This window comes from Pantoea sp. GL120224-02 (assembly GCF_900215395.1).
Lineage (GTDB): Bacteria > Pseudomonadota > Gammaproteobacteria > Enterobacterales > Enterobacteriaceae > Pantoea > Pantoea communis.
This window is the reverse complement of the sequence record NZ_OBEC01000003.1, coordinates 230,687-346,029: the sequence shown is the minus strand read 5'-3', so window position 1 is coordinate 346,029 and position 115,343 is coordinate 230,687. Positions and strand designations below refer to the sequence as shown.

Here is a 115,343-nt window from a genome sequence, read left to right as displayed (position 1 = left end):
ACTGACGCGCGACGGTGAAAGGTTCGCTGTAAGAGGTGGAGACCGTGCCGACCAATCCTAAATGCTCAGTCACCCCCGCCAGCGCCGACAGCAGCGTCAGCGGTTCGAAGCGATTGAGAAAATGGGGAATGGATTTTTCATTGATAAACAAACCATCGGCGACAAACAGAAAATCCAGCTTGCCAGCTTCCGCCTTGCGCGCGATGTGTTTTGCATAGTCAAAATTGATGCTGGCATTAGCCTGCGCCGCCGGATGACGCCAGGCGGACATATTGCCGGATGCGCCATGCAGAATGGTGCCGAGTCGCAGTTTTCTTGCAGTCATAGTGTTCTCTCTTTTCCATGGCATAGCCTGACGGCGACGGTTTCGTCGCCATACAAAGCGGAGGATATTGGGTTAAATGGGCTAACTCAGAATTGCGTCACGACATCGTGCATTGAGATGCTGCAAGGCCTGCTGCGCCAGTTGGGTGAAATAGTGCGCGGCAGGCGCGATCAGTGCTTCATCGGGGTTGAAACCGCCGTGATGCAGACCAAATTCACTGGCGCTGCCAATGCTGACAAACGCGCCGGGGATCTGTTGTAAGTAATACGCAAAATCTTCGCCGCCGAGGTGCAGTTCTGCGGTTTGCACCCGATACCCCACCTGCTGAGCAATCTCACTGGCAAACTGCGCCCAGCGTGCATCGTTTTCTAACACCGGCGGACCTGGATGCCAGCTGAAGGTCGCGGTCGCACCGTTTGCCACAGCAATCTGCTCGACAATCTGACGCGCGCGTTGTTCCAGCTGCGCCCGCACCTGCTTGTCATGGGTGCGCACAGTGCCGCCAAACTCAGCTTCTCTCGGTAGAGTGTTGCCAGATTGACCGGCATCGATGCGCGTCACGCTCAACACCAGGCTATCAAGAGTGTTAAAACTGCGGCTGGTGAGTGATTGCAGAGCCTGAATGATCTGACTGGCCACCAGGATGGCATCCACGCCCTGTTCAGGGCTGGCGACGCGCACCACAAACTTATCGGCATTGGCATAAAACGCCCCGCCGCGCGTGGCGAAAGCACCCGTCGGTAAGCCTGGTTCGTTGTGCATACCGAAGATTGCCTGCACATCTTGCAGCACGCCGGCTTGAATAAACTTGCGCGCACCGGTGGCATTTTCTTCGGCTGGCTGGAACAGAATACGGATGCTCCCCGGCAGTTGATCTTCCAGCGCATGCAGTTGCAGCGCCGCGCCCAGCATCACCGCGCTGTGCACATCATGGCCGCAGGCGTGCATCACACCCGCATTACGCGAGCGGTAGGCGAGGCCAGTGGCTTCATGAATCGGCAGGGCATCAATATCAGCTCGCAACGCGATCAGCGTTTCACCCTGACCCACTTCCACCACCAGACCGGTTTCCAGCGGATAATCGAGCAACCGCAAGCCAGCGTCCTGTAGCCAGCGGCGCAAACGCGCCGTGGTTTCTACTTCATATCCAGACAGCTCAGGCCAGCTGTGCAGCTCGCGTCGCCAGTCAATCAGTTGCTGTTCGCTTGTGTGAGTCATGGTTATCTCCGAATTACGCCGCAACCAGTCGATGCGTTGCCAGCAGTTCGAGAGATTTCACTCGCGCCTGCTCCTCAGCAATCGGGGTATCAATCACGAACTCCTCAATGCCGAAATTCTGATGCAAGGCGTCCAGTTTGGCGTGCACCTGCGCAGCGGTGCCTTTCAGCAACGATGGCGTGCGCGGCTCAATGACATAATCGGTATAACCGCCCTGACGCACGTAGCGTTCGGCTTGCTCAACGCTGCCCACGTTGACACTCGGGCCATCTTTCACACTGACGTGATAGACGCGCAAATTATCCACCAGCAAATCAGCTTCAGCCGGTGAATCGGCGACCACCACTTGCACGGCCACCAGCGCCTGCTTGCCGTTGCTGTATTGGCGATAGCTGTTCAAAACCTGCTCCATCAACAGCGGATCGCCGTTGTGATGTGCAGCAAATACCAGCTGCCAGCCCAGTTCTGCTGCCAGCCTGGCACTTTGTTCGCTGGCACCCAGCAGGAATCGGTTTGCCGGACGTGGCGGCTGCGGCGTGGCGCGCAGGATCTCTTCATCTCCGACCGGTGGGACATTAAGCCAGCTATCCAGCAGTGACAGTTGTTCAGCAAAGTTGCCCTTCTCGTCCTGATGAATACCTTGCTGTAAGGCGCGGGTGGAGAGCGGTAAGCCACCTGGCGCTTTACCCACACCGAGATCGATACGGCCTGGCGCGAGCGAGGCTAACAGATTGAAATTTTCGGCAACTTTGTAAGGACTGTAGTGTTGCAACATCACGCCACCAGAGCCGACGCGAATATGCTGCGTCTGGCCAATGATCCAGGCGATCAGCAATTCAGGAGAGGGGCTCGCCAGACGGTCAGTGTTGTGATGCTCTGCCAGCCAGAAGCGGTGATAGCCCCAGGCCTCAGCCTGCTGCGCCAGCTGTAATGTGCGATGCAGGGCATGCGAAGCGCTCTCTCCATCGGCAATCGGCGATTTATCTAACAAGCTCAGTCGATATGACATACGCCAAATCCTTTTCCTCAATGATGATGGCGAGCAGTGTGTGATGGCGCGGGTAATGGGTAAAACATATTATTGTCGTATGCATTTTTAATTAATGCATATTGAGATATCACGAGATAAAAAAAGTGAAATAGTAGAGGTAAAACAGAATGTTATTTAATTATCAATGATAATTAATGTTGTTAACTGCACATCAGAAACTAATTGGGAATGGTTTGCAAAAATGAATATAAGCCTATACAAAATGTATTTTGAAGGTAATTAAATGGCGTGAACCGCACCGGTTTGAATACCGGCACGGTGACATTATTATCTCAGCCACATTCACTTAGCTGATGCGAATGCTTACGCCGTTTTAGCGGCCTCGTATTCTTCATCACTGACTTTCTCCAGCCACTCAACCACCTTGCCGTTTTCAGCTTCAGCGATGGCAATGTGCGACATGCTGTTTTCTGGTGCGGCACCATGCCAATGTTTTACGCCTGCCGGGATCCACACAATATCGCCCGGACGGATATCACGTGCTTCACCGCCCCACTCCTGCACACGCCCCAGACCTGCTGTCACAATCAGCGTTTGCCCGAGCGGATGGGTATGCCATGCCGTGCGCGCGGAAGGTTCAAAGGTCACCGTTGCGCCGCCGATACGTGCAGGTTCGCTTCCCTGAAACGGCGCATCAATACGCACCGTACCGGTGAAATATTCTGAGTTGCCTTTAACCGAAGGTTTTTCACCACTTTGCCAGACAGTGATCATCGATGTGTTCTCCTTTGCAGAAACAGCTGAGACAGATAACGCCAGTATGAGGGCAACAGCCATTCTCATTATGTGGGCTCCGTGCTTCAGGTTCGGGTTGTGACCGCTCTGGAACGGGCGGTCACATTGATAGCAGCTAAGAGTGTAGGATCACGCGGATTGATTGATAAGGTAGTCAAATCAGGATGGGTTTATGAACAAAATTCACTAATGGGCGTAATGCTTTAATTAGCCCTGATAGCGCACGGCGTCGATCAGCTTTGAAAACGCTGCCGTATGTTGCTTGCGGCTAGGATAATACAAATAGTAACCACTAAAAGGTTCGCACCAGTCTATCAGCACACACTGCAACAAACCTTCATCGATATATTTCCGTACGGAATCTTCAGGCGCATACAAAATCCCCATACCGCTGAGTGCCGCTTCAATGCGCGAACTGAGGTTATTGAAAATAAGCTGGCCTTCCACTTTGACGCGAATCTCTTTTTTATCTTTGGTGAACTCCCAGTTATACAATCCACCCAGTGTCGGCAAGCGCATATTGATGCAGTTGTGATGCTGCAATTCATACGGCGTTTCAGGAATACCGTGATGTTTAAAATACTCGGGGGTCGCAACCACCAGCATTCTCCAGTCAGGGCCGATGCGCACCGCCACCATATCCTTTTCCACCTGCTCGCCTAATCTCACCCCGGCATCGAAACGCCCGCTCACAATATCGGTCAGGGTGTTATCGACGGAGAGTTCAATGTTCACGTCAGGGTATTGTTGAAGATAGTGTTTAATTAATGGCCACAGGGTGGAGTGCAGCGCATGTTCACCGGCGGTAATCCGGATATTGCCCGAGGTGCGCGTCTGATGTTCGGTCAATGCCACCAGCGCTTTTTCAATATCTGACATCAAGGGCGCGATATTCTGGATAAGTTGTTCACCGGCTTCGGTCGGTGCCACGCTGCGGGTGGTGCGCGTCAACAGCCGCGTTTTAAGGCGCTCTTCAAGGCCGCGCATCGCATGGCTTAACGCGGATTGAGAGACACCCAATTTGGCGGCGGCACGGGTAAAACTGCGTTCCCGGGCGACCATCACCAGATACACCAGATCGCTGAAATTTTCTCTTAGCATCGCCTACTCACATCTCTTTCCGGGTTCAATAACACGCTCAAAAACACGAAGAATTCGGGCTGCTGTAGCACGAACATATCGTTTCCCTGTCCTCAACTCTTACTCAATGTGTAAGTAAACACCCGGCCATTCTTGGTTTGCACGGTAAGTGTCTTGCCTGCGGTAGTATCCAGCGTACGGGCTTCGCTGTATTTCCACATCATAAGGCGTTGCCCTTCCGGATAAGGGGATTCAGAATCAGGCGGCCCAAACATATTAATTAACTCGGCTCTGGTGGTTTTACCGGTCTGTATTTTCTGAATGTTCGCACTATCGAAATTATGCCCGACGGAGCTTGAGCACGCTGACAGCATAAACATTAAACCCGGGATCCAATATGCTCTCATTAAACTCCCCCCTCATGCTGTAAGCCATAAATATAAAACCTCTACATTATAGAGAGTTAACGCCACTTTTAATCGGCGAAGAATCTTAATTATTTCCCACAAGTCCATTCATTTTATTTTTTTCGCAAAAGCTTAGTGCAATTCCTTGGTTCTCCTCGCGGGTGCGGCATTTGATGATGAAATCGGCCCGCCGGGCTATTGAATCATAAGGAATTCACCATGAGTAAGCATTTTCACTTGCAGGCATTAAGCTTAGCCCTGCTGACAGGGATATTTAGCGCACACGCGGCGGACACTCCGGTCAAGGGAGGTACGCTGGTGTATCTTGAACAGCAGCCACATACCAACCTCTACCCGCCTGCCGGTGGTTTCTACCCCAACGGCGGTATCCTCAACCAGATCACCGATAAGCTGACGTGGCAGAATCCAAAGACGCTGCAGGTTGAACCCTGGGTTGCGGAAAGCTGGAGCAGCAACACCGATAAAACCGAATATACCTTTAAAATTCGTCCGGGCGTCACCTTCTCCGATGGCACGCCGCTAGATGCCAACGCGGTGGCCAAAAACTTTGATACCTACGGCCTCGGCAATAAAGCCCTGCGCTTGCCAGTTTCAGAAGTGATCAATAACTACGACCACAGTGAAGTCATCGATCCGCTGACGGTGAAGTTCTATTTCAAGAAACCCTCTCCGGGATTTTTACAGGGCACCGCGACCATCGGATCTGGCTTAGTTTCTCTAAGCACTTTGCAACGAAGCTTCGATCAACTGGGTGACGCACGCCATATTATTGGCTCCGGTCCGTTTGTGGTCAGTGATGAAAAACTCGGGCGTGAAGTCGATCTCACCGCGCGTAAAGATTATCAGTGGGGGCCGAAAAATATCGCCCAGCAAGGCCCGGCCAATCTCGATGGCATCAAAATTATCGTCACGCCGGAAGATAGCGTGCGCATCGGCGCATTGTTGGCGGGCCAGGCAGACTTTATCCGCCAGGTCCAGGCCTATGACGAAAAACAGGCGCAGCAGCAAAACTTCCCGATTTATGCCGCACCCACACGCGGTGTAAACGACAGCATCAGCTTCCGTCCTGACAATGCGCTGGTCAGTGATCTGAAGGTGCGCCGGGCGCTGTTGCACGCTACCAACGCGCAGCAAGTGGTGCAGACACTGTTCTCGCCTAACTATCCGCAGGCCACGTCGGTTATTGCCCATTCTGCAGCCGGTTACGTCAACCTCGCCGACAAGCTGAAGTACGATCCCGCCCTGGCAAAACAGCTGCTTGATGAAGCAGGCTGGAAGGTCGGTAGCGATGGGATTCGTGAGAAAGAAGATAAAAAGCTCGCCCTCGCCATCTACGAATCCCTGCCACAGCCGCAGAACAAAGAAGTGCTGCAACTGGTGGCACAGCAGTGGCGTCAGGTGGGCGTCGCCTTAGCGGTGAAAGCGGGCGATGCGGGCAGCGCCACGCTGGATAATCTCGATCCGCTGAAAACGCCGCTCAACGTCACGGAAGTCGGCCGTGCCGATCCGGATGTGATCAAAAGCAGTTTCTACCCCACCAACCGTAACGCGCTGCTGCAAAAAGGCGGCTCCAGCGACAAGGTGCAAAACTTCCGCGACGACAAGCTGAATGCACTGCTGGTGGATATCTCGGCGGAAGTGGATCCGGCTAAACGTCTGGCTCTGACCGGCGATGTCCAACGCTATCTGCTCGATCAGGCTTACGTGATCCCGATCTTCGAAGAGCCGCAAGTGTTCGCGGGTGCTCCCTGGTTCAAAGGCGTGAGCTTTGAAGCGGTGGGTCGTCCTTCGTTCTACGGCGCGTGGCTGGAAAAACACTAAGGCAGGCTGATGATGCAACGTTCTCTGCTGCGAAGAGTGGGTCAAAGCGTGCTGGTATTATGGGCCGCGTTTACCCTGTCGTTCTTGCTGCTGCAGGTGCTGCCGGGCGATGCGGTGCTGATTAAATTCCAGAACCCGGATCTGGGCTTGAGCCCGGATCAGATCGCTGAGATGCGGCTGGCTTATGGCGCGGATAATCCACTGTGGCAGCAATATTTCCATACGCTGCTGGCGATGCTGCACGGTGATTTTGGCTATTCAGTACAGGCTGGCGTGTCAGTGAGCGATCTGTTGATCAGCAACCTGCCCGCCACCCTGCAGCTGGCCGTGCTGGGTTTTGCGCTGGCCACGCTGCTGGCCTTTGCGCTGGCGGCACTGTCTCGATTGCCCGCACTGCGTCTGCTGCGTTCGTTGCTGCAATCCGTTCCTGCGCTGTTTATCTCGCTGCCCACCTTCTGGCTCGGCATCGCGTTAATACAGCTGTTCTCGTTTCAGTTGCGCTGGATACCGGTGATCAACCCGTCGCCATTGCAGGGTTTAATCCTGCCGGTGATCACGGTGGCGATCCCGATCTCCGCGCCGCTGGCACAAATCCTGCTGCGCAGTATTGACCAGATTTCAACGCAGCCTTATGTGGCGGTGGCACGAGCCAAAGGCGCCAGCGCCAATCGCGTGCTGTGGCGACACGTAATGCGCAATGCGCTGCTGCCGGTGCTCAACGTGGCCGGTCTGCTGCTGGGCGAGTTGATCGCCGGCGCGCTGATCACCGAAACCGTATTTGGTCTCAGCGGTATCGGCCAACTGACGCAGCAGGCGGTCAATAATCAGGATGTCGCGGTGTTACAGGCGGTGGTGATGATCTCTGCGCTGGCCTTTGTCCTGATCAATCTGCTGGTCGATGTGCTGATGCCACTGTTCGATCCCCGTTTGCAACCTATCGCCGGAGGAAGCCGATGAGTCTCGTCGATTACGCTACCGCTCGCCAACGCGACGCCACCCCACGTACCCAACGCAGCTGGCAGATTCAGCCCGGACTCTGGCTGGCCTGGGCGGTGATGCTGCTGGCGCTATTAGCGGCATTCGCGCCGGGGTTATTGACCCATTACAGCCCGACCCAAGGGGTGCCCGGCGCGCAACGTTTAGCGCCGCAGGCCGCGTATTGGCTCGGGACCGATCAGCTCGGCCGCGATCTGTTTACCCGTATTGTTTACGGTGCTTCACAGTCACTGTCCGCCGCCTTTGCCGCCGTGGCGATGGGTCTGATTGGCGGCACCACGCTGGGTGTATTGGCGGGCGCGGTAGGCGGGCATACGGAAAACACCCTGATGCGCCTGGTTGACGTGCTGCTGTCGATTCCCTCATTGCTGCTGTCACTCAGCGTACTGAATCTGCTGGGATTTGGCACAGTGCATGCCGCGCTGGCCGTGGGGATTGCCTCCATCGCCAGTTTTGCCCGCCTTGCACGTGGTGAAGTGGTGCGTGTGCGGCGCAGCGAATATGTCGAAGCGGCCTACGGCAGCGGCGGCAGCTTTTGGCAGGTGCTGTGGCGACACATTTTACCCAACTCGCTGACGGCGGTGATTGCCTTTGCCGCACTGCAGTTTGGTCAGGCGATTCTGGCACTCTCCACCCTCAGTTTCCTGGGCTATGGCACACCGCCACCTACACCAGAATGGGGATTACTGATTGCTGAAGGGCGTAACTACCTGGCCACCGCCTGGTGGCTCACCACTTTCCCCGGCATCGTGGTGGTGGCCGTGGTGCTGGCGGCGAATCGCATTAGCCAACAAATCGGCGGAGGTGGCGCATGAGTGAATTACTCGCAATAGAGAATCTTTCCCTTAGCTATCAACAGCGCGGGCAGTGGCGTGAAGTGGTGCACAATGTGAGCTTCACCTTGCAGGCAGGTGAAATGGTGGCATTAGTCGGCGAATCCGGCTCCGGTAAAACCACCACCGCACAGGCGATTATTGGCCTGCTGGCCGAAAATGGTCGCCGCGACAGCGGCAAGATCGTATTAAACGGCACCGACATTGCCGACTGGTCAGCTAAACGCATGGACAGCCTGCGCGGCGTCAGTATCAGTCTGGTGCCACAGGATCCCGGCAACTCACTCAACCCGGTGAAAACCATCGGCGATCAGGTGGGTGAAATGCTGCAACTGCATCAGAAAATCAGCAAGTCTGAGCGCCAGCAGCGTGTACTGGAACTGCTGGAAAAAGTCGGGTTGAGCCATCCGCAACAGCGACTGACGCAGTATCCGCATCAGCTTTCTGGCGGCATGAAGCAGCGGGTATTGATTGCGATCGCCCTCGCCTTGCGACCGCAAATTATCATCGCGGATGAGCCCACCAGCGCGCTGGATGTCACGGTGCAGAAACGCATTCTGGATCTGCTGGATGTGCTGCGCCGTGAGTCGGGCACTGCGGTGTTGTTTGTCACGCACGATCTGGCGCTGGCGGCAGAACGCGCCGACCGGTTGCTGGTATTCCGTCACGGCGAGATTCAGGAACAAGGGCCAGCCGCTCAGGTGTTTAATGCGCCACAGCACCCTTACACGCGCCAGCTGCTGCAAGATGCTTCACCGGACCACACGGCGCTGGCGATTTCACCTGAAGCAAAGTTTTCGACACCCGCGATCCAGCTTTCAGCCATCAACAAGCAGTTCTCACTCGGTAAACAGCAGCAGTTACAGGTCGCCAGACAGGTCAGCCTGACAGTGCCACGCGGCACCACGCACGCACTGGTCGGTGAATCCGGCTCCGGTAAAACCACGCTGGCGCGCATTCTGCTGGGATTTGAACAGGCTGACAGCGGACGCGTGGTGATTGACGGCATTGATGCCAGTGCGCTGCGCGGTGAAGCGCTGCGCCAACTCCGACGCAAAATCCAGTTCGTGTATCAGAATCCGTTTGCATCACTGGATCCGCGCCAGACGCTGTTTGCCATTATCGAAGAACCGCTGCGTAATTTCGAAAAACTCAGTGCCGATGTGCGTCGCCAGCGGGTTGAAGCTGTAGCTGAGCGAGTGGCACTGCCGCTGGAATTGCTAACCCGTAAACCGCGTGAACTCTCCGGAGGTCAACGTCAGCGCGTGGCGATTGCGCGCGCACTGATCCTGCAACCGGCGATACTGGTGCTGGATGAAGCCACCTCGGCACTGGATGTCACCGTACAGACGCAAATCCTGCAGTTGTTGCAACAGCTGCAACAGGAACTGGGATTAACCTATCTGTTTATCACCCACGATCTCGCTACGGTGCGCCGCATTGCGCACAGCGTGACCGTACTGAAGGCGGGCGAAGTGGTTGAGCAAGGTGACACTGTCACCTTATTTAACGCACCTCAGCATACTTATACCCGTGCACTGATTGACGCCATCCCTGCTATCCGTCCGCTGATTAAGGAGTCTGCATGACGCGTAAACGCATTGGCTTTTTCACCCGCCTGCTGGATGAGGTATCGGCGCAAGAGCGCTATCGCCTCGCCACCGAACAGATCCAGCACGCTGAACGTTTAGGATTCGACAGCGCCTGGATCGCTCAGCATCATTTCCATGAGAAGGAAGGCGGTCTGCCTGCGCCACTGGTCTTCCTCGCCCACGTGGCCGCTCACACCCGCACGATCCGTCTTGGCACTGGCATTATTACGCTGGCGATGGAAAACGCGTTGCGCGTGGCAGAGGATGCCGCCGTATTAGACCTGCTCAGTCATGAGCGGCTGGAAGTCGGATTGGGATCGGGCGGCACAAAAACCTCTTTCTTGCCCTTTGGCTTGACCATCGATCAACGCGCCAGCGTGTTTGCCGACCAGCTGCACACGCTGCTTAGCGCCTGGCGTGGCGATACCCTCGCGCACCCGGATAATCATCTCTACCCGCCCGCGCCAACATTGGCACAGCGCGTGTGGATCGCCACATTCTCGGTTGAGGGTGCCGCGCGAGCCGGCGCCGCTGGCCATGGCTTGATGTTGTCACGCACGCAACCGCGTCCGCCAGGCCAGCCTGATTTGCCGCTGGAGGCGATACAAAATCCAATGATCGATGCCTATCTGGCCGCGTTACCGGCCGGTATTGCACCGCGCATACTCGCCTCGCGCACCGCGTTTGTTGCCGATTCAAATGACTATGCGCGTCGTCTCGCAGAGCCAGGATTGCGGCGCCAGGCTGAGCAGTTTCAGGCTGCTGGCCACGTCATCACTGGCCATACGCTGGAAAGCCATGCGCGGCAGCTTTATGCGCACTTTGGCGATGCACCTTCCGTCCTGGCGTCATTGCGCGCCGACTCAACCTTGCAACGTGTCACCGATATCACCTTCCAGGTGCACTCAATCGATCCGCCACACGCCGACATCCTGCGTTCAATTGAATTAATCGCTGATCACATCGCCCCTGAGCTACGTGCTCTGGAACAGGCTTAACAGGAGAAAATGATGTCTCAACCCGTTGATTTACTGGCCGCCTTAGCGGATATCGATCCCGCATCGCAACTCGCGTTAGCACGCAACGAGCGCCACGCAGCCACTCAGCACACACAAGGGAGCTATGAGGTGCTGTTTGGTGAAGATGATGCGGATCTCCCGCTGCAATGGCGGTTTGCCTTAGCCGCGCAGGTCGCCGACTGGCACGGCGCCACCCGCTTACAGGCGCATTATCAGCAACAGGTGAACAACAAGGCACATGACGCTCGCTTTGCGGCCGGTCACGCCTTTGCCGAACTGCTCAGCTTGCACCCGGTGGATGCAGCGCCCAAACACATTCAAAACCTGCAAAGCGCTGGCTGGGCACCGCGTGGCATCGTCACCCTCGCACAGTTAATCGCCTTTGTGAGCTTCCAGAGTCGTTTACTGACCGGTTTACGCCTGCTCAACGGCGAGCAGAGTGACGCGCAAGCGCACGCCGTGGCTGGCAAGTGGCACGATGCACCGTTGACGTTGAGTGGCCAAAACGCCCTCACCGCCTTTACCCAGCAAGAGTTAGGCTGGGAACCCTGGCTGGCAGCCAAACCGCTCAACGAATTTACCGCCGATGAACAGGCTACGTTGAAGAAAAACGGCCACAGCGACTCCGATTACTTCCGCCTGCTGGCACGTCATCTGCCGCTGCTGGAACAGCGAACGCTGACCGACAAAGGCATCTTTTACACCGCTGGAGGATTGCCGCGTGCCGAGCGTGAACTGGCGGCCACCGTGGTCAGTAAAGTGAATGGCTGCATCTTCTGCGCCTCGGTCCACGCGCGTAAAGCCAGCCAGTTATCAAAAGACGATGCGGCAGTGCAAAAGCTGCTGAATGTTGCACCGGGCGCAGAGTTGGCACACGGCCAGTCACCACGCTGGGCCGCGATGATTGACCTGGTCGCCACGCTTTCCATCACTCCCGCTGCCGCCAGCCTGCAACAGGTGCAGACATTACGCGATCAGGGCTTCACCACGCTGGAACTGCTTGATGTGATCCAGTCCGCTGCTTTCTTTGCCTGGGCAAACCGTTTGATGTTGACGCTGGGCGAGCCTTTTTTACCTGAACACTCACAAGGATGACCATGACCGGGCAAACCCACTCCGCGCAGCGTTTTCACATCACCCTGACCGGTAAAGGCGCGCATGCCGCACGGCCACATGAAGGCATTGATGTGATTGTGATCGGCAGCCATATCGTTTCTGCGCTCTATGCACTCCCCAGTCGTCATCGCCAATGGACGCTGGGTATTACGCGCTTAACGGCCGGTAACAGCTGGAATGTGCTGCCTCAGAAAGCGAAGATCGAGGGCATCGTCCGCAGTCAGGATCAGCACACCGATACGCAAATCACCACCCTGATTGCCGGCATTGCCGCCGGTTTTGGCGCGGAAACGCACGTCAACTGGCAGCCACTGTCAGCATCCGAACCGGACGCGTCAGCATGGGCGCGGTGACCATGAGAGCAAGGAGGAAAGCGATGGCGATTTCGGTACCGATTCCCCGTCTGGATCACGTGGTGATCAACGTGGCCGATCAGTTAGATGAGGCCAGTGCGCTGTTTCGTCGGTTGGGGTTTCAGCTCACCGAACGCGGCCATCATTCGCTCGGATCCAGTAACCATCTGGCCGTGTTTGGTGATAACTATCTTGAGCTGCTCGGCTTCGAGCCGGGGCGCGCCAGTTTACGTCAGGATGTGTGGCAGTCACCGATTGGCCTGAGCGGGTTGGTGTGGAAGACCGACGATGCCGATGCGGTATGGCGTTATCTTGAGAGCCAGGATATTGATGGCGCTGTGCCTGCCAGCTTCTTCCGTCCGGTACAGTTGCCGGATGGCAATGAGGATCAGGCACGTTTCCGCACCGTGCAGTTACGACCGGCGCTGGTGCCGAATGGGCGCAGTTTCTTCTGCCAGCACGAGACCCCACACGCGGTATGGCAGGATGCATGGCGTCAGCATCCGAATGGCGTGACTGATATTGTCGAATTTGTGGTGGTGGCGCAGGATCCTGCGGCGGCAGCACAACCTTACAGTCGGTTGTTTGGGGCTAATGCGCTCACCGCCTGCCAGCAAGGTGCCTTCGTATTAAAAGCCGGCGTGGCGACCGTGCGCTTCGCGGCTGCCGGCTATGTCACACAACGTTTCGCCGGATTACCACCCGATTACAACGGCAGTGCACGCATGGCGGCGTTAAGCTTGCGCAGTATGGATCTGCGCAAGGTAAAAGCCAGTTTGCTGCTGGGCGATATCCCGTTCCACGAAGAGGAATCCGCGCTTATCGTCAGCGCTGAGCATGCTTTTGGCGTGGCGCTGCGGTTTCAGCAGTCAGCTTGAGCTTTGCGGGCGGCCCATGGGCCGCACCTCTTAAATAGCGCTCTTGAGCTGTGATCGCGGCTAACCCTGGTATCAGAAGATCTTTATCCATTGCCCCTTTATGCCATTTCGTCACTTCCCTAAGGTTCTGTTAATCTTTTAACGTCAATATGCCCTCACTAACATGAGGGTATGAATGATATGAAATCGTTTTTGTTTTTTCAGTTTGATGAATGGATTGCCATATTGATGAGTGTTTTTACCATTACAGCCTTTTTTATTATTTGGTTTTCAACCTAACAACATCAATGAATTTTATCACTGGGCATTTTAACATCACTCATGCATTTAATCATTCCATCGTAGATATTAATAACTCCTTTTAAAAGCTTGTTTAATTTATAACGCCAATCAAGTAGCCCCCCATTTGAACGTCAGATTAATAACCTAACTAACTTCACAGATCCTGAAAAAAATTGACACTATGATTGCATCGGGGTCGCAATGGGTTACTGTTAAATTCTTGTAACAAATGTAACCAAAAGGATCTGTATGAAAACCTCTCTGCGTTTTTTAACAACCTCTGTACTGGCAGGACTCTCCTTTTCTGCGTTTGCGGCTGTACCTGCTGGTTATCCCACTGAGTATCAGAAAGTCATTGATGCAGCGACAAAAGAGGGCAAAGTGGTGGTGTACTCAACCACTGACACCAAAGCAGCGGGCCCGTTGATCAAAGGCTTTGAGACACTGTATCCGGGCATTAGAGTTGAATATAACGACATGAACAGTACCGAACTCTATAACCGTTACATTAGTGAACAGGCCTCCGGCAGCGGCAGCGGTGATGTGGTGTGGAGCTCATCCATGGATACCGCGTTGAAATTGGCCACCGACTACGCTGCGGAATATGCCTCTCCCGAGCAGGGCAAAATTCCAAAATGGGCGGTGTGGCAAAATAAAGCCTACGGCACGACCTACGAACCGGTGGTGTTTATTTACAACAATAAACTCATCCCAAAAGACACCGCGCCTGACTCTCACATCGCACTGGCTAAAATGATTGCAGCCGATCCGGCTAAATTCAAAAATAAAGTGACCACTTACGATATTGAAAAATCAGGATTAGGTTTCATGCTGACGGTTCAGGACAGCAAAGTGGATCCGCAATACAAAGAAAACCTGGCGGGGATGGCGAAAGGGGGTCTGACGGTACAGTCTTCGACTGGCACGATGATGGAGCGCGTCTCTTCAGGCGAGAATTTGATTGGCTTTAATATTCTTGGTTCTTATGCCGAAGCCCGAGCGAAGAACGATCCGGCATTGGGCATCGCTTACCCGAAAGATTATATCCTGGTGCTGTCTCGCGTTTCGTTTATCACCGAAGAGGGTGAGCATGAGAACGCGGCTAAATTGTGGCTGGATTATGTATTGTCAGAAAAGGGACAGAGTATCCTGGCAAATCAGGCGGACATCCCTTCCCTGCGTAATGATATCGAAGGCAAAAACGATATTGACGGTATGACCAAAATGCTGGGCGATGCTCTTAAGCCGATTCCGGTGGATGAATCGCTGCTGGAATATCTGGAACCGGCAAAACGCCTGGAATTTATTAAACAGTGGCGTACCGCCGCCGGGAAATAATGCTCCCCACGTTATGCGCCCGTCGCGGCGCATAACATCTCCTTTCGCCTCCGGTGTTTGATAGGGTTGGCATATGAGCAGGTTACTGAAAAAGTGGCAGAGTTTGCCACGTGCATTGATTGTTCTGATCACGGCATTGGTTATTTACGTACCGCTGATGTTTATTGTGGTGCAGAGTTTTCTCTCCGCGCCGTTCTTTGCCAAAAAGAAAGAGCTGACGCTCGGTTCCTTTGGATTTATTTTCTCCGACCCTGATTTTTACAAAGCGCTGGAGTCGGGCTTTATTTTGGCGTTTGGTCTGGTGATTATTGCTATTCCGCTCGGCGGTATTCTGGCCTTCCTGATGGTCAGAACCAACCTGCCAGGACGCCGCCTGATTGAGCCGTTGATTCTGGTGCCGATCTTTGTCTCACCGATGGTATTGGCCTTTGGCTATGTGGTTGCCGCCGGGCCGGTGGGATTCTTGTCTCAATGGGCGAATCAGCTGTTTGGCGTGGTGCCGTGGAACATCTACTCGATGACCAGCATCGTGGTGATCGCCGGACTCACCCACGTGCCACACGCCTATCTCTATATTTCATCGGCATTGCGCAGCGTCAGCTCCGATGTGGAGGAAGCCGCGCGCACTGTCGGCGCTTCACCGTTACAGGTGATGACTTCGGTCAGCCTACCGATGGTGCGCCCTTCGATTCTGTATGCCTGTGTGCTGCTATTCTTCCTGGGATTAGAGGTGTTCGGCCTGATGCTGGTATTGGGCGATCCGGAAGGCAACATGGTGCTCGCCACCTATCTGTATAAGCTGACTAACAAGCTCGGCACCCCTTCTTACCACCTGATGGCCGCTGTTGCCGTGGTGCTGATCTGCTTCACCGTGCCGCTGGTGATGCTGCAGCGCTGGCTGATGCGCACCGCCAACCGTTTTGTCACCATGAAAGGCAAAGCGTCACAAGCGCGCGCCCTGCCGTTGGGTAAATGGCGCTGGATTGCCGGTGCGGTGGTGTTGGCCTGGCTGACCATCACCATCGGCGTGCCGCTACTGGGCGTGGTGATGCGTGCGTTCATCTCGCATTGGGGTGTCGGCGTCTCACTGTGGGATGAAATATCCTTCGCGACTTTCCGCAGTATCTGGGATCAACCCAATCTGTTGCGTGCCATTGTCAACTCGATGCTGATTGGGGTGATCGGCGGCGCGGTGGCGGTGATCTGTTATTTGTTTGTCGGCATCGCCATGCATCGCAAGCAGGATCAGGTTACACGCTTCCTGGATTACAGCGTGCTGGTGCCGCGTGCCGTGCCGGGTCTGTTAGCCGGTCTGGCTTTTCTCTGGGTGTTCCTGTTCATTCCGATGTGGCTCGATCAGTCCCTGAAAAACGGCTGGCTCTCCAGCCTGCCGGTTGCTGACTGGCTGCGTGAGAATTTTATCGTTTGGCTGCGTTCCCTGCGTCAAACCATCTTTAGCGTCTGGCTGGCTTACACCGTGGTGTGGATGGCTTATGGCTTGCGCCTGATCTCCTCAACGCTGTTGCAGGTCGGCCCGGAACTGGAAGAAGCCGCACGCAGCGTGGGTGCCACCCCGGGACAAACCACGCGTCACGTGACCGTACCGCTGTCACGCCATGGCCTGATTGGCTCGTGGTTGCTGATGTGCCTGATTTTTGAGCGCGAATACTCAACCGGTGTGTATCTGCTGTCACCCGGCACCGAAACCATCGGTTCAATGCTGGTCTCACTGTGGTCAGCGGGCGCCATTGATATCGTGGCTGCGCTCTCCCTGATTAATATCGTGCTGGTGGTGATCGGCCTCGGCATCGCGTTACGCTTTGGAGTGAAATTACATGATTGAATTATCGGTAGATAACTTGCATCTGATGTACGGCGATAATCCTGTATTGAAAGGCGTATCGATGCAGTTGAAAAAAGGCGAAGTGGTTTCACTGCTGGGCCCATCCGGCAGCGGCAAAACCACCTTATTGCGTGCCGTGGCTGGTCTGGAAAAACCGTCACAGGGGCGCATTACTATCGGCAAAAATGTGGTGTTTGATGGCACGCCGAAAAGTGAAATTCCAGCTGAAGAGCGCAATCTCGGCCTGGTTTTTCAGTCCTACGCGCTGTGGCCGCACAAAACCGTATTTGAGAACGTGGCCTACCCGCTCAAGTTGCGCAAAGTGGCCACAGCAGAGATTAATCAACGCGTTCAGGCGGTGTTGGATCAACTGGGGCTCGGGCATCTTGGCAAACGCCACCCGCATCAGCTTTCCGGCGGTCAGCAGCAGCGCGTGGCGATTGGTCGTGCGCTGGTCTATAACCCGCCCGTGATTTTGCTGGATGAGCCACTCTCCAACCTGGATGCCAAATTGCGTGAAGAGGCGCGCGTGTTCTTGCGCGAGCTGATTATTCGTCTCGGACTGTCTGCCTTAATGGTGACGCATGACCAGAACGAAGCCATGGCGATTTCTGACCGTATTCTGTTGCTGAATAACGGCGTGATTGAACAGCAAGGCACACCGCAAGAGATGTACAGCCAGCCCTCAACGCTGTTTGCCGCTGAGTTTATGGGTAGCAATAACCGTCTGCACGGCAAAATCACCCACGTTGAAGGCGGCCGGGCGCGCATTGCCGGGGCAAAATGGGCGCTATGGGGTAAACCGAGTGGCGATGTGCGGGTTGGACAGGATGGGACAGCGGTGATTCGCGTCGAACGTATGAATATCGCTGACACCGCTGATGACAACGCACTTGAGCTGCCTTTGCTCACCAGTATGTATTTAGGCGACCGCTGGGAATACCTGTTCCGCACCGAAGGGGATGATTTTGCGCTGCGCGCGTATGGCAAGGAGTTCCGCGGGAATCAGCGCTTCCGCGTCTCACTGCCGAAAGAGGATCTGTGGATTTTCGCTAAAGATTGATTGCTAGCAGCAGGGTCTATTATGGTGAAGACGGCCTTTCGGCCGCTTTATTGAGGTTTTGACCCTGCATTAATTATTTGCGCGCTTTGGCAGCCGCAACCAGTCCGTCCAGCCAATCCTGATGACCGTTGATCATCGGATTAGGTTTCGCGCTCGCCAGCTCAACCGCCGGTTTGCCGTTTTGCGTTTCCTGGGTCAGGATGCGCACGCGATTGCCAGAGAGATCTTCAATCAGCCAGGCATGCAGAACATCTAAACGGTCCTCGCTACCCACTTCACCCGCCCAGCCATGCCAGGAAACACGGGCGGCTTCACCCGCTTCGGGTGCTACGTACTCAGTGACCTGCGCTTCCACCGGGAAGCCAAAGGTTTCGAAATAGAAGCGGACGCCCTGCGCCAGTTCCGGGCCTTTATTGTCATAGAAGCGCGCATTCGCCGAGTTCTGGTAATAAGTCGGCCAAAGTGACGGCGTATTCAGCAGAGGCCAGATATCCTGGGTGCTCAAACCTGCAACGATCACTTCGTTGGAACAGTAGTTATCGCTAAAGCCCGGTACAAATCCTTCTGGCCAGTTAATCGCGTTCATTTTCATTTCATTCGTCTCACCGTGGATAAATCGTGGGTGAAGTATCTGACTCCCTATGAAATAAGACCAATCGCCATTATTTATTTTTGATATACGTTTTCGTGATATCTGGTAGCAGCGTATGATGAGGTATTGCCACACCATCGCCGGAAGATGATGAAAACCGATATCCGCAACCTCGACCTCAATTTGCTCAAAGCGCTGGATGCCTTACTGGATGAGCGCAGCGTCACCCGCGCGGCTGAGCGTTTAGCCCTGACGCAACCTGCAGTCAGCGGCATGTTAACGCGTCTGAGAGAGTGTTTTGATGATCCGCTGTTCACGCGGGCGCAGCGCGGCGTTGTTCCGACAATGCGGGCACTGGAGCTGGCTCAGCCCGTGAAGGCCATCCTGGCGGAAGTGTCAGAACTGTTGCAGCCGAAAGCCTTTGACGCTGCGACCGCCGAAATGACCATTAAGATCGCGGCCACCGACTATGCCCTGCGTGCGGTCATTGTGCCTTTTATGGCCGCATTACGAGTGCAGGCACCGGGTATCCGCGTGGCGGTATTGCCCGTTAACAACGAGCAGTTATCTGCGCAGTTTGAACGGGGTGACATCGATATCGCGTTGATCACGCCAGACAGTGCCCCAACCGATCTGCACGCCCGCTCGCTGTACGATGAAGAGTATGTGTGTCTCATGCGCGAGGACCATCCACTGTCTGCGCAGGCAGGTTTAACGCTCGACAGTTTCTGCGCACAGGACCACGCCTTAGTATCCTACGTGGGAGGCAACTTCAAGGGCGTGACGGATGAGGCGTTAGCCGCGGTTGGACGTTCGCGACATGTGACACTTTCGGTGTGCAGTTTTTTAGTTTTACCTGAGATCTTACGCGTCAGTGATTTGATCAGCGTGGTGCCGCGTCGCTTAACGCACGATTTACCTGGTTTGAAGATCTTGCCTCCTCCGTTAGCGATCCAGGGTTTTAACAAAATCGTGGTCTGGCATGAACGCACGCACCGCGATGCCGGACATCGCTGGTTGCGTGAATTACTGTTCTCTACGGCGATTTAAGCGGCCGCCTGCTCATTCCCCAGCAGATTCAATATTTGGCTGCGCAGCGCCACCAGCTGCGGATCATCACGGCGGCGCGGCCAGGGCAGATCCACCTCAATCACATCCACCACCTTCGCCGGTCGTGGGCTGAACACCACCACACGGTTCGCCATCACCAGCGCCTCTTCAACGTCATGGGTCACCATCAGCGTGGTGAACTGCTGCTCCTGCCAGAGGTCAACAATCTCCTGCTGCATGCGCAACCGCGTCAACGAGTCGAGCTTGCCTAATGGTTCATCGAGGATCAGTAAACGCGGCACATTCACCAATGCTCTGGCTAGTGCAGCACGTTGGGCCATACCGCCAGACAGCTGATGCGGCCAGGCACGAGCGAACTGCTTGAGCCCGACACGATCTAGCATCGCGTTAATGCGTTTATCGCGAATTGCGCGGCTCTCACCGCGAATCTGTAATCCCAGACCGACGTTGTCATACACCGTGCGCCATGGATAGAGCGTGGGGTCCTGAAACACCACCACGCGTGAGGGATCGGGTGCCGTAATGGCTTTCCCCTCTTCCGCCAGCAAACCGCTGGCTGGAGGTTCCAACCCTGCGAGCAAACGTAATAAAGTCGATTTCCCGCAACCGGAAGGCCCTAGCAGAGCGACAAATTCACCGGCCTTCACCTGTAAATTGATATTCTCCAGCACCGGTAAATCACTGCCTTCAAGCGTGAAATGGTGATTCACTTTTTCAATAGCAATATTCACGCCTGCAGAGGTCATGGCCATATTTCGCTCCTGCTAAATAATAGTGTGCCGACAGTTATCAGCAAATAACCATAAGCGTCTCTCTATCCTGATTGAAATAGCCTTTTCGGCAAACCTATCCGTCATTTTTCATAAAGAAAAACTGCATGACCTCATGCGGGATTGTTATTTGGTGACGGGAAATCACTAAGCGATAGTGCCCGTGATCTTTAATGACAAGGAAAGCAGAATGGCAATGCAAAAATACTTTATGAGCCGGCGCGCATTATTGCGCGGTCTGGGTTTATTTAGCGCCGGTGTAGCGGTGAATCCATTGTTGAGCAGCAATGTTTTCGCCGACGACAAACCGCTTAAAACCATCAAACTGGCGTGGGGACAAACGGCGGTGTGTCAGGCGCCGATTTCCGTTGCCCTGAAACAGGGTTTCTTCAAGAAATATGGCCTCAACGTTGAGCCGGTTAACTTCAGCGGCCCGACCGATGCGCTGCTGCAGGCGATCGCTACCGGGCAAGCCGATGGTGGTATTGGCATGGCGCTACGCTGGCTAAAACCGCTGGAACAAGGCTTTGACGTCGATCTCACCGTCGGGACTCACGGCGGCTGTATGCGTTTACTGACCCCGCAAAACAGCGGCATCCGCGATGTAAAAGATTTGGTGGGTAAATCTGTCGCGGTCAGCGATCAGGCCAGCCCGATTCGTAATTTCTTCGCGGTGCAGCTGGCGAAACAGGGCATCGATCCGGACAAACAAGTCAACTGGCTGCAGTATCCGCCCGATCTGTTTGGCGAGGCGCTGCGCAAAGGCGAAGTACAGGCACTGGCCACCGATGACCCACAGGGTTGGCTGCTGAAGAAACAGCACAACCTGCTGGAAGTCGACAACAACCTCAAAGGCGAATACGCCAGCATGACCTGCTGCGTGCTGGGTCTGCGCGGTTCACTGGTGCGCGACGATCCTGCCACCGCGCGGGCCATTACCCAGGCAATTGTGGATGCACAGCAGTGGACCGCCGATCATCCCGCCGAAACCGCCAAAATCTTCCAGCCTTTTGTGCCAGGTTCGGTACCGGTGGAGGACATCACCGCGATGCTCAAAGAGCACACTCACCACCACCACTCCACCGGCGCCCAGCTGCGCAGTGAAGTCGCGACCTATGTTGAGGAGTTGAAGAAGATCAACGTGATTCGCCCGGATACCGATGCGCAGCAGTTTGCCGAACACTATGTGCCGCAACTGCTGCCCGCCGAATCCGCCCATCAGCACGCCAGTAACATGGCGCACATGAGCAACATGTCGAGTTAAGGAGAGAGTCATGGCCAGTGAAACCCTCACGATTGCCCAACACCGTGCAGCACCGCGCCGCCTGCAACCCGCCGTCTGGGGTGCGCTGTTGCTATGGTGGGCGTTAGTGGCGCTGATGGTGGCGGTACCGGATAAGCCGCAGGGATTTGCTGCCCCGCGCTTTGTCGATCAAACCCATGAACTGTTTGCCGGGATTGCGTTGTTACTCACCGTGTTGGCAATAGCCTCTGGCGTGTTTCCGCGTCTGGCGCTGCTGGCTCCGTTGAAACGTAGCGGGCCGTGGTTGATTGTGCTGGCGCTGCTGATTGGCGTGTGGGAAACCGTGACCGGAAAGCTGGCGCTGTTGCCCGCGCCCTTCTTTGCACCGCCGCGCGCACTGGTCGAAGCCTACGCCACTGACCGGCCACGTCTGCTGGACAGCGTGCTCAATTCGCTGCGTTTGCTGGCCTTTGGTTTTCTCTACGGCAGCGTGGTGGGCTTTGTGACCGGCGTGGCGATAGGCTGGTCGCGAGGACTCGGCTATTGGGTACATCCGATTTTGCGCTTCCTGGGTCCCGTGCCATCCACGGCATTGCTGCCGCTGTCACTTTACTTCTTCCCCTCCAGTTTCTCCGCTGCGGTATTTCTCATCGCTCTGGCCACCTGGTTCCCGGTGACCGTGCTGACCTGGTCCGGCGTTTCCAGCGTCGATACCCGTTACTACGATGTGGCGCGCACGTTGGGCGCCAATTCGATATTCCTGGTGCTGCGCGTGGCGGTACCCGCCGCATTGCCGCACCTGTTTGTCGGCTTATTTATGGGGCTGGGCGCGTCGTTCTCGGTGCTGGTTGCCGCAGAGATGATGGGAGTGAAATCGGGCCTGGGTTGGTATCTCCAGTGGGCACAGGGCTGGGCGGCCTACGCCAATATGTATGCGGCGCTGATCGTGATGGCGCTGCTGTTCTCTTCCCTGATCTCCCTGTTATTCCTGGTGCGTGACCGTTTGCTTTCGTGGCAGCGCAGCGCGGTGAAATGGTAACGGCAGGGTGATGCGCCTGAAGGCGTACCTTTTAGAAACGTTGCCACATCTCAAGGGGCGTCAATCATGGCGCCCAGGCAGGCTACTCCACCAACGAGGTGAACTATGGTTGCAAAAATTTCCTCGTCAATCACCGAACTGATTGGCAATACCCCGCTGCTGCGGCTCTCGCGTTATGCCCAGCAACAAGAGATTCAGGCCGAACTGATCGCCAAACTGGAGCTGTTTAATCCTAATCACAGCGTCAAGGATCGCATCGCACTCAGCATGATCGAAGCCGCTGAGCGCAACGGCACCATTCAGCCTGGCGACACGCTGGTAGAAACCACCAGCGGTAATACCGGGATTGGATTGGCGGCGATTGCCGCCGCTAAGGGCTATAAATTCCGCGTCTATATCAATGATTTTGTTAGCATCGAACGCACGCAACTGATTCAGGCTTACGGTGCTGAAGTGGTGCCGTTCAGCACCATTGAGGGCTTCCGAGAGTTTTATGAAGCCAGCAATGGCGATTTTGTCGCCGCCACCAAATGGCTGGCGGAAAAGGTCACCGCTGCGGAGCCGGAAGTCCATTTTTTGTTACAGCTGGAGAATCCCGCCAACCCGGCCGTGCACGTTCAGACTACCGGGCCAGAGATCTGGCGCGACAGCGGCGGCAAGCTGGATATCTTTATTGCGGCAGTGGGAACCGGCGGCACACTGTCGGGAACCGGACGCTATCTCAAACAGCAGTACCCAAGCCTGCAGGTGATCGCGGTGGAGCCTGGCGTGGGTTCACAACCCAGCGAATTGCGTCCGGAACCGCTGGAGATCACCGGGGTGCACGCCTTTAGCAATCAGCCGCCCGAACGCATCCCGGCGAATCTGGACCACCGAGTGTATGACGAAGTGATCGCCGTAGAAACCTGGCAAGCGTATGCGGCGGCACGTCAACTGGCGCTCAGCGAAGGCGTGTTGGTGGGTGACTCTTCCGGGGCCGTATTGTGGGCGGCAGAACAGGTGGCGGCGCGGCCGGAGAATCACGGCAAGCGTATCGTGGTTTTGTTGGCAGATGGCGGCAGCAGCTACCTGTCGACGCAGTTGTTTGCGCATCAGGTGCCTGCTGAGACTTTCAAGCTAGCAAATGCGATTCAGACATCACAAAAGATTGCCTGATTCGCCGGGTTTTCTTTATCACGATGTCATTTATGGCGCATTCCTGAGCAACAACGCTGCTCGATGAATGCGCGATAAATCACTCCGCCACATCAAATTGCGCGTTATAAGATCGCCCCTCACACCAGCACATTGCTGGTGATACCCTTAGCGAACAGCAGCGGATCGGTTTCTGGCCGCAGCACTTTAATAGCCTTCAAATCCCGCGCATAAACATCGATCTCTTTGACGAAGGCATTGCCCACCGAATAGTGCCCATGGGTATGGGTTTTCAGTACGCTGGCGATCTCCTGCGGCGTGGTATTCAGCGCCTGACCGTTGAACTCGCTACCGATCGCTTCGGGATGCTGCGCAGCATAGGCGTGCGCTTGCAGGATGGCATGGGTAATCGCGGCAGCCACCTCTGGCTGTTCGCGAATCAAACCGCCACGCGTGCCCACCACACAGCAACTCAGGTTGGCGTACTCATCCATCAAATTAGTACCGACTTCGCGATAGCCCGGCTTCTGCGCCAGGCGCCACATAATCGGATCTGAACCGCTGGCGGCCTGAATTTCCCCTTTCTCCAACACCATTGGCAGCAAATCTTGGGGGAATACACGCCAGTTCACGTCGGTATTGGGATCGACGCCGTGCTTTTTCAGCATCAGTGAAAAGAAGTTCTTATCTGCGCCCGCCATATCGGTAACGCCGATGGTTTTGCCTTTTAGCTGCTCCAGCGTGGCGGGACCGTCACTGCGCGCTAATAAGCGCATGCAGCCACCGTGCGTGCCTGCGGTGAGTTTCACATCGAAGCCCTGCTCCAGCGCTTTTAACCAGCGCAGTGCCATGCCGATGGCGGCTTCCGCTTTCCCCGTGGCAATCGACTCCAGCAATAATTCGGTGGAATTGCCAAAGTTGACGAATTCCACTTCAAGGTTGTGAGCTTTGAAGAAATTATGTTGATCGGCCACCACAACCGGTGCCAGGCAAATGGCATTAAGGTTCACCGCGAGGCGAATGTGCGTGGGTTTCGCCAGTGCCCATTTACCCGCACCACCCTGCAACAGGTCGCCGGACATCGGCATATTGTGCATCTGATCTTCGGCGAAACTGCGCCCTGGTAACGTAGACGCCATCATCGCTGCGGCGGAATACCCAAGAAAGCGACGACGCGAAAGTAAATAATTTTCTGGCATGATTTTACTCCCAAAAATATATACAGGTGAAAGAGTGAGCGTTGTAATAATTCATTTCAGGAGCAGGCAGATTAATCGTTAATTAACAGCGCAACCAGCTGTGTAATTATGCCGATTACGCATGTGTTAAGCGATTTTATTGCTTTTACAGCCTTGCCATATCAGGAAACAATCGACCCTATGTTATTCATCGATAAAAAAGGTTTTCTCAATGGCAAATAACACACTTTTTCTCGCTGAAATATTGCCAGCCCTCACCGAACGATTGGCTGAACATGCTGAAGAAGTTGATCGAAGCGGTGAATTTCCGCGCGCGGCTTTTGCTCATCTGCAACAACTTGGATTGTTGTATTTCGCTTTGCCCGTCTCCGCAGGCGGCGGTGGTGGCGATTTACGCGATTGTCAGGCGATCATTCAGGCAGTCGCGCGCGGCGAACCCTCCGCAGCACTGATTCTGATCATGCAGTATCTCAATACGCGGAGGCTGAGTGAGGAATCTGATTGGCCCGTAAGTGTGCGCGCGACGGTGGCGAGCAGCGTGGTAACCGAGGGCGCGTTAATCAATGCGCTGCGCGTCGAGCCGGAACTGGGTACGCCTGCGCGTGGCGGTTTGCCCGCAACCCGAGCGCGAAGAACCGCCGAGGGCTGGCGCATCAGTGGCGAGAAGATTTACTCCACCGGCAGCTATGGGCTGAGCTGGTTTCTCGTCTGGGCCAGCAGTGATGATGTCGATCCGCTGGTCGGCGGTTATCTGGTGGCCGCCGATGCGCCAGGCATCCAAATCGTCGATGAATGGGATCATCTGGGAATGCGCGGCACCTGTAGCCATCGCGTGGTGTTAGATGAGGTGCTCATTCCGCTCAATCACGCAGTCAGCGTTGCACCCTGGAGCACGCCGAAAGCAGGGTTAAATGAAGAAGAGTCTGTGTGGCTGGCGGTGCTGCTCGGCTCGCTGTATGACGCGATTGCTCAAAGTGCACGCGACTGGTTTATTGGCTTTTTACAACAGCGCGCTCCTGCCAACCTCGGTGCACCGCTGGCATCCTTGCCACGTTTTCAGGAGTTAGTCGGACAGATTGATACACTGCTGTTCACTAATCACACGCTGCTTAACAGTGCCGCACGCGGTCAAGTGGCTAGCGGCCATACAGCACAGATCAAACAGGTGGTGACAGAAAATGCCATCCGTGCCGTTGAGCTGATGGTGGAAAGCATCGGTAATCATGCGTTAACGCGCCACCATCCGTTACAACGTCACTATCGTGATGTGTTGTGTGGTCGCATTCACACCCCGCAGAGTGATGCCATTTTCACTTCCGTGGGCAAAACCGCCCTGGCTGCTGAAAAGAATACTTCATAACGTTACGTTTGCGCAGGTGACATGGGCACTGATGCTTTTGAGCCAGGTTGCTGCTTCCAGCATCACCAACCTGTGTTTTCACGTTTAATGGCTATTGGAGCGCCCAGATTACTTCCGCCTTACACCCTATAAAATCGCACTAAAATCCTGCATGCTGTCCGTTTTAAGGGCCGCGATATCTGATAGCTATGACTGCCACTAAAAATGGATTTACTCTTGTAGCGCTGGCAATTTTTGCCGCGCTCGCCGTGCTTTTTTCTCATTGGACGGCGTTTCTCGACTGGTCACTGCAAACGCAGATCCAACTCCACCGCCTGCTGGTGACGCATCTGCTGCAAATCAATAGCGGGCAATACAGCGCGGGGTTGTGGTTGATTGGCGTGACCTTCATTTATGGCATCCTGCACGCGGTTGGCCCTGGACATGGCAAATTTATCGTCACCACCTGGCTTACCACTCATCAACCGCCGCGTGGTGTCGCCCTCACCGTGCCGTTTCTTGGCAGCCTGGTGCAGGGCCTTAGCGCCATCGCCTTTGTGTTTATCCTGGCCGTTGGCTTTAACCTGACGACTGGCGATCTCAGCACTAGTCGCTGGTATCTGGAAAAAGCCAGCGCGCTGTTTATCGCCGCGCTCGGCGTGATGATGATGGTGCAAGCCTGGCGAGGTCGCAATAAGCATCTGTACCAACATCAACACCTGCACCAAGATCAGCATCAGCATCAGCATCAGCATCAGCATCAGCATCAGCATCAAGATGAGCATGAGCAGCATCATGACGGCTGTGGCCATCATCACGGCATAATTACGGAATCAGTGGATAACTGGAAAGGGTGGATCGGCATTATTATTGCCACGGGCGCACGCCCTTGCAGCGGCGCACTTACAGTGCTGCTGTTTGCCAGCGTGATTGGTATTACCCGTTGGGGCATGTTTGCGGTGATGACCATGGCACTCGGCACCGGCATGGCGCTGGTTGCGCTGGCCCTGTTTGTTCGCCATTTCCGTCATCGCGCGGGAGAATTGTGGTTGGCTGAGTCATCGCCACGCACGCACCAAATACTGGGGATGGTACGTATTGCCGGAGGCGCTTTGCTGATCTTATTTGCGCTGGTGCTGTTTTTAACCGTGGTACCGATCAGTGCGAACGGGGATTATATTGCGGCGGGATGTTGATAATTTATCAAGTCTGATGCGAACAACGCCGGGCCGGCATCCTTGCCGCCCCTGCCATTCACTCACAAACACCCACGTGAATCCTGGCAGAGCACCCATCGCTGCGTGCCCGGTTGGTTGAAATCAGAAACGGTAAGACGCAGTCACCGAGAAGCTACGAGGTTCGCCATAAACGATGCCGCCACTACCGACGTTTTCGTCATACTCTTTGTCGAACAGGTTGTTCAGATTTCCCTGCACGCTCAGGTTTTTCGTCACGTCGTAACGTGCGAAAAGATCAACCAACGCATAGCTGCCCTGACGTGCGCGCCAGGTGCCATTGCCGTCCGGTGCGCCAACGTCTTTGTACGTCTTCGACTGCCAGTTCACACCGCCGCCCAGCGTCAGCTGATCCAGCATCGGCAGACGATAGCTGGTGAACAGGTTGAACGAGGTGCGTGGCAGCTGTGAGTTGTAGTTCTCACCATCACGGTCTTCAGCCACATAGGTGGTGCCACCGAAGGTCATCTGCCAGTTATCCGTAAGCGCACCGTTCACTTCGAACTCGACGCCACGGCTGACTACGCCACTCTTACCAACGTAGATGGCATTACCGGTATCCGGGTTGGTCGCCCCAGTTGCTTCCGCAACGTTGTCCAGTTCTGAACGGAATACTGAAATTGAAGTGGTCAGACGGCTGTTCAACCAATCAGACTTAACACCAGCTTCATAGTTCTTACCAATGACAGGTGAAAGGTAACCACCCGAAGCATCCTGATAATCTTGTGGCTGGAATACTGAGGTATAGCTAGCGTAAGCTGACCAGTTATCATAGAAGTCCCAAATCACACCGCCGTAAGGTGTCGTGTTGTTCTTCTCCATCTCTGCACTCAGCGTCTCACGATTCCAGTTGGTATAACGCGCACCTAAAATAACATGCAGCGGATCGGCCAGTGAAAGGCGAGTGGCGACATAAGCGGATTTCTGACGCACTAATTGCGTGTCTGATGCCGGCTCACGTGGATTCCAGTCGGTTTCCGGGAAGTTGCCATTGAAGCTATTGAAATTGCCCAGCTCGGCCGGCGAAATATTTGCCCACGCGCTGTAGTATTTATTATCCTGACGGCTGTAATTCACACCCACCATCAGTTCATGTTGGCGACCTAACAATTCATACGGGCCGCTGGCGAACGCATCGACGGCATCGACTTTACGTTTACCGGTGTTGTATCCAGTGCCGCCTACAACAGGGTAATTAGCATATGGCGAGGTGCCGATACCGGTGTTCTTATCGAAATAGCCATCAATGTAGAGCTGCTTACTGTCGAGGAACATCTCATTGTGTGTGCCGTTAAGCGTAATGTTCCAGCCGTTATCGAAGTTCTGCTGCAGGTTAACAAAGACCTTTTTGTTTTCTTTGTTATTGTAAGCCCACTCTGGCGAAGTGTTATACCCGCGACGTAGATGCGTTTGTGAACCGTCAGTATACCAACGCGGCGAACCACTCCACATTGGGGAGTCGGTATCGACCTGGGTAAATTCATAACCCACTGACAGCTTGGTTTTGTCGGTCAGGTCAGCATCCACCACACCGTAAATGAACTTCTTCTCGAAACCATAGCGCTCGATAAAGCTGTTTTTATCTTCGTAACCTGCGACTACGCGGCCACGCACGTTGCCTTCAGGCGACAGCGGCGCAGAGAGATCGGCGACATAGCGCTGTTTATCCCAGCTGCCGTAGCTCGCTTCCAGATTTCCGGTGAACTCTTTGCTGTCGGCGTGCTTACGCACCATGTTGATGGAAGCTGACGGGTTACCTGGGCCGGTCAACAGGCCGGTGGCACCGCGCACCACTTCAACTCGCTCGTACAACGCCATATCGGTTTGCGCATCGCCGAGGTTCCAGCGAGAAGCAAACGCCGTTGGAATACCATCGATCATGTAGTTATCGATGATAAAACCGCGCGAATAGTAGTTAGTACGATCCATATCCCCGCTAATGCCTTTGATACCGGTGGTATTCGACAGTACGTCATTCAGGGATTGCAGCTGCTGATCTTGCATACGCTGCTTGCTGACAATGCTGACCGATTGCGGAATATCACGCGCGGTCAATGCCATTTTGGTACCGGCACGAGTGACCGGGACGCTGTAATCTTTTGCTGCCTGCTCTTGCGCATCGCTGCTGGCGCTGGCATCCACAGTCAGAGTTTGTTCTGTTTTGGTGCTATCCGCGGCCTGGGCAATACCTGACGCTACCATCATTGCCAGTACAGAGATACGCAATGCACGTTGCGGTGCACGGCCTGATTCCCTGACGCGCTTTTCTTTGAAAGACATAATATTCCTCAATCAACTTATCGTTATTTTGTGTTGGCGGCATAGCTGCTGACGTCTGTTAGATCCAGCCATAAATAACGTGCTGAAAAGGAATATCAGGATGAGGTATTTCCCGACCGTGCCGTCCTGGCACAAACAGAACGACCGTAAAAATGCCGTTAAGAAAGCAAATGAGAAATATACGCATTAAGATTACTATTGCAAGAAATTGTTACCGGTTATCCGGCAATTTTACATTTGGATATTTCCTTATTCTTCAATGATTAATAATACAGGTGGGTTATTTTCGGACATTATCACGCAGATTATTGGAGCAAACCTGTGATAAATCACAGGTTCTCGTCGTGATGGTATTCAACGGATCACCAGGGCCAGCGTTTTTCCGCCAAATCCACCAGAAGACGTGACGCGGGGGAAAGCTCACTGAGTGAGCGGAATTGCCAGCCAAAGGTACGCGGCATCATGACCAGCGGCAGTGGAATTTCAATCAACTCACCGCCCTCACCTTTTAATAAGCGGCGGGAAAGAAAACTCAACAACTGGGTTTGCGCCAGCACGGCGCGCAGCGGGGACAGCGTATTACTTTCCATTTGCGCGCGCGGCGCCGCATAGCCACCGCTGCGCAAGCGTTGTTCCAGCCACTGACGCGTCGCGACGTTATCGGAAGGTAACAACCAGTTATATTCATCAAGCTGTTCAGGCGTCGGATGAATGTTCGCCAGCGGATGGTGACGACTGGCGGCAATCACCACCGGATCCTCAATCAGCGGACGGGTAATAAACTCGCTGTTCCCCTGTGGCAGAAAACCCAGAATCAAATCGACTTTGTTCTCACGCAGTAACTTTTGCAGCAAATCATTCATCCCGACCGTCACTTCGAGTCTGGCGGTGGGAGCTTTGTGCAACAAGTCCTTACTCAGTACCGGTAGCATAAATTCCGCTGCCGTGGCCGCCACGCCTAACCGGATAACGCCCGCCGTTCCCGCACCCAGCGCCTGTAAATCCTGCCGGGTGACCTGCATCATGTGCACGACTTTTTGAGCACGTTCACAAAGTAGTAGTCCCGCTTCGGTGAGTTGCATCCCACGCCCCACCTTGAGAATTAACCGCGTGGCGTAAAACTTCTCCAGACGTTGCAGACATTTGGTTAAGGCGGGCTGAGTGATACCAAGGGATTGCGCCGCCTTACCCAGATGTCCTGTTTCCTTCACCGCCAGCAGATAATGCAGATCTTTCAGTTCCATTCATTCCCACCAGGAATCAATTGATAAAATTCAGAGAATATAATTTATCACTCTACGCTGCCAGGATGGAATGACATTAACAACAGAGCAACACGCTGTTCGCGTCACCTTGTGGCGCTTAACAAGGGAGTAAAGGATGAAACATTCACTGAAAACACTGGTCGCGATGATCGCTTTGGCCAGCAGCGCACAGGTTTTGGCACAAGACACGCTGCCGGTGACGTTACCGATGCAACAGGACAGTCGTCTGGAGCAGGTCGCCACCTCACCGCGCGTGTGGAATGGCATTACCGTCAGTCATGACAACCGTCTGTTCGCCTCGTTAACGCAATCGGAAGGTGCGGGTTTGCAGCTGGCGGAAGTGATCAACAATCAGCTGAAAGCCTTTCCCGATGACAGTTGGAATCAGTGGAACGCTAACGATCCGGAGCATCATTTCTACCACGTTAATGCGCTGCGCATCGGTCCGGATGGCGATCTATGGGTGATGGATTCGGGCAATAAGGGGATTGGCACCGGCGATCAGGCCGTGGCCGGTGGCGCCAAACTGGTCCACATCAATCTGGCCACTGGCAAAGTGGTCAATAGCTATGTGTTCAAGGCTCCAACGCTGCAACCCACCAGCTATCTGGATGATGTGCGATTTAATGGCGATTTTGCCTATATCACCGATCCGGGTGCGGTGGGATTAGTGGTGCTGAACCTGAAAAGTGGCAAAAGCTGGCGGGTGCTGGATAACCACCCTCTCTCGATTGATCATCAGCCGATTTATGCAGATGGCAAGAAGTTGATTCTGCGCGATGGCCGTGAAAAACGCGTGGGTCTCGATCAGCTGGAAGTTTCGCCGGATGGCAAATGGCTCTATTACCAGGCGATCCCGGGGCCGCTGGCTCGCATTGAAACCCGTTATCTGAACGACAGTGCCCTATCGGCTGCAGAAGTGGCGAAGCATGCGGAGAAAGTACGCGAAACCTGGAGCACCGGCGGAACGGCCATTGATGCCGAAGGCAATATCTATGCGTCGGATATCAATACCCGCAGCATTAAACGTATTGCGCCCGATGGCAAAGTCACTACCGTGGTGCAGGATCCCCGCCTGGTGTGGATTGACGCGATGTGGGTATCAGACGGCGCACTGTGGATGCCGTCCGGACAGATCAATCGCACGCCTGCGACCACCGGCGGCAAACCGTCAACCGTGGAATATCCGGTGAAGCTGTACCGTCTGCCGTTACCGATTAAGCCTTCGCCGCGGGATCATCAATAAGCCATAACGTGCCGATTAAAGCTATTTTGCGCGGTAGTCACGCCGCGCTTATTCAACGATCTCTTTATTGATAAACAGGAGGAAATAACACCCAGATAAATCATCACCGTTCGCTATTTTAAATTTATTAAAACTAAGAGGTTACGCACAACTTTCGCGTATACCTAACCTTGTGCCTGCCGAAAAAAACGCTGGATAATATTGCCAGATAGACGAGGTTGCAGAAGGTTAATTTGAACAATAAATAATCATTCGCTGTTTTTTATTTATTCCGAACACATTGCGTTTGCTACCCACAAACGTGCTCTATCCCTCTGGACAGGAACCCTCGTCATGCTGCTGATCATCAGTCTGCTTATGATAATCTGCTTTATTGGCTTATTAATGAGCAAAAAGCTTTCCGCTCTGACTGCATTAATCCTTATCCCCACGCTATTCGCATTGTTATCTGGCCATGGCGCGGATATGGGTGCCATGGTGATCAAAGGATTGCGTACCGTTGCGCCCACTGGCGTCATGTTGATATTCGCGATGCTCTATTTTATGAGCGTAACGGATGCTGGGATGTTTGATCCGATTATTAAAAGAATCGTTTCTGCAGTCGATGGCGATCCGGTGAAAATATTTGTCGGCACCGCACTGCTTGGCTTTATTGTTGCCCTGGATGGTGATGGCGCGACCGTATATATGATCGTGCTTTCCGCGTTTATGCCGATATATGAACGCATCGGATTATCAAAGCTCAGCGTTGCCGCTCTGCTATTACAGTGCACCGGGCTGGGCAATATGTTTCCATGGGGTGGACCCACGGCGCGTGCGGCCGCCGCCGTTCAGGCTGACGTCTCTGCTCTGTTTGTCCCGCTGCTGATTCCGCTACTGGCCTGCGTGGCATGGACTTTTATCCTGGCGGTGATGCTCGGCAGAAGTGAACGCAAACGTCTGGGTTTCCAGCCGCATGTCCCGGTGGAACCTGCCGTGCTGCAGTTTGAAGAGAAACACTGCGTGGCCTGGCGTTTCTGGTTTAACTGGGCGCTGACCATTGCATTGATGACCTTCCTGGTTCTGGATGTGATGCCCATGGCGTATCTGTTTATGCTGGCCACCGCCATCATGTTCGTTGTCAATTATCCGCAACTGAGCCAACAGCAGGAGCAGATCGGCCGCCATGCGCCCGCCATCCTTGCCGTAGCCGGATTGATTTTCGCTGCGGCGGTGTTTACCGGCATTTTTGCTGAAACCGGTATGGCGAACGCCCTGGCACAGGCGATTGTGCAGACTATTCCCGCTGCACTCGGCCCTTATCTGGCGGTGATTACTGCCTTGATCAGTATTCCCGTCACCTGGATGGTATCGAACGATGTGTTCTATTTCGGCATGCTGCCGGTGCTGGTGCAGGCTGCCGGACACTACGGTATCGAACCGATTGAAATGGCACGCGCGGCATTAGTTGGTCAGCCGGTTCATATTCTCAGCCCACTGGTTGCCTCGACCTATTTATTGGTCGGCATGCTGAAACTGGATTATGCACAGACACAACGGTTCACGCTGCGTTGGTCGTTTATCACCTCAATTGTATTATTAGTGGTCGCACTGATCACCGGTTGCTTCCCGTTTCATCGCAGTATATAGAATATATTTATCCCCTTGTAGCCGCTATTTTCCGCGGCTACACCCTCGACTGGCTTGAGTGAAATATCTGCTTTATGTCTTATTGTTCGATATTGACACCACTCTGCTGAAAGCTTATTTTCCGGACAATTCTGCATTATGGGTAATATTTTCATTTGATTAAAATTAACGTAGAATGCCCCCTTTCATCTTCGTTATATAAGTTATAAGGGTTTATTCATGAGCGATGCACTCAAAGCATTGAACAATCTTCGTACGCTGCGTGCCCATGCGCGTGATGTTGAGATTGCGGTATTAGACGAAATGCTGGAAAAGTTCGCCGTGGTGGTTGCAGAACGCCGTGAAGAAGCGGAAGCGAATAATGCCGCTCAGCGCGAAAAAGAAGAAAAACTGGCGCTGTATAAAGAGATGCTGCTGAATGATGGCATCGATATTAGTGAATTAACGAAATTAAACCAGAGCGAAACCAAACCGAAAGCGAAACGCGCTCCACGTCCGGCGAAATATAAGTTCACCGACGAAAACGGTCAGGAAAAATTCTGGACTGGTCAGGGTCGTACACCTTCACCGATCAAATCCGTATTAGATGCGGGCGGTTCGATGGATGAGTTTCTGATTTAAACGATCCGCATGGATATTGTAGGGTCGCCATTCCTGGCGACCGATTAAATCCCTATTTCAACACTGCACAGGCTGCCGCAATGCGTTTTCCGGCTTCGCGCACGCTTTCAATATCCGTGGCAATCGACAAACGGAAATACGGTGACAAGCCATACGCACTGCCCGCTACGCCAGATACGCCGCTCTCCAGCAGATAATTCAGCACATCCTGTTCGCTTTCCAGCGTACGTCCATCAGCACGCGATTTGCCCAACAGGCCAGCACAGCGACAGAAGATAAAGAACGCCCCTTCGGGATTCAGCACCTCAATGCCTTCAACCGGGCTTAGCTGCGCCATAATCGCATCGCGACGCGCCTGATAGGCCGCACGTTGCGGTGGCAGGAAATCCAGGCCGCCGTTCAGCGCCGCTACCGCTGCCGCCTGACTGATGGCGCAGGCACCAGAACTGTTCTGCGACTGCACCACCACCATGGCATCAATCAGCGCTTGCGGACCGGCTCCAAAGCCGATGCGCCAGCCGGTCATGGCATAAGTTTTCGACACGCCGCCCACCAGCAGAATGCGCTCGGCTAAATCTGGCGCTACCTGCAACAGGCTAACGTGTTCACGTCCATCAAACAGAATGTGCTCATACAGTTCATCCAGCATGATCCATACGTTGGGATGGTCACGTAGCACCGCTGCCAGTGCGATTAATTCTGCGGCGTTATACACCGCACCGGATGGATTGCCGGGATTATTCAGCACCAGCCAGCGGGTTTTGTCGGTGATCGCTTGCGCCAGCTGCAGCGGCTGCAGCTTGTACTCTTGCTCCAGCGGGCACTCCAGCAGCACCGCGTCGCCGCCGTTAAAACGCACGCTATCCGGGAACGTCGGCCAGTATGGCACCGGCACAATCACCTCATCGCCGTCATTCAAGGTGGCAGCGAAGGCGTTGAAGATGATCTGCTTCGCCCCGTTGGCGATACAAATCTGCCCCAACGCATAATCCAGCTGATTTTCACGTGCCAGTTTGGCCTGCACCGCTTTACGCAGCGGCGTGGTGCCATTGGTCGGCGTATAGCGCGTCTCACCATTATTCATAGCTTCAACGGCAGCATCACGGATGTGCTGTGGCGTATCAAAATCCGGCTCACCGGTGGTGAGATCCAGAATATCCACGCCCTGCTCTTTCAGCTGGCGCGTCAACTGACGCGCCGCGGCATTGGCAGAGAGCGACACAGACTGCACACGCTTTGATAAGGTGACCATGTTCAGCTCCTAAATGGTTTACAGCGCGGGCAAACCGAGGTTCTCGCGCAGCGTGGCGAATTCGTAATCATCGCGGAACAGACCACGGCGACGCAGTTCCGGGATCACCAGCTCGACGAACAGATCCAGTTGCTCTGACATGATGGCAGGCATGATGTTGAAACCATCGGCTCCGCCCTCTTTCAGCCACAGCTCAAAGTCATCGGCGATGTCTTCTGCGGTGCCGACAATCACGCGATGGCCACGCGAACCGGCTGCCACGGCGGCCAGCTCACGCAAGGTCAGGTTTTCGCGCTTCGCCATATCCGTCATTAATTTGACGCGGCTCTGGTTACCTTCGCCGAGCGGCACTTCAGGAACCGGACCATCCAGCGGATACTGGCTCAGATCCATGCTGAAACGCAGCGACAGCTGACGCAGACCGTTTTCGATATCCACTAGCGTGTTCAGCTCTTTCCACAGAGCTTTGGCTTCTTCACGGGTACGTCCGACAATCGGCATCACGCCCGGCATGATCACCACATGATCCGGATTACGCCCGGCGGCAATCACCTGATCTTTCTGCGAGCGGTAGAAGGTTTGCGCCTCTTCCAGACTGGCGGCAGCGGTGAAGATCACTTCGGCGGTTTCGGCCGCCAGTTTTTGACCGTCTGCAGATGAACCGGCTTCGATGATCACCGGACGTCCCTGCGGAGAACGCGTGATGTTCAGCGGACCCTGTACCTGGAAGTGCTCGCCGTCATGATCAATCGACTTAATTTTGTCATTAACGAAGTATTCACCGGTCTCTTTGTTCGGTTGTACCGCCCCCGCTTCCCAACCTTCCCACAGCTTGTTGGTCACTTCGAGGAACTCACGTGCACGTGCATAGCGCTCGGCGTGGTTTGGCATATCGCTGCGGCTAAAGTTACGCGCCACGTCGGTGGAGAACGACGTCACCACGTTCCACGCTGCGCGACCACGGCTGATGTGATCCAGCGACGAGAAGCTGCGAGCCATGGTGAATGGATCGCTAAAAGTGGTGGATGCCGTCGCTGCCAGGCCAATACGTTTGGTGTTCACCGCCAGCGCCGACAACATGGTTAGCGGCTCAAGGCGCGCCATGGTCGAAGGCAAACGGTACATGCTGGTCGCCAGCGCATCACCGACGAAGAACAGATCGAATTTACCCGCTTCGGCTTTTTTTGCGATGGTGATCAGCCAGTCAATGTCAGTGGGATCGCCGAGTTTTTCCGTGAGACGCCAGCCGCTGACGTGTTGTCCGACTGGTTGTACGAAGAGGCCCAAGCGGATGCGTTGTGGTTGTGCAGTAGCCATGAAGTTGTCCTGGTCGATAAAAGAGTAAAAGTTAGAAACGGTTTTCGGTTGCCAGCAGCGCCTGTTCTAACGCATCCGCATGAATGCGGAACGGCAGACGTTCAGCGCTGGCCGCCGGAAATTTAATCTGTTCTGCAATCGTGCGTATCGCCGCCGCGCGCTCGCCGGTCAGCGGCGCCAGCGTCAATGGCATCGCGTACTGACGCAGCAGTGCCAGCAGTTCTGCATCAGGCACACCATCGTTTTCAATCAGCGATTGCACCAGCAGGCTGTAGCCAACCTTCTCGCCGTGCAGCCAATGATGCAGCTCAGGCTGGTGCGTCAGACGGTTATGAATGGCATGAGCAAAGCCGGGGGTGGGAAGTTGATCGCGCACGCTGTTCGCCAGGCCTGCCAGTACGATGTTGGCATCAATCACCTTCACCAACTCCGGCGTGACTTGCTTTTTTTCATTGGCGCTGACGGCGGCTTCACCCAGTTGGCGATAAACATCCAGCGCTCGTTGCGCCGTCATTACTTTGAGATCGAGCGCCAGATCGTGCGGGTTACTGCGCAGGTAAGGGGCAAATTCGTAGTACTTCGCCAGCGCATCGACAATACCCGCTTTGAGATAGCGCACATCGCTGCAGGCGATCACTTCACTGTCCACCAGCACCAGCTCCGGCATTTTCCCCAGCGGCTGGCTGCGCACGTGGCCGCCCTGCTCGTTATAAATGATGGCAACCGGTGACCATGCAGCGCAGGTCGCCGCCAAAGTAGCGAAGTTAATCACCTTCAGATCCGGTAACTGGCTACCCACCGCTTTAGCGGCATCCAGTACGCGCCCACCGCCCACGGCAAACAGCAGTTCTGCTTGCTGTTGCTCAACGTTGGTTTTGAGCGCTTCGATCACGGCATCGGTGCATTCACCGTGCAGATACTCCAACTCCCAGCGGATACCGTTGGTTTCTAAACTCTGGCTTAATTCCGGGTTAACCGCTTGCCAGGCATGGGGAGAAGTGAAAATGCGGATATGTGTGGCATAAGGTTTGATAAATTCACCAGCACGCTTACGCAGGCCAGCTTCATGTGCATAAGCACGCGGAGATTTGATCGCTAACACGTCGTCACCCTGATTAAGAATAAGGCTATAACGAGAAAAGTTATTTTATTTCATGGGGTTAATGCGAAATAGTTATAGCGCTATGTAATTTATGCATACTACGGTAAATCGCGATATAAGCAATGGAAAAGCCGCCATTTCATTTTCACAAATTCGCATTAGCTTAGTCATTTTTCACATATAGAAGCACAAGGCATTACTGATATTCTGAGTTGCTTAGCACGCTGGGTATTTTGAATTAGCACTTTAAATTGCGCTTTTTCAACCGCTATGCGCTGCTCAATCTGCATTCAATTTACCGCTTCCAGGCGGTTTTTCCGGGGATAGTTATGTCACTTGAATTTCGTCAGGTTAGAGAAGATGAGGTTGAAACCTATCAGGCGCTGATGCACGCCGCCTATGCGCCGACGCTGGCACTGGGCATCAAATTTGATGCCGCCACAGCAGACCGTGAAAAGACGCTGCGTCACATGCAAAGCCACGGCGTTTATGCGCTCTACGCGGAAGGTGTGATGGTTTCCTCAGTCACCGTGCGCTATCCGTGGGGGCCGCTGCCAGGCCCGTTTGGTCTGCCGCATATTGGCTGGTTCGGTGCCCATCCCGATTATCCCGGCAAACAGTATGGCCGCCAGGTACAGGACCGGCTGGAACACGAGATCCTGCTAGGCAAACTGCGCGCACCTGCGGTATCACTGGGCACCGCCACCAGCCATCCGTGGCTGATCGAGATGTATAAAAAACGCGGCTTCCAGTTGATGCATACCACCGATCTCGGCAAAGGCCACATCACCCAATATATGAAGAAAGTGCTGGATGACAGCGCGCATGATGCGTGGATGACACGTCAGGCCGAATAACAAGGAAGCAAATAATGAGTTTTGATGAGAGCGCATTGGGTCAACATTTGATTGCCTTCCGCCATGAGTTACACCGTTTTCCAGAACTCTCCAATGAAGAGTTCAAAACCACCGCGCGTATTCGCCAGCAACTGGATCAGCACCAGATTCGCGTGTTGGAACTTCCGCTGAAAACCGGATTGGTGGCTGAGATAGGTCCTGTTGTTGGGCCATTGATCGTGCTGCGTTCCGACATTGATGCACTGCCTATTGAAGAGCAGTCTGATGTCACGTTCCGTTCAGAACGTCCGGGGGTGATGCACGCGTGCGGCCACGACTTCCACAGTTCCGCAGCCTTAGGCGCGGCGATTCTGCTGAAACAGCAGGAAGCGAATTTATCGGGCCGCGTACGTATTCTGTTCCAGGCCGCCGAAGAGACCGGCCAGGGCGCGCCGGATGTGATTGCTACCGGCGCACTGCAGGATGCGATAACTATTTTCGGCATTCATAACGATCCTTCATTACCACCGGGCGTGATTGGCAGCAAAGCCGGCCCACTGACCGCCGCCGTCGACCGCTTTGATATCAAGATCATCGGCACCGGTAGCCACGCTGCGAAACCGCATCAGGGCAACGATCCGATTGTGATCGCCGCGCAAATTGTTTCTGCGGCGCAAACGCTGATCAGCCGTAATGCGCCTTCCGGCGACAATGCAGTGGTATCGATCACCCAGATTCACAGCGGCAGTACCTGGAACGTCATCCCGGACAGCGCGTGGCTGGAAGGCACGGTGCGTTCATTCTCACAGGAGACGCGCGAGCGACTGGAGCAACGCTTCCGCGAGATCGTGCAGGGAATTGGCGCGGCCTTTGCTGCCAACGTTGAGTTCAATTGGCATGCAGGTCCACCGTCGGTGGTGAATGATGCACACTGGGCCGATTTCGCGCTGCAACAGGCAGCGGCCAGCGGCTTTGAAGCGCGCGTGGTAGAGGCCAGCCCGATTGGTGAAGATTTTGCTTTCTATCAACAACAGTTGCCAGGTGCCTTTATGATGATTGGCACCGGTGAACCTTATGCGCTGCATCATCCGGCATTTCGTATTAACGATGATGTGCTGCTGCCGACCTCACGTTACCTGGCCAATCTCGCCGTCGCGGCACTGAACAGTGTGGCGCCACAATGAGTATCACCGCTGCCCTCGCTGAACTTATCGTTCATAGCCAACCCGATGCCGCTGCACGTGAAGCCGCGCGCGAAGGGGTAAAGGATTTTCTCGCTGTCAGCTGGCCGGTGCTGCAAGGCCAGGTGCCGGATAGCGGCTTGCCGGCACTACGAACCGTTTATGGCGATGGCGGCCCACGTTCTCAGGCGTTGCTGCTTGGTTATGCCGCTCACGCGCTGGATTACGATGATTTCCACGCTGATTTTCGCGGTCATCCCAGCGTGGTGATTTTGCCTGCCCTGTTTGCCTGGCAGCAGCAAAAGGCGGCAGCGATTGATGATTTCCTTGATGCTTACGCCATCGGTGTGGAAATGGCCGGACGGCTTGGGTTGGCCGCCAGCCAGCAGCATTATGCGTTAGGTCATCACAATACCGCGACGCTGGGCACCATTGCCGCAGCAGCAGCACTGGCGCGTTTACTGAAACTGGAGGTCAGCGCAACTGCCACGCTAATCGGTATCGCCACCACCCAGGCCAGCGGGCTGCGTGCGCAGTTCGGATCCGCTGTCAAACCGCTCCACGCGGGTTTAGCGGCGGAACGTGCGGTTACTGCAGCCCAGCTGACGCTGGCCGGTTTCGATGGCAAACAGGATGGCGTGGTTGAGGCTTTCATTGCGGCCAGCAGCAACGGCGCAGCTCAACCTGAAAAATTGGTCGCGCATTGGGGCAAGCCGTGGCGCATCGTGACGCCGGGTCTGGAGTACAAACCCTTCCCGACCTGCGCCGGAACGCATAGCGCAGCGGAAGCCGCGCGCATTCTGCGTGATGGCTGGTTAGCCAACGGCAATTCGCTGGAAGCGCTGCTGGATAACATCACCGATATCAGCGTAGCTTTCCCGCCAGGGGGCGATATTGCCGCTTCCGTCACATCGCCCACCAATGGGATTGAAGCGCGTTTCAGTCTGGAATACGTGATTGCCGCAATGCTGATTTATAACGATCTGCGGCTGGAAGATTTTGCGGAAGGCGATCTTAATCATGCTGTGATGCCACTGGCAGCGAAAGTGAGACGAGAACCTGACGACACCGCACCGCCAGATGCCATTAATCCCGCATTACGTTTTCATCTGGTCACTCTTACCTTGCGCGATGGCACTCGGCTGCAACAGCGACGCACCCGTCAGCAATCGCTGGCCGATGGTGTGGACGTTGAAGGTAAATTGCGTCTGGCACTGCATCAGGAATCGGGCGAGCGACGGCAACAGGTGCTGCAAAGCAGCGCATTGCAGACAACCGCTGATCTGGCAGTGCTGCAGCAGTTATTACGCGTTTAATATCACGTCCGTTGCAGCGCTTTTAGTTCACCACATTACAGACGAAGTTGCGTCTATCGGGATGACGAGTGCCGTATTAATCTACAGGTCGCCGCACTTGCGCTGGAGTCAACTCTGGTGCGTGCGGCTGGACTGCTCCTGACTGCCAGACTCTTAGCTTAGGCACACACCATGACCAAAACCCAGCGACTGATGGAGCTTGTACAATTGTTACGTTGTCACCGCTATCCGGTGACTGCGCAGCATCTTGCGGAGCAACTCAGCGTAAGTGTGCGCACCGTCTATCGCGACATTATCAGCTTGCAGCAGCAAGGCGTGGAAATCGAGGGCAGCGCGGGTTTAGGTTATTTGTTGAAATCAGATGGCCATCTCCCGCCGCTGATGTTCTCGCGCCATGAACTCGATGCGCTGGCGTTGGGGTTGGACTGGGTCAGTCGCCATACCGATGCCGAATTGAAATCTGCCGCACAACATGCGCTGGCTAAAATCCACGCCGTATTGCCGGAACATTTATCTCACGCGCTCGATCATCAATCGCTGCTGGTTGCCACACGTGGTGAAGTGCTGTTTGAAACTCATCTGCCCGAAATTCGCCAGGCAATCCATACGCGCAACAAGATCACCTTACGATACAAAGATCTGAAAGACGCCACTTCAACCCGGGTGATTTGGCCGGTGGTGCTGGGCTATTTCGATCGCGTCCGCTTACTGTGCGGCTGGTGTGAGTTGCGCCAGGATTTTCGCAACTTCCGCGTTGATCGTATTGAAGAAATTCAGGCGAGTGATGAGGTGTATCCTGGAACGCGTTTTCAATTACTTAAGCGCTGGAAGGATTACCACCAGTTGCGGGAACAGAATGGCTATCGTGAGGCATGATGTTTGAAGCCCACAACGAGCAGTATTTCATTTTGTTTTGCGCTATCTCTGATAACCATGAAAAAAACTTTCGAAACCACTGATCATCGACCACGCTTCAATGCATAGCATCGCCGCAGCTTTAGCACACTGCTAAAGCCTCAGCACCCTCAACGGAGGCACTATGTTCTGGAAAATTGGCTCTTGCTCATTGCTGGTCATGGTTTCATTTATTTCTGTGGCTAAGTCACCCTACAGCAACCTGTCCTACGCATTACGAGAGCAGCAGATCATCACCGATCTGCGCGCGCACTGCCATCTGGCGCAAGAGATACCGAATGAACGCATTAAACAGGTGTTTCTGAATAGCTCAGAGAATCACGATGCGATAGTGAACGCCGCTGATGCCCTGAAGAAGAAGGATCAGTCTGGCTACCACCAGCATATTGAACAGGTGAGCTGCCCAAAACTGGCGATGTTCTCGCCAGCAAAAAAGTAGAGGCCGCGCTAGAGTAAGCCACTGTACAAAACCGGCCCCGTTGGCAACCCCGTTGGCGAACCGCCTTGAGGTTCAAGACTGATCGCAATCGTTGTCCCTGCTGCCAGCGTTTTTTGATCCATCTCGATCCGAGTGGCTGAATTGTTTGCCAGCAGCCCTAATGAAACCGGCTGTTTGCCGGCAGGGATCAGCCATAGCTGCAGACTGTCAGCTGTCGCAATGGCAACGGGTTTCAGCGGCGCGAGTTGCAGATAGCGGCTATCGCTACTGCGGCTCACCACCCACTGCCCCTGCTGCTGCGCATCACCGAGAATAATCAGCGGTGCGAATTCTTCCGGGCGATAGTTGTAATAAGAGACCAGCGTAATGGCCGCCAGACCCGCAGCAACCAGCCAACCCAGGTAAGGATTGGCGCGTTTAACCGGAGTTTTAGCCGGCAGGCTTAACGTGATCTTTTTCCAGACGCGTTCAGGCGGTGTTTGAGGCCGCAAGTGCGTATCTAATCCGGTTAACATCGTCTGCCAGCTGGCGACTTTCGCGGCGAGTTCAGGTTCCTGCTGTAGCCGCCGTTCAAAGCGCAAACGGGCATTGCCGCGCAGTGTTCCCAATGCATATTCGGCCGCGAGCGCGTCATCATTTTGCTTGTTGTTGTTCATAGGCCCACGCACTCCCGAAGATGCTCCATCGCACGACGGATCCAACTTTTCACTGACCCTACCGGCTGTTGTAACCAGGCGGCAATATCGCTGTGCGACATCCCCTGATAGTAAGCCAGCGTCACACTTTGCCGTTGCTCACTGCTAAGGTGCTGCAAGCAATGTTGTAAACGGGCCGCCTGCGAATCATCAAATGGCTGCTCTGTATTATCAGCATCCGTTTCCTGAGTACTGTCACTGTATTCCTCTGACGCCAGCGCTTCACGCGCCTGCCCACTGCGCAACCAGTCGATACAGCGGTTACGCACAATATGCGTCATCCATGTCATGGGGGCACTGAGTGCGGCATCATAGCTGTCGGCTCGGTTCCAGATGGTGAGGAAGCAATCATGCAGCACTTCTTCTGCCCAGGCTGGCTGGCGTAAAGTGCGCAATGCAACTGCAAACAAATGCGGAGAAGTGAGTCGATACAGTTGTTCAAATGCCGGGCGATCGCCTTGCGCAATCGCCCGCAATAATTTCACCTGCTGTTGAGCCAAAACGTTATCCATGTTTTTCCCGGAAGGCATTGAAATGCCTTTCGAGTATAGACAATTACTTAGGCATCAGGACGGTGTCGATGACGTCGATCACACCATTTTTCTGGTTCACATCATAAGTGCTGATATTGGCCACATTACCCATGCCATCTTTCAACTGAATATTGTGAGGACCGTTGCTCATAATCCATAAAGGCTGACCGTTAACGGTTTTCAGTTCCGCATGACCGCCACCTTGTTTAATTTTCATCTCCAGCGCTTTCATATCGTATTTACCGGCCACGACATGGTAGGTCAGGATGCTGGTCAATTTGGCTTTGTTTTCTGGTTTTACCAAATTATCCACGGTGCCAGCAGGCAATTTCGCAAACGCGGCGTTGGTTGGCGCGAACACAGTGAAAGGCCCTTTTCCTTCGAGTGTTTCCACTAAACCTGCTGCCTTCACTGCGGCCACTAACGTAGTGTGATCTTTAGAATTGAGTGCATTTTCAATGATGTTTTTCTGCGGATACATAGCGGCACCGCCAACCATGACAGAATCAGAGTTCATGGCTGCGAAAGTCGTGGCGGAGAACATCAGCGCGCCAGAGATGACTGCGGTGGTGATTAGCTTTTTCATCATAAATCCTCGTTGTAGGGGAGCGAAGAATTTGCTCACAACGGGATATACGTAAGGAGGGGGCCAACTGGATGCAGAGAAAAATAAAAAAATTTCGCCCCTCACAAAACGGTTTAAAACACCGTCATGTGAGGGTTCGCTGGCTTTACATCTCGTCTTCAGGTTCCAGGGCGTCCTGAATGGCATCAGCCAGATTAGAAATTTCATTCGCTACCGCCTGAAGATCCCACGACGCTTTTGAACCGCTGGCAGAGGTTGAAGCGCTGACGGATTCCTTCGCCACCGCTAAAGCGGCCGCCACAGCGATGGTTCGCTTGTGTTGTTCTGGCGTCATACCCATTGGGGGTGGTGCAAAGTAGTCATTGACCATTTCATCTCTCCGTTTACCGCGTTCAAATAATTAATCCTGCGTGCATTATCAGGATATTGAGCGCGAGCGCGACTAAAAGTTCACGTAATGCTCCTGACAGATGCTGTTAAAGCGAGCACGTCCTACAGCGGTAATTTTGGCAAAGAGATATTCGCTGGTAACCCATCCAGAAAAAAACTGTCAAAACTGTGTCGATAATCCAGCATGCCTAAACGATTTTTCTGCTGAACTGTTGCTCAGTAAGGGGGCTTCCCCACTGATCGCCCTCCCATTCTTTTGACAATTCAAATCCAAATGATTCGTACAATCGTCTGGCCGCGGTAAGTTGATTAAACGTCCATAACTGTACTGAAGCGAATTTCTGTTCATCACAAAATCTCGTCGCTTCTGAAATCAGTTTTCTGCCCAATCCGCTACCACGACACCCGTCGTCAAGGATGAACCAGCGCAGATGCGCCTCATTATTTCCCAGATCTTCACCGTCAATGGCAACTGACCCGACAATGCGTTCATTCAACATTGCCAGCCAAATCTGATTACAGGGTTTTTCCAGTCGCAACGCAAAATCAGCCAGACCGGCAGCAACCTTCGCTTCAAAGAAATGGCCGAAGTGATGCTCTCTGGCGTAAAAGCTGCCATGCATTTCTGTAATACGACCAATCATACCTGCATGATAACCCGAGACTATCTTGACGTTATTTTGCACTTGCCCTGCGGTGTTTTCCCGACAGGCTTTCAACGCGCTGGCGTATGACGATAGGCCCTGTGATATAGCGTCCTGAGTAAAGGGATCGAGTTTTCTGAGCGCTGCTGCTACTCGTTGGTCAGCGTAAGCATTGATGCTCTGCACGATATCTTTACCCTTCCCGGTGAGGCTCAGTCGTTTGGTCCTCGCGTCTTCTGAACATGGACTCTCTTCAAGTTCTCCGGCTTCAACGAGTTTAGCGAGCATGCGGCTGACGCTGGACTTCTCCAGCCCTAAAATCTGCACCAGTTGAGCCGCTGTCATTGAGCCATGAAGTTCAACTTCAAGCATGGCGTGAACGGCTGAGGGAGGATAATCCGTTGCAGCCAGATTTTGGTTCATAAAACCCAGTTCTCGCACCATTAAACGTGATGACACACGGATGTTTTTTATGTTTTGAAGTTCAGTAGTCATTTACGGTACCTTGCCAAATTGGTTGCGCAATACAACCATTAGCACACAGGGTTTGTCAATGATTGACTTCCGGCGACGCCAGGCTCAGAGATTGAATTAGCGACTTCCGTGTAAAACCTCGCCCACTCTTAACTGACCCACTTTCCAGCGTGGCTGCGGCTACTGACAGAATTTGTCACAGCCGCCTCGTACTATGCAGCCGTAAACCCACAAGGAGAAAAAACCATGTTTACTGCTGATATGACCATCCTTTATGTACCGAACGTTGTCAAAAGCGCTGACTTTTATGCATCGCTGTTCGATATCAAGCCGATTAATGTCACGCCCACTTTTGCGATGTTTGTTATTGAGAATGGATTCAAACTGGGTTTGTGGTCGAAATACACCGTTCAACCGCCGGTGGAGACGCAACATTTTACGGCCAACGGTGAAATCACTTTTAAAGTGCAGCACAAAGCCGACGTCGATTTCCTCTACAACGAATGGGGCGCGTTCCGTGAGATCACCATTGTACAGTCACCGACCGAGATGGATTTTGGCTACACCTTCACGGCTATCGATCCTGATGGGCATCGTCTGCGCGTAATGTGGTTGCAGTTAGAAGATTAATGTTCTGGGGCGGCCATGCGGCCGCCCATTGAGAACGCTAACCTTGCGGCGGGATAAATGCCTGCACCGGCGTCAGTTCTCCAGTGTATTTGCGTACCTGAACCACGGTGATTTGACCACTGCAGCCCTGCGTCAGCGACGACGTGCCAATATCCAGCGTCAACACATTGGGGTTGCCGTGACGACATAACGGACGCAGCGCAGTGGGATCCACCGGATCGTACCAGGCGCCGGTCGGCAGTTGAACCACGCCGGGCATCACCGTGTCGGTCACGCGCGCGCTGGCGAGTACGTGACCTCGCTGGTTGTAAAGCTCAATAATCTCGCCGTCTTGAATGCCCAGCGATGCCGCATCATCCAGATTCAGGCTGCATACCTCACGTCCATCACGTTTGCCACTCAGGCTGTAATCACCGAAATCCAGCTGACTGTGCAAACGCGTCGCGGGCTGATTGGCAATGAGCCAGAACGGATGGTCGGCATCGGGCTTTTGCTGCGGCTCTCGCCACACCGGATGTCCGGGGCAGTTTTCATAATCGAAACTGGCGATAGTCGCCGAGTAGATTTCGATTTTCCCGCTCGGCGTTGGCAGTGGTGCAGCATCCGGATCGGCGCGGAAGGCATTCATCATCCGTCCACCGTCTTTAAGCTGCGGCAATTCCAGCACGCCCTGCTGCCAGAATTGTTCAAAATCGGGAATGTCGACCTGTTGCGTTGCCAGCTTTTGCTGCAACTGTGCGTAATGGTGTTTCAGCCAGCCACGCGTATCGCGACCTTCGGTAAACGCCTCTTCACGTCCCAGCCTGCGCGCCAGCTCAGCAAAAATGGCGTAATCGTCTTTGGCTTCGCCGTGCGGTTGCGCGACCGGCTGCATAGCAAACAGATGGCGATCGGTTGGCGCACCGCCGATATCTTCTCGCTCCAGCGTCATGGTCGCGGGCAATACGATATCGGCATGCCGTGCACTGGCCGTCCACGCAATCTCATGCACAATCAGCGTATCCAGCTGGCAAAATGCCTGACGGAGTCGCGCTAAATCCTGATGGTGGTGGAACGGATTACCGCCCGCCCAGTAAGCCAGACGAATATGCGGATAGGTCAGGCGGCGACCATTGTAGTCGAACGGTTTGCCGGGATTGAGCAACATGTCTGAGATGCGCGCCACCGGGATCAGACGATCGATGCCATTTTTGCCCTGCGGTAACGCCGGGAAACTCACCATGTTGTGATGCTTACCGTAGTGACCCAACGCGCCCAGCGCATAGGTGTAACCGCCGCCCGGTAAACCCGGTTGGCCCAGCGCCGCGGCCAGTACCAGCCCAAGCCACACCGGTTGTTCGCCGTGCTCCGAACGTTGCAGCGCATGCGCAACGGTGACCAGCACACGCTTACCGGGTAAGTGACGGGCAAAATCAGCGATAAAGGCCGCGCTGACACCGCAGATCTCTGCCGCCCAGGCGGCATCGCGTCGCGTGCCATCTTCTTCACCACGGATATAAGCGACCATTTCCGGCCAACCCACGGTGTAGCGACTGAGGAAGGCTTCATCCGCTAGCTGTTCTTCAATCAATACGGACAGAACACCGAGAATAAAGGCGGCATCGGTGCCTGGACGCAAGGCCAGCCACTCCCCTTTAGCTTCGTCGGGCAGATCGCTTTTCAATGGGCTTACTGAGATAAAACGTGTGCCGCGTTGTGCAGCCTGCTGCATAAAACCGCGCTCGGTGTGTTCACTTAATCCACCGCTCGCCACCTGCGAGTTTTTCAGCGCCAGACCGCCAAAGGCGATGACGATTTCACTGTGCTGAGCAATCTCTTCCCAGCTCACGCCGCGCCGCGCAATCTCGTTCATGTCGCCGACGATATGTGGCAGCAGCACCGAAGCAGAGCCGGAACTGTAGCTGTTTACCGAACGCACATAGCCGCCCAGCGTGGTGTTCAGGAATCGGTGTACCTGGCTTTGCGCATGGTGAAAACGTCCGGCGCTCGACCAGCCATAAGAACCGCCAAAAATGCCCTCTGGGCCATAAGTGTCGCCCACGCGCTTCAATTCACGCGCCACTAATTCGTAAGCCTGCTCCCAGCTAACCGCAACGTATTCGTCATTGCCCCGGCGCTGATCGGGGCCGGGGCCCTCTTCCAGCCAGCCACGACGCACCATCGGGCGCGAGACGCGTGCCGGATGATTTAAAGCGGTGCGAAAGTTTTGCAGCAGCGGGCTGGGATCGGGATCGCCTTTAAAGGGTTCGATAGTGAGCTGGTCGCCCGATTGCTGGGCATGAAAAGCGCCCCAGTGGGCGCTGTGCATTACCGGTTTTTGCGTCATCACTGTTCCTGGCTGTCAAAAATGAAAAACGGTGCTTAAAGCACCGTTGCAATAAAGTTTCTTACGCGCCCGTTTTCCGGGTCGTCGAGGACTTGTTGAGTGGGTCCGGCCGCCACGATTTTGCCGTCTTCCATAAAGACAATGTTGTCGGCAACCTCGCGCGCGAAACCAATCTCGTGCGTCACAATCACCATGGTGATGCCGGAGTGCGCCAGTTGCTTAATCACTTGCAACACTTCGCCCACCAGTTCTGGATCCAGTGCCGATGTCGGCTCATCGAACAGCATCACACCCGGGTCCATCGCCAGCGCGCGCGCAATGGCCACACGCTGTTGCTGTCCGCCGGAAAGATTCTGCGGCCACTCCTCTTCGCGCCCTGCCAGCCCCACCTGCTTAAGCAGTGACAGCGCTTTGCTGGTCGCCTGTTGGCGGTTCTGCTTTTTCACGCGCATCGGTGCATCAACGATGTTCTGTAACACCGTGCGATGCGGGAACAGGTTGAACTGCTGGAACACCATGCCAATTTGCGCACGCTGACGCGCAATCTCACTGCTGCTTAACTCATGCAGCGCCTGGCCTTTCTGCTTGTAGCCAATGATTTCGCCACCAATACGAATGGTGCCGCCATCCAGTTTTTCCAGGTGGTTGATGCAGCGCAGCAAAGTGGATTTCCCCGAACCAGAAGGCCCAAGAATGACCGTGACAGAACCGGCAGGAATATCGAGATTCACTTCGTCCAGAATCGTGACGCCAGAGAAGCGTTTAGTGACTTTACGTAAGGCGATCGCTTCAGCCATTGCTTACGCTCCTTTCAGGTTTTTGCGCGCTAAAGCCCGGCAAGGATTTAAACAGGCTGCGTTTTTCACGACGCGTAACGCCACGACCAAAATAGCGTTCAACGTAGAACTGACCAATCGACAGTACCGAGGTCATCAGCAGATACCACAGCGTCGCCACCAGCAGCAGCGGGATCACTTCATAGGTACGCTGATAGATGATCTGCGCGGAAAACAACACGTCTTGCAGCGAAATGACTGACACGACGGCCGTGGTTTTCAACTGACCGATAATTTCATTACCGGCAGGTGGCATGATGGCGCGCATCGCCTGTGGCAACACCGTGTGTCGGAAAATCTGCGCGGGGCGGTAACCCAGCGCACGTGCGGCTTCCAGTTGTCCGTTTCCCACGCTTTGGATACCGGCACGCACAATTTCTGCGGCATAGGCAGATTGATGCATCACCAGCGCGATCACTGCCGCACTGAATGGACTCACCAACGCATTAGACTGGGTACTCCACAGCTCGCCCAATCCGGGAATAGAGAGTGAAATCGTTGGATAGAGCGCGGCAATGTTGTACCACAGGAACAGCTGCACCAGCATCGGCACACCCCGGAAGAACCAGGTATAGAACCAACTCACGCCCACCAGCACGGGGTTGGATGAGAGGCGCATCAGCGCCAGCACCGTACCAAACGCAAAGCCCAGCACCACCGAAATCGCCGTCAGTTGCAGCGTCATTAATACGCCCTGCAGGATCGATTCGCCGGTGAAATTTTCCGCAATCACGCTCCATTCGAAGCGTGGATTGTTAATCATCGAGTGCGCCATTGCCACGACGCACAACAGCACCACCAGCGCACTCAGCCAGCGTCCGTAGTAACGTTTGCCGACAATTTTCAAATCATCGGTGTGGTCACGTACATCACTCATTGAAAGATTTCCTGGTTACGTTTGGATTCTTTAACCGCGCCAAAACCGATGCCCCAGTTGTCGAGGATCTTCTGGTAGCTACCATCTTTGATCAGCGAGTTAAGTGCCGCTTGCACCGCAGGCTCAAGCGCAGAATCTTTCGGGAAAGCCACAGAAACAGGCGCGTCATGCACGGTGATTTCGCCGCTCAGGGTGATAGGTTTAATCACCTTCGCCTGCCACAGCAGACCTTCGTACGGGCCGAGGAACATCGGTACGCGACCGCTGACCACGGCCTGAACACCGGCTGGACGATCCGGGAATACGGATACTTTGATCGGTTTTTTACCCGCGGCTTCACAGGCTTTGCTGGCTTCTTCCAGACGCGTCACCTGCGTGGTGCCTGAACCTGCGCCAACTTCCAGGCCGCACACGGCGTCAAGGGTTTTGAACGGTGCCACATTGGCATCTTTGCGCGAAATAATGCCCAACAGGCTGGCATCGTAATAGCTCACGAAATCGATAATTTTGGCGCGGGTCGCGGTGGCGTTGATATTGGAGAGTGCCACATCGTAACGACCGGTTTTCAGGCCGGGAATGATATTGTCGAAACCGCCGGTGTCCCGCCACTGGACCTGGATCCCTAAGCGTTCGCCCACGGCGTTCATCACGTCAATTTCACGTCCGGCCAGGGTTTTGTTGTCTTCTTTATAGAAAGTGGTCGGCGGCGTGTTGGGATTGGTTCCTGCCACGATGTAGCCGCGCTTAACCACATCCGCCGGCAGCAGGCTTTTCAGTGCCGGGTCGGCCTTAACATGGAGTGAACTGTCAGTCGGGACGGATTGATCGGCGGCAAACGCGGTGTGTGCACTCAATGCAAGTGCAAGCAAGGTGATACCTTTGGCGAGTTTCACTGGAACCTTCTCCTGATATATATAAATGTTTCCCTGTCGGGAAAAGGCGTTGAGGTAGCGATGTATTTTTCTTCTTTCTCACCTCACAGCGAAAAGAAATTGTCATCCTCAGAACGTCCCGCAGCCATTCTCAGTAAGATGTGCAGCGATCACAAATGCGAAAAACGGATATCTATTGCCAGATTTCGGGAATAGAACTCGGCGCCCGTGGTGACGGGGATGACCGCGCCAGCGATGGCGCGGTTTGAAGTGAGGTATTCAGATTTAGTCAGGTATTCAACAGCCTGCTTTTACCATGGCTTATGAACGTTTTCTTCTTAACAAGACTTTATCGTTCTAAACGTTTGCGTATAGGCTCAAACTCTTTCGTCGCATGGCGTGGAACGGTATCGGGTAAATTTTGCTCCGCAGCCTGCCAGTATTGCCACGGTACTTTATTGTCGCCCAATTCGTAATCCATCCCATCCCAGCTGTCTTCCCGGAAGCTGTAAAACGCCCAGTGCGACTGCTGCTGATCCAGCACCTTTAACACATCCTCCAGATATTGCGTGCACCCTGGTAATGTGCGGACACAACCGAACTCACCAACCACCATTTGATGGCGGGCCACATCGTGCGATTTCGCCCACTCAAACGGTAGCGCTAAATATTCTGCTACGCGTTGTGCATCCCACTGTTGCTGCAATCCCGCAAACGGGACTTTACCCGGGTAAGGCCAGGGCGCTTTGCGTTTGGCATTCGGTGCACTGGTGGCGGAATAAGGCTCATACATGTGCACGCTATATAACACCCGTTTATCTTCGAGCGGCTGTGGCCAATACGTGAAGGCATCGGCGGCAGCGTACCAGCCACTGTCGACCATCACCGGCGTCTGCTGATCGACTTCGCGAATCGCCGCAATCACGGTGCGGTAAAACTCCGGTAAATCCCGCGCGGTACCCTTGTGCTGCAGATACCAGCTTTTCATGGTTGCGGCAGACGCATGTTCGTCCAGACCGCCCATTTTCTCCGGTGCGGGTTCATTAATGATGTTGTATGCCGCTACTGCAGGGTGGTCTTGCAATGCAGCCGCAAGGTCACGCCAATAACGGGCACTTTGCTGCCAGAAAGCGTTGTCTTGCCACAGCCGGTCGTCGAACTGTCCGCCGTTATTTTGTGACCAGCGCATGCCGGGTAAGGAAAGCGGCGTAATCACCACTTTCAACCCTGCTGCCTCAGCGTTATCCAGCACATTTCTCAAAGTGGCGACATCTTCCGCCACTAATCCCTGGTAGCGATCCGCACTGCCCAGCAGAAAATCACGCTGTTTGGTGGGCCATTTATCCCAGGAGAGCCGCACCCAAGAGGCACCGTAAGTGTGGAGAGCATTGAAATAAGCAGTATTGGGTGGAATGCGATTAAAACTGTTGCCGCCATGTTGAGGTTGCAGCCAGAAATCCATCTTATCGGCGGCTCTGGCAACAGGAATAGTGAACGAAATCAGTAACAGGAATGTAAAGGTTTGTATGATCTGGCGCACACTTTCTCCTTGATTTATGAGAGTCCCAGGCACCCTTTTAGGTGCAGGCTCGAAGCTAAATGGATTCCCATGTAGTTACTGTGCGTTATCACTGATTTTAGTCTACTGATTTGCAAGGAATTGATGACAGTTTGATGAACGCTTTTCCTCCGCAACGTTTTTTAAGCACAAACGTCACTCTGGCTTTACGTTTCTTCACGTTTCCCCCGCATTTAGCACCAATCATGGAGAAAAAAAGGAGACGCCGGTTTGTCGCATATACAATGAGAAACATTCTCATTATCATGCGCATTTGCTTACATATGTTAATACTTCAGGGAGAAGATTTAAGTGAATGTAACTTTGTATGTCAGGAAGCGCCCTCTTGCACTGATTGTGGCAGCCTTGCTCACCTCACCTGCTTATGCCGCAGAACCCACGGAAAAACTGGCTGACGATGAATCAATGATCGTCACTGCAGAACAGGGTCTGAAACAACAGCCTGGCGTTTCCACCATTACCGCTGAGGACATTGAGAAAAGCCCACCGGTTAACGACCTCTCCGATATCATCCGCAAAATGCCGGGCGTCAACCTGACCGGTAACGGGGCCAGCGGTAGTCGTGGCAACAACCGCCAGATTGATATTCGCGGCATGGGCCCGGAAAACACCTTAATCCTGATCGATGGCGTGCCAGTGAGTTCGCGTAACTCCGTGCGTTACAGCTGGCGTGGCGAACGTGACTCGCGTGGTGATACCAACTGGGTGCCCGCGGAGATGGTAGAACGTATTGAAGTGATTCGCGGCCCAGCCGCCGCGCGTTACGGTTCCGGTGCGGCTGGCGGCGTGGTGAACATCATCACTAAACGCCCGACCAATGACTGGCATGGATCACTGTCACTTTTCACCAATCAGCCCGAAAACAGTAAAGAGGGTGACACGCGTCGCGCCAACTTCAATTTGAGTGGCCCACTGGCTGGCGATGCATTAACCATGCGTCTGTATGGCAATATCAACCGCACCGATGCGGATGCTTATGATATCAATACCGCTCAAAACGGCTCTTATGCTGCGGGACGGGAAGGGGTACGTAATAAAGATATTAACGGTGTACTGTCATGGAAAATCACTCCTACTCAGATCGTTGATTTCTCCTACGGCTATAGCCGTCAGGGCAATATTTATGCGGGCGACACGCAGAACAGCAATGGAAATAGCAGTGCAGGTGGTTTAGTTGAATCTCTGTACGGCAGTGAAACAAACCGCTTATATCGTCAGAGCTATGGCGTCACTCATAACGGTATCTGGGATTGGGGCACATCCAAACTTAATTTCAACTACGAGAAGACCAATAACACTCGCTTGAAAGAAGGCACTGCCGGAAGTGTTGAAGGGATGATCAACAGTAATGTTTATTCGACCAGTCGTCTGGAAAGTTATCGTGCTGGCGGAGAAATAAACTTCCCACTGGAATTATTGGTGGACCAAACCGTGACGTTGGGAGCGGAATGGAACCGCGATGAGCTTAATGACCCTGCGTCAATGCAATCTGCAAGTACAAACCTTTACTTGCCAGGTAGTTCAGGCGATCCGTCTCAGCGCAGCAGTAATAACTCCGCCACGATAAGTTCTCTTTATTTTGAAGATAATATTGCCGCCACTGACAGCACTGAAATTATTCCGGGTTTACGCTTTGATTATCATGATGCTTTTGGCGCTAACTGGAGTCCAAGCCTGAATATTTCGCAAGGATTGGGCGACTATTTTACGCTCAAAGCGGGTATTGCGAGGGCATTCAAGGCGCCTAACTTATATCAATCAACTCCCGGCTACCTGCTATCAACACGTGGCAATGGCTGCCCAATTGGCCTATCCCAATGTTATTTATTAGGGAATGACAATCTCGATCCTGAAGTGAGCGTCAATAAAGAAGTGGGACTAGAGTTTAACCACGCGGGTTATGTCGCGGGTATCACCTACTTCCGTAACGATTACAAAAACAAAATTGTATCCGGTACTGATGTTGTCTACACCAATGGTACTTACAACGTGCTTCAGTGGGAGAATGGAGGCAAAGCCATTGTAGAGGGGCTGGAAGGGAACCTGACTATTCCATTGATTGCGGACACACTTGAGTGGCGGTCTAATGCGACTTACATGTTCCGTTCAGAAAGTAAGAAGACCGGAAATCCTCTATCGGTCATTCCTGAATTTACTATCAACTCACAATTAGAGTGGCAAGCAACTGATAGCCTTAGCGCCAATATCAACTGGACGCAGTATGGCCGCCAAAAACCGCGCCAAAATGCAGAAACAGTTATTGAGGGAAGACCTGGAGGTCTTTCACAACGTGAAATCAAGCCATATTCCATTGTCGGCTTGAACCTCAATTACGACATCACTAAAAATTTGCGTGCTAATGCGGGTATTAACAACCTGTTTGATAAGCGCATTTATCGTGAAGATGAAGGTGCTTCAACTTACAACGAACCGGGCCGCGCCTATTACGCTGGCGTCACCCTGTCGTTCTGAGTCCAGATGGGTGGCCTTCTAAGGGCCACCCCTATTGACTTGCTTTTCTATCTCCCTGTTAACCCATCAATTTCCATCCAAAATCACATCAATATTTTTTTGACGTTAAGCCTGCAAATTTTGATGGTTTTACGTCAAATAACCGCTCGCCGCTGCACATCGCATCCGCTAATTTCATCGCTATCTCCCCTACAGGATATAACCGATGATCAAAGAAGCGTTTTATCGCACAGGTCACCCCGCACCTCAACTCGGCGTCAGCCCACTCTCCTGGGTCAATGAAGTGCTGCAATACCTCGGCGCAGGGACCTCGGCCGAACACTGTTTGAAAGAAGCGAAACAGGCCGGATTTCAGGGCGTCGAGCTAAGTCGCATATTCCCGCGCGAACCCGGGGCATTGAAGCAGCTGTTGGCACAACATCAACTGCAGCTGGTGTCAGGCTGGCATGACGGATTTCTCACCGAACGCAGCGTTGAGCAGGAGCTGGATGCGGTGCACAACCATGCCACCCTGCTGCAGGAAAATGGCGCCAACGTGATGGTGTACGGCGAATGCGGCTGGATGGCTGACAACGCGCTGGATGTGCCACTGAGCACCCGACGTTTGTTGCCGGAGAGTCAGGTCGCCGACTATGCCGATCGCCTTTCCCGCTTTGCCGAAGCCCTGTTTGATCGATACGATTTACGCCTCGCCTATCACCACCATCTCATGATGGTGGCCGAAACACTGCCGGAAATCCGTGCGTTGATAAATGCCTGTTCGCCCGCCGTTGGCCTGTTACTGGATACCGGTCACGCCACCGCTGCCGGATTCTCCTATACGCAACTTATTGAGGAATTCGCCGACCGCATTTGCCACATCCATCTAAAAGATGTGCGGTTGGATCGCCTGCAAAAAGTACGGGCCAGCGGTATGACCTTCAACGAAGCCGTGCTCGCAGGGATGTTTACCGTGCCAGGCGACGGCGGTATTGATTATCGGCCGCTGGCAGAGTTTATCGCTCGCAGCGGTTATCAAGGCTGGATGGTGGTGGAAGCCGAGCAGGATCCGGCGAAAGCGCCCCCATTGGAGACCGTGACTCGCGCACAACGTTTTGTTGCCCAACACATTTTACCTGCAAACGCTTAAGGAGCCGCTGATGGCTGGAAAAACACTGAATGTTGGCCTGATCGGTTCAGGCTTTATGGGCCAGGCACATGCCGATGCATGGCGCCGCGCGGGTTTACTGTATCGTAATCTGGCGCTGCAACCCGTTCTGCATACGCTGGCAGATGTCACGCCCGCACTGGCCGAAGAAGCGGCTCGACGCTACGGCTTTCAACACAGCACGGCGGACTGGCAGTCGCTGGTGAACAATCCTGAAATCGATATTGTTGATATCACCACGCCTAATAGCATGCACTTCGACATGGCGCTGGCCGCGATTCGTGCAGGTAAACACGTCTACTGCGAAAAGCCGCTCACCGTTTCGTTGCAGGAAGCACAAACCCTGACCCAGGAAGCTGAGCGAGCAGGTGTGAAAACCATCATGGCGTTCAATAACATCAAAACGCCGGCAGCGCAGTTGGCGAAGCAGATGATCGATCGCGGTGACATCGGCACACCGACACGCTTCCGTGGCTGGTTCGATCAGGGATTTTTCAACGATCCCGAGCTGCCATGGAGTTGGCGTTGCTCACGCGAACAGGCCGGGTCTGGCTCACTCGGTGACTTAGGCTCACACGTGGTGAGCGTGGCGCAATATTTGATGGGGCCAATCAAGAGCGTGGTAGGACAGGAGCAGCTGTTTATTGACACGCGTCCTGCTGCGGGTGGTGGTTCAGGCTATGGTGCCCAGGCAGATAAACAGGCGGCGCGTTTGAAAGTGGAAAACGACGATCAGTTCCAGGCGCTCGTGACTTTCGAGAACCGCGCCGGTGGCGTGATTGAATCTTCACGCATCTCCGCAGGAAAAGTGTTCGGCATTGCCTGGGAAATCTCGGGCACCGAAGGCACCATCATCATGGACGGTGAGCGCTTTAACGAACTGAAGATTGCACGTTATGGCGATGCGAAACACGATCGTGGCTTTAAAACCATTTATGCCGGTTCTCAGGTCGAGCAGTTTGGAGGCTTCTTTGGCTTCGATTTCGCTGGCGGTGGCCTGGGATACTTCGATGTGAAAGTGATCGAAATTTACGACCTGATTAAAGGCCTCAGCAGCGAAGCCGGTTGTTTCCCGGATTTCCGCTTTGGCCTGGAGAATCAGCAAATCATTGAAGCGATGGTGCGCTCATCTGCCAGTGGTCAACGTGTGGAGATCGCCAGTCTGCGCAACTAACTAAAAAACTCGCGCAGTGCCTCAGCCAGCGCCTGCGGTTGCTCATCCGGGATGAAGTGACCGCAGTGCGCGATTTTGATGCCTGAAACCTCAGCCGCAAACTCCTGAAGCGGAATCGCCATATCGGGGATCGAACCCTGATCGGCACTGACCGCCAGCAACGGCACCGTCAGTTTGCCGTTATCATGCAGCCATACACGGTTTTGTTCCGCCGAGACGCTCACTTCGCGATAGGCCGCCATGCCTGCGCGCAATGCCCCGTTCTGTTGCAACAAGCGCACATATTCCGCCATATCTTCCGCGTCAAACACCATTGGGCTGACGGCTTTGCGTTTCAGGAACCAATCCAGATAGATCTCTTCGCGCCCGGCAATTAAGGCTTCAGGCAGATCCGGCAGCAGATGGAAGGCGAAATGCCAGGTTTTCCAGGCCTTATCGGGCGTGGCAGGCAGCGCATCCGGCAAGGTCACGCCCGGAATGCCGGCGTCAAGCAGTGCAAGTTTTTTTATCTGATTGGCATAACGCAGGGCAAACGGCCAGGCCACCCACGCACCGACATCATGCGCCGCAAGATAGTAGTGATGGATGTTCAGTTGCAGCAGCAGGCCCTGTACTTTTTCTGCCAGAGAAGTGGTGTCATATCCGCTGTAAGGCTTATCGGAATCCCCCTGACCGGGGAGATCGGGCGCGATAATGAAGTAACGATCGCCAAGCAGAGCCATTACCTTGCGCCACGCAAACCAGCTTTGTGGGAACCCGGCTAACAGCACCAGGGTTTCACCTTGTGGGTTGCCGCCGCTAACGTAGTGGATGCGAACACCGTCTACGGTGGCGTAATGATGGGAAAAATCAGGCAGGTTGGTGACAGGTTGTGACCAGCGCGATGTTATTTTTAATTCTGAGGCATTCATCCGTTACTCCTAGAATTGGAAATGGTTACTTCCTAATTGGTCAAATTCTTGGTCGGATAGGTCGAAAACATAATCGTTCCTGGTTGGCATGGTTGGCCGCGTTCTCGTATCAAGATTTGAGTTTGCGCTAGGGGAGATACCATTTAGGAAATGATCGATTCCCAAATGGTACAGGATGGTAGGAAGAATTGACAAGCGGTGTGAGTGAAATTGCTGATTAGGGTGCAACACGGTATTGCACAAAATCTGTCTTCGTCGCGACCTGATCATACAGCGCTCGGGCGCGGTAATTATTCTCGCGCGTCATCCAATACACTTTCGAGCAGTTCAATGCCTCAGCGGCAGCATTCACCGCTGCGATCAACGCGCGACCCGTGCCTTGTTTACGCCCGTCTGGGCTGACGAACAGATCCTGCAGGTAACAATAGTCACCCAGGGTCCAGGTGCTGCGATGGCGAATAAAATGCACCAGCCCAGTCAATTTGCCCTGCTCCTCCGCCACCAGACAATGCATCGGTTCGCCTTCCGCAACCAATCGTTGAAATGTCGTATTGGTGACTTCTTCCGTGACCTCACTGACATAAAAGTCGAGATAGCCCAACCACAGCGATTTCCACTGTGCGTAATCCTCTGCAGTGAGTTTTCTAATGACCTGTTCCATTTCTTTCTCTCCATTGTTGGCGTGTGATGGTGAACATCAAACTGGCGGGCGGATCTTGCGGATTAAACACCCTTTCGAGGAAAGTCATCCCGACCTTTTCCAGTACGCGGCGTGATGCGGTGTGGTTTTCTCTCACCACACCGACAATTTCTTTCAGTTTTAGATCTTCAAAACCGTGGCGGATGGCGCGATGCGCGAGTTCTGTCGCATAGCCTTTTCCCCAGGCATCCGGTTCAAAACGGTAACCCAGATTGTTGGTTCTGCGCCCGTTGAATTCGCTGACGAATACGCCACCGAAACCAATCACGTGTTGAGGATCGCTTTTCTCCATGATGACCCAGTCATCGAAACCATGAATAGCGCGGTCTTTGATTCTGCGTAATAACACTTCTCGCGCATGATCAAGGCTTGGATAAGGCCCGCGTGGGTTAAATTGATGTGTTCGTGCATCGCCATAGATGCGAAAAAGCGCCTGCAAATCCGTGCGCTCAATCGGCCGATACAGCAGCCTTTCAGACTCCCAATGCATTCATTTCCTCGCCGTTTTTTGTTATCCAGCGAAGTAACATAGCACCGCGACATCGCTTTGAGTGTTAAGAATTTTTGCTATGATGTCAGCCCATCTTTCTAATGATTGAATCTGAACCATGCGAACATCGGACTCGTTGCGACTTTTGCTGCTGGCGGCTATCTGGGGAGCCAGTTTTCTTTTTATGCGTATTGCCGTTCCCGCGCTGGGTGCGATAAATACGGCTTTTTTGCGCGTGTTATGTGGCGCATTGGGTTTAATCATCGTGATGGCAGTACTGCGCATTCCGCGTCGCTTCGAAGGCAAACTGGGTTGGGCAATGTTGCTGGGTGTGATTAACTCAGGATTACCTTTCCTGATGTATTGCCTTGCCGCTCGCGTGCTGCCCGCAGGCTACTCCGCAATACTCAACGCTACTGCGCCGTTAATGGGTGTCGTGATTGGTGCGGCGTTCTTCAATGAACAACTTACAGTGAGTAAAGTGCTGGGCATGGTGGCCGGTGTTGTCGGCATTATGTTAATCAGCACCACTGGCGAAGGGGTGCTCTCGCACGCATTGATACTTGGCATTGCGGCTTGTCTGGTCGCCACCACCTGTTACGGTTTTGCCGGCTTTCTGGCCAAACGCTGGATTGGATCGCGCGGCGGGCTTGATGCCACGAAAGTCGCGTTCGGTAGCCAGTTGGGCGCCTCGCTTTTCCTGCTGCCTTTCTTTGCCTTCAGCGCGCCACAAACGCCGGCGGCGAACTGGCACATTCCTGAAGTTTGGGCCTGTATCCTGGCCGTCGGCTTTATTTGCACCGCGCTGGCTTACATCATCTACTTCCGTTTGCTGGCCGATATTGGCCCCCTGCGCACCCTCACCGTCACCTTCCTGATTCCGCCTTTTGGCATCCTGTGGGGCTGGTTAGTGCTGGACGAGCAAATCAATCAGGGCTTTATAAGCGGTGCATTGCTGATTGTGCTGGCGGTATGGCTTGTCACGCGCAGCGGAATGGTCAAACCCGCCGCGCCGAGTACCTCTGACAATTAATAACGCTATTTCTTACCGGTGGGTTTCAGTGAACGATTGAGATCCTGAATGCGTTTCATGGTTTTTACCGTGCGCGATGAAGTCGCTGAAGCCACCGACAAAATCAACATCTCCAGACACACCAGCACGGTGCCATGCAGAGGCATACGACCATTCTCCCCACCGCGCGGCACATTGATAACCACATCCGCTTCTTTGGTAAAGGCAGAATCTAAGGCATTGGTCAGCAAAATCACCGGCATCCCCAGCCGCTTCGCCTCTTTCAGGGTAGTCAGCCCTTCTTTATGGGCAGATTTCTGCGCCATCATAATCAGCACATCACCACGCTGTAAGGTGATCAACTGTTCAGCGAGGGCAATACCCGAACGATTGAGCGTGACGGCAGGAATGCCAATGCGCGTGAATAAGCGGGCGCTGTAATCCGCCAAAATCCCTGAAGCATTAATGCCAAAGAGCGCGACCTGACGCGCGTCGATCAACATCGCGACAGCCTGCGCGACCGCTTGCCGATTGTGAGGTTCCGAGAGGGCATCGCAGGCGCGTTTATGGCCACCCAGTACGAAATCGATCCCCGAATTGATGTCACACGACAGCTCGCTGACGGTGGCGCTCATCTTCTCTTCTGAATTCATCGCCGGGCCAAACCAGGCTTTCAACGTGGTTTTCAAATCACGCAAACCGGCAAATCCCAATGCCTGAACGGCACGCACCACGGTGGCATCTGAGGTATGAGTCGCATCCGCTATTTCCATGGCGGTGGCATCTAATATTGCCTCACGATTATCGTGGATATATCGCGCGACGGATTGAAGGCTGGACGATAATGACGGAGCGCGTGCGCGATAGCGTTCACCTAATACATCAACCCGATTTTTAATTTTATTTATGGCCATCTTTTTACCTGTTTATCATCAGGGCGTGATTTCGTCCCCCATTTAGGCACGGTATTGTAGTGATATTTCTTGTTTAATCCAGCACCCTGATCGCTATCGCTCCTTTGGGGCGGATCGTTGGATCACAGCAAGAAACAAGTTTATCTGACTGTTTTTGTTGTATTTATAACAATTAAGCCTTAAATGGAAATGGCGTTGATGGACTCTATTCCTGCTGTAGTATCCACGCCATTATTTCCGTTTACTACTACATTCTTTCATGTTTGAATGATTCTCAATAACATCACGCCATCTCAGTTTAAGGCGCACGATCCACAGAGAATGCTTATTTCATTCACTTTTCTCTGCTGAAAATAATTTAATCCTAGCTTCGTTTCATGGACGAGATTAATTCCGCACCAACACCAGGTTTATTTAAATGAATAACAACAAGAGTTTCGCTGTTAAAGCACAATGCCATCCGGCCATTATCGCCGCAATATACGGTGTCAGCGTTTTCACTGCAGCTGGCAGTCTGGCAGCGGAAAGCAGTAATACCCTGACGGTGTCCGCGCAGGAAAGTCGCCCGCAAGGCTATAACGCCACCAGCAGTTCCGTCGCCAGCAAAACGCTCACGCCGCGTCTGAACGAAGCGCAATCGGTGAGTGTGGTGACCCAACAACAGCTTGAAGACTATCAGGCCGCTAGTCTCACTGATGCGATGCGCTTTGTCAGTGGTGTCACAGAGGGCAATACTCTGGCAGGCACCGAAGATGGCTTTGTGCGTCGCGGATTTGGCAGCAACTCTGATGGGTCAATCTATCGTGATGGCATTCGCAGCAGCCAGGGGTTGAACTTCGATGCCACCACCGAACGCGTCGAAGTGCTAAAAGGCTCGGCATCCCTGCTCTATGGCATTCAAAATCCGGGCGGCGTGATCAACGTGGTGAGCAAAAAACCGCAATATGACTGGCACACCAAAGTCAGCGGCCGTTCCTCCAGCGAAGGTGGTGGCGCTGGTACCGTTGATATCACCGGCCCGTTGGGCAACGGCTTTGCCTTTCGCCTGATTGCCGAAAAGCAGAATCAGGATTACTGGCGCAATTTTGGCAGCGACAAACATACGCTGATCGCGCCTTCGTTGCAGTGGTACGGTGAAAAAGCCAGCTTTTTCGTGAGCTATGAAGATTATCAATACGATATCCCCTACGATCGTGGCACAGCCTTTATCAATGGCAAGCCGCTGGATATCGGCTACAAAGATCGTCTCGACGACAAGGCGAATCATGCCTGGGGTCACAACAAAACCCTTAATGCGCACTATGACTGGCAGTTTAATGATGACTGGAGCACGCGCGTCACTTTTGGCTGGAATCAGCGTCAATACGACAACAACGAAGTGCGCGTCACCGCCATTAACCCCACCACCGGCGTTGTCACGCGTCGTGCTGATGCTAACCGTGGCTTTAACCACAAAACGAAATACGTTTCATGGGATCTGCTCGGTTCACAACAGCTGTTGGGCATGACCCACGATGTGGTGATCGGGACTGATTATGAGATGAACCAGACTTATCGCGCGCATCAGTATCAAGGGAAATCCAACACCGGGTTTAACTTTACCGATCCGCAATACGATATCCTGTCACCGGTCACCAATAGCACCTCGGAAAACACCGCCAACGCCAATAACCTGAACCGCATTCATAGCCGTTCGGTTTACGCTAAAGACAGTATTTCACTGACGGAACAGTGGATTGCGGTATTTGGCGGACGCTATCAGCATTACGAGCAGCGTGCGTCCAAAGGCTTCGATCCGGTGGTGGAAACACTGAACAGTGAAGGCAATAAATTCCTGCCACAAGCGGGGCTGATTTATAAAATCACCCCTGATGTCTCGCTTTACAGCAGCGTCAGCAAATCCTTTACGCCTTCCACCGATGTGGACGATGACGGCAATGTCGGTAAGCCCGAACAGGGCACGACCTGGGAAGTCGGCAGTAAATGGCAGATCTCGCCAAAGCTGTTTGCCAGCGTCGCGCTGTACCGCATTGATGAACGTGACATGTCGCTCAGCATTAACGGTTCTACGCGCGCGATTGATAAAGCCCGTTCCAGCGGCGCAGAGTTTGAGCTAAACGGCGAAGTATTGCCGGGTTGGGATCTCAGCGCTAACTACAGCTACGATAAGGCTGAGATTGTTGATGATGGCGTAAATTCTGCTAACAATGGCAATCGGCTGCAAAATGCACCGCGTCATTCGGGCGCGCTCTATCTCAGCCACAACCTCAGTATCAACGGCATTCCCGGTGATTTCCGCGTCGGTGGCGGCGCGCGCTATGTCGGCTCGCGAGCGGGCGATCCTGAAAATAGCTTCACGATGCCGGATTACGTGGTGGCGGACAGCTTTATCGCCTGGAACAATCAGTTGTTTGGTGAAAAGACACAACTTAAGTTGAATCTGAATAACCTGTTCAACAAGCACTATTACACCTCCAGCGGCGGCAATTTGCGCGTGCGTGAGGGTGAAACCCGTAACCTGATGGTCGAGGCCAGCGTTGAGTTCTGATTCTGTGATTAAAGCGGGCGCCCGTCGCGCCCCTTCCCTTTGGGGGCCAATGCTGATTGTATTGGCCTGCTTCTTACTGGTGCTTAGTAGCGCCGCGCTGGCAAAAACCGTCACGGATATTGACGGTAATCAGGTGGATATCCCTGACCATCCGCAGCGCATTGTGCTGGGCGAAAGTCGCATGCTCTACACGCTGGCGCTGCTGGAACCGGGCAATCCTTTTCAGCATATCGTTGCCTGGCCTCAGGATTTGAAAAAGTACGATAGCCAAACGTGGAACAGTTTTGCGCGTCAGTTCCCGCAAATGTTAAAAATCCCTTCCCTCGGTTCAGGCGGCCCGAATGCCATCAATCCTGAGCAGATCCTGGCGCTCAAACCGGATGTGGTGATCCTGCCGAGCCTGGCGCGCTACGATGATGCCGATCTGCGCCTGGTGAGTATGCTGAAAGCCGCCCATATTCCGGTGGTGAAAATCGATCTGCGCGTGCATCTGCTGAAGAATACCCGTCGCAGCGTGGAGATTTTTGGCGAGGTGCTGAATCAGCAGGCTCGCGCGCAGGCCTTTAACCGTTTTTATGACGCACATATGCAGGTGATTCGTGATCGGCTGGCCAGTTATCACGGTGCGAAGCCTTCAGTGTTGTTGCAGTTGCATCTTGGCCGCCGTAATGAGTGTTGTGTCACCGCCGTCAACGGCAGCCTTGGCGAACTGTTAAACGCCGCAGGCGGCGATAATATCGCGGCTAAAACGCAGCACGGCGTGTTTGGTCGCTTGAGTGAAGAAATGGTGATTGCGGCGCAACCGGATTACTACTTCGCCACCGGATTTGGCGATAACGAGGCGCAGGGTTTGCTGAAGCTGGGGCCAGAAGTGGCGCTGCCAGCGGTGCAAAGCAGCTTCGCCCAACTGACCGCGCAGCAAAACGGATTGCGTGAATTAGCCGCGCTACGTAACGGCCACTCCGCGGTCATCTGGATGAATTTTTACCTCAGCCCCTGGCACATCGCGGCAACGGAATTTATGGCAAAAACACTTTATCCTCAGCTGTTCGCGGATGTCGAACCCGAGCAAACGTTAAAGCAAATCTTCAATGATTTCCTGCCCATACCTTATAGCGGGACCTATTTCACTCAAATCCCTGCGAGTTAATCGGCCTTATTGATAATCGAAGCGTTAAATACGCTTCGATTATATTAATAAATAATTATTAACCTTCATAATTCATTTGCTTAAAAAATAAGATACGAAAAAATACTCGATAATCCACTTATACGCTGCCGCCGCGCTTGTTAATATTCACAGTGGCACTAACCTTAATTCTGCAGTCTGGACATAACGTGTGACGCTATCCACGATTATGTAATCGCAATGCATGAATGAGGGCATTTTATGGCCGAGCATAGAGGCGGTTCCGGTAACTTCGCAGATGATAAACAAAAGGCATCTGAAGCGGGTAAAAAAGGTGGGCAAAGCAGTGGCGGCGGTAGTTTTAAAGACAACCCTGAGAAAGCCTCCGAAGCCGGAAAAAAAGGCGGAAAAAGTAGTAACAAAGGCTCTTAAGCCGCATCGGGCGCGCTAGTCGCCTCACCGACAAGGATGCCAATAGGTTCAACTGGCAATTGAATAAGTGCAATGACGATATATGACTGACGTCTTGCGCTTATTCTGCTCTCCCCTCTCATTCCAGTCACGCCTTTTATTTCCATCGCCGCAGCCATAATACCGCCTCGCTTAAGCTGAAAAATTTCAATTGGTCATTTTTTGACGTGACATATATCACATTTATGCCAGGCTTAATTTATCACTAACGAAGAACATGGAGATTAAGATGAGTTCATTGACTAATAAAACGCTGCTCACCCATCAATATCCGACACCTCCCTTTAAAAAACAATTACAGGATTTTCCTGGGCTGGCGGCAAAAATGGAACCGCGCCCGGATCATGGTGAAACCAGCTATCGTGGCACTGGTCGTTTAACCGGTCGTAAAGCGCTGATTACCGGCGGCGATTCCGGGATTGGACGTGCGGTGGCGATTGCTTACGCGCGTGAGGGTGCCGACGTGGCGATAAATTACCTGCCCGATGAAGAACAGGATGCGGCAGAGGTGATAAAACTGATTGAAGCGGAAGGTCGTAAGGCGATTGCCATACCGGGAGATATTCGCTCCGAAGCCTTTTGCCAGCAACTGGTGAAGGAAGCGGCGACGAAACTCGATGGTCTGGATATTTTGGTCAACAATGCCGGCCGTCAGCAGTTCAATGAATCGATTCGTACCCTCTCGACAGAAGATTTTGATGCGACCTTTAAGACTAACGTGTATGCCATGTTTTGGATCACGAAGGCGGCGCTGGAGTACCTACCGGCGGGTTCATCGATCATTAACACGTCGTCAGTGCAGGCCTACGATCCCAGCGCCATCCTGCTGGATTATGCCCAGACCAAAGCGTCGATTGCGGCCTTTACTAAAGCTTTAGCCAAGCAGTTGGGTAAAGACCAAATCCGCGTCAACGCCGTGGCACCCGGCCCTTACTGGACTGCATTGCAGGTGTGTGGCGGACAACCGCAGGAGAAAGTGGAGCAATTTGGCGCTTCCGCGCCACTGGGTCGCCCCGGTCAGCCTGCTGAAATCGCGCCGCTGTATGTGACGTTTGCGGAAACCACCAATAGCTTCACGTCGGGACAGGTCTGGTGTTCTGATGGCGGCACCGGCACGGTTTAACCACGATAAAGGGCGCATCCATTTTGATGCGCCCTGTTCGATCTTACCCCGATGTTTTCAGGCGCGGTGTGCGAAACACCAGCATGATGCCGAGCAGAATAGCCAGCATTCCCATCATCCCCGACCACGGCAGCGCATTACCTAACAACAGGTAATCCAGTACTGCCGTTATCACCGGAACCAGATAAAACAAACTGGTGACGTTAACGATGCTTCCCGCACTCAGCAGCCGATACAGCAGCAGCTGCGCCACCACCGAGATCATCACCCCAAGAAACAGTACGGAAATCCAGAAGTGCAACGTAAAGTCGATATGGAAGGCTTTAACCGGAAGCAGTAAAGCACACAGCGCCAGGCTCACCGCGTATTGCAGCGGCAGTACCTGCGCGGGATGCTGGAGCACCTTTTTCTGCATGATGGCACCAAACGTCATACACAACAGTGCGCCGAGAGCGAAGACAATGCCGCTCAACGGCAAATGCGATGCCGCCAGACTGCGCCACACCAGCAGTATCAATCCTGCTAAGGCGATAACCAATCCAAGTAATCGCGTGCCCTGCATGCGCCTTTCCACGATGCAGAGCGTCAGGATCGGTTGTATGCCCATGATGGTGGCGATTAAACCTGGCGTCACCCCCTCGGCCATCGCCTGGAAGTAACACACCGAATAGGCACCAATCAAAATCAGACCGGTAAACATCACCGTTTTTCGGCTGTCCGCATCGGGTAACCAGCGACGCCGAAATAGGCCCACCAGCAATAATGCAACCAGCGCCACACCGAAGCGCACAATCAATAGCGCTATGGGTGAGGCATTGTCCAAACCCAGGCGTGAGAAGATGGCCGCACTGCCCCACAGCAGCACGAAGCCCGACGTCGCCGCTTGCGACGTCAAAGACGAAGAACGCATGAAAATGCTCCTAAAACAAACGTTGGAAATTTAAGCGTGAAGACTTCCGGTTCTTAGCGAACCACAACGCGTGCAGGAGGCGGTGGCGGACAGCAGATCGCATACAGGCCATGTTCGTATGACGGGGAAAGTGCGGCTGAAAGTGTCATTTACGCAGGCCTGTAGTCAAAATAGGGAGTTCAGAAACAAAAAGTTAGCAGATCGCCTCTGGCTTGTCATCCATTGAGTCGCGCAGGAAATACCTCACGCAACCATTCGATAAACACCCGTAAACGCTGGGTCAGATGGCGGTTTTGCGGATACACCACGTGAAACGGATAGCTGGCGGGCCGCCAATCCTTCAGTATTTCCACCAGTGCGCCTGACGCTAAATCTTTGGCTGCTGCGTATCGAAATGTCTGAATGATGCCTAATCCTGCCACCGCAGCTGCCAGATGAGCATTGCTTTCATTAATCCCAATGCGATGCTCGATTTTCATTTCCTGTTTCTCATTACCCTGCACAAAGCGCAGCGGGAAGGCGCGCCCGCTTTGCGGGGATAAATAGCTAATCCAGCGATGGCCATTTTTAAGCTCTTGCGGATAGGTTGGCACGCCGTAAGTTTTGAGATATGCGGGTGCCGCGCAGGTGATCATCTCAGCATCACCAAGATGACGCGCCACCAGCGATGAATCACCCAGCGGACCGCCACGAATCACGCAATCGACATTGTCGCTTATCAGATCTACAGCCCGGTCCGACACGCCGAGGTCGAGGCGGATTTCGGGAAATTGCGCAACGAAATCAGGTAGCAGTGGGATGAGAACCTCACGCGCCGTTGATCCGCCAATATCAATACGCAGATACCCGCGCGGTGTACCGTTTACCGCGTTAAATGCGCCATCAATATCTTCCAGGTCACGCACGATACGTAGCGCTTTATCGTAGTAATCACGTCCCTCCGGCGTGACGGTCACGCGCCGTGTGGTGCGCTGAAGCAGGCGCACGTTCAGATGCCCCTCTAACTCCTGCACCAGTTTACTCAACGTGGCATTCGGCATATCCAGTGAATCGGCAGCGCGAGTAAAATTTCCCGCCTCCACCACGCGCGCGAATGCTCGTATTGCCAACAGTTGGTCCATGCTTATTATCCATACACAGGAATAATGATTTCGATTTTACACCATTTATCACTAAACCGCGCAGGGTTACATTGCCTCCCATGCACTGCAACGCAGTCATCACACACTTAAATCCATTTGGGAGAACACTCATGAACACATCATTAAACGGTAAAAGTGCATTAGTCACCGGCGGCACCAGCGGGATTGGTTTAGCCTCTGCTCAGGCATTGGCAGCACAGGGCGCACGGGTGTTTATCACCGGTCGTCGCCAGCCGGAACTGGATACCGCCGTGACGCTGATTGGTGCACAGGCAACCGGTATCCGCGCTGATGCTTCTGTGCTGAGCGATCTGGATGCGGTGTATGCGCAGATTGCACGCCAGGCGGGTCGGATCGATATCCTGTTCGCCAATGCTGGCGGCGGCGATATGTTGCCACTCGGTGCGATTACTGAAGAACACTTCGACCGGATCTTTGGCACCAACGTGCGTGGCGTACTGTTTACCGTGCAAAAAGCGCTGCCGCTGTTAAGCGACAAAGCCTCGGTGATTTTGACCTCGTCCACCACTTCAGTTCAGGGCACCGCAGGATTCAGTGTTTATAGCGCCAGTAAAGCCGCCGTGCGCAACTTTGCCCGCTCATGGGCACTGGATGTGAAAGATCGCGGAATTCGTGTCAACGTGGTGAGCCCTGGTCCGGTGCGCACGCCGGGTTTGGGCGATTTAGTGCCCGAAGATCAGCGTCAGGGATTGTTCGATGCATTAGCTGCCCAGGTGCCATTGGGCCGATTGGGTGAACCCGGTGAGATTGGTCAGGTGGTGGCGTTTCTTGCATCCGATGCCTCCAGCTTTGTTAATGCCACCGAACTCTTCGTGGATGGCGGCATGGCGCAGGTATGAGTTGAGGGTTAAGGAAAGACGTTCACATTAAGTCTGTTTTCCTCTAACGAAGTGCGTAATGGATGACGCGCTTCGTCGGTTAATCTCTTTTCTTTTAATTATTCCGTTCACCCTTTCACATCACAGAAAAAACACCCATAATTCAGCGCGATTGGAGAGCAAAATTTTTAAAATACGCCATGATGGCCATCAGGCAGCAATACCATGCTGTCTTTCAATATTCAGGTGTTAATCCCTGATATTGTCTTAACCAGTAAGGAAAGCGTGCAGTGAAATTAAAAACTTTCGCGTTTATCGTTCTGTCATTATGTACCGTTTTCGGTGCGCAGGGTGCTACGCGGGTCGGGTTGCTGGCAGGGGCGAATAATATCGACCTTAATCAGGATGGCGTACCGGATTTGCTGGTCTCTGCGACCTTTGACAATAACACCTCGCATCCCAGCCAGACGCTATCTGCCTTCATCAATAAAAACGGCAACTGGTTTATTTTACCGGTTCCGGATGATGATGGCTTTACCTGGTCGGATTTTCGTCTTGCGGGTTCCTCTGACAAAATGATTGGTTTTGAACTGCACAATATCCAGGGCGTTTATTACCTGATCCGCGCGGTGAAATTCTCGTCAAATCAGGACAATGATGATCTGACTGAAGCCGCGCAAATAAAATTCTCTCGCTATCGGGTAGCGGAAAGCAGCGAAGAACCTGGCGCTCCGGTTTTTTATTGGCAGCTGTCTGGCAGTTATACCACCTCACAAGCGTATAGCGATGTTGATCAGGCTTTCGCACAATTAAAAATAGATGAATTTAAGTAGCGCAGTGCAGGCGTTAATCCGCCTGCTCATCAATCCCGCACTTCATACTGCACCGAAAGTTCGCCCTTCTTCTCTTTCACTCGGGTAATGACGATATCGCCAACGTCTCCGGTGCGTTGCACATGCGTGCCACCGCAGGCGTAAGGTGTCAGATCGCCCCAGCTGACCATTCTGCGTCCGGCGTCATCCCGCAGCACGCGCGCTAAATCCTGCGCCACCAGCGCATTTACACCGTCAGCGATGGCCAAGTCATCAACGGCTTGTGGTTCGCCCTGCGGTTTAAAAACGATACGTCCATTGCCGGGCCGATGATCGCCTTTGTAACCTAACCAGCCAAACTTCTCTCCGGCGTAAGCAATCAAATGCCCCGCAGAATGGTAACGCGTGTGCAGCTTACGCAGTGCCGCATCAATTTGGATATGCACGCAGCCCAGCGCCACTTCGCGGTCAGTGATATGGATTAACTCACCCTCTTGCTGGATGAGCTGTAACACCGTCGCCTCACCTATCGTACCCTGGTCAGCGGGTTGCCCGCCGCCTTGCGGATGGAACAGCGTCGCTACCAGTTGCACACGAAACCGGCCATCTTCCTGCGCTTCACACCGCACCACTTCCGTATCCATCTCCAGCCGATCGCTGAAATAGTAGGCTCTCTCCGTCATCACTTCCTCCATAACACTATCCTCCGCCCTTGGTGTTCAAATCGGCAAAACAGAGCTTGCCCTATCAGTCTATATGTATCCTGCCTGGGCCTGAACCAAGGGGACCTGCTCGATATCATAAAAAATACTCAACCCCAAATCCTTGCCAACTTGCACATCCTGATCCGCTCCCGTTGAAGCGCCAGGCATGCGTAAAATGGCATCACAGCTCTGAATAAGACGATGCGCAACGGGATAGAGGAAGGCTTCACTGATTTCATCCCCGATCCGCTGCGAACCCGCCGCATTGGCGAGCGGTAACGCCAGCCATTCACCTATCACCGGGGTATGGCCCTTTTGATAAACCTGCAACGCCATGTGATCAAGTTTCTGCATATTTTGCTCAATCAGTTGCTGATCACCGTGAGTGCCACTGCGAACCGGACCTGCGATCAGAATCATCATGGCACTTTCTCCTCAAATTGAATGTTTAATGCCAGGTGTTGCAGCAACATGATGGTTTTGGCATCTTCGATTTCACCGTTTCGGATCGCGTCCATCGCGCGTGCGAAAGGCCACTCCAGTACTTCGATATCTTCCCCCTCTTCCTCCAGGCCGCCGCCAGCATGCTTTCGGTCGCCATCGTGATATTCCGCGATAAAGAAAAATAACTTCTCCGTCACCGAACCCGGGCTCATATAAGCCTCCATCACCTTCTCAACATTTGTGACAGTGTAACCAGTTTCTTCTTCTGCCTCGGCAATAATGCGCGTTTCAGGCGAGGCGTTATCCAGCAAACCGGCTGCGGCCTCGATCAAAAAGCCATCATGCCCATGGATAAAGATGGGAAAGCGGAATTGCCGTGTCAGGACGACTGTCTGTTTATGGCGGTTATAAAGTAGGATCACCGCACCATTGCCACGGTCGTAAGCTTCGCGGCTTTGCTGTTGCCAACTGCCGTCGGCACGCTGTAAATCGAAGGTGTATTTTTTTAAGGTGTACCAGTTGTCGGATAATAACTGCTCACGAATATTGCGCACTTTATGCTGCATGTTTGGTCTCCCGATGGCTGACAAAACAGACGTTATCATGCATAATCGTGCACATACAAGCAAAAACACGAATGAGAAAATTATGCTTTCCAGTCAACGTAAACAGCAGATATTGACGATTCTTGCCGATGAGCAGCAAGTGATGTCTAGCGAGCTTAGCCAGCGCTTTAGCGTCTCTGAGGACTCGATTCGCCGTGATTTAAGGGAGTTGGCCTGCGAGGGATTACTGCAACGTGTCCACGGGGGTGCGCTGCCGGTTTCTGCTGCTATTGCCCCTTTCGAAACACGCAAAAACGTGCAAATCAGTTCTAAGCGCCTGATCGCGCAAAAAGCAGTGCAACTGATTCAACCGGGTCAGGTGGTGATCATTGATGGCGGTACAACCACAGCGGAAATGGTGCAACTGCTGCCCAAAGAACTGGCTTTTACCGTGGTGACCCACAGTCCGAGTATTGCCGTCGCCCTGGTTGATTTTCCTCTGGTTGAGGTGATTCTGATTGGCGGCCAACTGTATCGTCACTCGGTGGTTGCCGTGGGATCAGCGGTGATCGAAGCCATTGCACACATCAATGCAGACCTGTTCTTTATGGGCGTCACCGGAGTACACAAAACCGCAGGGTTAACCACGGGTAATTACGAAGAAGCCGGTGTGAAACGTGCACTGGCGGCGCGTGCGGCGGAAACGGTGGTGATGGTCTCTAAAGAGAAACTCAACTCAGCATCGGCGTTCGCCATTGGCGGTCTGTCACTGGCCAGCACACTGATTGTTGATGGAGAACCTGATGCTGAGATGCAGCAACTGCTGCAACAGAAACAGATAGCCCTGCTGTAATTCGCCCTTTTATGGCAGGCGTTGAGTGATTATCCCGCGCTATTATTTTTCTATCTGGCCGATGGAACGCACATCATTCAGTCACAATGCCAGGCTGTAATAGAGAGTTTTCGCTGACCCTGTGGGCAGCACTGGATAAACAGGAGAATAGCTGCATGTCTGAGTTTCCAACCATCACCCTTGTCGGACCCGGCGCCATCGGTACCACTGTGGCTGCCGCGCTACATGAAATGAATCGCACGCCAACACTGTGCGGACGTACAGCACATACTCAATTGCTGCTGCGCCACGAAGACGGTGAGATTGTGGTGCCTGGCCCGGTGCTGAGCAATCCCGCAGACATTGGTGCACCCTATGATTTGGTGTTTGTGGCGGTCAAAACCACTCAGGTTGCGGAAATTGCCCCCTGGCTGGCGGTGTTATGCGATGAGAATACGGTGGTATGCGCGCTGCAAAATGGTGTGGAGCAAGTTGAACAGCTGTCTCCATTAGTCAATGGCGCAACGGTACTGCCTTCTGTGGTGTGGTTCCCGGCTCAGCGCGAGCCTGATGCCTCGGTGTGGTTACGCGCGAAGCCGCGCCTGACTGTGCCCGACGTCGCGCCAGCACAGCGTATTGTGCAAGCACTGCAAGACTCGCGCTGTGCGGTCGAACTGGAGGCAGATTTCCTCACCATTGCCTGGCGCAAACTGTTGCAAAACGCCGTCGCCGGTTTAATGGTGCTCGCCAATCGCCGCGCCGGGATGTTTCAGCGCGAAGATATCACCGAGCTGGGTCTGGCCTATCTGCGGGAGTGTATGACTGTGGCGCGTGCGGAAGGCGCCAATCTGAGCGACAACGTGCCGCAGGAAATTATGGCTGGCTTCCATCGCGCCCCGGCAGATTTAGGCACCTCGATCCTGGCGGATCGTCAGGCCAATCGCCCGCTTGAGTGGGACATCCGTAATGGCGTGGTGCAGCGACGCGGCAAAGCACAAGGCATCGCGACACCGATCAGTGATGTGGTGGTGCCTCTGCTGGCGGCAGGAAGTGATGGTCCGGGTTAAGATCAGAGTGAAGTCCGGGCCACGGACTTCGCTTCAACAGCCTTAACACTTAACACTCACAATGGGTATCAGAATCAATTGACATGAATACATCAGACTTGCCATTATGTTATGTTATAACATTACACTACGTAATCGGTAAATCATGCGCACTTTTTCGACCCGCCTTTTGGCACTCATAATGGTATTCAGCACTTCCACCGCCCTGGCTTCCACCTATCCCCTCAGCATTGAAAACTGCGGTAAAACGGAAACCTTTTCACGACCACCTGCACGCGTGGTGACCATTGGTCAGCATGAAACTGAACTCCTTCTGGCACTTGGCCTGGGGAGTAAAATTGCGGGTACCGCCGTCTGGTTCGGCCCTCTCCCCCCTGAGTTAGCGCAGGCTGGCAGTGGCCTTAAACGCCTTGCGGACAACTCACCGGGCTTTGAAGCCGTCGTCGCGCAAAAACCTGATTTGGTTTTGGCGCAGTACAGCTGGCATGTTGGGCCTCAGGGTGAAGTCGCTACTCGCGATCAATTTGAACAACCTGGCATCAAAACCTGGATTTCACCTGCTGATTGTCAGGGCAAATCGGTCACCGCCACTTCAAACGGCGACGGTGCGCGCGTGAAACCTTACTCGATTGAGGTGATTTATGATGAAATCACCGCGCTTGCCAACATCTTCGATGTGACGGAGCGTGGCGATGCCTTAAAGGATAAGTTATCTGCACGAATCGCTCAGGCACAACAACAGGTGGCGCTTCACACCAGCAAACCCCTTAAGGTGGTGTATTGGTTCTCAAGCACACGCCTTAAAGGCGATCCGTGGATCGCAGGCAGTGATGGTGCGCCAGGCTGGATCACTCAGACTCTAGGCCTCAAAAATATCATTGATTCCTCCGATGAATGGCCCGCCGTGAGTTGGGAACATATCGCACAATCTCAGCCCGATATCATCGTCATCGCCAGCATGGATAGAAGGCTGTATCCAGCCGATGATGTCGCCATAAAACAGGCATTCCTCACCAGCGATCCCGTTACACGAGAAATGAGTGCGGTCAAACAGGGTCATATCGTGATCGTGCCAGCGATGTCACTCAATCCATCCCTGCGCAATGTCGATGCTGTTGAGCTGATCGGTCAGCAGATTGCCGCGTTTAAATAGTATGAATCGGGCTTACCCATTTAAGATCGGCTTTATTTTTCTCGCGGGCTTTATCAGCTTGCCCGTAATGATGATCTTCTCATCCAGCATTGGCGATATGCCCATCTCATTGAGCGCCACCTTCCAGGCGATCACCAACGGGGTGGGCTTGACGCATTATGATCTCCCTCCCGTTGAGGCTGGCATCGTCTGGCAATATCGGATGAGTCGGGCCTTCATGGCGGCATGCAGCGGAGGTGGCTTAGCCCTTTGCGGCCTGGTGTTGCAATCGTTGTTAAGAAACCCGCTGGCGGAACCCTATCTGTTGGGTATCTCTGCGGGTGCTTCCACCGGGGCCGTAATGGTGATGCTGCTGGGTATTGGCAGCGGCGTGTTGACGGTTGGCAGTGGTGCCTTTGCCGGCGCTTGCCTGGCGTTTGGCTTGATTATTTTGTTCTCAAGAGGGATGGGGGAAAACACCGGGCGCATCATTTTGGCCGGTATTGCCGGAACACAGCTGTTCAATGCGCTCACGTCTTACATCGTCAGCACATCAGCCAATGCGGAGCAATCGCGCGGTGTGATGTTTTGGCTCTTAGGCAGTTTAAGCGGCGTTCGCTGGCCAGATGCCGTTCTGTGCGCCATCGTCATCGTCAGCGGATTTGGGGTGATCATGTGCTATGCACGCACGCTGGACACGTTTTCATTTGGTGTCGATGTCTCGGTAACGTTAGGTACTCCGGTTGTGAAAGTGCGGGTGGTGTTGCTGTTGATTACGGCATTCATCACGGCGGTGATTGTCAGCTCAATTGGGGCGGTGGGATTTGTCGGATTGGTCATCCCGCACGTGACCCGCATGCTGGTTGGACAGCGACACCTTATCACCCTTCCCGTGACATTCCTGTCGGGCTGCCATTTCATGATCCTTGCCGACTTGATATCGAGAACGTTGATCGCACATCAGGTTTTACCCATTGGCGTGGTGACTGCATTGGTGGGCGCCCCTGCTTTTGCCTTCCTTCTCTATCAACGAAAGGGCAATTAAACGATGACGATATCGGTCAGTGACCTCAGCGTCCAACTTCAAGCGCGCCGCATACTCACCACGGTCTCCTTCGACGCAGCTCAGTCTGCAACCGTAGGTTTGCTTGGGCCCAACGGTTCAGGAAAATCAACGCTACTGCGTGCGCTGGCTGGGCTAATGCCTGATTCGGGCGCGAAGATAACGCTCGGCGAACGGAGGCTGAACCAACTTTCGCGCAATCAGCTGGCGCGCAAACTGGCCTTTGTCCCGCAACACGCCGAAGCCGATGATGAACTCACGGTGATTGACATTATTCGTCTCGGGCGCACGCCTCATCGTGGCGCATTCCAGTTCTGGACGGCAGAGGATGCCAGCGCCGTTGACGAGGCGGTGGCGTTAATGCAACTGGAAAATTTGGTCGACCGCTGCTGGCAACGATTATCCGGCGGTGAGCGCCAGCGTTGCCAAATCGCCCGCGCACTGGCGCAAAAACCGGATGTTTTACTGCTGGATGAACCCGTCAATCACCTCGACATCCAATTCCAGCTTGAATTGATGCGTCTTATCTCTTCGCTGCCCGTGACGGTGGTGATTGCTCTTCACGATCTGAATCTGGCGGCAAAATATTGCCAACACCTTGTGGTACTCGATCAGGGTCGCGTGGTTTCAACGGGTAAGCCCAAAGCCGTCCTCACACCCGAACGCATACACACAACGTGGCGGGTTCAGGCGCAGATCACGACATCAGCACAGGGTGCGCTCAATATTCAATACGTATGAGTCAGCGCTTGAAGCCCACGGCTATACAGCCATCAGGAAACGGTATGTTCAGTAACAAAATATCCTGCAATAATGGACTGCCACAATCGTGGTTGCAGTACCTACACGCGCGTCACCTACGAGATTATTCGATAGCCGCTGCTATCAAGCCCGCCAATGGCGGGCTTTTTTTCGCTCTAACCGAGTGAGTCTTCTTTTCCGTCAGAAATCCGGACGGCTTAAATAGCCTCTAACCGCGTTAAGCCGAAAGGCTAAATACCGTGCATTTTCGCCAGTAGCCACATGCGTTCAGCAGCCACATCCGCGTTATTCAGCAAACCAGCCTCATCCGCCAGTCTGAACGCTTCAGAGTAGTGCGTCAGACTGCGCGCACTCTGCATGCCGCCAAGCAAGGTGAAATGCTTCTGATGGCCATTCAACCAGGCCAGGAACACGATGCCCGCCTTGTAATACTGCGTGGGTGCCGAGAACAAATGGCGTGCCAGCGGCACTGTCGGTGCCAGTATGAGTTCAAAGCTGGCGCGATCGCCCTGCGCCAATGCATGCAGTGCGCTGGTGGCGGCCGGTGCAATGCCGTCGAGGATACCCAGAAGCGCGTGCGAGAAACCTTGCTCATCCCCGGCGATCAGTTCGGGATAGTTAAAGTCATCGCCGGTATACATTTTAACGGAAGCCGGCAGCAGGCGCCGCATCTCAATTTCACGATCTTTATCCAGCAAGGAGATTTTTATCCCCTCCACTTTTTCCTGATTTTCGCGAATCACCGCAAGGCAAACCTCCATCGCACTGTGAATTGTCGCGCCACCCCAATAACCGCGTAGTGCGGGATCAAACATGTCCCCCAGCCAGTGCAAAATAACCGGCTCACGCACCTGGCGCAGAAGCGTGCTGTAAACGGTGATGTAATCCTCTGGCCCCTTAGCAATGGCGGCGAGCGCGCGACTAGCCATTAAGATAATACGGCCGCCACAGGCTTCGATTGCTGAGATTTGCTGCTCATACGCGGCAATCACATCCTGTAAGGTCAGTTGGGAAAAGTCCGTCAGATGATCGGTGCCAGCCCCGCTGGCGACCCGTGCCCCCGGATACGCTTTCGCTTGCTCAACGCTGCGTTTTATAAGCTCCAGCGCGGTTGGCCAATCCAGCCCCATGCCGCGTTGCGCGGTATCCATGGCTTCCGCGATGCCCAATCCCAGCGACATTAAATGATCGCGATATTCCAGCGTGCTGTCCCAGTCAATCGCCATATCGCTATGTGGATTTTGCATGCGCTGCGGGTCGGCAACCACATGCGCAGCGGCATACACGTCACGGTTAAATAGCGGTTTCGCCGGTACGCTCCAGTGGCGCTCACCCTGCATGATGTAGCTGTAGGGCTGACCGTTGCGATCCAGTAAACGCACTTTATTGCTCACAGACATGGTTCTGTTCCTTATTTCAGTGTTTTGCCAGATGCCCGGACGGCATCACATTCTGCGAACTGTTGTGGCTTCCGATAGGCAGGCGACGCACCCCCAGCAACACCAGGCTGCTGCAGATAATGACGCAGGCGGCCACCAGCCAGACCGGTTGCAGGGTGTAATGCTGCGCGTAGTAACCCGCCACAATTGGCGAGATGCCGCCCGCCGCCATTCCCATATTCATCACAAAGCCGATGGCGGAACCGCGCAGAGAAGGCGGCACCAGTTCAGCAGTGAGCGAGAGAACAATGGGTGTAATCGGATAGCCAAGGAAACCGAGGATCAGCACCAGCACAATCACCAACGGCACCGAAAGATTGAATGCCATGGCGGCCATCACCAGCCCGCTGATAAAAGTAATGGTCATCAGAATGGTGCGACGACGTTTGAAATCGCCCTTATCGCAGTAGCGCCCCAACACAAAACCGCCCAGCGCTCCAGTAATGCCGAGCAGACTGGCGATGGTGCCTGCAGTGCCAATCGACAGATTTTTTACCTGCATCAAATAGCTCGGTGCCCACAGCAGCACAATCCACCAGCCTGCCAGCAGCACGAAATAGAATGCAGCCATCAGCAACACCGGCGCATGGCGGAACAAGGTTTTTAATGGCACTTTTTCCGCTGCCTGGCGTGCAATCAACTCGGCAGGTTTACGATCATTTTTCACCAGCACCAGATACAACAGCGCCACCAGCATGCCCATCGCGCCCGCCACGTAGAACACCACGCGCCAGCCAAAGATCGGACCGAGCATGGCGCCCATCCAGGTGCCAAGGAATCCGCCAATCGGATACCCCATCCAATAGAGTGACATCACGGTGGTGCGCTGTTTTTCGCTGGTCACGTTGGCCACTTCGAGCGAGGCGGCAGGCCAGAAGATGCCCTCACCGATGCCCGTCATCACGCGGTAAAAAATCAGGCTGGTCATGCTGCCGGCGACACCCGTTAACAGTGTCGCCAGTGAAAACATCATCAGGCCGAGAATCAATACCGGTTTGCCGCTTAACTTGTCGGCGATAATGCCGGAAATGAACAGAAAGACGATGAAGCCAAAAAAGAAGGAGGAGAGCAGAATGCCACTCTCCGCTTTACCGAGACCAAACTCTCCAGCGATCAGCCCGATGGCTGATGACACCGTCATGCGATCCACCGAGTACATCATGTAGCCAAGGCCGCACAGCACGGTGACCAGAATCATTTTGCGGGTATCTGTATTCATCTTTTCCTCGACAATGTCTGTGACCGACGAAAACAGCTTTTCAGCTCTGTCAGATACGGTTAACCGTGCGCCAGATGGCGAGCCTTGCAGGTCTTAAGCACCTCATCTGGATCCTGAGTCCACCAGTTCAGGCGGGAGAAAATTTCCACTTCATGTAATCCGCGATAACCCTGGGCTTCTACCGCTTCCCGCATGGCGCGGATATCGATAACGCCATCGCCCATCATGCCGCGATCCTCCAGCAGGTCCCGCGTAGGCGTGAGCCAGTCGCAGATATGAAACGCCAGCAGCCGTTTCAGACCCGCACGGGCGATTTCCTGATAAAACTCAGCATCCCACCAGGTGTGATAGACATCGACGGCAATCCCCAGTCCGTCGTCGCCCAGCTCATCGCAGAGGTCGTTAGCCTGTTTCAGCGTGTTGATGCAGGCACGATCCGCCGCGTACATGGGATGCAGCGGTTCAATCGCCAGCGGCATGCCGCCCGCGCGGGCGTACTCCAGCAGAGCGCTGAGTCCATCACGCACTTGCTGTCGCGCCCCCGGCAGATCTTTCGAACCTGGCGGCAAACCGCCGACCACCAGCACAAGGCACTCTGCGCCCAATTCCAGCGCTTCATCCACCGCTCGCTGGTTGTCGGCCAGGGTCGCCTGGCGTGCTTGCTGATCAACGCCGGGAAACATGCCGCCCCGGCAGTAGCCACTCACCCGCAGATCGTGATGACGAATCAGCCGCACCGCTTCTGCTAAACCGATGTTTGCTACCTGATCGCGCCACGGCGAGATGCCGCATATCTCATGGCGCGCACAACCTTCAATGATTTGGCGTAAATCCCACTGCTGGCGCACGGTCGCCGTGTTGAGCGAAAGCTGTTCGGAATGGGGACGACTCATGTTCGGCTCCTTAGCGTTCCAGCGATGGCACATCAACCCAGCGACGCTCTTTCCAGCTTTTCAATGCCAGATCGACCAGTTGCAGACCTTTGGCTCCTTCCAACAGATCCCAGCGATATTCCCCTTCGCCCCATACGTGGCGTAAAAACAGCTCCCACTGCACTTTGAATGCATTGTCGTAGACCTGGGTATCCGGCAAGCTGGCCCAGTCATCGAAGAAGTTATGGGTTTGACGGATATCCGGATTCCAGACCGGCTTTGGCGTATTGACGCTAGCCTGCGTAAAGCAATCGCTAAGGCCAGCCACCGCTGAACCGTTGACACCATCCACCTGGAATGTCACCAGATCATCGCGGCGCACGCGCACGCACCATGAACTGTTGATCTGAACAATCGCGCCGTTGTGCAGTTCGAAGGTGGCGTACACCGCGTCATCCGCCGTGGCGTCATAAGGTTGCTGCTGTTCATCCCAGCGCTGTGGAATGTGGGTTGCGCCGATGCAGCTCAGGCTTTTGATTTCACCGAACAGGTTGTCGATGACGTAGCGCCAGTGGCAAATCATGTCGAGGATAATGCCGCCGCCATCTTCGCTGCGGTAGTTCCAGGATGGACGCTGGGCCGGTTGGCGATCGCCTTCAAATACCCAGTAGCCAAATTCACCGCGCACCGATAACACACGACCAAAGAAGCCGGATTCATTTAGCAAACGCAGCTTTTGCAAACCCGGCAGCCACAACTTGTCCTGCACCACGCCGTGACACACGCCTTTTTCTTGTGCGAAATGGTATAGATCCAGCGCATCATCCAGCCCCATCGCTACCGGCTTTTCCGAATAAACGTGTTTCCCCTTGCTGATGGCTTTCTTCAGCAAAGCCGGACGTGCCTGGGTGGTGGCTGCATCAAAAAAGATGATGTCATGCGGATTATTCAGTGCTTCATCAATGTTGGTTCCCCAACGTTCGATACCAAATTCCCGCGCCAGCGCAGCCATTTTTTCCGCGTTGCGGCCAATCAGAATCGGATCGGGCATCAATCGGTCGCCATTGGCCAGCGCCACACCGCCCTGCTGCCGAATCTGCACAATCGAACGGATGAGATGTTGATTTTTACCCATTCGCCCGGTCACGCCGTGCATGATGATGCCCACTGGAATCTGCGCCATGTATTCACCTCAAAGTCGTTTGTGATGGAAGTAACACGTTCAACATCTATTTCAACGCTCCGCCGTTCGCTGATTCATAATCAATCAACTAACTGGTTGATGACGTCACTATAATGGGCAGAAAGAGACCTGACTTTGATCGAATTCACATAACCAACTAGTTAGTTGAAAATCTTTTGCCCTTGTTTTATGCGCAAAAAGAGGCACTATAATGCTCAGTAAAACAGTGATATGTGGGGATTCTGCTTTGGTTGATCGTGTTGCGAGTAACATTGAGGATGTCACGGATAAGCAGGTGCGGATACTGATGGCCGCGCGCGCAGAGTTCGCTGAGAAAGGATTCGACGGTGCACGCGTTGATAGCATCGCCGAACGCGCTCATGCCAATAAGCAACTGATTTACTACTACTTCACTAACAAAGACATTCTGTTTACCCGCGTGCTGGAAGAAGCCTATCGTGACATTCGCGAGCAGGAAGCAGCCTTAAAGCTCGATCACCTCCCCGCCGATCAGGCAATTTTGCAGCTGGTGGAGTTCACCTGGCACTATTACCTGAAAAATCCCGAATTCATTCGCCTGCTCAACAGCGAAAATCAGCTCAAGGCGCGGCATCTCAAAGATTCTGACATCACCGTGCAGATTAATCAGAGCTGGAGCAGTATCACCCAGCAATTGCTGAAACGAGGACGCGCCGAAGGAAACGTGCGCGAGGATATCGATGTGATGCAACTCAACATCAATATCTCCGCGCTGGGCTTTTTCTATCTGATCAATCAGTCAACGCTGTCGATTATCTATCAGCAGGATCTCAGTGCCAAAGCGGCGCTGGATGAGCGCCTGCGCGTGATGAAAGAGTGTATTGCCGCGTGGATAAAGCCGTGATGCATTACTGCGCCAGCCAGCCGCCATCCATGTTCCAGGCCGCGCCGCGCACCTGCGCACCGCCCTCACTGCACAGAAACAGCACCAATGCTCCCAACTGCTCAGGTGTAACAAAAGCCTGAGCAGGTTGTTTTTCTGACAATAACGCCAGGCGCGCGGTTTCGGCATCCTCGCCGGCTGCAATGCGTTTATCGATCTGCTGCTGCACCAGCGGCGTTAGCACCCAGCCCGGACAGATGGCGTTGCAGGTGATCGGTGATTGCGCGTTCTCCAGCGCAATCACTTTTGTCAGCCCTACCACCCCATGCTTCGCAGCGACATAGGCGGCTTTCTCTTTCGATGCCACTAGCCCATGCACGGAGGCGATATTAATGATGCGCCCCCAGTGACGTGCCTGCATGCCGGGTAAAACGGCGCGACTGGTGTGAAACACCGAAGAGAGATTGATGGCAATAATCGCATCCCACTTCTCTACCGGGAAAGATTCCACCGGCGCGGTGTACTGAATACCGGCATTATTTACCAGAATATCTACCGCACCATAGTGCGCTTCCGCCCACTCAATCATCGCGGCAATTTGTTGCGAATCGGACATGTCTGCCGCGTGATAGTCCACTGTTGCCCCGGTGGCAGCGATAACCGCTTTTGCGTGTTCCACTTCGCCAAAACCGTTGAGTATTACCGTGGCGCCTGCCAGTGCCAGTTGCTCCGCGATACCTAATCCGATACCGCTGGTAGACCCGGTCACCAGTGCCACTTTTCCCGTTAATTGCATCGATTCATCCTCCTTCAGACAATGCCGGTGAGGTAAAACACCCCAATCACAAACAGCACGGCCAGACTTTTGATAATGGTGATGGCGAAGATGCCACCATACGCTTCTTTATGCGTTAACCCGGTGATCGCCAGCAAGGTGATCACCGCGCCATTGTGAGGCAGTGTGTCCATCCCGCCGCTGGCCATCGCCGCCACGCGGTGCAGCACTTCCATCGGAATCCCCGTGGCCTGCGCCGCCTGCACGAAGTGTTCTGCCATCGCTGCCAGCGCAATACTCATCCCGCCCGATGCCGAACCGGTGATCCCCGCCAGCACGGTAATACTGATCGCTTCATTGAGCAGCGGGTTGGGAATCGCCTGCAGCACGCCAGACAGCACGACAAAACCCGGCAACGCAGCGATTACCGCACCAAAACCGTACTCGGAGGCGGTATTCATCGCCGCCAGTAACGCACCGGCGACCGCCGTACGACTGCCTTCTGCCAGACGACCGCGAATGTTGCGCCAGCCAAAAATCAGCACCACCAGAATGCCGCTGAGCAGCGCCGCCTGTACTGCCCAAATCGCGGTGGTTTTCTTAATATCGGTGAGAATCGGCGTGGGATTTCCCGGTAGCGTGACGCTGCTCTGCGCGCCGTACCATGACGGGATCCACCAGGTGAAGCAGAGATTGAGCACCCCGACCAGAATCAGCGGCAGAATGGCTATCAGCGGATGCGGCAAGCGAACATCTTCTGCTGTTTCTGGCTCATTCTTCAGGTTAGTGCCATAGGGTTCCTGGTTGGCCTGTGCCCGACGGCGTTGCCGATCCAGCCACAGTAAGCCCACCACAATAATGAAGAGTGAACCGATCAACCCCAACCATGGCGCAGCCCAGGCGTTAGTGCCGAAGAAACTACCGGGAATGATGTTCTGGATTTGTGGCGTGCCGGGCAGTGCATCCATGGTGAAGGAGAACGCACCCAGAGCCACCGTTGCCGGAATCAAGCGCTTAGGGATATTGCTCTGACGAAACAGTTCTGCGGCAAACGGATAAACAGCAAAGGCCACTACAAATAGCGACACACCGCCGTACGTCAGCAGTGCGCACACCAGTACAATCACCGGGATGGCATGGCGGCGACCCAGCAGCGCAATGGCCGCCGTGACGATCGAGCGTGAGAAGCCGGATAGCTCAATCAACTTGCCAAAGATGGCACCCAGCAGAAACACCGGGAAGTAGAGCTTCACAAAGCCCACCATCTTTTCCATAAACAGACCGCTGAACACCGGCGCGACCGCAGCCGGTTCGGTTAACAGCACCGCTAACAGCGCGGCAATCGGGGCGAACAAAATTACGCTATAGCCGCGATAGGCGGCTAACATCAGCAACCCAAGCGCAGCGAGGGCAATAACGACACTCATGTTGCTTCCTTATTATTTTGTAGGGTTGAAGGTAAAGACGTTGCCAAAAATTTGAATCGGTCCGCCTCAATCCGGGCGTTCAATCGCCAGCGCGACGCCCATGCCGCCGCCAACACACAGCGTTGCCAGACCGCGCATTCGCTCACGCTGCTGCAAGGCATGAATGAGCGTCACCAGAATGCGGCAGCCGGAGGCACCAATCGGATGCCCCAGCGCAATGGCACCGCCGTTGGCATTGACCCGTTCCGGCTGCCAGTTAAGCGCTTTGCCTACCGCCAAAGCCTGCGCGGCAAAGGCTTCATTAGCTTCGATCAAATCCACTTGATCCAGCTCCCAACCAGCCTGTTTCAGGGCTTTGTTGGTGGCAGCCACCGGGCCGATACCCATCACCGCCGGATCCACACCGGCCATGCCGCTCCCGGTCAATCGCGCCAGCACCGGCAATCCCAATGCGGCGGCGCGTGATGCTGACATCAACAGCACGGCGGCCGCGCCATCATTCAGGCTGGAAGCATTACCTGCGGTCACGCTGCCGTCCTTTTTAAAGGCGGGATGCAAACGCGCCAGCCGCTCTGCTGAACTGTCCGCGCGTGGCTGTTCATCTTCACCGATCACCAATGTCTCGCCTTTAGCCTGCGCCACCGCGACAGGCGTGATTTCGGCGCGGAATGCGCCCTGTTGCTGTGCCGCCACCGCTTTCTGTTGGGATTGCAAGGCAAACGCATCCTGATCGGCACGGCTGATGTGGAATTCATCGGCCAGATTCTCGGCAGTGATCCCCATGTGGTAGTCGTTAAACGCATCCCATAGACCATCGTGGATCACGCTGTCCATCAGTTGACTGTGCCCCAAACGACAGCCGCCACGCGCCTCCGGCAGCAGATAAGGGGATTGGCTCATACTCTCCTGACCGCCCGCGATAATGATCTCAGCGGCACCGCTTTGAATGGCTTGTGCGGCCTGAATCACCGCTTTAAGCCCTGAGCCACACACCATGTTCAGCGTGCTGGCTGGCACGCTGTAAGGCACGCCCGCCGCCACGGCCGCCTGGCGCGCAGGGTTTTGCCCGCATCCGGCGGTGAGTACCTGCCCCATAATGACCTCATCGATTAGCGCGGGATCGAGCGCGGTTTGTTTCAGCAGTGTGGCAATCACCTGCTGGCCCAGTTCTGCAGCAGTAAGAGACGCCAGCGCACCGTGAAAACGGCCGATGGGCGTGCGGGTGGCTGCCACAATCACACATTCGTTCATGATGCCTCCTTTGAAAAATGCATTTCACGGACATCATCGGCGATGCGTAATTGCCCGGCCGTCTTTGCACGGATCTCATCCAGCGTGACGCCCGGCGCATACTCACGCAGCACAAAAGCGCCCTCTTCAATCTCCAGCCAGCCGAGTTCAGTGATCACTTTACGAATACAGCCGACGCCGGTAAGCGGCAAAGTGCATTCGGACAGCAGTTTTGATTCGCCATGCTTTGATGCGTGCGTCATCATCACGATGATGTTTTCCGCACCCGCCACCAAATCCATCGCGCCGCCCATGCCCTTGACCATTTTTCCGGGGATCATCCACGATGCGATGTTGCCGCTAACGTCCACTTCCAGCGCGCCCAGCACGGTAAGATCAACATGGCCGCCGCGGATCATGGCGAAAGACTGTGCCGAATCGAAGATTGCCGCACCCTTTCTTGCGGTCACCGTCTGTTTGCCGGCATTGATCATGTCGGCATCCAGTTCGGCTTCGGTGGGAAACGCCCCCATGCCCAACAAACCGTTTTCCGACTGCATCATCACATCCATGCCCTCAGGTACGTAGTTGGCCACCAGCGTCGGCATGCCAATGCCAAGATTGACGTAATCGCCATCGCGTAGCTCCTGCGCCACGCGCTGCGCCATCTGTTCACGCGTGAGCATGTGCGCCTCCTTCACTCAGGGTGCGTTTCTCAATGCGTTTCTCGAAGTTGCCCTGTATCAGGCGATCGACATAAATGCCCGGCGTATGAATAGCTGCTGGATCCAGTTCACCTGGCGCCACAATCTCTTCAACTTCAACAACGGTGACACGGGCAGCCATCGCCATCAGTGGGTTAAAATTCTGCGCAGTGTGGCGATAGATCACATTGCCGTACCAGTCCGCTTTCCAGCCTTTGACGATGGCGAAGTCACCGCGGATCGCTTGTTCCAGAATGTAGTGGCGCCCATCGAATTCTCTGACTTCTTTACCTTCTGCCACGGGCGTGCCATAGCCGGTGGCCGTATAAAATGCGGGTATACCCGCGCCGCCTGCGCGCACTTTTTCCGCCAGCGTCCCCTGCGGCGTGAGAATCACTTCCAGCTCACCGCTGAGCATCTGCTGCTCGAACAGCGCGTTCTCACCGACGTAAGAGGCGATCATGGTTTTGATCTGCCGATTCTCCAGCAGCAGCCCGAGGCCAAAGCCATCCACGCCGCAGTTATTCGAGACCACGGTCAGCCCCTTAATGCCCTGCTGACGAAGTTCGGCGATGAGATTTTCTGGAATGCCGCACAGGCCAAATCCCCCCGCCAGCAGCGTCATGTCGTCTTGCAATCCAGCCAGCGCCTGCTGATAACTGGTTACGCGTTTGTCTAATCCTGCCATTGCTGTACATCTCCTCAGCTCACCGAATAAAGCCATCCTCGCGTCACAAAAATGATTTGTTAATTTTGTTTTTATTGGCCTTTCATTTACTTTTCTTATTAATATTCCGTTAATCGTTGTTTTACATAAAGTTAACAAATAGAAAAATGAAAATGACTATCAAGCAGTTACGCGCGTTCTTAGCGGTCGCTCACACTTTGAGTTTTGCTCAGGCCAGTGAACGTCTGGCAATTTCGCAACCGGCGCTGAGCCTGGCGATCAGCGGATTAGAAGAAGCGTTGGGCGGACCGTTGTTTATGCGCACCACCCGCCACGTATCACTGACGCCGGAAGGTGAGATCTTTTTTCCCATGGCACGACGGCTGCTGGCGGATTGGGAAAATGCCGAAGAAGCGATGCATCTGCGTTTTACGCTGCAACTGGGGAAAGTGTCGATTGCCGCCATGCCCTCTTTTGCTGGCAACCTGCTGCCTGCGGTGCTGAAGGCTTTTCGCCAGCGCTATCCCGGGGTCAATATCGCGGTGCATGACGTGATCAATGAAACGGTGTTGGAGATGGTTCAGGAGGGACGCGTGGAGATGGGTGTCGCCTTTGAACCCGAACTGGCCGATGCGCTGCACTTCACCCCGCTGGGTAGCGACCGCTTTGTTGCCGTGGTGCCCGCTGATAGCCCGTTAGCGGAGAAGCCACAGCTGAGCTGGCGAGAACTGCTGCATCTGGATTTCATTACCTTGCAGCGTCCTTCGGCGGTGCGTCTGCTGCTTGAGCAGTCACTGGCACAGGCAGGAAGAAGACTCGACGTCGCTTACGAAAGTCATCAATTGGTCACCGTGGGCAAAATGGTCGCCAGCGGTTTGGGAGCCAGCGCGGTGCCTGCTCTTTGTATTCAGCAGATGCGAGAACTCGGCGCGGTATGCGTGCCGCTGGTCTCACCACAGATTGAGCGGCGAGTGGGCATTTTGCGATTGAAACAGCACCAGCTCTCGCACGCTGCTGCCGCTTTGGCGCAAACTATGAGTGACGAATGTCGCTGGCCCGACTCATAATTCAGCGTTAATTCACAACGTAACCTCAACCAGACAATATTTGTCGCCTGGTCTTCCTAAATGCACAGTCTTTTTTTATCAATTAAATAAACACCAGACATTAACAATTGATTTAGCCAAATAAAATATTTCGTATATAAATCATAGCCAGTAAGCTGAATCCTCATCCGCTTTGATTAATTGTACTAATCAAAGCGGTCACAAGATTGCTAATGATATGTAAAAATCTTCTCCGCGCGGACATTTTAAGATCAAATCCACCCTGCATTAGGTGTAAGAATAATCCTAAGAGAGATAAATATCCCCTTCCGTAAGGTGAACTTCATTACTCAATTACCTCGCCGCATCACAACCCACAGACCAGAGGCAGTTTTCATTACATCAAATAAAAATTAAAAATCCTGGAATCTCACTTTTCACACCAAAGATAATCAGGCTCAACACTGACGAACATTCAATTATTTAGCAATTAATGCTATCTAAATTTTGATCCCAAAAGCCGATTTTCACCATTAATCCTGGGGGATTTAGAAAGTTCTTAACTCTAAAGGGGTATGAAACGATGACGATCATGCCAAGTTGAGAAAAGACAATGGAATTTTAAAAATCACCATCCCGTACAACCTAAGACTTTTCTGAGGGTAAGAAATGACTAATTTTCTTAACTCGTTGAATAAAAACAACTATCCTGCCAGGATATCCGCAGCTCTTACAGGAGCGGATGAGTTTGTTATGAAAAATACCACACGAGAGGACTTACGCTGTGCCAGTTGCAAATATGGCTGCCAGCTGACGAACCGAAACAACGATATTCTTAATCGCTGTCCAATACAAAAAATTGCGATTTGGCCGGGGAACAATCATTTCCTGATTAAAGGTGTACTTTCATTAGTCGCTGGTCGCTATGAAAGTGTGTTTTGCCGGGGATGTATATTCGTTGATTTTTCGCGAGAAAACTTACGTTATCTCACCAATAAAAACTGGATTGATTATCTGAAATCCACCGGGCTGACCATCGTTTTGGTCTCCGATCGACCGCTGGCCGCTCTGGCTGCACACTGGATAAAGAGTGAGGGAATCCACTCCGTTATTTATTGTGAAGACCGGTTAGAGGATATCAAGAAGGTGATTAACAGTACCTATTATGGTTTAAAAGGAGGCGCAACAAGGAGAGTTAATGCACTGTCGAATGAGGAAGTAACCTTTCTGGATTTAGCCTTAAAAGGGAATTCACTTTCTGCCATTTCGATAGCAATGAACCATGAGATGAAAAAAATTTACAACATCAAAGATTCGATTCGACGAAAGACCGGTACCAGCCTTAATCAGCTGATCTCGGGTCACTAAGTAAAAGGATTACACGAAATGACGCAAACACATAAAACACTGCTTTCACTGGTTATCACCGGTGCCCTTTTCTCGGCCTCTGCCGTTGCAGCGTCCGATAACACCATTAATTTCCAGGGTGAAGTGGCTGATGAAACCTGTTCCATCTCGGTGAATGGCAATGCTGCCTCACCGGTGGTGCTGATGCCCACCGTGAGTAAATCCGATCTGGCTGCCAGCGGTGATGTCGCCGGTCAAACCGCCTTTACCGTAGGTTTGACCGGTTGTACCGGCAACTCAGCTTCCTCAACAAAAATTTCAACGGTGTTTGTCGGCAACAACGTGACGGCCAATGGCAACCTGGCGAATACCGGCACCGCAAAAAATGTTGAGGTCCAACTGGTGGACAGTAAAGACGCGGTGATTAACCTGACAGGCGGCTATACCGGTGATGGCGACCTGACGCTTGCCGCCGATGAGACCGAATCCTCGGCCACTTATAAAGCACAATATTATGCCAATGGTGTCGCCGCTGCCGGAACCGTGGCTGCTTCATTACAATACGCTGTGACTTACCAGTAATAATTAATCAGCGTACGTTCGGATATCCGGGCGTGCGCTGCATGCCATGAGATTGTCTGTATGTATTTACGCAATGCCCTGGGCGCGTTATTTATCAGCGTGATGTCAGCCTCGGCAGCAGCAAGCGTCACGCTGCTGGGCAATCGGATTATTTATCCGGCACCCGCCAGCTCCATCAATATCCAATTTAAAAACGACGATAGCATTCCCTATGTTATTCAGACCTGGTTTGATGAGGGTGATATGGATGCCAAACCACAGCAGATTAATCGCGTGCCCTTTATCACTACGCCGCCGGTATTTCGTATTCAGCCGAAATCAGGGCAGGTCGCGCGTATTGTCGTCAGCCAGCCAGACAAACTGCCTCAGGATCGAGAGTCCGTTTACTGGTTTAACATGCTGCAAATTCCGCCCGCATCACAGGCTGCCGCCGATAAGAATGCCATGACGGTCATGCTGCGCAATCGGGTGAAATTGTTTTATCGCCCGGCGGCAATAGGCAAACCGGGCAATATTTTATCGGGTATTAAAGTCCGCACTCTAATCGATCCCCAAAAAGGCAGCGGATTACAGATCGATAATGCGCAGCCCTGGCATGCTTCATTCATCGCTATTTCCCTGCGTATCGCGGGAAAAAATTATGCGTGTGAACCTGTAATGGTTGCCCCGTTCTCCGTGCATACCTGCTGGTTCAGTCATACCAAACAACGCTTACAGGGTGTAGGCAGCGTCAAACTCGACGCGATTAACGATCAGGGAGCCAGAATAAGTGAAAATTACCCCATCAACTCCCAATGAATTGAAATTCCCCTTATTCTTTCTGACCGTTTCATTCTATTTCTCAACAGCCGTGCACAGTGAAGAATATTATTTCGATCCGTCGCTGTTTAAAGGCTCAGCCTTCGGTCAGAACATCGCGCAATTCAACCAAATCGAGTTGCCCGCGGGGCATTATCTGGTCGATGTTTATGTCAATAATGCCCTCGTGTCATCCAGCGTGAAGCTGGAATTTTTGCCCCCGGCACAAGGAAAAGAGGCCGAGCCATGCTTGCCCTTTTCGCTGGTGAAAATGTTGCCGTTAAAAAAGGTTCCAGCACAGCCAATCGATCGCGAGTGCGCCCCGCTTGTTGACTGGACGCCACAAGGGAGCTGGGCTTTTGATGCCGCCGCGTTACGCCTGAATATCACGCTGCCCCTGTCAGCGCTTAAGCGCACGCCACGTGGTTATATTCCGCCCGAACAGTGGGATGGCGGGATGACCGCGTTATTCCTGCGCCACAACACCAATTACACCTGGACGGAAAACAGCGCGGCCGCCTACCGCTATCAATATCTGTGGAGCGGGATCACCGCAGGCACCAATGTCGCCAACTGGCAGCTGCGTCATCAGGGCAATCTTCGCTATCTCAGCAGCAGTGTGGGTGGTAGCAGCTATCGCTACAACAAGGTACGAACATGGGTGCAACGGCCACTGACGTCGATCAATAGCCAGCTTTCCCTTGGCGATAGCTACACAGACAGCTCGCTATTTGGCAGCCTGCCGTTTAATGGCGTAAAACTCGCCACTGACGAACGTATGTGGCCGCAAGGCAGACGCGGTTATGCCCCTGAAATTCGAGGCATCGCCTTATCTAATGCCCGTGTGATTGTGAAACAGTTGAACAAGGTCATCTATGAAACCGTGGTGCCGCCTGGCCCGTTTATCATTGATGATCTGAACAACACCCGCAGTCAGGGAGATTTTGAAGTAGAGGTGATTGAAGCCAACGGTAAAATCGCTACCTTCACGGTGCCCTACTCCTCGGTTCCTGATTCGGTTCGTCCGGGCAATTGGCATTACTCGCTGGCGCTGGGCCGTGTGCGCCAATATTACGCTGTGAATAACGCTTTTTTTGAGGGCGTGATGCAGCGCGGCGTCAGTAATAGTTTGACGGCAACCGTCGGTTCACGGCTGGCGGAAGATTACCAGGCGTGGCTTCTGGGAGGTGTCTGGGCAACCGGAATCGGTGCGATGGGTCTGAACACCACATTTTCCCAGGCTAAGGCCGAAAATGACCAGCGCACCTCCGGCTGGCGTGCCGAGTTGAGTTATAGCAAGACCTTTCAGACCGGCACCAACCTGGTCCTGGCCGCTTATCGATATTCGACTCGTGGATTTCGCGACCTTCAGGATGTTTTAGGGGTTCGACGCCAGCATCAAGCGGACATCAACTACTACTCAGACTCGCTCAACCAGCGTAATCGCTTATCGGCGACACTCAGCCAGTCAATGGATGCGTATGGCCTGGTCAGTTTAAGCGCCAGCACCGCCGATTATTACAACAACCAGTCACGCATCACCCAGTTGCAGTTCGGCTATAGCAACAGCTGGCGCAATATCAGTTACGGTATCAATATGGCGCGTCAACGCACCTGGTGGAATACCCAGCAATTTAACCTGAGCGTCAACGATAACCTCGACAGCAGCCGCCAGCAGCGATACAGCGAAAATACCCTTTCAGTGAATATTTCAGTACCGCTTAACTGGGGTGCGGGTCTTTCATCTGTGGCCTACAACTACAACCAGTCAAAACAGAGCCAGTCTTCGATGGCGACACTAACAGGTTCGGCAGGCGAACAGCGCGATTTCTCCTATTCGCTCTACGGAGGAACTGAGCATTACCGCAATGGCGTTAACGGAGAAGCGAGCTCCTTTGGGGGCAACCTGCAGCAAAACACCCGTTTTGGCGCAGTCCGCGCCAACTACGGCCAGGGAGATCACTATCGCCAGGTCGGTTTAGGCACGTCTGGCACTTTACTGCTGCATCGTGGCGGTCTCACTGCGGGGCCTTACACCAGCGATACGTTCGCGTTGATCCATGCCGAGGGCGCCCAAGGTGCAGCGGTGCAAAACGGACAAGGAGCCGTCATTGACTACAACGGATATGCGCTGCTGCCCTCGCTCACCCCTTATCGTGAAAACACGGTCAGCCTCGATACGTTGCACATGCGCGCCGATGCTGAGTTAAACGGCGGAAGCCAGCGTGTGGTTCCTTATGCCGGTGCCGTGAGTCAGGTGAGTTTTGCCACCTTACGCGGCACCGCGGTATTGATTTCACTGAATACCACAGAGGGGATGGCACCGCCGATGGGCGCCGAAGTGCGTGATGCCTCCAACACCGTGATTGGCGTTGTCGGTCAGGGAAGCCAGCTTTACGCACGCGTTCCGCATGACTCCGGCAGTTTGCAAATCAGCTGGGATGGCAAAACCCCACGCTGCGCCGTCAATTATCAAATCACCGGAAAGACGCAACAGGCGCTTATCCTCCTCAATGGTATTTGCAGGACGCTATAACTCGTGAAAATTAAATATCTCCTCGTAGTGCTGCTGATGCTGCCGCTGACGTTATGGGCAAACTGCATCAAAGTCACCAGCACCTCATCGCTATCAGCCGCCGCTCTGGCAGCCGGCTATACCGCATCGTCCTGGACGGGTGCCTGTGATACCTGTTCAGGCAACCTGGGTTTGCCATCGGTGATCAGCATCAACAGCGGTACATCCTTTCAGCCCGCAGGATCGTTGCTGGCCAGTTCAGTCGGTTCGTTTCTCACCTCCGCCAGCAACACCGCTTACAGCCCGAATCAGATTCTCTACCGCTGTGCAGTAGCGGATGCGGGCAGTTTGTATGAGATGTACGCCACCAACGGTGACAGCGCCTATGCTGGCATGTATGCCAGCAGCGAGGTTAGCGGCGCTTATTACGATGTGGCGAAAAACGTGGCAGTGCGCATGACCAATCTGACCACCGGTGAGTATTACAGCCGCTACTGGAAGTCACGCCAGTTTACCGCCGACAGTTGGTACTCTGACGGCACCTACCTTTATATTCCGGCCAGCGCGTTTAGCAACGTGTTGTACGAAATGTTCAAAATCAGTTCAACCAGCTATTACGCCAATGGCGATAACCGCTACAGCGATCTTTGGACGCAGCCGCGCGGCTATATTGCTTTTAAAGGCCCAGGTCTGGACACCAACAGTCTGGCGGTAGGTCAGGACAGCGCCAGCTATTGGTACGGGTTTTACGGCAACTGGCCCGCCGCCTGGAGTACGTATCGCAACGTGACCTATGTGCGGGGCGCGTTGTGTGAAGTCCAGAACTACCCATCTGTGGTGCTGCTGCCAACCATCAGCGTGAACGCGCTCAAAGCAGGCGGTAGCAGTCAGGTACCGTTTTCGATCTCGCTGCAGTGCGAATCGGGCGCGCGGTCCAGCACCAGCACATCCACCAGCACTGCCGCCAATGTCGCGATGGGCTTGCTGGTGAATCAGCCCAATGCAGTGTCACAAGCGACACAGTTAGGTTTGACCACCAGCGGCGGCGGATTGACCTGGCTGCTGGATAATCAATATGGCAGCAGCGGCGTGGCCTCGGGTGTGGGCATCAAAATTTATAACGCCAGTGGTTCTGCCATTAACTTATTGCCTAACCTCGCCAGCACCGGCACCGGGAATACGCGCGGCTGGTATGCCTATACGGATCTCACCTCGCTGGTCTCTTCCGGTAGCAGCAATATTTACAGCGGTGATTTTTTGGCTTCGCTCGAAGCCATAAGTGGACAAACAGTAACAGCAGGGACAGTCAATGCGCAGTTGCAAGTGGTGGTCAGTTTTCAGTAACACATTGGCATTGAGCAGCCTGTTATTCGCTGCTCACGCCATGGCCGTGGTGAATGTGGATAGAACACGCATCATTTTTAATGCCGGTGAGAGCAGCCAGGCGCTAAATATAAAGAACGGTGCGGATACCCCCTCCGTGGTACAGATCTGGAGCGATGACGGTGATTTGATGCAGTCCCCGGAATTGAGCAGTGCACCCATTTTTGCCATGCCGCCGATGATGAAACTCGCACCTGATGAGCAGCGTGCAATTCGTCTGGTGCTCACTTCACGCCAGTCGCTGCCGGAGGATCGTGAGAGCCTTTACTGGCTGAATATTTATCAAATTCCCGCGCTGAGCAGGCAAACAGGCAGCGCCGAACAAAAAATCATGTTGCCGTTGCGATTGCGGCTTAAGGTTTTTATCCGACCGGCGGCGCTGGGCGTGCCTCAGCCTGAAGATGTGCAGAAGCTGCGTTTTATCGTGCACGAACGCCAGCTAACACTAAAGAATCCAACGGCGTGGTATATGAGCTTAAGATTACAGATTGCCAATAAGCTTAAAGTGGATGATGTGCTGGTGGCGCCGTTTGGTTCGTTCACCCTCCCATTAACGCGACCGGTTCAGGTGGGTGAGAGCGTGATTTATGAGGTGTTTGACGACAACGGTAACCCGGTGGGATATCAAAGCCATACCGATACATAAGTTAGATTGCCGCGCCGTGATGGCGCGGTAATCTGGTGTCATTCACGAAGCGTTTTTGTAAGGATCGCGAACCTGAGCCACCGCCAGTGCGCCGAATAGCAATATTACCGATACTGCTAACAGTGCCCACATAAAGCCGCCTGACATCTGTTTAAATCAACCATCTGTTGCGAGACTCACCATGCAAGCGACACATACTCGCCACCTCGCCACCCTCAAAATATCTTACAAACGTGATTTAGCCCTAATGCCTATTAATCGCCGCCAAATAGCAGCCAAATCGCGCACTATGGGCGTGGATATACACGGTTTCAGGCCGCTGTAGCAGATCTAAAACGGTTTGCCCCACTTCATCACCCGTCGCCAGCTCTGCCGCAATAATGCAGTGCTCAAGATTGAAGGCTCGCAGTGAGAGTTGACGCTTAGCGAGGTATTCCGGGATCTCGCTGTAGAAGATGCCGGACTGCATACAACCTTCATGAATGAAGATTGCGTGCTTCCCCTGGTATGGCGATTGCGCGGGTTGATAGGTGTGATTAAGCAAGATCGCATTATCTCCTGGTGGAACATCCTTCAAGCCAATGCGGTCTGGCAAAGCCGAGGCTTGGCTGGCTAACACTCGGCGTGCGTTGTACTGTGCCAGGTACTCATCATCCTTTCCGTATAAATGTGCAAAATCGCTGCTATTCAATCCGCTAATAATGTAATGCATACTGCCTCCTGCTAATAACATGGGTTCATCAGCAGTAAACGTTATCGAGCCCATCCTTGCTCGCTGGAAACGGACAGAGAATTATTGATCGCAACCGCAATTGCATTCACCTCCTTAGCTCAATCAGCCAGGGTTTGCTAAAGTAGTGGGCATCAAGTATCAAGCGCTGCACTTGCATGTTTACACGGGAATTTGACCATGCCAGATTACATTTTCTATAAAAAAGATCAGGTCATTGCCACTGTTGAAAGGACAGATGTCGAGAGCGCCGTCTTGCTCATTTCACAAAGCTATAAAAAGTTAGATGAAGAAGTTGAAGCGGCAACTCCGGAAGCGGCGTTAAAACGGTTAGCGGATATACAAAATCAAGACAATGTAACGCATCATGCTTTCGTGACGGGTTCGGTATTTAGCTCTATCGTCAGTGCGCTGTTCAAATGATTCTCCCTCGCCTGCTTTGCGCCGCTAAAACCCTTGTGGCGCACATTCTCCCAGCATAATTAACTCTCTGACAAACTGTCACCGCATAATATGATGCAGAATAAAACCGGTCTCACTCATCACGACACAATCTATTATTTCACCCCTCAAGCACTTTGACAGAATATACCTTCATCGCTACGCTTTAATGCAAGGATATATGTCACAAACTTGCACATCTTAAAGAGATTACCTAAGGTATCCGCCTTTCAGCCTCTTATAGCTTTCATTTCCATAGGTGAATTTTTTGGCTGCGAAAGCTATAAGATCGCTCTAATTTTACTCATGGAGGTTTATGAGCACCGGAACGATTTCTAAACAATCTGACTTAACCGTTGATGATATTACGGTCATCGATAACAAATTATTAAAACGCGCTGTGAGTGCTGCTGCGTTAGGCAACACCATGGAATGGTTTGATTTTGGCGTATATAGCTATCTCGCCGTGATTATCGGCCAGGTCTTTTTTCCTGGTGCCAGTAACACTGCGCAGTTAATCGCCTCCTTCGGCACCTTTGCCGCTGCGTTTTTAGTTCGCCCAATCGGGGGAATGGTATTTGGGCCGTTAGGTGATCGCTTTGGGCGGCAGAAAGTGCTCGCCTTCACCATGATCATGATGTCGATTGGCACCTTCTGCATCGGCCTGATTCCCAGTTATGCCAGTATTGGCATTGCCGCCCCGATCCTGTTGCTGGTGGCACGTCTGGTGCAGGGTTTCTCCACCGGCGGCGAATACGGTGGCGCAGCGACCTTTATCGCGGAATACTCCACCGATAAGCGCCGTGGCTTTATGGGTAGCTTCCTGGAATTCGGCACACTGGCGGGTTATCTGCTCGGTGCCAGTCTGGTCACCGGCATGATCGCACTATTACCGCATCAAGCCATGATGGATTGGGGCTGGCGTATTCCCTTTTTCCTGGCCGCACCTCTGGGATTATTTGGTCTCTATATTCGCCTGAAACTGGAAGAGACGCCGGCATTTAAAGAGCACATGGACAAGCGCGAAGAGCTTGAGCACAATAAGCCTCAACTGACCTTGCTGCAGATGCTGCGTGTACAGAGTAAACCGCTGTTGAAATGTATTGGCCTGGTGCTGTTATTTAACGTATCCAATTATATGTTGACTGCTTATATGCCCAGCTATTTAACCGGCGTATTGGGCATGAGTGAATTATCCGGGCTCATGTTAGTCATGGTCATTATGTTTATTATGATGCCATTGACGTTGATGTGGGGACATTTAACCGACCGTATGGGCCGTAAGCCGGTCATTGGCTTAGGGGCTCTGGGCTTAATATTGCTGGCTATTCCCAGCTATATGCTGATTGGTTCTGGCAATATGATGTTGGTATTTGCCGGTCTGGCGGTATTAGGTTTATTGCATACCTGCTTTAGCGGCACCATGCCCGCCACATTACCGGCCCTGTTTGTCACCGATATTCGCTACAGCGCATTAGCGATAGGCTTTAACCTCTCCGTGTCACTGTTCGGCGGCACTACGCCGTTAATCACTGCATGGCTGGTGGACACCACGCACAATGCGATGATGCCCGCTTATTACATGATGGGCGCCGGAATTGTCGGTTTGATTACGGTGCTAACGTTGAGTGAAACCGCGCGTAAACCGCTGAAAGGCTCTTCACCTGCAGTCGCCACCAAAGCGGAGGCGCATAAGCTGATTGATAAATTACGTAAGCAACGCGGCCGCAAGGTCCAGCAACACAAACCAGCATAATCTTCGGGGCGACCATCAGGTCGCCTTTCTTCTATTCACCTCCCTGATTAGCGAAGCGTAAGGCGTCGATAATTTCCTAAACCCATCTGTTCGCGCCAGAAAAGCGCAAAATATCGACTATGATCTGTTCTCAGTCTTTCTTGTCGTCCCACTGTATATCGTACTCAGTCAGCATCTTTAAACGGAACGTGTACCGCTTGATGTCGTCCATTGCCCTTGCGAGGGTTAAACGAGGCAATTGAATGGAATTCAGATCATTTAAGAAATCCTGGGGAGCTGAGATTCAGGCGGATGGCAGCGTGCTATTCCGCTTGTGGGCACCGGGTCAGCAACAGATTACCTTGCGTCTCGCCGATGGCGATCATCTTATGTCAGCCTCGGACGATGGCTGGTATCAACGGCAACTGGGCGGCATACAACCTGGTGCGACTTACAACTTTGTACTGGCGGATGGCACGGTGGTGCCCGATCCCGCCGCTCGCGCGCAACAATCCGGGGTCAATGGCCCTTCCGTGGTCGTCGATCCTCGTCATTATGCATGGCAGCACACGGATTGGCGCGGACACGCCTGGCAAGAAACCGTGGTGTACGAACTGCATATCGGGACTTTCACACCCGAAGGCACTTTCGAGGCCGCCATTACCCGCTTGCCCTATTTGCAGGCACTCGGCATTACCATGATTGAGGTGTTGCCGGTGTCGCAGTTTGGGGGCAATCGCGGTTGGGGCTATGACGGCGTATTGCTGTACGCACCGCACTCCGCTTACGGCTCGCCGGATGATTTCAAAGCCTTCGTGGATGCTGCACATGGACACGGCCTGTCGGTGGTGCTCGATATTGTGCTCAATCACTTTGGTCCGGAAGGTAACTATCTGCCGCTGCTGGCCCCTGATTTCTTCCACAAAGAGCGCATGACACCCTGGGGCGCGGGCATCGCATATGATGTTGATGCCGCACGTCGTTACATCGTGGAAGCGCCACTCTACTGGTTGCAGGAATATCACCTCGATGGCCTGCGCTTTGATGCCATCGATCAAATCGAAGATACCTCCAGCAAACATGCGTTGATTGAGATTGCTGAACGTATTCGTCGTGAGATAACGGACCGCCCTATCCACCTCACCACGGAAGATTCACGCAATGTCACCTTCCTGCACCCGCGTGACAAACAGGGCCATGCGCCGCTGTTTACCGGCGAATGGAATGACGATTTCCACAATGCCATTCATGTGTTTGCCACCGGTGAAACCCATGCCTACTACCAGGATTTCGCTGACATACCTGAAAAGCTGATTGCACGCATTCTGACGGAAGGTTTTGCCTATCAGGGGGAAATCTCGCCGCAGAGCGGTCAACGGCGCGGCGTGCCCAGTGCGGCACAGCCTCCGGTTGCCTTTGTTGATTTCATCCAGAATCACGATCAGGTCGGCAACCGTGCGCAAGGTGACCGCTTGATTACGCTGGCAGGCGCCGATCGCACCAAAGTGCTGCTGGCCACGCTGTTACTGTCACCGCATATCCCGCTGCTGTTTATGGGCGAGGAGTATGGCGAAACCAACCCGTTCCTGTTCTTCACCGATTTTCATGGTGATTTGGCTAAAGCGGTACGTGAAGGACGCGCCCGAGAGTTTACCGGCCATGCGGGGCATGACGACAGCGTGCCCGATCCCAACGCGGCAGAAACTTTCACCCGCTCGAAACTCGACTGGAGCAAGCTGGAAAGTGAGAAAGGCAAAGCCTGGCTGGCGTTCACTCAGCAATTGTTGGCCTTGCGTCAGCGCCACATTGTGCCGCTGCTCGCCACGGCGGGCGGTCACAGTGGCAAAGTGCTGAGAACGGCCAAAGGTTTTATCGCGGTGAGCTGGCAGTTCCCGCAGGGTGAACTCTCGCTGGCACTGAATATCAGCAAGCAGGCGCAGCCCTTACCCACTATGGCAGGCAAAACCCTCTTTGCCTGGCCGCAGGAGAATGATGTGTTGCCGCAACATGCCATTGTGGTGCGTCTGGCACAGGGAGAAAAAGCATGACAATTCCTTCAGCAACCTACCGTATTCAGTTCCGCAACGGCATGACTTTTGACCGCGCCATCACCTTGTTACCTTATTTGCAGCGGCTCGGTATCAGCCATCTTTACGCCTCACCTATCTTCACTGCCACCACCGATTCCACGCACGGCTACGATGTCACTGATGCCAATGAAATCGATCCTGCGCTGGGCGGACGTGACGGTTTTAACCGACTGTCGGCGGCATTACAGCAGGCCGGCCTCGGCTTAATTCTGGATATCGTGCCAAACCATATGGCGGCGTCACTGGAAAATGCCTGGTGGCGTGATGTGATCGAACATGGTGAAAGCAGTCAGTATGCACGCTATTTCGATATCGACTGGTCGCGTCCCCTCACATTGCCGTTCCTCGGCGATGATTTTGAACGCGTGCTGCAAAACGACGAATTGAGCATTAAGCCCCATCCGCAAACTGGCCATCCGGCGCTGGCTTACTACGACAGCTTCTATCCGCTGACGCCTGCCAGTTGGCAAGGACGCGCCGATGAGGTGCTGGCCATCAACGATCGCGCAGCGATTGCCGAATTGCATCAGCAGCAGCCCTGGCAGCTGATCAACTGGCGTGACGCACGAAAAGATCTCTCTTACCGACGCTTCTTTGAAATCACCGGGCTAGTCGGCGTGCGGGTCGAGGATGAAGCCGTGTTCAACGCCTCACACGCACTGATTCTGGAACTGGTTCACAGCGGTGCTGTGAGTGGTTTGCGTGTCGATCACGTTGATGGTCTGGCCGATCCGCAGGGTTATCTTCAGCGTTTGCGCAGAGCCGCAGGTGAGGATTGCTATATCACGGTGGAGAAGATTCTGGCGGAAGAGGAGCAGATCCCGCCTGAATGGCCGATCTCCGGCACCACCGGCTATGAGTTTATCGCCGCGCTTTCACATGCGTTGATCGACGATACCCAGATTGATGCGTTGCATCTGGCCTATGAAGCCGTCACCGAAGAGCGGAATGATGTCAGTGCTGGTCTGCGCGCCGCCCGTGAATTGATGGTTGACCGTAACTTCGCCGGTGAATTTTCACGTCTGCTGGCGATAGCGACCGGGGTGGCACATTTAGAACAGCGCAATTTTGGCGAAGCTGAGTTGCATGTCGCCCTGCGCGAGATGCTGATCGCCTTCCCGGTTTACCGCACCTATGGTCGCCCGGCGGGCATGCCTTTGGCGGGTGAAGCGCTGCTGCAACAGGTACTGGAAGCGGTGAAGTTCAGTGCTTTTCCCGCTGCACTCAGCTTCCTGCAGGCCATATTACTCGGTGCGGTCTCGGAACAAAGTGAACCGGATGCCGCTGAATTCCGTACGCGCTTCCAGCAACTCACCGGCCCGTTGATGGCGAAATCGGTGGAAGACACCCTGTTCTTCCGAAATCACGCCATCCTTGCCATCAACGAAGTCGGCGCGGAACCGCTGCCGCACCCCTTCTCTGTGGAACACTTCCACCAGCAGATGCAAACCCGGTTACATCATCAACCCGACGCACTTTCGACGACGTCAACCCACGATACCAAACGTGGGGAAGATGCCCGTGCCCGACTCTATTCACTGAGCGAAGCACCCGCACTCTGGGCAGAGAACGTCACGCGCTGGCGGGAGCTGAATCAATCCAAAGTGCTCACTATGAACGAAGGCCCGGCCCCCGAACCGGCGGTAGAATGGATGCTGTATCAGGCGCTGGCCGGTGCGTGGCCCACGACCTTACGACCAGATGACCAAGACGGGTTGCGTACCCTTGAGGCACGCTTTTTACCGTTTGTGGAGAAAGCGCTGCGTGAAGCCAAGCTTCGTACTGACTGGGCGGATGGCGACGAAACTTACGAACAGGCGGTGCTGGAATATGCAAAACATCTACTATCCGCTGAAAACCCAGCATTCCTGACGGACTTCGTCACAGCCATTCAACCTTTCGTTGATGCCGGCCTGGTTAACAGCCTGTCACAGACCGTGATTAAGCTCACCGCACCGGGCGTCCCGGATATTTATCAGGGCAGCGAAGCGCTGGATTTCAGCCTCGTCGATCCCGATAACCGCCGTGAGCCCGATTACGCCGTGCTGGAGGCGCAACTTGTTGATCGCAGCCGTCCTGATTTCACTCAGCCCTCTGACTGGCGCAGCGGCAAACTCAAACAGCAGGTCATCGCATGCTTATTACACCTGCGCCTGGATAAGCCGCAGCTATTCCGTTTCGGCGATTATCAACCGTTGTACGCCACAGGCGCGCATCCAGAGCATCTGATTGCCTATGCCCGACAGGACAGTGAAAACAGCCTCATCGTTGTGGCGCCTCGTTTAATGCTGGAGGGCACTTCCTGGGCTGAAACGTCCATTCCCTTACCTGAGTCACTGGCCCACCGGCACTATCGCAATCTGTTAAGTGGTGCAACCTTAGCGCTTAACGAACAACTTTCTTTAGATAACTTACCGCCTTACGCGCCACTGGTGCTGATTGCCAGTTAATAACAAGCCTGTATTTCTGTTCATCGGATGGAGAGGAATGAATGTCTAACGCAAAGCCTTTAGAAATTATCGCGGGTTCGGGTCAAACGCTTGGCGCAAATTATGATGGCGAGGGCGTCAATTTTGCCCTGTTTTCAGCGTTCGCCGAGCGTGTGGAATTGTGTCTGTACGACGAGAGCGGTCAGCACGAAATCGCGCGTTTTGATCTGCCGGAGAATACCCATGAAGTCTGGCATGGCTACATTCCCGGTCTGCAGCCCGGTGCACTTTACGGCTACCGGGTGCATGGCCCGTTTGAACCAGAAAACGGCCATCGATTCAACGCCAACAAACTGCTGCTCGACCCCTATGCTCGTGAGCTGCGCGGCGATATCCAGTGGAACGATGCGCATTTTGCCTACGACCTGCTGCATGAAGATAAAGATCTGACTTTTGATGAACGCGACAGCGCACCGTTTACGCCAAAATGCCGGGTGATCGATCCCAACGAATTTGACTGGCAGGACCGTAATCGTCCCGTTATCCCATGGTCACAGACCGTTATCTATGAGACACACGTTAAGGGCTTCAGCCAGTTGAACCCGGCAGTACCCCCTGAAATGCGCGGCACTTACGATGGCATGAGCAACAAAGCCACCGTCGAATACATCAAAAGCCTCGGTGTCACGTCGGTTGAGTTGCTACCGGTGCACTGGTTCCCGGACGATCAGCATTTGCTTGATAAAGGGCTGAAAAACTTCTGGGGCTATAACTCACTGGCGTTTTTTGCCCCGGCCTCGCGCTACTTTGGCCCGCGTGGCATTCAGGGCTTTCGTGACATGGTCCGCGCCTTCCACGACGCCGGTATCGAAGTGATCCTCGACGTGGTTTACAACCATACGGCGGAAGGTAACGAATTGGGACCGACGCTGTCGTTCAAAGGCATCGATAACTTCTCCTATTACCGCACCTTGCCGGATCAGCATCGCTACTACATCAACGATACCGGTACTGGCAACACCGTGAACACCTCCCACCCACGCGTGTTGCAGATGGTAATGGATTCTCTGCGCTACTGGGCGGAATCGATGCATATCGACGGTTTTCGCTTTGATTTGGGCACCATTCTCGGGCGCGAACCGGAAGGTTTCGACCAGCGTGGCGGCTTTTTTGATGCCATGACGCAGGACCCGGTACTGTCGAAATTGAAACTGATTGGCGAACCCTGGGATATTGGCCCCGGCGGCTATCAGGTTGGGGGCTTCCCACCAGGCTGGGCAGAATGGAATGATAAATATCGCGACACGGTGCGTGAATACTGGAAAGGCGACAACGTCTCAACCGACTTTGCCGCGCGCCTGCTCGGTTCAGGCGATCTCTACGATCAACGCGGCCGTCGTCCCTGGGCCAGCATCAACTTCCTTACCGCACACGATGGCTTCACGCTCAACGATTTGGTGTCTTACAACGAGAAACATAACGACGCGAACGGTGAAGATAACAATGACGGTCATAACGATAATCGTTCGTACAATTACGGCGCGGAAGGCCCGACCGATGACGAAGGCATCAACGCGGTGCGTGAGCGGCAAAAGCGTAACTTCCTCGCGACGCTGCTGTTCTCACACGGCACGCCGATGCTGCTGGCGGGCGACGAGTTTGGCCGCAGCCAAATGGGCAACAACAATGGATATTGTCAGGACAGTGAAATCTCCTGGCTGCATTGGGAAAACTTGCCGGAGTCCGCGGATGCCTTACGCGAATTCACTCGCCATTTGCTGGCGTTAAGGGCGAAACAGCCGTTGCTGCGCCGTGAAAACTGGCGCGACGGTATGGACATAAAATGGTTTAACGCTGGCGGCGGCTTCCAGCAGGCAGACCAATGGGATGAGGGCAGCACGCTTGGCGTCTACATTGGCCGTCCGGACCTGCAAACCGAAGAAGGCATCTGGCACGATGTGTTGATGTTGTTCAATCCGTTTGAAGGCAACGTGCCCTTCCGCATCCCACAATTTGGCGAAGGCGGTTGGGTACTGGAACTCACCACCTCCGATACGGCTAAAAAAGGGCTGGTGATTACCAAAGAGAAGGATTTCGAACTGGAAGGCCGCAGCATGGCGCTGTTTAGAAGGCCATAATTTTAAAGGGGAAACTGGAGTCCAGTTTCCCCTTTAAACAACAAATGCATCAGGGCCTTTAGCAGCCAGTGTATTTAAGATACGCAGTGCCGGGCCACTCGGCTTGATTTCTCCTCGCTCCCACTTTGAAACGCTATCCACTGTCATACCTAAGGTATAAGCCAGTAATGCCTGACTCAGGCCATACTGTTTACGCATGAGTTTAATTTCCAGACCGGTCATATCATGTACAGCTGCAACACGCTTGCGATACTCACTTGCAGAGATTCGCGTGGCAATCTGAGAGACATCTTCATCAGAAAGTAGGCCTAATCCTCGCAACTCTTCCGCATCTTCAATCATCTCATCCAATGTTGCTGGTGTAGTTTTCATCGCAGTTTACCTCTCTGAATGTCCCACGATTTTTAAGCTGTAGCAGGTCTGCCGCACTCGCTTGTAAGTAGCCTTTCGCAAGGATTTTATACGTTGCCAACACGTCATCCTCGATCTCTTTGGCATTTTTCTTATGCAACTCGCCTTTAGTCCAGCCGTCATAAAAAAATAGTGTGTTTCCCCTTTTGAAGAAAATCACCGACCGGGCACCACCACTTTTCCCCTTACTCAGTGCTATACGCTTTTTAATCACGCCTCCCCCCAGGTCAGCTTCAAACTCGCCCCTTTTGACTTCCGCAGCAGCATGGCAAAGGTCAGCATCATGAAGACTGGCCTTTTTGAAATTCCGATCAAAACGTTTATGTACATAAATCGCCATTCCTTAGCCCTTAACCTTTACCCGTAATGATTATTATAATAACGATTACGACCTCGCGACAATATCGGCTTGTTAGGATTTCTGAATCTGTCGCACAACATATTTCACTGGATCTATTTAAAATCGTGAGAATGGCTAAAAATGTTGCGCCTTCGCTACGTATGATTTGATCTCCATCACCGTGCAATAAAAAATAATTAACTAAATCTCGCATTCTGCCGATGGTTATTAATCTGCCCTATTCCCTGATTTTCCTGAACCAGGGGTGCTTTTAGATTAAGGATAATTAGATGACCATCTCCCAGCGTCTCTTGCTGACCCTTTCCATGTTGTTTGGCGCCATCATCCTGCAGGCGATTCTTGCGCTCTCGCTACTGTCAGGATTTCAGGACCGTTTTGAATTTGTGCAAACTAACGCCATTCCTTCGATTAAGGACATCGGCAAACTGATCGATCAAAGTAACCAGCTGGCCATTACGCTGTACAAACACCAGAGCCAGATTCACGACAGCAACATGCCTGCCGTAGAAAAACAGATCGATGAGCAAATCAATGGACTGAAAGCGCTGACCGATTACTACATGGCAAACGATATTTCGAATGAGGAAGACAAACGCCTGACTAACATCGCTTTTGATAACATCCAGCGCGTTGCATCGCAGTTACCTGCATTTCTTACAGCGTCACGTGCTCACCAGAATGAAGTGAGCCTGAGTTTGCTGGAAGGAGATAGTGGTGTGGGTGCCGCCATTCGTCAGATGATCGCTGATTATCAAACTCAACAGGCACTCAACATTACTGCGGGCGACGCATTGCGCGCCACCAATCAAAGCACCTTCCATTTTGTCTTTTGGGCCACCGTTGCAGGTGTTGCGGCGACAGTGGTGATCTTCGGCCTATTCTCGCTGTTTACGGTGATGCGTATTCGCCGCAGTTTGGGCGCGGTAGGTAAGGTCATGCTGGCGGCCAGCGAGAACCTCGATCTGACTTTAAGCGCCGATGAAAGCCGGCGAGATGAAGTGGGCAATATGGCACACTCCTTCAATATTTTGATGCAGCGCGTCTCTGAAGCCCTCTCTTCAGTGCGTAAAGCGTCTCAGTCCGTGAGCAGCGCTTCAGTGCAGATTTCAGCGGGCAATGAAGACCTCTCTTCACGCACCGAACAGCAAGCGGCATCGCTGGAGCAAACGGCTGCCAGCATGACGGAACTCAGTGAGACGGTGCGCCAAACGGCGGACAACACCCGGCAGGCGAGCCAGCTGGCAGCCAATGCCCGCGCGCTGTCAGAGAAAAATGGAACCTCGCTCACCACCATGCTGTCGACCATGGACGAGATTCGTGGCAGCTCGCGCAAAGTGACTGAGATTGTCTCAATCATAGAAGGTATCGCTTTCCAGACCAACATTCTGGCCTTGAACGCGGCGGTTGAAGCGGCGCGCGCCGGTGAACACGGCAAAGGCTTTGCGGTGGTTGCCGGTGAAGTGCGCAGCCTGTCTCAGCGCTCAAGCAACGCAGCACGCGAGATCAAAGTGCTGATTGAGGAATCTCATCGTTTAACCGAATCGGGTGCCACGCAAGCCAGTGATGTGGGCCGCAATATGGACGTGATGAATGATGCCATTCACCAGGTGAGTCAGTTGGTGAGTGAGATCGCTGCGGCTGCCGTGGAGCAGAGCCAGGGCATCGTTCAGGTGCAGCAAGCGGTTAATCAGATGGATGATGTTACCCAGCAGAACGCCGCCTTAGTGGAACAAGCCGCGGCCGCTTCGCAATCGCTGCAAGAGCAGGCGGGTAACCTGAATCAGTTGGTCGGTAAATTCCATGTCAGCGATGTCATTGACGTTCCACAAACCATCATCCGTACGCCATCGCACCCCAAGCCACAGCGTTTAGCGGTGGTTAATGACGCCGACTGGCAGAGTTTTTAATCACTGTTTCTCCCCGCGTCGCGCACGCGGGGAGCCTTTCTGTTACCCTTTCCGCTAATTTATGGATGGGGATGAATATGGATTTACAGCAACAGCTACGCGGTAAATGGGCGATCTACGGCCTAATGTTTTTACCCGGTTTCACCTGGGCTTCGTGGGTGAGTCGTACGCCTTACATGCGCGATATTCTGCATGCTTCCACGGAAATGATGGGCATGATCCTGTTCGGCTTTTCCTGTGGCTCAATGCTGTGCGTTCTGCTGGCAGGAAAACTCATCACCCACTTTGGCACTAGCCGTGTCATGCGTTATGGCTTTGTGCTGCTGTTGAGTGGCGTCGCAGTCATGTTAGCTGCCCTTCTACTGCACAGCGCGTACGGTGTGTTCGCCAGCCTGGTGTTAATGGGCGGAGGGACAGCGTTAATCGATGTCGTGATAAACGTTGAAGGCGCAGCGTTTGAGCGTCTGATTGGCAAATCGATCATGACCACCATTCACGGCTTCTTTAGCTTTGGCACGCTGATTGGCGCGCTGTCAGGACTTGCCATGACGGCAGTTGATGTCAGCATCACCTGGCACTTTGCCTTCGTGGTGCTGGTGAACCTGCTGATTGTCTCCGCAGCCCTGCGTCATTTACCCGCCACCAGCGACAGCGAACGACATGAACAGGCGCACAGCGGCGGCTTCCTCGCTCAGGTCGGACGCGAGCTGCGCGATCGCCAACTGCTGATCCTTGGGGTGGTGATTTTGGCGATGGCGCTGGCAGAAGGCTCTGCCAATGACTGGCTACCGTTACTGATGATCGATGGTCATAATCTTAATCACACGCAAAGCACGCTGGTGTACGCGGGTTTCACTGCGGGCATGACCGTGGGACGTTTCCTTGGCGGATATGTGGTGGATCGCCTGGGCCGTGTGCTGGTATTACGCGCCAGCGCATTCTCAGCCGCCCTGGGTCTGGCGATGGTGATTTTCTCCAACAACCAATAGCTGGCGGCAGCGGCGGTGTTGTTCTGGGGAATTGGCGCTTCGCTTGGCTTCCCACTGACCGTCACCGCTGCGGGCGATGGCAAAAACAGCGCGATTCGCGTGACCATCGCCGCAACGCTTGGTTATCTGGCCTTTCTGGTGGGACCGCCAGGACTGGGGTTTATTGGTGAACACGCGGGTCTGCGCATGGCGATGTTGCCGGTGCTGGTGATGGTGCTGCTGGCGTTAGTTTGTGCGGGCGCGGCAGGATCTCGTGATGCGAATGAGGCTGATCAACCCGTGTAAAGCTGGCGGCCTTCGGGCCGCCAGAAATGTACGTTTGGGAATAAGGCGCGCTAAAAAAATTAGCCCGAGGCTATGCCGCCAGCATCAATCGACCATTTTCATCATTTGCGGCCTGCAAGTGCAGATCAGCAAGGCGATGGACGATAGTCAATCGGGTGCCACCCGCGTCATCGGGCGCGATTAGAAACGTCACGTCACTCTTCAGGTAAGGTGGTGCGTCATCACGTAACCGGTAACGGATCGATTTTCCAGGTTCGCAGTCAACAGGTTCAGCCTCCGCTAATACAGCGTTGGGTAGCCAGGCTTCCCGGTACTCCGCAATACTGATAGCGCGCCACACTTTCTCCGGCGTCGCATCCAGTTGATACTCTTGTACCAGTTCGTTGGATTTTTCGGCTTCACTCATTGATCCATATCCTTCAGCAAACTTTTCAGGGCATCAATGCGTGTCGGCCAAAACGCGCGATATTTGGCTAGCCAGTTGACCAGAAACGTCATGCCCACCGGGTCAACTTCATAGTTCACAAAGCGCCCTTGCCGCTCTTCACGCACCAGCCCCGCACCCCGTAACACCGCGAGATGTTGAGACATCGCCGATTGGCTGATCTCCATCCCGTCGCGCAACGCCGTGGCATTCATGCGCCCCACCGACAGCTTTTCAAATATGGCACGGCGGGTCGGATCCGCCAGTGCTTTGAATATCGCATTTTCAATCATGTTGATGACATTAGCACTGACTTATTTAAGCGGCAAGATAATGCGCGGCGATCTCTTGCTCGGTGACGATCACTTTCGACACCAAACCGTATTCCACCGCCTGCTCCGCACTCAACCAGAAATCGCGCTGAGTATCTTGCTCAATCCTCTCAATCGCCTGCCCGGTGGCATCCGCGAAAATATGATTGAGGCGATTTTTCATGCGCACGATTTCATTACTGTAAATCTGCATATTGCTGGCGGGGCCTTGCATGCCGCCGGAAGGCTGATGCAGAAGAAAACGGGTGTTGGGTAACGCATAGCGATTTGCTTTGTTGGCGGCGACATAAATCAACGCACCTGCGCTGGCCACACAACCAGAACCAATCATGATCACTTCGGGGGTGATAAAGCGTATGGCATCAAAAATCATATCGCCCGACTCAGCATGACCACCGGGAGAGTTGATAAAGATCGTGATCGGTCGATCGCTGATGGCGGCGAGGATGTGCAGATGCTGAACCACCTCTTTGGCCATTTTTTCATCCACGGTGCCGGTAATGAAAATCTTGCGTGTGTTGATCAGATGTTCCATCAGCGATGGGTTAAGTGGCGGTGCTGCCGGTTCAGAAGGTTCGGTGTTACTGTCGCGCATGGAATCACTCCGCAAAAGATGGGGACACCAAACACATTAGCACCTACTTATCTACTTAGCGAGCGAGTAACAGAATGATATTTTGACAATAAAAGTCATTATTAGGGAACTGACAAGATGCCCTTGACCTGATTTATTGATTGAATATTGTTATTTCAAATTCTCCTCTTTTTGATCAATTTTTAAGAGGTTGCATAACATCAGTGCAGACGCGGCTTCAGGGGCCATTGCCCTGTTTTTCCTCCATCGCTTCGCGGCGCAATAAAACATGACGTGTCTCACATTTAACGGTCAGTATGCTTGTCGGAATCACAGAGCGGCTTATGATCTCGCCAGATTGTTACTGCGCGCAAACGCAGGCAAAACCTGACACGCCGCCCTCCCGGTGGGTCAGGTTTTTTCTTTTTCAGGGCTGATAAAAATGAAAATCGCGAAGATCCTCAATAACAATGTCGTGGTCGTATTGGGCGAGAACGGCAAAGAACAAGTCGTGATGGGTCGCGGGCTGGCTTTTCAGAAGCGTGTGGGTGATGCGCTGGATGCGCAGCAGATTGAAAAAGTCTTCGCACTGCAGAGTGACACCCTGACAGGAAGGCTAAGCGAGTTGCTTTCTGATATCCCACTGGAAGTCATCACAACCAGCGAGTTAATCATCGCCAGCGCACGTCAACAGTTGGGTCAGCCGCTGCATGAGAGCCTCTCGATTGCGCTGTGCGATCACTGCCATTTCGCGATTGAACGCCATCAGCAAGGCATTCCGATTCGTAATGTATTGAAGTGGGAGATCAAAACGCTCTACCCCAAAGAGTTCGCGATTGGCATGGAAGCACTGGCCCTGATCAACAAACGCCTCGGGGTGGTGTTGCCTGACGATGAAGCAGGCTTTATCGCCCTGCACTTAGTCAACGCGCAACTGGGCAGCGACTTTGCCGATGTCTCTCATGTGACGCAATTTATGCAGGAGATTTTGCATATCGTGAAGTATCGGTTGCAGCTGGATTACCGCACCGACAGCCTGAGCTATAACCGCTTCGTTAACCACTTGAAGTTTTTTGCCCAGCGCATGCTGGGAAAACGCGGTGTGTGCAGCGAAGATGAGTCATTGCATGATGTGGTGCGTGACAAATATCCGATTGCTTATCAATGCGCGGTGAAGATTGACAGCCACATCCAGCAAAAATATCTCTATGCCCTCTCGGCGGAAGAGCGCATGTTTCTCACCATCCATATTGAGCGAGTTCGCAAAGAGACATTAGCGTTGCAGGAAGATGCCGACGAGGCGTAAAAACGGGCGCCAGCGCGCCCGTTAGCGGGTTTATTTCAATGCCGCGCCGTGGCTACGGATCACATCCTGATACCAGAAGAAGCTCTTTTTACGCGAGCGTTCCAGCGTGCCGTTGCCCGCATCATCACGATCAACGTGAATGAAACCGTAACGCTTCGAGAACTCGGCTTTAGAAGCGCTGACCAGGTCAATCGGTCCCCAGCAGGTGTAGCCCATCACTTCCACACCATCTTCAATCGCTTCCCGCACCTGCACTAAGTGATCATTGAGATACTGGATGCGGTAATCGTCATTGATGCTGCCATCGGCCTCAACCACATCTTTGGCACCCAGGCCATTTTCCACAATAAATAGCGGCTTCTGATAACGGTCGTACAAGATGTTAAGCAGAATACGCAGACCTTCCGGATCAATCTGCCATCCCCACTCTGAGCTGGCGAGATGCGGATTCGGCACCATCGACAAGATATTGCCCTGCGCTTTCTGGTTCTCTTCTTCATTGGTGGTGACGCAACCGGTCATGTAATAACTTAAGGAGATGTAATCCACAGTGTTGCGCAGGTCGCGTTTGTCCTCATCCGTGATGCTGACGGTGATTCCGCGATCGGCGAAGAAGCGTTTCATGTAAGCCGGATAGGCACCGCGCACCTGTACATCACCAAAGAATAACCACTCGCGATTCTGCTGCAGCGTTTCCAACACATCGGCCGGACGGCAGCTGAGCGGATAGAGCAACGCTCCCAGCAGCATATTGCCGATCTTACCGTCCTTAACAATCTCATGGCAGGCTTGTACGGCGCGGCCGCTCGCCACCAGCTGATGATGAATCGCCTGATAAATCGCCTGTTGATCGCTCTCTTCCGGTAATCCAACGCCAGTAAAGGGCGCATGCAATGACATGTTGATTTCATTGAACGTCAGCCACAGCTTCACTTTATGCTGGAAGCGAGTGAATACCGCGCGCGCATAGCGTTCAAAACAATCAATGGTGATGCGATTGCCCCAGCCGCCATATTTTTTGATCAAGCCAAAAGGCATTTCGTAATGTGACAACGTCACTAGCGGAGTGATGTTGTACTTTGCCATCTCATCAAACAAACGATCGTAAAAGGCCAATCCCTCCTCGTTTGGCTGAGCTTCATCGCCCTGCGGGAAAATACGCGTCCAGGCAATCGAGGTACGCAGAACGGTAAAGCCCATCTCTGCGAACAGCTTGATGTCTTCCGGGAAGCGATGATAGAAATCAATCGCCGTGTCTTTGATGCCAAAATCATTGCCGCTGCGTTCAACGCGCGCGCCAAAAATACCTTTGGGTTGCAGATCCGAGGTCGATAGCCCTTTACCGCCCTCCTGCCAGGCACCTTCCACCTGATTGGCGGCAACGGCGCCACCCCATAAAAATGCATCCGGGAAACGTGTAGTCATTTACTTGCTCCTTGGTTATTTCAGCACGGCCAGCAGCGGCGAGCCTTCACTCACTGCGCTGTTGTTCAGGGTTAATACATCAATAAATTCATCGCTGTTGCTCACCAGCACCGGTGTGGTGAGGTCGAATCCAGCTTTTTTGATCGCCTCAATATCAAACTCCAATAGCACATCGCCCACTTTCACTGGCTGATCGTTTTGTACCTGAGGACGGAAATATTGCCCGTCGAGTTTGACGGTATCGAGTCCAACATGGATCAGCACTTCCGCGCCTTGATCTGACGTCAGGCCAATCGCATGTCCGGTGCGGAACATGGAGGAAACTACGCCATTGACCGGCGATACTACGCGGCCCACGTGCGGCAGAATAGCCGCGCCCTTGCCGAGTAAACCGCTGGCGAAAGTTTCATCTTTGACTTTCTCCAGCGGCAATACGTCACCCGCAATCGGGCTCACCACGCTTTCACGGCGCGTTAATGTCGCAGGCGCGGGATCGGCGACGGGTTCAGCCACAACAGGTTGTGCCGCAGACTCTCGTAAACCAAACACATAGGTCATGGCACAGGCGAAAACTAGCGCGACCGCTGCACCGGCAAAGGACGCCAGCACGCTGGCATCAATACCCGTGCTGGGCACGACCTGAATAAACGTGAAAATACTGGGGAAGCCAAAGGAGTAAATGGTGGTGTGCCAGAAGCCCAGAATGGCGGCACCCAGCGCGCCACCGATACAGCCGAAGATAAACGGACGACGACGCGGCAGCGTAACGCCATACACTGCGGGCTCAGTGATACCAAAAATGCTGGCAGTTAATGCCGATCCCGCCATCGCTTTGAGTTTGATATCACGCGTGCGCAGGAAGATCCCCAATGTCGCGCCCGCCTGTCCTAATACCGCCGGCATCAGTAATGGCAGTAGGGTGTCGTGACCGAAGTTGGCCAGATTATTGAGCATGATCGGCACCAGACCCCAGTGCAGACCGAATATCACACAGATTTGCCAGATCGCGCCCATCACCGCTCCTGCAACCATGGGGCTGAGGCTGTAAATCCACAGATAGCCTTCCGCCAGCAAGCGGCTGAGCCAGGTGGCTGCCGGGCCAATCGCCAGAAAAGTGAGCGGCACGGTGATTAGCAAGCACACCAGCGGCGTAGTGAAGTTACGCACCGCACCGGGTGAACGCGGATGTACCCAACGCTCAATCAGGCTTGAGACCCACGCAGCAAAGATAATTGGGATCACCGAGGAGCTGTAATTGAGTATTTCCAGCGGGATACCGACAAAGGTCAGTGGC

The 115,343-nt window shown here is 53.7% G+C and carries 107 protein-coding genes (2 of these 107 running past the window's edge); 58 read left to right on the top strand and 49 right to left on the bottom strand.

What is annotated here, in order from left to right; translation table 11 throughout:
- The 5 genes from CRO33_RS08670 to CRO33_RS08650 form a co-directional block, all read right to left on the bottom strand.
- Positions 1-325 carry the 5' portion of an LLM class flavin-dependent oxidoreductase gene (locus CRO33_RS08670; RefSeq protein ID WP_097117849.1) on the bottom strand. Its footprint begins 989 nt before the window's first position, so the window shows 325 of its 1,314 coding nt (coding positions 1-325); its start codon is at positions 323-325; its stop codon lies off the left edge, out of view.
- Positions 326-406: 81 nt separating this feature from the next.
- Complete coding sequence (locus tag CRO33_RS08665; RefSeq protein WP_097117848.1) at positions 407-1,543, bottom strand: amidohydrolase; 1,137 nt, start codon at positions 1,541-1,543, stop codon at positions 407-409.
- A gap of 13 nt (positions 1,544-1,556) precedes the next feature.
- Positions 1,557-2,552: an MsnO8 family LLM class oxidoreductase gene (locus CRO33_RS08660; protein ID WP_097117847.1), complete on the bottom strand. Its 996-nt coding sequence runs from the start codon at positions 2,550-2,552 to the stop codon at positions 1,557-1,559.
- Positions 2,553-2,897: 345 nt separating this feature from the next.
- Positions 2,898-3,377, bottom strand: a complete 480-nt coding sequence (locus CRO33_RS08655) for a (R)-mandelonitrile lyase (RefSeq protein ID WP_097117846.1) — start codon at positions 3,375-3,377, stop codon at positions 2,898-2,900.
- Positions 3,378-3,536: 159 nt separating this feature from the next.
- Positions 3,537-4,430 (bottom strand): LysR family transcriptional regulator, encoded by an 894-nt coding sequence (locus CRO33_RS08650; RefSeq protein WP_097117845.1) that lies wholly within the window; start codon positions 4,428-4,430, stop codon positions 3,537-3,539.
- Between the two features lie 605 nt (positions 4,431-5,035).
- On the opposite strand from CRO33_RS08650, the gene CRO33_RS08640 reads away from it, so the two are divergent.
- The 11 genes from CRO33_RS08640 (at position 5,036) to CRO33_RS08590 (ending at position 17,971) form a co-directional block, all read left to right on the top strand.
- Positions 5,036-6,658 (top strand): TIGR04028 family ABC transporter substrate-binding protein, encoded by a 1,623-nt coding sequence (locus CRO33_RS08640; RefSeq protein ID WP_097117843.1) that lies wholly within the window; start codon positions 5,036-5,038, stop codon positions 6,656-6,658.
- 12 nt (positions 6,659-6,670) lie between these two features.
- Complete coding sequence (locus CRO33_RS08635) at positions 6,671-7,615, top strand: ABC transporter permease (protein ID WP_176505748.1); 945 nt, start codon at positions 6,671-6,673, stop codon at positions 7,613-7,615.
- Entirely contained in the window at positions 7,612-8,469 is an 858-nt protein-coding gene (locus CRO33_RS08630; RefSeq protein ID WP_097117841.1) for an ABC transporter permease, read from the top strand. Before CRO33_RS08635 ends, CRO33_RS08630 begins: the two co-directional genes overlap by 4 nt.
- On the top strand, positions 8,466-10,076 hold the full coding sequence (locus tag CRO33_RS08625; protein ID WP_097117840.1) for a dipeptide ABC transporter ATP-binding protein: 1,611 nt from the start codon (positions 8,466-8,468) through the stop codon (positions 10,074-10,076). Before CRO33_RS08630 ends, CRO33_RS08625 begins: the two co-directional genes overlap by 4 nt.
- On the top strand, positions 10,073-11,077 hold the full coding sequence (locus CRO33_RS08620; protein WP_097117839.1) for a putative FMN-dependent luciferase-like monooxygenase: 1,005 nt from the start codon (positions 10,073-10,075) through the stop codon (positions 11,075-11,077). The genes CRO33_RS08625 and CRO33_RS08620 overlap by 4 nt, the downstream gene beginning before the upstream one ends.
- Before the next feature lie 12 nt (positions 11,078-11,089).
- Positions 11,090-12,193, top strand: coding sequence for an alkylhydroperoxidase domain protein (locus CRO33_RS08615; protein WP_097117838.1), 1,104 nt, complete (start codon positions 11,090-11,092; stop codon positions 12,191-12,193).
- 2 nt (positions 12,194-12,195) lie between these two features.
- On the top strand, positions 12,196-12,567 hold the full coding sequence (locus CRO33_RS08610) for a peptidase dimerization domain-containing protein (RefSeq protein WP_255253257.1): 372 nt from the start codon (positions 12,196-12,198) through the stop codon (positions 12,565-12,567).
- A gap of 23 nt (positions 12,568-12,590) precedes the next feature.
- A complete protein-coding gene (locus CRO33_RS08605) occupies positions 12,591-13,445 on the top strand; it encodes a VOC family protein (RefSeq protein ID WP_097117836.1) in 855 nt (284 codons plus the stop codon).
- A 531-nt stretch (positions 13,446-13,976) separates the two neighbouring features.
- Positions 13,977-15,065 carry an ABC transporter substrate-binding protein gene (locus CRO33_RS08600; RefSeq protein ID WP_097117835.1) on the top strand — a complete coding sequence of 363 codons (1,089 nt, stop codon included), beginning with the start codon at positions 13,977-13,979 and terminating at the stop codon, positions 15,063-15,065.
- A 73-nt stretch (positions 15,066-15,138) separates the two neighbouring features.
- Positions 15,139-16,908: an ABC transporter permease gene (locus CRO33_RS08595; RefSeq protein WP_097117834.1), complete on the top strand. Its 1,770-nt coding sequence runs from the start codon at positions 15,139-15,141 to the stop codon at positions 16,906-16,908.
- Complete coding sequence (locus CRO33_RS08590; RefSeq protein ID WP_097117833.1) at positions 16,901-17,971, top strand: ABC transporter ATP-binding protein; 1,071 nt, start codon at positions 16,901-16,903, stop codon at positions 17,969-17,971. Before CRO33_RS08595 ends, CRO33_RS08590 begins: the two co-directional genes overlap by 8 nt.
- Positions 17,972-18,044: 73 nt before the next feature.
- On the opposite strand, the gene CRO33_RS08585 is transcribed toward CRO33_RS08590, so the two are convergent.
- Positions 18,045-18,557: a polyketide cyclase gene (locus CRO33_RS08585; RefSeq protein WP_097117832.1), complete on the bottom strand. Its 513-nt coding sequence runs from the start codon at positions 18,555-18,557 to the stop codon at positions 18,045-18,047.
- Between the two features lie 156 nt (positions 18,558-18,713).
- Between CRO33_RS08585 and CRO33_RS08580 the strand changes: the two genes are divergently transcribed.
- The gene (locus CRO33_RS08580) at positions 18,714-19,613 is read left to right on the top strand and encodes a LysR family transcriptional regulator (protein WP_097117831.1); all 900 of its coding nucleotides are present in this window, start codon (positions 18,714-18,716) and stop codon (positions 19,611-19,613) included.
- Here CRO33_RS08580 and CRO33_RS08575 read toward each other — a convergent pair.
- Positions 19,610-20,386, bottom strand: coding sequence for an ABC transporter ATP-binding protein (locus tag CRO33_RS08575; RefSeq protein ID WP_097117830.1), 777 nt, complete (start codon positions 20,384-20,386; stop codon positions 19,610-19,612). The two genes, CRO33_RS08580 and CRO33_RS08575, sit on opposite strands and share 4 nt — an antisense overlap.
- A 208-nt stretch (positions 20,387-20,594) precedes the next feature.
- On the opposite strand from CRO33_RS08575, the gene CRO33_RS08570 reads away from it, so the two are divergent.
- From CRO33_RS08570 to CRO33_RS08560, 3 genes are all read left to right on the top strand, one after another.
- Positions 20,595-21,668, top strand: a complete 1,074-nt coding sequence (locus tag CRO33_RS08570) for an ABC transporter substrate-binding protein (RefSeq protein ID WP_097117829.1) — start codon at positions 20,595-20,597, stop codon at positions 21,666-21,668.
- 10 nt (positions 21,669-21,678) lie between these two features.
- A complete protein-coding gene (locus CRO33_RS08565; protein WP_097117828.1) occupies positions 21,679-22,686 on the top strand; it encodes an ABC transporter permease in 1,008 nt (335 codons plus the stop codon).
- A 105-nt stretch (positions 22,687-22,791) separates the two neighbouring features.
- Positions 22,792-23,841, top strand: coding sequence for a PLP-dependent cysteine synthase family protein (locus tag CRO33_RS08560; protein ID WP_097117827.1), 1,050 nt, complete (start codon positions 22,792-22,794; stop codon positions 23,839-23,841).
- Between the two features lie 119 nt (positions 23,842-23,960).
- Here the strand turns inward: CRO33_RS08560 and CRO33_RS08555 are convergent, their stop codons facing one another.
- A complete protein-coding gene (locus tag CRO33_RS08555) occupies positions 23,961-25,019 on the bottom strand; it encodes an ABC transporter substrate-binding protein (protein WP_097117826.1) in 1,059 nt (352 codons plus the stop codon).
- A gap of 211 nt (positions 25,020-25,230) precedes the next feature.
- Here CRO33_RS08555 and CRO33_RS08550 point away from each other — a divergent pair, with 211 nt between their 5' ends.
- Together CRO33_RS08550 and CRO33_RS08545 are read left to right on the top strand one after the other, a co-directional pair.
- Complete coding sequence (locus CRO33_RS08550) at positions 25,231-26,379, top strand: acyl-CoA dehydrogenase family protein (protein WP_097117825.1); 1,149 nt, start codon at positions 25,231-25,233, stop codon at positions 26,377-26,379.
- 188 nt (positions 26,380-26,567) lie between these two features.
- A complete protein-coding gene (locus CRO33_RS08545) occupies positions 26,568-27,554 on the top strand; it encodes a nickel/cobalt transporter (protein WP_097117824.1) in 987 nt (328 codons plus the stop codon).
- Positions 27,555-27,677: 123 nt separating this feature from the next.
- Here the strand turns inward: CRO33_RS08545 and fhuE are convergent, their stop codons facing one another.
- Together fhuE and CRO33_RS08535 are read right to left on the bottom strand one after the other, a co-directional pair.
- Positions 27,678-29,873: a ferric-rhodotorulic acid/ferric-coprogen receptor FhuE gene (gene fhuE / locus CRO33_RS08540; RefSeq protein ID WP_097117823.1), complete on the bottom strand. Its 2,196-nt coding sequence runs from the start codon at positions 29,871-29,873 to the stop codon at positions 27,678-27,680.
- Between the two features lie 362 nt (positions 29,874-30,235).
- Positions 30,236-31,117 carry a LysR family transcriptional regulator gene (locus CRO33_RS08535; protein ID WP_034827577.1) on the bottom strand — a complete coding sequence of 294 codons (882 nt, stop codon included), beginning with the start codon at positions 31,115-31,117 and terminating at the stop codon, positions 30,236-30,238.
- A 136-nt stretch (positions 31,118-31,253) separates the two neighbouring features.
- Between CRO33_RS08535 and CRO33_RS08530 the strand changes: the two genes are divergently transcribed.
- From CRO33_RS08530 to CRO33_RS08520, 3 genes are all read left to right on the top strand, one after another.
- Positions 31,254-32,384, top strand: coding sequence for an L-dopachrome tautomerase-related protein (locus tag CRO33_RS08530; protein ID WP_097117822.1), 1,131 nt, complete (start codon positions 31,254-31,256; stop codon positions 32,382-32,384).
- A 333-nt stretch (positions 32,385-32,717) separates the two neighbouring features.
- The gene (locus tag CRO33_RS08525) at positions 32,718-34,013 is read left to right on the top strand and encodes a CitMHS family transporter (RefSeq protein WP_097117821.1); all 1,296 of its coding nucleotides are present in this window, start codon (positions 32,718-32,720) and stop codon (positions 34,011-34,013) included.
- Between the two features lie 219 nt (positions 34,014-34,232).
- The gene (locus CRO33_RS08520) at positions 34,233-34,634 is read left to right on the top strand and encodes an H-NS family histone-like protein (RefSeq protein ID WP_097117820.1); all 402 of its coding nucleotides are present in this window, start codon (positions 34,233-34,235) and stop codon (positions 34,632-34,634) included.
- Positions 34,635-34,686: 52 nt separating this feature from the next.
- On the opposite strand, the gene CRO33_RS08515 is transcribed toward CRO33_RS08520, so the two are convergent.
- The 3 genes from CRO33_RS08515 to CRO33_RS08505 are packed head-to-tail and all read right to left on the bottom strand — an operon-like array spanning position 34,687 to position 38,305.
- Entirely contained in the window at positions 34,687-35,886 is a 1,200-nt protein-coding gene (locus tag CRO33_RS08515) for an aminotransferase class I/II-fold pyridoxal phosphate-dependent enzyme (protein ID WP_097117819.1), read from the bottom strand.
- An 18-nt stretch (positions 35,887-35,904) separates the two neighbouring features.
- Complete coding sequence (locus CRO33_RS08510) at positions 35,905-37,203, bottom strand: LLM class flavin-dependent oxidoreductase (RefSeq protein WP_097117818.1); 1,299 nt, start codon at positions 37,201-37,203, stop codon at positions 35,905-35,907.
- A 31-nt stretch (positions 37,204-37,234) separates the two neighbouring features.
- Positions 37,235-38,305, bottom strand: a complete 1,071-nt coding sequence (locus CRO33_RS08505; protein WP_097117817.1) for an iron-containing alcohol dehydrogenase family protein — start codon at positions 38,303-38,305, stop codon at positions 37,235-37,237.
- Between the two features lie 329 nt (positions 38,306-38,634).
- On the opposite strand from CRO33_RS08505, the gene CRO33_RS08500 reads away from it, so the two are divergent.
- The 5 genes from CRO33_RS08500 (at position 38,635) to CRO33_RS08480 (ending at position 42,992) form a co-directional block, all read left to right on the top strand.
- Positions 38,635-39,162 (top strand): GNAT family N-acetyltransferase, encoded by a 528-nt coding sequence (locus CRO33_RS08500; RefSeq protein ID WP_097117816.1) that lies wholly within the window; start codon positions 38,635-38,637, stop codon positions 39,160-39,162.
- A gap of 14 nt (positions 39,163-39,176) precedes the next feature.
- Complete coding sequence (locus tag CRO33_RS08495) at positions 39,177-40,325, top strand: amidohydrolase (RefSeq protein WP_097117815.1); 1,149 nt, start codon at positions 39,177-39,179, stop codon at positions 40,323-40,325.
- Complete coding sequence (locus CRO33_RS08490) at positions 40,322-41,638, top strand: MmgE/PrpD family protein (protein ID WP_097117814.1); 1,317 nt, start codon at positions 40,322-40,324, stop codon at positions 41,636-41,638. Before CRO33_RS08495 ends, CRO33_RS08490 begins: the two co-directional genes overlap by 4 nt.
- A 171-nt stretch (positions 41,639-41,809) precedes the next feature.
- Complete coding sequence (locus CRO33_RS08485) at positions 41,810-42,514, top strand: helix-turn-helix transcriptional regulator (protein WP_097117813.1); 705 nt, start codon at positions 41,810-41,812, stop codon at positions 42,512-42,514.
- A gap of 163 nt (positions 42,515-42,677) precedes the next feature.
- Positions 42,678-42,992, top strand: a complete 315-nt coding sequence (locus CRO33_RS08480; RefSeq protein WP_097117812.1) for a YicS family protein — start codon at positions 42,678-42,680, stop codon at positions 42,990-42,992.
- 8 nt (positions 42,993-43,000) lie between these two features.
- Here the strand turns inward: CRO33_RS08480 and CRO33_RS08475 are convergent, their stop codons facing one another.
- From CRO33_RS08475 to CRO33_RS08455, 5 genes are all read right to left on the bottom strand, one after another.
- Positions 43,001-43,648, bottom strand: coding sequence for an anti-sigma factor (locus tag CRO33_RS08475; RefSeq protein WP_097117811.1), 648 nt, complete (start codon positions 43,646-43,648; stop codon positions 43,001-43,003).
- Positions 43,645-44,199, bottom strand: a complete 555-nt coding sequence (locus tag CRO33_RS08470; protein ID WP_097117941.1) for an RNA polymerase sigma factor — start codon at positions 44,197-44,199, stop codon at positions 43,645-43,647. The genes CRO33_RS08475 and CRO33_RS08470 overlap by 4 nt, the downstream gene beginning before the upstream one ends.
- Positions 44,200-44,242: 43 nt before the next feature.
- Positions 44,243-44,806, bottom strand: a complete 564-nt coding sequence (locus CRO33_RS08465) for a fasciclin domain-containing protein (RefSeq protein WP_097117810.1) — start codon at positions 44,804-44,806, stop codon at positions 44,243-44,245.
- Positions 44,807-44,951: 145 nt separating this feature from the next.
- Complete coding sequence (locus CRO33_RS08460) at positions 44,952-45,176, bottom strand: hypothetical protein (RefSeq protein WP_097117809.1); 225 nt, start codon at positions 45,174-45,176, stop codon at positions 44,952-44,954.
- 208 nt (positions 45,177-45,384) lie between these two features.
- The gene (locus tag CRO33_RS08455; RefSeq protein ID WP_097117808.1) at positions 45,385-46,335 is read right to left on the bottom strand and encodes a bifunctional helix-turn-helix transcriptional regulator/GNAT family N-acetyltransferase; all 951 of its coding nucleotides are present in this window, start codon (positions 46,333-46,335) and stop codon (positions 45,385-45,387) included.
- Positions 46,336-46,560: 225 nt separating this feature from the next.
- Between CRO33_RS08455 and CRO33_RS08450 the strand changes: the two genes are divergently transcribed.
- On the top strand, positions 46,561-46,944 hold the full coding sequence (locus CRO33_RS08450) for a VOC family protein (protein WP_097117807.1): 384 nt from the start codon (positions 46,561-46,563) through the stop codon (positions 46,942-46,944).
- A 37-nt stretch (positions 46,945-46,981) separates the two neighbouring features.
- Here the strand turns inward: CRO33_RS08450 and CRO33_RS08445 are convergent, their stop codons facing one another.
- The 5 genes from CRO33_RS08445 to CRO33_RS08425 form a co-directional block, all read right to left on the bottom strand.
- Positions 46,982-49,270: a molybdopterin-dependent oxidoreductase gene (locus CRO33_RS08445; protein WP_097117806.1), complete on the bottom strand. Its 2,289-nt coding sequence runs from the start codon at positions 49,268-49,270 to the stop codon at positions 46,982-46,984.
- 35 nt (positions 49,271-49,305) lie between these two features.
- A complete protein-coding gene (locus CRO33_RS08440; protein ID WP_058961754.1) occupies positions 49,306-50,067 on the bottom strand; it encodes an amino acid ABC transporter ATP-binding protein in 762 nt (253 codons plus the stop codon).
- Entirely contained in the window at positions 50,060-50,983 is a 924-nt protein-coding gene (locus CRO33_RS08435) for an amino acid ABC transporter permease (RefSeq protein ID WP_034827514.1), read from the bottom strand. The genes CRO33_RS08440 and CRO33_RS08435 overlap by 8 nt, the downstream gene beginning before the upstream one ends.
- The gene (locus CRO33_RS08430; protein ID WP_058961755.1) at positions 50,980-51,876 is read right to left on the bottom strand and encodes an ABC transporter substrate-binding protein; all 897 of its coding nucleotides are present in this window, start codon (positions 51,874-51,876) and stop codon (positions 50,980-50,982) included. Before CRO33_RS08430 ends, CRO33_RS08435 begins: the two co-directional genes overlap by 4 nt.
- Positions 51,877-52,204: 328 nt before the next feature.
- Positions 52,205-53,395: a glycoside hydrolase family 5 protein gene (locus CRO33_RS08425; protein ID WP_255253256.1), complete on the bottom strand. Its 1,191-nt coding sequence runs from the start codon at positions 53,393-53,395 to the stop codon at positions 52,205-52,207.
- Between the two features lie 330 nt (positions 53,396-53,725).
- Between CRO33_RS08425 and CRO33_RS08420 the strand changes: the two genes are divergently transcribed.
- The 3 genes from CRO33_RS08420 to CRO33_RS08410 all read left to right on the top strand — a co-directional run bounded on the left by CRO33_RS08420 (position 53,726) and on the right by CRO33_RS08410 (position 58,227).
- Positions 53,726-55,906 (top strand): TonB-dependent siderophore receptor, encoded by a 2,181-nt coding sequence (locus tag CRO33_RS08420; RefSeq protein WP_097117805.1) that lies wholly within the window; start codon positions 53,726-53,728, stop codon positions 55,904-55,906.
- A gap of 205 nt (positions 55,907-56,111) precedes the next feature.
- Entirely contained in the window at positions 56,112-57,035 is a 924-nt protein-coding gene (gene iolE, locus CRO33_RS08415; RefSeq protein ID WP_097117804.1) for a myo-inosose-2 dehydratase, read from the top strand.
- 10 nt (positions 57,036-57,045) lie between these two features.
- Positions 57,046-58,227, top strand: coding sequence for a Gfo/Idh/MocA family protein (locus tag CRO33_RS08410; RefSeq protein ID WP_097117803.1), 1,182 nt, complete (start codon positions 57,046-57,048; stop codon positions 58,225-58,227).
- Here CRO33_RS08410 and CRO33_RS08405 read toward each other — a convergent pair.
- The 3 genes from CRO33_RS08405 to CRO33_RS08395 form a co-directional block, all read right to left on the bottom strand.
- On the bottom strand, positions 58,224-59,138 hold the full coding sequence (locus CRO33_RS08405; protein WP_097117802.1) for an alpha/beta fold hydrolase: 915 nt from the start codon (positions 59,136-59,138) through the stop codon (positions 58,224-58,226). The two genes, CRO33_RS08410 and CRO33_RS08405, sit on opposite strands and share 4 nt — an antisense overlap.
- A gap of 217 nt (positions 59,139-59,355) precedes the next feature.
- Positions 59,356-59,799, bottom strand: coding sequence for a GNAT family N-acetyltransferase (locus tag CRO33_RS08400; RefSeq protein WP_097117801.1), 444 nt, complete (start codon positions 59,797-59,799; stop codon positions 59,356-59,358).
- Positions 59,783-60,328: a GNAT family N-acetyltransferase gene (locus CRO33_RS08395; protein ID WP_097117800.1), complete on the bottom strand. Its 546-nt coding sequence runs from the start codon at positions 60,326-60,328 to the stop codon at positions 59,783-59,785. Before CRO33_RS08395 ends, CRO33_RS08400 begins: the two co-directional genes overlap by 17 nt.
- Positions 60,329-60,446: 118 nt before the next feature.
- Between CRO33_RS08395 and CRO33_RS08390 the strand changes: the two genes are divergently transcribed.
- Positions 60,447-61,361, top strand: a complete 915-nt coding sequence (locus CRO33_RS08390) for a DMT family transporter (protein ID WP_097117799.1) — start codon at positions 60,447-60,449, stop codon at positions 61,359-61,361.
- Between the two features lie 5 nt (positions 61,362-61,366).
- Here CRO33_RS08390 and CRO33_RS08385 read toward each other — a convergent pair whose 3' ends face one another.
- Positions 61,367-62,254 (bottom strand): MurR/RpiR family transcriptional regulator, encoded by an 888-nt coding sequence (locus CRO33_RS08385; protein WP_097117798.1) that lies wholly within the window; start codon positions 62,252-62,254, stop codon positions 61,367-61,369.
- A gap of 418 nt (positions 62,255-62,672) precedes the next feature.
- Here CRO33_RS08385 and CRO33_RS08380 point away from each other — a divergent pair, with 418 nt between their 5' ends.
- The 4 genes from CRO33_RS08380 to CRO33_RS08365 all read left to right on the top strand — a co-directional run bounded on the left by CRO33_RS08380 (position 62,673) and on the right by CRO33_RS08365 (position 67,525).
- A complete protein-coding gene (locus CRO33_RS08380; protein ID WP_097117797.1) occupies positions 62,673-64,802 on the top strand; it encodes a TonB-dependent siderophore receptor in 2,130 nt (709 codons plus the stop codon).
- A gap of 49 nt (positions 64,803-64,851) precedes the next feature.
- On the top strand, positions 64,852-65,952 hold the full coding sequence (locus tag CRO33_RS08375) for an ABC transporter substrate-binding protein (RefSeq protein WP_097117796.1): 1,101 nt from the start codon (positions 64,852-64,854) through the stop codon (positions 65,950-65,952).
- Positions 65,953-66,192: 240 nt separating this feature from the next.
- Positions 66,193-66,363 (top strand): KGG domain-containing protein, encoded by a 171-nt coding sequence (locus CRO33_RS08370; protein WP_034827492.1) that lies wholly within the window; start codon positions 66,193-66,195, stop codon positions 66,361-66,363.
- 268 nt (positions 66,364-66,631) lie between these two features.
- Positions 66,632-67,525 (top strand): SDR family oxidoreductase, encoded by an 894-nt coding sequence (locus tag CRO33_RS08365; protein ID WP_097117795.1) that lies wholly within the window; start codon positions 66,632-66,634, stop codon positions 67,523-67,525.
- Positions 67,526-67,568: 43 nt separating this feature from the next.
- Here the strand turns inward: CRO33_RS08365 and CRO33_RS08360 are convergent, their stop codons facing one another.
- The gene (locus tag CRO33_RS08360; protein WP_097117794.1) at positions 67,569-68,441 is read right to left on the bottom strand and encodes a DMT family transporter; all 873 of its coding nucleotides are present in this window, start codon (positions 68,439-68,441) and stop codon (positions 67,569-67,571) included.
- Between the two features lie 209 nt (positions 68,442-68,650).
- On the bottom strand, positions 68,651-69,556 hold the full coding sequence (locus CRO33_RS08355; RefSeq protein ID WP_097117793.1) for a LysR family transcriptional regulator: 906 nt from the start codon (positions 69,554-69,556) through the stop codon (positions 68,651-68,653).
- 131 nt (positions 69,557-69,687) lie between these two features.
- On the opposite strand from CRO33_RS08355, the gene CRO33_RS08350 reads away from it, so the two are divergent.
- Both CRO33_RS08350 and CRO33_RS08345 read left to right on the top strand, forming a co-directional pair.
- A complete protein-coding gene (locus CRO33_RS08350; RefSeq protein WP_097117792.1) occupies positions 69,688-70,437 on the top strand; it encodes an SDR family oxidoreductase in 750 nt (249 codons plus the stop codon).
- Between the two features lie 269 nt (positions 70,438-70,706).
- Entirely contained in the window at positions 70,707-71,249 is a 543-nt protein-coding gene (locus tag CRO33_RS08345) for a carbapenem self-resistance protein CarG family protein (RefSeq protein ID WP_097117791.1), read from the top strand.
- 29 nt (positions 71,250-71,278) lie between these two features.
- Here CRO33_RS08345 and CRO33_RS08340 read toward each other — a convergent pair whose 3' ends face one another.
- From CRO33_RS08340 to CRO33_RS08330, 3 genes are all read right to left on the bottom strand, one after another.
- Positions 71,279-71,911: a hypothetical protein gene (locus CRO33_RS08340; RefSeq protein WP_097117939.1), complete on the bottom strand. Its 633-nt coding sequence runs from the start codon at positions 71,909-71,911 to the stop codon at positions 71,279-71,281.
- Positions 71,912-71,980: 69 nt separating this feature from the next.
- Positions 71,981-72,355, bottom strand: a complete 375-nt coding sequence (locus tag CRO33_RS08335; protein ID WP_097117790.1) for an NUDIX hydrolase — start codon at positions 72,353-72,355, stop codon at positions 71,981-71,983.
- Complete coding sequence (locus CRO33_RS08330; protein WP_097117789.1) at positions 72,352-72,942, bottom strand: NUDIX domain-containing protein; 591 nt, start codon at positions 72,940-72,942, stop codon at positions 72,352-72,354. Before CRO33_RS08330 ends, CRO33_RS08335 begins: the two co-directional genes overlap by 4 nt.
- A gap of 82 nt (positions 72,943-73,024) precedes the next feature.
- Here CRO33_RS08330 and CRO33_RS08325 point away from each other — a divergent pair, with 82 nt between their 5' ends.
- From CRO33_RS08325 to CRO33_RS08305, 5 genes are all read left to right on the top strand, one after another.
- Positions 73,025-73,774 (top strand): DeoR/GlpR family DNA-binding transcription regulator, encoded by a 750-nt coding sequence (locus CRO33_RS08325; protein ID WP_097117938.1) that lies wholly within the window; start codon positions 73,025-73,027, stop codon positions 73,772-73,774.
- Between the two features lie 155 nt (positions 73,775-73,929).
- On the top strand, positions 73,930-74,820 hold the full coding sequence (locus CRO33_RS08320) for an oxidoreductase (protein ID WP_097117788.1): 891 nt from the start codon (positions 73,930-73,932) through the stop codon (positions 74,818-74,820).
- A 181-nt stretch (positions 74,821-75,001) separates the two neighbouring features.
- The gene (locus tag CRO33_RS08315; RefSeq protein ID WP_255253255.1) at positions 75,002-75,973 is read left to right on the top strand and encodes an ABC transporter substrate-binding protein; all 972 of its coding nucleotides are present in this window, start codon (positions 75,002-75,004) and stop codon (positions 75,971-75,973) included.
- 1 nt (position 75,974) lies between these two features.
- Positions 75,975-76,997 carry a FecCD family ABC transporter permease gene (locus tag CRO33_RS08310; RefSeq protein ID WP_097117786.1) on the top strand — a complete coding sequence of 341 codons (1,023 nt, stop codon included), beginning with the start codon at positions 75,975-75,977 and terminating at the stop codon, positions 76,995-76,997.
- Between the two features lie 3 nt (positions 76,998-77,000).
- Entirely contained in the window at positions 77,001-77,756 is a 756-nt protein-coding gene (locus CRO33_RS08305) for an ABC transporter ATP-binding protein (RefSeq protein ID WP_097117785.1), read from the top strand.
- A 251-nt stretch (positions 77,757-78,007) separates the two neighbouring features.
- On the opposite strand, the gene CRO33_RS08300 is transcribed toward CRO33_RS08305, so the two are convergent.
- From CRO33_RS08300 to CRO33_RS08285, 4 genes are read right to left on the bottom strand one after another with little or no spacing between them, the layout of a single operon-like run.
- Positions 78,008-79,177, bottom strand: a complete 1,170-nt coding sequence (locus tag CRO33_RS08300) for a dihydrodipicolinate synthase family protein (protein ID WP_097117784.1) — start codon at positions 79,175-79,177, stop codon at positions 78,008-78,010.
- A 16-nt stretch (positions 79,178-79,193) separates the two neighbouring features.
- Positions 79,194-80,435, bottom strand: coding sequence for an MFS transporter (locus tag CRO33_RS08295; protein WP_097117783.1), 1,242 nt, complete (start codon positions 80,433-80,435; stop codon positions 79,194-79,196).
- A 59-nt stretch (positions 80,436-80,494) separates the two neighbouring features.
- Positions 80,495-81,328, bottom strand: a complete 834-nt coding sequence (locus CRO33_RS08290) for a sugar phosphate isomerase/epimerase family protein (RefSeq protein WP_097117782.1) — start codon at positions 81,326-81,328, stop codon at positions 80,495-80,497.
- A gap of 10 nt (positions 81,329-81,338) precedes the next feature.
- On the bottom strand, positions 81,339-82,490 hold the full coding sequence (locus CRO33_RS08285; RefSeq protein WP_097117781.1) for a Gfo/Idh/MocA family protein: 1,152 nt from the start codon (positions 82,488-82,490) through the stop codon (positions 81,339-81,341).
- 247 nt (positions 82,491-82,737) lie between these two features.
- Here CRO33_RS08285 and CRO33_RS08280 point away from each other — a divergent pair, with 247 nt between their 5' ends.
- A complete protein-coding gene (locus tag CRO33_RS08280) occupies positions 82,738-83,373 on the top strand; it encodes a TetR/AcrR family transcriptional regulator (protein ID WP_255253254.1) in 636 nt (211 codons plus the stop codon).
- A 4-nt stretch (positions 83,374-83,377) separates the two neighbouring features.
- Here CRO33_RS08280 and CRO33_RS08275 read toward each other — a convergent pair whose 3' ends face one another.
- From CRO33_RS08275 to CRO33_RS08255, 5 genes are all read right to left on the bottom strand, one after another.
- Positions 83,378-84,148, bottom strand: a complete 771-nt coding sequence (locus tag CRO33_RS08275) for a 3-hydroxybutyrate dehydrogenase (RefSeq protein WP_097117779.1) — start codon at positions 84,146-84,148, stop codon at positions 83,378-83,380.
- A 14-nt stretch (positions 84,149-84,162) separates the two neighbouring features.
- Positions 84,163-85,554 (bottom strand): GntP family permease, encoded by a 1,392-nt coding sequence (locus CRO33_RS08270; RefSeq protein WP_097117778.1) that lies wholly within the window; start codon positions 85,552-85,554, stop codon positions 84,163-84,165.
- 66 nt (positions 85,555-85,620) lie between these two features.
- Positions 85,621-86,805 (bottom strand): acetyl-CoA C-acetyltransferase, encoded by a 1,185-nt coding sequence (locus CRO33_RS08265; RefSeq protein ID WP_097117777.1) that lies wholly within the window; start codon positions 86,803-86,805, stop codon positions 85,621-85,623.
- Positions 86,802-87,470: a CoA transferase subunit B gene (locus CRO33_RS08260; RefSeq protein WP_097117776.1), complete on the bottom strand. Its 669-nt coding sequence runs from the start codon at positions 87,468-87,470 to the stop codon at positions 86,802-86,804. Before CRO33_RS08260 ends, CRO33_RS08265 begins: the two co-directional genes overlap by 4 nt.
- On the bottom strand, positions 87,457-88,176 hold the full coding sequence (locus CRO33_RS08255) for a CoA transferase subunit A (RefSeq protein WP_097117775.1): 720 nt from the start codon (positions 88,174-88,176) through the stop codon (positions 87,457-87,459). The genes CRO33_RS08260 and CRO33_RS08255 overlap by 14 nt, the downstream gene beginning before the upstream one ends.
- Positions 88,177-88,322: 146 nt before the next feature.
- On the opposite strand from CRO33_RS08255, the gene CRO33_RS08250 reads away from it, so the two are divergent.
- From CRO33_RS08250 to CRO33_RS08220, 7 genes are all read left to right on the top strand, one after another.
- Complete coding sequence (locus CRO33_RS08250) at positions 88,323-89,222, top strand: LysR family transcriptional regulator (protein ID WP_097117774.1); 900 nt, start codon at positions 88,323-88,325, stop codon at positions 89,220-89,222.
- Positions 89,223-89,870: 648 nt separating this feature from the next.
- Positions 89,871-90,569, top strand: coding sequence for a LuxR family transcriptional regulator (locus tag CRO33_RS24760; protein ID WP_237448762.1), 699 nt, complete (start codon positions 89,871-89,873; stop codon positions 90,567-90,569).
- Positions 90,570-90,587: 18 nt separating this feature from the next.
- Entirely contained in the window at positions 90,588-91,130 is a 543-nt protein-coding gene (locus CRO33_RS08240) for a fimbrial protein (RefSeq protein ID WP_097117773.1), read from the top strand.
- A 60-nt stretch (positions 91,131-91,190) separates the two neighbouring features.
- Positions 91,191-91,928: a fimbria/pilus periplasmic chaperone gene (locus CRO33_RS08235; RefSeq protein WP_097117772.1), complete on the top strand. Its 738-nt coding sequence runs from the start codon at positions 91,191-91,193 to the stop codon at positions 91,926-91,928.
- Positions 91,900-94,464, top strand: coding sequence for a fimbrial outer membrane usher protein (locus CRO33_RS08230; RefSeq protein WP_441339535.1), 2,565 nt, complete (start codon positions 91,900-91,902; stop codon positions 94,462-94,464). Before CRO33_RS08235 ends, CRO33_RS08230 begins: the two co-directional genes overlap by 29 nt.
- A 36-nt stretch (positions 94,465-94,500) precedes the next feature.
- The gene (gene stbD / locus CRO33_RS08225; RefSeq protein ID WP_058961285.1) at positions 94,501-95,787 is read left to right on the top strand and encodes a fimbrial usher protein StbD; all 1,287 of its coding nucleotides are present in this window, start codon (positions 94,501-94,503) and stop codon (positions 95,785-95,787) included.
- Positions 95,753-96,472, top strand: coding sequence for a fimbrial assembly chaperone (locus CRO33_RS08220; RefSeq protein WP_097117770.1), 720 nt, complete (start codon positions 95,753-95,755; stop codon positions 96,470-96,472). The genes stbD and CRO33_RS08220 overlap by 35 nt, the downstream gene beginning before the upstream one ends.
- A gap of 244 nt (positions 96,473-96,716) precedes the next feature.
- Here the strand turns inward: CRO33_RS08220 and CRO33_RS08215 are convergent, their stop codons facing one another.
- A complete protein-coding gene (locus CRO33_RS08215) occupies positions 96,717-97,184 on the bottom strand; it encodes a DUF1203 domain-containing protein (RefSeq protein ID WP_097117769.1) in 468 nt (155 codons plus the stop codon).
- Between the two features lie 198 nt (positions 97,185-97,382).
- On the opposite strand from CRO33_RS08215, the gene CRO33_RS08210 reads away from it, so the two are divergent.
- From CRO33_RS08210 to glgX, 5 genes are all read left to right on the top strand, one after another.
- Complete coding sequence (locus tag CRO33_RS08210; protein WP_097117768.1) at positions 97,383-97,625, top strand: hypothetical protein; 243 nt, start codon at positions 97,383-97,385, stop codon at positions 97,623-97,625.
- A 334-nt stretch (positions 97,626-97,959) separates the two neighbouring features.
- Positions 97,960-99,399: a glycine betaine/L-proline transporter ProP gene (gene proP, locus CRO33_RS08205; protein WP_097117767.1), complete on the top strand. Its 1,440-nt coding sequence runs from the start codon at positions 97,960-97,962 to the stop codon at positions 99,397-99,399.
- A gap of 242 nt (positions 99,400-99,641) precedes the next feature.
- Positions 99,642-101,426, top strand: coding sequence for a malto-oligosyltrehalose trehalohydrolase (treZ, locus tag CRO33_RS08200; RefSeq protein WP_097117766.1), 1,785 nt, complete (start codon positions 99,642-99,644; stop codon positions 101,424-101,426).
- The gene (treY, locus tag CRO33_RS08195; RefSeq protein ID WP_097117765.1) at positions 101,423-103,918 is read left to right on the top strand and encodes a malto-oligosyltrehalose synthase; all 2,496 of its coding nucleotides are present in this window, start codon (positions 101,423-101,425) and stop codon (positions 103,916-103,918) included. The genes treZ and treY overlap by 4 nt, the downstream gene beginning before the upstream one ends.
- Before the next feature lie 41 nt (positions 103,919-103,959).
- The gene (gene glgX, locus CRO33_RS08190; RefSeq protein ID WP_097117764.1) at positions 103,960-106,035 is read left to right on the top strand and encodes a glycogen debranching protein GlgX; all 2,076 of its coding nucleotides are present in this window, start codon (positions 103,960-103,962) and stop codon (positions 106,033-106,035) included.
- Between the two features lie 33 nt (positions 106,036-106,068).
- Here the strand turns inward: glgX and CRO33_RS08185 are convergent, their stop codons facing one another.
- Entirely contained in the window at positions 106,069-106,407 is a 339-nt protein-coding gene (locus tag CRO33_RS08185; protein WP_034822694.1) for a helix-turn-helix domain-containing protein, read from the bottom strand.
- Entirely contained in the window at positions 106,379-106,786 is a 408-nt protein-coding gene (locus CRO33_RS08180) for a type II toxin-antitoxin system RelE/ParE family toxin (protein ID WP_097117762.1), read from the bottom strand. The genes CRO33_RS08185 and CRO33_RS08180 overlap by 29 nt, the downstream gene beginning before the upstream one ends.
- A gap of 290 nt (positions 106,787-107,076) precedes the next feature.
- Between CRO33_RS08180 and CRO33_RS08175 the strand changes: the two genes are divergently transcribed.
- The 3 genes from CRO33_RS08175 to CRO33_RS24945 all read left to right on the top strand — a co-directional run bounded on the left by CRO33_RS08175 (position 107,077) and on the right by CRO33_RS24945 (position 109,988).
- Positions 107,077-108,714 carry a methyl-accepting chemotaxis protein gene (locus CRO33_RS08175; protein WP_097117761.1) on the top strand — a complete coding sequence of 546 codons (1,638 nt, stop codon included), beginning with the start codon at positions 107,077-107,079 and terminating at the stop codon, positions 108,712-108,714.
- 71 nt (positions 108,715-108,785) lie between these two features.
- Positions 108,786-109,703: an MFS transporter gene (locus CRO33_RS08170; RefSeq protein ID WP_369682972.1), complete on the top strand. Its 918-nt coding sequence runs from the start codon at positions 108,786-108,788 to the stop codon at positions 109,701-109,703.
- A gap of 15 nt (positions 109,704-109,718) precedes the next feature.
- Positions 109,719-109,988, top strand: a complete 270-nt coding sequence (locus CRO33_RS24945) for a hypothetical protein (protein WP_369682971.1) — start codon at positions 109,719-109,721, stop codon at positions 109,986-109,988.
- A 70-nt stretch (positions 109,989-110,058) separates the two neighbouring features.
- On the opposite strand, the gene CRO33_RS08165 is transcribed toward CRO33_RS24945, so the two are convergent.
- The 3 genes from CRO33_RS08165 to CRO33_RS08155 are packed head-to-tail and all read right to left on the bottom strand — an operon-like array spanning position 110,059 to position 111,339.
- Positions 110,059-110,394 carry an SRPBCC family protein gene (locus CRO33_RS08165; protein WP_097117760.1) on the bottom strand — a complete coding sequence of 112 codons (336 nt, stop codon included), beginning with the start codon at positions 110,392-110,394 and terminating at the stop codon, positions 110,059-110,061.
- A complete protein-coding gene (locus CRO33_RS08160; RefSeq protein WP_034822684.1) occupies positions 110,391-110,705 on the bottom strand; it encodes an ArsR/SmtB family transcription factor in 315 nt (104 codons plus the stop codon). The genes CRO33_RS08165 and CRO33_RS08160 overlap by 4 nt, the downstream gene beginning before the upstream one ends.
- Positions 110,706-110,730: 25 nt before the next feature.
- On the bottom strand, positions 110,731-111,339 hold the full coding sequence (locus tag CRO33_RS08155) for an ATP-dependent Clp protease proteolytic subunit (RefSeq protein WP_097117759.1): 609 nt from the start codon (positions 111,337-111,339) through the stop codon (positions 110,731-110,733).
- 421 nt (positions 111,340-111,760) lie between these two features.
- Between CRO33_RS08155 and licT the strand changes: the two genes are divergently transcribed.
- Positions 111,761-112,624, top strand: coding sequence for a BglG family transcription antiterminator LicT (gene licT, locus CRO33_RS08150; RefSeq protein ID WP_097117758.1), 864 nt, complete (start codon positions 111,761-111,763; stop codon positions 112,622-112,624).
- Positions 112,625-112,654: 30 nt separating this feature from the next.
- Here the strand turns inward: licT and CRO33_RS08145 are convergent, their stop codons facing one another.
- Positions 112,655-114,049, bottom strand: a complete 1,395-nt coding sequence (locus CRO33_RS08145) for a glycoside hydrolase family 1 protein (RefSeq protein ID WP_097117757.1) — start codon at positions 114,047-114,049, stop codon at positions 112,655-112,657.
- 15 nt (positions 114,050-114,064) lie between these two features.
- Positions 114,065-115,343, bottom strand: partial view of a PTS beta-glucoside transporter subunit IIABC gene (gene bglF / locus CRO33_RS08140; RefSeq protein WP_097117756.1) — the 3' portion only. Its footprint extends 590 nt past the window's final position; only the last 1,279 of its 1,869 coding nucleotides appear in the window; its start codon lies beyond the right edge, outside the window; the stop codon is at positions 114,065-114,067.

Excerpts from the sequence above, each read along its gene's own strand:
- CRO33_RS08270 (WP_097117778.1), bottom strand. The coding sequence starts at position 85,554 with ATGAGTGTCGTTATTGCCCTCGCTGCGCTTGGGTTGCTGATGTTAGCC.
- CRO33_RS08235 (WP_097117772.1), top strand. The coding sequence starts at position 91,191 with ATGTATTTACGCAATGCCCTGGGCGCGTTATTTATCAGCGTGATGTCA.
- fhuE (WP_097117823.1), bottom strand. The coding sequence starts at position 29,873 with ATGTCTTTCAAAGAAAAGCGCGTCAGGGAATCAGGCCGTGCACCGCAA.
- treY (WP_097117765.1), top strand. The coding sequence starts at position 101,423 with ATGACAATTCCTTCAGCAACCTACCGTATTCAGTTCCGCAACGGCATG.
- CRO33_RS08635 (WP_176505748.1), top strand. The coding sequence starts at position 6,671 with ATGCAACGTTCTCTGCTGCGAAGAGTGGGTCAAAGCGTGCTGGTATTA.
- CRO33_RS08335 (WP_097117790.1), bottom strand. The coding sequence starts at position 72,355 with ATGATGATTCTGATCGCAGGTCCGGTTCGCAGTGGCACTCACGGTGAT.
- CRO33_RS08240 (WP_097117773.1), top strand. The coding sequence starts at position 90,588 with ATGACGCAAACACATAAAACACTGCTTTCACTGGTTATCACCGGTGCC.
- CRO33_RS08305 (WP_097117785.1), top strand. The coding sequence starts at position 77,001 with ATGACGATATCGGTCAGTGACCTCAGCGTCCAACTTCAAGCGCGCCGC.
- CRO33_RS08470 (WP_097117941.1), bottom strand. The coding sequence starts at position 44,199 with ATGGATAACGTTTTGGCTCAACAGCAGGTGAAATTATTGCGGGCGATT.
- CRO33_RS08615 (WP_097117838.1), top strand. The coding sequence starts at position 11,090 with ATGTCTCAACCCGTTGATTTACTGGCCGCCTTAGCGGATATCGATCCC.
- CRO33_RS08390 (WP_097117799.1), top strand. The coding sequence starts at position 60,447 with ATGCGAACATCGGACTCGTTGCGACTTTTGCTGCTGGCGGCTATCTGG.
- CRO33_RS08590 (WP_097117833.1), top strand. The coding sequence starts at position 16,901 with ATGATTGAATTATCGGTAGATAACTTGCATCTGATGTACGGCGATAAT.
- CRO33_RS08535 (WP_034827577.1), bottom strand. The coding sequence starts at position 31,117 with ATGGAACTGAAAGATCTGCATTATCTGCTGGCGGTGAAGGAAACAGGA.
- CRO33_RS08655 (WP_097117846.1), bottom strand. The coding sequence starts at position 3,377 with ATGAGAATGGCTGTTGCCCTCATACTGGCGTTATCTGTCTCAGCTGTT.
- CRO33_RS08395 (WP_097117800.1), bottom strand. The coding sequence starts at position 60,328 with ATGCATTGGGAGTCTGAAAGGCTGCTGTATCGGCCGATTGAGCGCACG.
- CRO33_RS08560 (WP_097117827.1), top strand. The coding sequence starts at position 22,792 with ATGGTTGCAAAAATTTCCTCGTCAATCACCGAACTGATTGGCAATACC.
- CRO33_RS08170 (WP_369682972.1), top strand. The coding sequence starts at position 108,786 with ATGAATATGGATTTACAGCAACAGCTACGCGGTAAATGGGCGATCTAC.
- iolE (WP_097117804.1), top strand. The coding sequence starts at position 56,112 with ATGATCAAAGAAGCGTTTTATCGCACAGGTCACCCCGCACCTCAACTC.
- CRO33_RS08640 (WP_097117843.1), top strand. The coding sequence starts at position 5,036 with ATGAGTAAGCATTTTCACTTGCAGGCATTAAGCTTAGCCCTGCTGACA.
- CRO33_RS08585 (WP_097117832.1), bottom strand. The coding sequence starts at position 18,557 with ATGAACGCGATTAACTGGCCAGAAGGATTTGTACCGGGCTTTAGCGAT.
- CRO33_RS08455 (WP_097117808.1), bottom strand. The coding sequence starts at position 46,335 with ATGACTACTGAACTTCAAAACATAAAAAACATCCGTGTGTCATCACGT.
- CRO33_RS08550 (WP_097117825.1), top strand. The coding sequence starts at position 25,231 with ATGGCAAATAACACACTTTTTCTCGCTGAAATATTGCCAGCCCTCACC.
- CRO33_RS08365 (WP_097117795.1), top strand. The coding sequence starts at position 66,632 with ATGAGTTCATTGACTAATAAAACGCTGCTCACCCATCAATATCCGACA.
- CRO33_RS08570 (WP_097117829.1), top strand. The coding sequence starts at position 20,595 with ATGGCAATGCAAAAATACTTTATGAGCCGGCGCGCATTATTGCGCGGT.
- CRO33_RS08555 (WP_097117826.1), bottom strand. The coding sequence starts at position 25,019 with ATGCCAGAAAATTATTTACTTTCGCGTCGTCGCTTTCTTGGGTATTCC.
- CRO33_RS08315 (WP_255253255.1), top strand. The coding sequence starts at position 75,002 with ATGGTATTCAGCACTTCCACCGCCCTGGCTTCCACCTATCCCCTCAGC.
- CRO33_RS08580 (WP_097117831.1), top strand. The coding sequence starts at position 18,714 with ATGAAAACCGATATCCGCAACCTCGACCTCAATTTGCTCAAAGCGCTG.
- CRO33_RS08495 (WP_097117815.1), top strand. The coding sequence starts at position 39,177 with ATGAGTTTTGATGAGAGCGCATTGGGTCAACATTTGATTGCCTTCCGC.
- CRO33_RS08370 (WP_034827492.1), top strand. The coding sequence starts at position 66,193 with ATGGCCGAGCATAGAGGCGGTTCCGGTAACTTCGCAGATGATAAACAA.
- CRO33_RS08600 (WP_097117835.1), top strand. The coding sequence starts at position 13,977 with ATGAAAACCTCTCTGCGTTTTTTAACAACCTCTGTACTGGCAGGACTC.
- CRO33_RS08480 (WP_097117812.1), top strand. The coding sequence starts at position 42,678 with ATGTTCTGGAAAATTGGCTCTTGCTCATTGCTGGTCATGGTTTCATTT.
- CRO33_RS08250 (WP_097117774.1), top strand. The coding sequence starts at position 88,323 with ATGAAAATGACTATCAAGCAGTTACGCGCGTTCTTAGCGGTCGCTCAC.
- CRO33_RS08565 (WP_097117828.1), top strand. The coding sequence starts at position 21,679 with ATGGCCAGTGAAACCCTCACGATTGCCCAACACCGTGCAGCACCGCGC.
- CRO33_RS08515 (WP_097117819.1), bottom strand. The coding sequence starts at position 35,886 with ATGGTCACCTTATCAAAGCGTGTGCAGTCTGTGTCGCTCTCTGCCAAT.
- CRO33_RS08350 (WP_097117792.1), top strand. The coding sequence starts at position 69,688 with ATGAACACATCATTAAACGGTAAAAGTGCATTAGTCACCGGCGGCACC.
- stbD (WP_058961285.1), top strand. The coding sequence starts at position 94,501 with ATGCTGCCGCTGACGTTATGGGCAAACTGCATCAAAGTCACCAGCACC.
- CRO33_RS08380 (WP_097117797.1), top strand. The coding sequence starts at position 62,673 with ATGAATAACAACAAGAGTTTCGCTGTTAAAGCACAATGCCATCCGGCC.
- CRO33_RS08400 (WP_097117801.1), bottom strand. The coding sequence starts at position 59,799 with ATGGAACAGGTCATTAGAAAACTCACTGCAGAGGATTACGCACAGTGG.
- CRO33_RS08330 (WP_097117789.1), bottom strand. The coding sequence starts at position 72,942 with ATGCAGCATAAAGTGCGCAATATTCGTGAGCAGTTATTATCCGACAAC.
- CRO33_RS08310 (WP_097117786.1), top strand. The coding sequence starts at position 75,975 with ATGAATCGGGCTTACCCATTTAAGATCGGCTTTATTTTTCTCGCGGGC.
- CRO33_RS08160 (WP_034822684.1), bottom strand. The coding sequence starts at position 110,705 with ATGATTGAAAATGCGATATTCAAAGCACTGGCGGATCCGACCCGCCGT.
- CRO33_RS08610 (WP_255253257.1), top strand. The coding sequence starts at position 12,196 with ATGACCGGGCAAACCCACTCCGCGCAGCGTTTTCACATCACCCTGACC.
- CRO33_RS08320 (WP_097117788.1), top strand. The coding sequence starts at position 73,930 with ATGTCTGAGTTTCCAACCATCACCCTTGTCGGACCCGGCGCCATCGGT.
- CRO33_RS08295 (WP_097117783.1), bottom strand. The coding sequence starts at position 80,435 with ATGAATACAGATACCCGCAAAATGATTCTGGTCACCGTGCTGTGCGGC.
- CRO33_RS08650 (WP_097117845.1), bottom strand. The coding sequence starts at position 4,430 with ATGCTAAGAGAAAATTTCAGCGATCTGGTGTATCTGGTGATGGTCGCC.
- CRO33_RS08665 (WP_097117848.1), bottom strand. The coding sequence starts at position 1,543 with ATGACTCACACAAGCGAACAGCAACTGATTGACTGGCGACGCGAGCTG.
- CRO33_RS08485 (WP_097117813.1), top strand. The coding sequence starts at position 41,810 with ATGACCAAAACCCAGCGACTGATGGAGCTTGTACAATTGTTACGTTGT.
- CRO33_RS08385 (WP_097117798.1), bottom strand. The coding sequence starts at position 62,254 with ATGGCCATAAATAAAATTAAAAATCGGGTTGATGTATTAGGTGAACGC.
- treZ (WP_097117766.1), top strand. The coding sequence starts at position 99,642 with ATGGAATTCAGATCATTTAAGAAATCCTGGGGAGCTGAGATTCAGGCG.
- CRO33_RS08500 (WP_097117816.1), top strand. The coding sequence starts at position 38,635 with ATGTCACTTGAATTTCGTCAGGTTAGAGAAGATGAGGTTGAAACCTAT.
- CRO33_RS08405 (WP_097117802.1), bottom strand. The coding sequence starts at position 59,138 with ATGAATGCCTCAGAATTAAAAATAACATCGCGCTGGTCACAACCTGTC.
- CRO33_RS08290 (WP_097117782.1), bottom strand. The coding sequence starts at position 81,328 with ATGAGTCGTCCCCATTCCGAACAGCTTTCGCTCAACACGGCGACCGTG.
- glgX (WP_097117764.1), top strand. The coding sequence starts at position 103,960 with ATGTCTAACGCAAAGCCTTTAGAAATTATCGCGGGTTCGGGTCAAACG.
- CRO33_RS08530 (WP_097117822.1), top strand. The coding sequence starts at position 31,254 with ATGAAACATTCACTGAAAACACTGGTCGCGATGATCGCTTTGGCCAGC.
- CRO33_RS08215 (WP_097117769.1), bottom strand. The coding sequence starts at position 97,184 with ATGCATTACATTATTAGCGGATTGAATAGCAGCGATTTTGCACATTTA.
- CRO33_RS08490 (WP_097117814.1), top strand. The coding sequence starts at position 40,322 with ATGAGTATCACCGCTGCCCTCGCTGAACTTATCGTTCATAGCCAACCC.
- CRO33_RS08220 (WP_097117770.1), top strand. The coding sequence starts at position 95,753 with ATGCGCAGTTGCAAGTGGTGGTCAGTTTTCAGTAACACATTGGCATTG.
- CRO33_RS08185 (WP_034822694.1), bottom strand. The coding sequence starts at position 106,407 with ATGAAAACTACACCAGCAACATTGGATGAGATGATTGAAGATGCGGAA.
- CRO33_RS24760 (WP_237448762.1), top strand. The coding sequence starts at position 89,871 with ATGACTAATTTTCTTAACTCGTTGAATAAAAACAACTATCCTGCCAGG.
- CRO33_RS08210 (WP_097117768.1), top strand. The coding sequence starts at position 97,383 with ATGCCAGATTACATTTTCTATAAAAAAGATCAGGTCATTGCCACTGTT.
- CRO33_RS08155 (WP_097117759.1), bottom strand. The coding sequence starts at position 111,339 with ATGCGCGACAGTAACACCGAACCTTCTGAACCGGCAGCACCGCCACTT.
- CRO33_RS08255 (WP_097117775.1), bottom strand. The coding sequence starts at position 88,176 with ATGGCAGGATTAGACAAACGCGTAACCAGTTATCAGCAGGCGCTGGCT.
- CRO33_RS08300 (WP_097117784.1), bottom strand. The coding sequence starts at position 79,177 with ATGTCTGTGAGCAATAAAGTGCGTTTACTGGATCGCAACGGTCAGCCC.
- CRO33_RS08460 (WP_097117809.1), bottom strand. The coding sequence starts at position 45,176 with ATGGTCAATGACTACTTTGCACCACCCCCAATGGGTATGACGCCAGAA.
- CRO33_RS08660 (WP_097117847.1), bottom strand. The coding sequence starts at position 2,552 with ATGTCATATCGACTGAGCTTGTTAGATAAATCGCCGATTGCCGATGGA.
- CRO33_RS08510 (WP_097117818.1), bottom strand. The coding sequence starts at position 37,203 with ATGGCTACTGCACAACCACAACGCATCCGCTTGGGCCTCTTCGTACAA.
- CRO33_RS08475 (WP_097117811.1), bottom strand. The coding sequence starts at position 43,648 with ATGAACAACAACAAGCAAAATGATGACGCGCTCGCGGCCGAATATGCA.
- CRO33_RS08340 (WP_097117939.1), bottom strand. The coding sequence starts at position 71,911 with ATGACGGAGAGAGCCTACTATTTCAGCGATCGGCTGGAGATGGATACG.
- CRO33_RS08410 (WP_097117803.1), top strand. The coding sequence starts at position 57,046 with ATGGCTGGAAAAACACTGAATGTTGGCCTGATCGGTTCAGGCTTTATG.
- CRO33_RS08165 (WP_097117760.1), bottom strand. The coding sequence starts at position 110,394 with ATGAGTGAAGCCGAAAAATCCAACGAACTGGTACAAGAGTATCAACTG.
- licT (WP_097117758.1), top strand. The coding sequence starts at position 111,761 with ATGAAAATCGCGAAGATCCTCAATAACAATGTCGTGGTCGTATTGGGC.
- CRO33_RS08465 (WP_097117810.1), bottom strand. The coding sequence starts at position 44,806 with ATGAAAAAGCTAATCACCACCGCAGTCATCTCTGGCGCGCTGATGTTC.
- CRO33_RS08620 (WP_097117839.1), top strand. The coding sequence starts at position 10,073 with ATGACGCGTAAACGCATTGGCTTTTTCACCCGCCTGCTGGATGAGGTA.
- CRO33_RS08595 (WP_097117834.1), top strand. The coding sequence starts at position 15,139 with ATGAGCAGGTTACTGAAAAAGTGGCAGAGTTTGCCACGTGCATTGATT.
- CRO33_RS08180 (WP_097117762.1), bottom strand. The coding sequence starts at position 106,786 with ATGGCGATTTATGTACATAAACGTTTTGATCGGAATTTCAAAAAGGCC.
- CRO33_RS08545 (WP_097117824.1), top strand. The coding sequence starts at position 26,568 with ATGACTGCCACTAAAAATGGATTTACTCTTGTAGCGCTGGCAATTTTT.
- CRO33_RS08520 (WP_097117820.1), top strand. The coding sequence starts at position 34,233 with ATGAGCGATGCACTCAAAGCATTGAACAATCTTCGTACGCTGCGTGCC.
- CRO33_RS08275 (WP_097117779.1), bottom strand. The coding sequence starts at position 84,148 with ATGCAATTAACGGGAAAAGTGGCACTGGTGACCGGGTCTACCAGCGGT.
- CRO33_RS08445 (WP_097117806.1), bottom strand. The coding sequence starts at position 49,270 with ATGACGCAAAAACCGGTAATGCACAGCGCCCACTGGGGCGCTTTTCAT.
- CRO33_RS08145 (WP_097117757.1), bottom strand. The coding sequence starts at position 114,049 with ATGACTACACGTTTCCCGGATGCATTTTTATGGGGTGGCGCCGTTGCC.
- CRO33_RS08575 (WP_097117830.1), bottom strand. The coding sequence starts at position 20,386 with ATGGCCATGACCTCTGCAGGCGTGAATATTGCTATTGAAAAAGTGAAT.
- CRO33_RS08375 (WP_097117796.1), top strand. The coding sequence starts at position 64,852 with ATGCTGATTGTATTGGCCTGCTTCTTACTGGTGCTTAGTAGCGCCGCG.
- CRO33_RS08175 (WP_097117761.1), top strand. The coding sequence starts at position 107,077 with ATGACCATCTCCCAGCGTCTCTTGCTGACCCTTTCCATGTTGTTTGGC.
- CRO33_RS08325 (WP_097117938.1), top strand. The coding sequence starts at position 73,025 with ATGCTTTCCAGTCAACGTAAACAGCAGATATTGACGATTCTTGCCGAT.
- CRO33_RS08285 (WP_097117781.1), bottom strand. The coding sequence starts at position 82,490 with ATGGCGCAGATTCCAGTGGGCATCATCATGCACGGCGTGACCGGGCGA.
- CRO33_RS08605 (WP_097117836.1), top strand. The coding sequence starts at position 12,591 with ATGGCGATTTCGGTACCGATTCCCCGTCTGGATCACGTGGTGATCAAC.
- CRO33_RS08630 (WP_097117841.1), top strand. The coding sequence starts at position 7,612 with ATGAGTCTCGTCGATTACGCTACCGCTCGCCAACGCGACGCCACCCCA.
- CRO33_RS08625 (WP_097117840.1), top strand. The coding sequence starts at position 8,466 with ATGAGTGAATTACTCGCAATAGAGAATCTTTCCCTTAGCTATCAACAG.
- CRO33_RS08525 (WP_097117821.1), top strand. The coding sequence starts at position 32,718 with ATGCTGCTGATCATCAGTCTGCTTATGATAATCTGCTTTATTGGCTTA.
- CRO33_RS08260 (WP_097117776.1), bottom strand. The coding sequence starts at position 87,470 with ATGCTCACGCGTGAACAGATGGCGCAGCGCGTGGCGCAGGAGCTACGC.
- CRO33_RS08355 (WP_097117793.1), bottom strand. The coding sequence starts at position 69,556 with ATGGACCAACTGTTGGCAATACGAGCATTCGCGCGCGTGGTGGAGGCG.
- CRO33_RS08265 (WP_097117777.1), bottom strand. The coding sequence starts at position 86,805 with ATGAACGAATGTGTGATTGTGGCAGCCACCCGCACGCCCATCGGCCGT.
- proP (WP_097117767.1), top strand. The coding sequence starts at position 97,960 with ATGAGCACCGGAACGATTTCTAAACAATCTGACTTAACCGTTGATGAT.
- CRO33_RS08435 (WP_034827514.1), bottom strand. The coding sequence starts at position 50,983 with ATGAGTGATGTACGTGACCACACCGATGATTTGAAAATTGTCGGCAAA.
- CRO33_RS08450 (WP_097117807.1), top strand. The coding sequence starts at position 46,561 with ATGTTTACTGCTGATATGACCATCCTTTATGTACCGAACGTTGTCAAA.
- CRO33_RS08440 (WP_058961754.1), bottom strand. The coding sequence starts at position 50,067 with ATGGCTGAAGCGATCGCCTTACGTAAAGTCACTAAACGCTTCTCTGGC.